110 protein-coding genes, 4 tRNA genes and 1 pseudogene (1 of these 115 only partly in view) are annotated in these 109895 nt (G+C 67.5%); 53 read left to right on the forward strand and 62 right to left on the reverse strand.

Annotated features, from left to right (window positions below):
- Positions 1-217 precede the first annotated feature (217 nt).
- Positions 218-1120: a DMT family transporter gene (locus tag N5D30_RS05725; RefSeq protein ID WP_279908115.1), complete on the forward strand. Its 903-nt coding sequence runs from the start codon at positions 218-220 to the stop codon at positions 1118-1120.
- A gap of 74 nt (positions 1121-1194) precedes the next feature.
- Entirely contained in the window at positions 1195-2856 is a 1662-nt protein-coding gene (locus N5D30_RS05730) for an MFS transporter (RefSeq protein WP_279908116.1), read from the forward strand.
- Between the two features lie 19 nt (positions 2857-2875).
- Here the strand turns inward: N5D30_RS05730 and cysK are convergent, their stop codons facing one another.
- Entirely contained in the window at positions 2876-3850 is a 975-nt protein-coding gene (cysK, locus tag N5D30_RS05735; RefSeq protein WP_279908117.1) for a cysteine synthase A, read from the reverse strand.
- A 132-nt stretch (positions 3851-3982) separates the two neighbouring features.
- Here cysK and N5D30_RS05740 point away from each other — a divergent pair, with 132 nt between their 5' ends.
- Entirely contained in the window at positions 3983-5056 is a 1074-nt protein-coding gene (locus N5D30_RS05740; RefSeq protein ID WP_279908118.1) for a DUF748 domain-containing protein, read from the forward strand.
- Here N5D30_RS05740 and N5D30_RS05745 read toward each other — a convergent pair.
- Both N5D30_RS05745 and N5D30_RS05750 read right to left on the reverse strand, forming a co-directional pair.
- A complete protein-coding gene (locus tag N5D30_RS05745) occupies positions 5046-5246 on the reverse strand; it encodes a helix-turn-helix transcriptional regulator (protein WP_220815599.1) in 201 nt (66 codons plus the stop codon). The genes N5D30_RS05740 and N5D30_RS05745 overlap by 11 nt on opposite strands.
- An 11-nt stretch (positions 5247-5257) precedes the next feature.
- Positions 5258-5647, reverse strand: coding sequence for a hypothetical protein (locus tag N5D30_RS05750; protein ID WP_279908119.1), 390 nt, complete (start codon positions 5645-5647; stop codon positions 5258-5260).
- 232 nt (positions 5648-5879) lie between these two features.
- Between N5D30_RS05750 and N5D30_RS05755 the strand changes: the two genes are divergently transcribed.
- The 4 genes from N5D30_RS05755 to N5D30_RS05770 all read left to right on the forward strand — a co-directional run bounded on the left by N5D30_RS05755 (position 5880) and on the right by N5D30_RS05770 (position 8953).
- Complete coding sequence (locus tag N5D30_RS05755) at positions 5880-6725, forward strand: MoxR family ATPase (RefSeq protein ID WP_279908120.1); 846 nt, start codon at positions 5880-5882, stop codon at positions 6723-6725.
- A gap of 47 nt (positions 6726-6772) precedes the next feature.
- On the forward strand, positions 6773-7168 hold the full coding sequence (locus N5D30_RS05760; protein WP_279908121.1) for a GFA family protein: 396 nt from the start codon (positions 6773-6775) through the stop codon (positions 7166-7168).
- A 29-nt stretch (positions 7169-7197) separates the two neighbouring features.
- Positions 7198-8376: a VWA domain-containing protein gene (locus N5D30_RS05765; RefSeq protein ID WP_220815595.1), complete on the forward strand. Its 1179-nt coding sequence runs from the start codon at positions 7198-7200 to the stop codon at positions 8374-8376.
- Between the two features lie 82 nt (positions 8377-8458).
- Positions 8459-8953, forward strand: coding sequence for a PaaI family thioesterase (locus tag N5D30_RS05770; protein ID WP_279908122.1), 495 nt, complete (start codon positions 8459-8461; stop codon positions 8951-8953).
- A gap of 614 nt (positions 8954-9567) precedes the next feature.
- On the opposite strand, the gene N5D30_RS05775 is transcribed toward N5D30_RS05770, so the two are convergent.
- From N5D30_RS05775 to N5D30_RS05790, 4 genes are all read right to left on the reverse strand, one after another.
- Positions 9568-10101, reverse strand: coding sequence for a DUF2937 family protein (locus tag N5D30_RS05775; RefSeq protein ID WP_279908123.1), 534 nt, complete (start codon positions 10099-10101; stop codon positions 9568-9570).
- Between the two features lie 2 nt (positions 10102-10103).
- The gene (locus tag N5D30_RS05780) at positions 10104-10883 is read right to left on the reverse strand and encodes a class II glutamine amidotransferase (protein ID WP_279908124.1); all 780 of its coding nucleotides are present in this window, start codon (positions 10881-10883) and stop codon (positions 10104-10106) included.
- A gap of 3 nt (positions 10884-10886) precedes the next feature.
- Positions 10887-11327 carry an HIT family protein gene (locus N5D30_RS05785; RefSeq protein WP_279908125.1) on the reverse strand — a complete coding sequence of 147 codons (441 nt, stop codon included), beginning with the start codon at positions 11325-11327 and terminating at the stop codon, positions 10887-10889.
- A 108-nt stretch (positions 11328-11435) separates the two neighbouring features.
- Positions 11436-11915: an MFS transporter gene (locus N5D30_RS05790; protein WP_220815590.1), complete on the reverse strand. Its 480-nt coding sequence runs from the start codon at positions 11913-11915 to the stop codon at positions 11436-11438.
- Between the two features lie 91 nt (positions 11916-12006).
- Here N5D30_RS05790 and N5D30_RS05795 point away from each other — a divergent pair, with 91 nt between their 5' ends.
- From N5D30_RS05795 to N5D30_RS05805, 3 genes are read left to right on the forward strand one after another with little or no spacing between them, the layout of a single operon-like run.
- Positions 12007-14067 carry a S9 family peptidase gene (locus N5D30_RS05795; RefSeq protein ID WP_279908126.1) on the forward strand — a complete coding sequence of 687 codons (2061 nt, stop codon included), beginning with the start codon at positions 12007-12009 and terminating at the stop codon, positions 14065-14067.
- A 38-nt stretch (positions 14068-14105) separates the two neighbouring features.
- Positions 14106-14618: a DUF4124 domain-containing protein gene (locus N5D30_RS05800; RefSeq protein ID WP_279908127.1), complete on the forward strand. Its 513-nt coding sequence runs from the start codon at positions 14106-14108 to the stop codon at positions 14616-14618.
- A gap of 7 nt (positions 14619-14625) precedes the next feature.
- A complete protein-coding gene (locus N5D30_RS05805; protein WP_279908128.1) occupies positions 14626-15051 on the forward strand; it encodes a hypothetical protein in 426 nt (141 codons plus the stop codon).
- Between the two features lie 6 nt (positions 15052-15057).
- Here the strand turns inward: N5D30_RS05805 and N5D30_RS05810 are convergent, their stop codons facing one another.
- On the reverse strand, positions 15058-15342 hold the full coding sequence (locus N5D30_RS05810) for a hypothetical protein (protein ID WP_279908129.1): 285 nt from the start codon (positions 15340-15342) through the stop codon (positions 15058-15060).
- A 97-nt stretch (positions 15343-15439) separates the two neighbouring features.
- On the reverse strand, positions 15440-16294 hold the full coding sequence (folD, locus tag N5D30_RS05815) for a bifunctional methylenetetrahydrofolate dehydrogenase/methenyltetrahydrofolate cyclohydrolase FolD (RefSeq protein ID WP_279908130.1): 855 nt from the start codon (positions 16292-16294) through the stop codon (positions 15440-15442).
- A 258-nt stretch (positions 16295-16552) separates the two neighbouring features.
- Here folD and N5D30_RS05820 point away from each other — a divergent pair.
- The 3 genes from N5D30_RS05820 to N5D30_RS05830 all read left to right on the forward strand — a co-directional run bounded on the left by N5D30_RS05820 (position 16553) and on the right by N5D30_RS05830 (position 16877).
- A tRNA-Arg gene (locus tag N5D30_RS05820) sits at positions 16553-16629 on the forward strand.
- 32 nt (positions 16630-16661) lie between these two features.
- Positions 16662-16737: transfer RNA gene (locus N5D30_RS05825), tRNA-His, on the forward strand.
- Between the two features lie 55 nt (positions 16738-16792).
- Positions 16793-16877, forward strand: a tRNA-Leu gene (locus N5D30_RS05830).
- 186 nt (positions 16878-17063) lie between these two features.
- Here N5D30_RS05830 and N5D30_RS05835 read toward each other — a convergent pair.
- From N5D30_RS05835 to N5D30_RS05845, 3 genes are read right to left on the reverse strand one after another with little or no spacing between them, the layout of a single operon-like run.
- Positions 17064-17870, reverse strand: coding sequence for an OmpA family protein (locus N5D30_RS05835; RefSeq protein ID WP_279908131.1), 807 nt, complete (start codon positions 17868-17870; stop codon positions 17064-17066).
- Entirely contained in the window at positions 17867-18193 is a 327-nt protein-coding gene (locus N5D30_RS05840; RefSeq protein ID WP_279908269.1) for a DUF4398 domain-containing protein, read from the reverse strand. The genes N5D30_RS05835 and N5D30_RS05840 overlap by 4 nt, the downstream gene beginning before the upstream one ends.
- Positions 18194-18213: 20 nt before the next feature.
- Positions 18214-19062: a transporter substrate-binding domain-containing protein gene (locus N5D30_RS05845; protein ID WP_220815654.1), complete on the reverse strand. Its 849-nt coding sequence runs from the start codon at positions 19060-19062 to the stop codon at positions 18214-18216.
- A 100-nt stretch (positions 19063-19162) separates the two neighbouring features.
- Between N5D30_RS05845 and N5D30_RS05850 the strand changes: the two genes are divergently transcribed.
- Positions 19163-20086, forward strand: a complete 924-nt coding sequence (locus tag N5D30_RS05850) for an alpha/beta hydrolase (RefSeq protein ID WP_279908132.1) — start codon at positions 19163-19165, stop codon at positions 20084-20086.
- A 60-nt stretch (positions 20087-20146) separates the two neighbouring features.
- Here N5D30_RS05850 and N5D30_RS05855 read toward each other — a convergent pair whose 3' ends face one another.
- Complete coding sequence (locus tag N5D30_RS05855) at positions 20147-21076, reverse strand: FAD-binding protein (RefSeq protein WP_220815582.1); 930 nt, start codon at positions 21074-21076, stop codon at positions 20147-20149.
- On the reverse strand, positions 21077-21826 hold the full coding sequence (locus N5D30_RS05860) for an electron transfer flavoprotein subunit beta/FixA family protein (protein WP_220815581.1): 750 nt from the start codon (positions 21824-21826) through the stop codon (positions 21077-21079).
- A 20-nt stretch (positions 21827-21846) separates the two neighbouring features.
- Between N5D30_RS05860 and N5D30_RS05865 the strand changes: the two genes are divergently transcribed.
- Together N5D30_RS05865 and N5D30_RS05870 are read left to right on the forward strand one after the other, a co-directional pair.
- Positions 21847-22137 (forward strand): hypothetical protein, encoded by a 291-nt coding sequence (locus N5D30_RS05865; RefSeq protein ID WP_220815580.1) that lies wholly within the window; start codon positions 21847-21849, stop codon positions 22135-22137.
- Positions 22138-22151: 14 nt separating this feature from the next.
- Positions 22152-23807, forward strand: coding sequence for an electron transfer flavoprotein-ubiquinone oxidoreductase (locus tag N5D30_RS05870; protein ID WP_279908134.1), 1656 nt, complete (start codon positions 22152-22154; stop codon positions 23805-23807).
- A gap of 154 nt (positions 23808-23961) precedes the next feature.
- Here the strand turns inward: N5D30_RS05870 and N5D30_RS05875 are convergent.
- From N5D30_RS05875 to N5D30_RS05955, 17 genes are all read right to left on the reverse strand, one after another.
- Positions 23962-24037 (reverse strand) — tRNA-Lys (locus tag N5D30_RS05875).
- Between the two features lie 58 nt (positions 24038-24095).
- On the reverse strand, positions 24096-24770 hold the full coding sequence (gene queC / locus N5D30_RS05880; RefSeq protein WP_279908136.1) for a 7-cyano-7-deazaguanine synthase QueC: 675 nt from the start codon (positions 24768-24770) through the stop codon (positions 24096-24098).
- Positions 24771-24781: 11 nt separating this feature from the next.
- A complete protein-coding gene (gene queE, locus N5D30_RS05885; protein ID WP_279908138.1) occupies positions 24782-25429 on the reverse strand; it encodes a 7-carboxy-7-deazaguanine synthase QueE in 648 nt (215 codons plus the stop codon).
- Between the two features lie 334 nt (positions 25430-25763).
- On the reverse strand, positions 25764-26573 hold the full coding sequence (gene ybgF, locus N5D30_RS05890) for a tol-pal system protein YbgF (RefSeq protein ID WP_279905536.1): 810 nt from the start codon (positions 26571-26573) through the stop codon (positions 25764-25766).
- 6 nt (positions 26574-26579) lie between these two features.
- Positions 26580-27080, reverse strand: coding sequence for a peptidoglycan-associated lipoprotein Pal (pal, locus tag N5D30_RS05895; protein ID WP_220813848.1), 501 nt, complete (start codon positions 27078-27080; stop codon positions 26580-26582).
- A gap of 57 nt (positions 27081-27137) precedes the next feature.
- Positions 27138-28409: a Tol-Pal system beta propeller repeat protein TolB gene (tolB, locus tag N5D30_RS05900; RefSeq protein WP_220813849.1), complete on the reverse strand. Its 1272-nt coding sequence runs from the start codon at positions 28407-28409 to the stop codon at positions 27138-27140.
- A gap of 26 nt (positions 28410-28435) precedes the next feature.
- Positions 28436-29410, reverse strand: coding sequence for a cell envelope integrity protein TolA (tolA, locus tag N5D30_RS05905; RefSeq protein WP_279908139.1), 975 nt, complete (start codon positions 29408-29410; stop codon positions 28436-28438).
- Positions 29410-29868: a protein TolR gene (tolR, locus tag N5D30_RS05910; RefSeq protein ID WP_279905534.1), complete on the reverse strand. Its 459-nt coding sequence runs from the start codon at positions 29866-29868 to the stop codon at positions 29410-29412. The genes tolA and tolR overlap by 1 nt, the downstream gene beginning before the upstream one ends.
- A 10-nt stretch (positions 29869-29878) precedes the next feature.
- Positions 29879-30550: a protein TolQ gene (tolQ, locus tag N5D30_RS05915; protein ID WP_279908270.1), complete on the reverse strand. Its 672-nt coding sequence runs from the start codon at positions 30548-30550 to the stop codon at positions 29879-29881.
- A gap of 31 nt (positions 30551-30581) precedes the next feature.
- Positions 30582-31037: a tol-pal system-associated acyl-CoA thioesterase gene (gene ybgC / locus N5D30_RS05920; protein WP_220813852.1), complete on the reverse strand. Its 456-nt coding sequence runs from the start codon at positions 31035-31037 to the stop codon at positions 30582-30584.
- A 53-nt stretch (positions 31038-31090) separates the two neighbouring features.
- Positions 31091-32140 carry a Holliday junction branch migration DNA helicase RuvB gene (gene ruvB / locus N5D30_RS05925; RefSeq protein WP_220813853.1) on the reverse strand — a complete coding sequence of 350 codons (1050 nt, stop codon included), beginning with the start codon at positions 32138-32140 and terminating at the stop codon, positions 31091-31093.
- A 3-nt stretch (positions 32141-32143) separates the two neighbouring features.
- Positions 32144-32749 (reverse strand): Holliday junction branch migration protein RuvA, encoded by a 606-nt coding sequence (ruvA, locus tag N5D30_RS05930; RefSeq protein ID WP_279908140.1) that lies wholly within the window; start codon positions 32747-32749, stop codon positions 32144-32146.
- A gap of 18 nt (positions 32750-32767) precedes the next feature.
- Positions 32768-33292 carry a crossover junction endodeoxyribonuclease RuvC gene (gene ruvC / locus N5D30_RS05935; protein ID WP_279905533.1) on the reverse strand — a complete coding sequence of 175 codons (525 nt, stop codon included), beginning with the start codon at positions 33290-33292 and terminating at the stop codon, positions 32768-32770.
- Positions 33293-33509: 217 nt separating this feature from the next.
- The gene (locus N5D30_RS05940) at positions 33510-34613 is read right to left on the reverse strand and encodes an NADH:flavin oxidoreductase (RefSeq protein ID WP_279908141.1); all 1104 of its coding nucleotides are present in this window, start codon (positions 34611-34613) and stop codon (positions 33510-33512) included.
- A gap of 208 nt (positions 34614-34821) precedes the next feature.
- Complete coding sequence (locus N5D30_RS05945; RefSeq protein ID WP_279908142.1) at positions 34822-35415, reverse strand: TetR/AcrR family transcriptional regulator; 594 nt, start codon at positions 35413-35415, stop codon at positions 34822-34824.
- Between the two features lie 149 nt (positions 35416-35564).
- Positions 35565-36047 (reverse strand): glutathione peroxidase, encoded by a 483-nt coding sequence (locus N5D30_RS05950; protein WP_220813858.1) that lies wholly within the window; start codon positions 36045-36047, stop codon positions 35565-35567.
- 142 nt (positions 36048-36189) lie between these two features.
- A complete protein-coding gene (locus N5D30_RS05955; RefSeq protein WP_279908144.1) occupies positions 36190-36675 on the reverse strand; it encodes a peptidylprolyl isomerase in 486 nt (161 codons plus the stop codon).
- On the opposite strand from N5D30_RS05955, the gene N5D30_RS05960 reads away from it, so the two are divergent.
- From N5D30_RS05960 to N5D30_RS05975, 4 genes are all read left to right on the forward strand, one after another.
- Positions 36644-36961 carry a DUF3565 domain-containing protein gene (locus N5D30_RS05960; RefSeq protein ID WP_279908145.1) on the forward strand — a complete coding sequence of 106 codons (318 nt, stop codon included), beginning with the start codon at positions 36644-36646 and terminating at the stop codon, positions 36959-36961. The genes N5D30_RS05955 and N5D30_RS05960 overlap by 32 nt on opposite strands.
- A 9-nt stretch (positions 36962-36970) precedes the next feature.
- Positions 36971-38161 (forward strand): acetate kinase, encoded by a 1191-nt coding sequence (locus tag N5D30_RS05965; protein WP_279908147.1) that lies wholly within the window; start codon positions 36971-36973, stop codon positions 38159-38161.
- Between the two features lie 72 nt (positions 38162-38233).
- Positions 38234-40333, forward strand: a complete 2100-nt coding sequence (gene pta / locus N5D30_RS05970) for a phosphate acetyltransferase (protein WP_220813862.1) — start codon at positions 38234-38236, stop codon at positions 40331-40333.
- Between the two features lie 255 nt (positions 40334-40588).
- Positions 40589-41497: an acyltransferase gene (locus N5D30_RS05975; RefSeq protein ID WP_279908148.1), complete on the forward strand. Its 909-nt coding sequence runs from the start codon at positions 40589-40591 to the stop codon at positions 41495-41497.
- Between the two features lies 1 nt (position 41498).
- On the opposite strand, the gene N5D30_RS05980 is transcribed toward N5D30_RS05975, so the two are convergent.
- From N5D30_RS05980 to N5D30_RS05990, 3 genes are all read right to left on the reverse strand, one after another.
- Positions 41499-43643: an EAL domain-containing protein gene (locus N5D30_RS05980; RefSeq protein ID WP_279908149.1), complete on the reverse strand. Its 2145-nt coding sequence runs from the start codon at positions 43641-43643 to the stop codon at positions 41499-41501.
- A 34-nt stretch (positions 43644-43677) separates the two neighbouring features.
- Positions 43678-47403, reverse strand: coding sequence for a CHASE domain-containing protein (locus N5D30_RS05985; RefSeq protein WP_279908150.1), 3726 nt, complete (start codon positions 47401-47403; stop codon positions 43678-43680).
- Positions 47404-47591: 188 nt separating this feature from the next.
- Positions 47592-48287 (reverse strand): OmpA family protein, encoded by a 696-nt coding sequence (locus N5D30_RS05990; RefSeq protein WP_279908151.1) that lies wholly within the window; start codon positions 48285-48287, stop codon positions 47592-47594.
- A 149-nt stretch (positions 48288-48436) separates the two neighbouring features.
- Here N5D30_RS05990 and N5D30_RS05995 point away from each other — a divergent pair, with 149 nt between their 5' ends.
- Positions 48437-49048: a LysE family translocator gene (locus tag N5D30_RS05995; RefSeq protein ID WP_279908153.1), complete on the forward strand. Its 612-nt coding sequence runs from the start codon at positions 48437-48439 to the stop codon at positions 49046-49048.
- Between the two features lie 146 nt (positions 49049-49194).
- Here N5D30_RS05995 and N5D30_RS06000 read toward each other — a convergent pair whose 3' ends face one another.
- Positions 49195-49638, reverse strand: a complete 444-nt coding sequence (locus tag N5D30_RS06000; RefSeq protein WP_279908271.1) for a carboxymuconolactone decarboxylase family protein — start codon at positions 49636-49638, stop codon at positions 49195-49197.
- Between the two features lie 116 nt (positions 49639-49754).
- Between N5D30_RS06000 and N5D30_RS06005 the strand changes: the two genes are divergently transcribed.
- Positions 49755-50669, forward strand: coding sequence for a LysR family transcriptional regulator (locus N5D30_RS06005; protein WP_279908154.1), 915 nt, complete (start codon positions 49755-49757; stop codon positions 50667-50669).
- Between the two features lie 86 nt (positions 50670-50755).
- Positions 50756-51475, forward strand: a complete 720-nt coding sequence (locus N5D30_RS06010) for a transporter substrate-binding domain-containing protein (RefSeq protein ID WP_279908155.1) — start codon at positions 50756-50758, stop codon at positions 51473-51475.
- A 22-nt stretch (positions 51476-51497) separates the two neighbouring features.
- Here the strand turns inward: N5D30_RS06010 and N5D30_RS06015 are convergent, their stop codons facing one another.
- Positions 51498-51794, reverse strand: a complete 297-nt coding sequence (locus tag N5D30_RS06015) for a hypothetical protein (protein WP_279908156.1) — start codon at positions 51792-51794, stop codon at positions 51498-51500.
- Positions 51791-52228 carry a 3-isopropylmalate dehydratase gene (locus tag N5D30_RS06020; RefSeq protein ID WP_279908157.1) on the reverse strand — a complete coding sequence of 146 codons (438 nt, stop codon included), beginning with the start codon at positions 52226-52228 and terminating at the stop codon, positions 51791-51793. The genes N5D30_RS06015 and N5D30_RS06020 overlap by 4 nt, the downstream gene beginning before the upstream one ends.
- A 146-nt stretch (positions 52229-52374) precedes the next feature.
- Between N5D30_RS06020 and N5D30_RS06025 the strand changes: the two genes are divergently transcribed.
- A complete protein-coding gene (locus N5D30_RS06025) occupies positions 52375-52719 on the forward strand; it encodes a hypothetical protein (protein ID WP_279908158.1) in 345 nt (114 codons plus the stop codon).
- A gap of 195 nt (positions 52720-52914) precedes the next feature.
- On the opposite strand, the gene N5D30_RS06030 is transcribed toward N5D30_RS06025, so the two are convergent.
- Positions 52915-53865 (reverse strand): helix-turn-helix domain-containing protein, encoded by a 951-nt coding sequence (locus N5D30_RS06030; RefSeq protein WP_279908159.1) that lies wholly within the window; start codon positions 53863-53865, stop codon positions 52915-52917.
- Positions 53866-53985: 120 nt separating this feature from the next.
- Between N5D30_RS06030 and N5D30_RS06035 the strand changes: the two genes are divergently transcribed.
- Entirely contained in the window at positions 53986-54612 is a 627-nt protein-coding gene (locus tag N5D30_RS06035) for a cysteine hydrolase family protein (RefSeq protein ID WP_279908160.1), read from the forward strand.
- A gap of 66 nt (positions 54613-54678) precedes the next feature.
- Here the strand turns inward: N5D30_RS06035 and N5D30_RS06040 are convergent, their stop codons facing one another.
- On the reverse strand, positions 54679-55113 hold the full coding sequence (locus N5D30_RS06040; RefSeq protein WP_279908161.1) for an HIT family protein: 435 nt from the start codon (positions 55111-55113) through the stop codon (positions 54679-54681).
- 126 nt (positions 55114-55239) lie between these two features.
- On the opposite strand from N5D30_RS06040, the gene N5D30_RS06045 reads away from it, so the two are divergent.
- The 3 genes from N5D30_RS06045 to N5D30_RS06055 all read left to right on the forward strand — a co-directional run bounded on the left by N5D30_RS06045 (position 55240) and on the right by N5D30_RS06055 (position 57731).
- Positions 55240-55944, forward strand: a complete 705-nt coding sequence (locus N5D30_RS06045) for a glutathione S-transferase N-terminal domain-containing protein (protein WP_279908162.1) — start codon at positions 55240-55242, stop codon at positions 55942-55944.
- Positions 55945-56132: 188 nt separating this feature from the next.
- The gene (locus tag N5D30_RS06050) at positions 56133-57056 is read left to right on the forward strand and encodes a type I restriction enzyme HsdR N-terminal domain-containing protein (RefSeq protein WP_279905982.1); all 924 of its coding nucleotides are present in this window, start codon (positions 56133-56135) and stop codon (positions 57054-57056) included.
- A 108-nt stretch (positions 57057-57164) separates the two neighbouring features.
- Positions 57165-57731, forward strand: coding sequence for a hypothetical protein (locus N5D30_RS06055; RefSeq protein WP_279908163.1), 567 nt, complete (start codon positions 57165-57167; stop codon positions 57729-57731).
- A gap of 55 nt (positions 57732-57786) precedes the next feature.
- Here the strand turns inward: N5D30_RS06055 and N5D30_RS06060 are convergent, their stop codons facing one another.
- Both N5D30_RS06060 and N5D30_RS06065 read right to left on the reverse strand, forming a co-directional pair.
- Positions 57787-58653 (reverse strand): glycosyltransferase, encoded by an 867-nt coding sequence (locus N5D30_RS06060; protein WP_279908165.1) that lies wholly within the window; start codon positions 58651-58653, stop codon positions 57787-57789.
- A 574-nt stretch (positions 58654-59227) separates the two neighbouring features.
- A complete protein-coding gene (locus N5D30_RS06065) occupies positions 59228-59575 on the reverse strand; it encodes a hypothetical protein (protein ID WP_279908166.1) in 348 nt (115 codons plus the stop codon).
- 302 nt (positions 59576-59877) lie between these two features.
- On the opposite strand from N5D30_RS06065, the gene lepB reads away from it, so the two are divergent.
- The 4 genes from lepB (at position 59878) to N5D30_RS06085 (ending at position 62361) form a co-directional block, all read left to right on the forward strand.
- On the forward strand, positions 59878-60408 hold the full coding sequence (gene lepB, locus N5D30_RS06070; RefSeq protein ID WP_279908167.1) for a signal peptidase I: 531 nt from the start codon (positions 59878-59880) through the stop codon (positions 60406-60408).
- A gap of 64 nt (positions 60409-60472) precedes the next feature.
- Positions 60473-60721, forward strand: coding sequence for a VF530 family protein (locus N5D30_RS06075; RefSeq protein WP_279908168.1), 249 nt, complete (start codon positions 60473-60475; stop codon positions 60719-60721).
- 108 nt (positions 60722-60829) lie between these two features.
- Positions 60830-61666 carry an AraC family transcriptional regulator gene (locus N5D30_RS06080; protein WP_220814529.1) on the forward strand — a complete coding sequence of 279 codons (837 nt, stop codon included), beginning with the start codon at positions 60830-60832 and terminating at the stop codon, positions 61664-61666.
- A 95-nt stretch (positions 61667-61761) separates the two neighbouring features.
- Positions 61762-62361 carry a LysE family translocator gene (locus N5D30_RS06085; RefSeq protein WP_279908169.1) on the forward strand — a complete coding sequence of 200 codons (600 nt, stop codon included), beginning with the start codon at positions 61762-61764 and terminating at the stop codon, positions 62359-62361.
- Between the two features lie 75 nt (positions 62362-62436).
- On the opposite strand, the gene N5D30_RS06090 is transcribed toward N5D30_RS06085, so the two are convergent.
- A complete protein-coding gene (locus N5D30_RS06090; protein ID WP_279908170.1) occupies positions 62437-62970 on the reverse strand; it encodes a DUF3087 domain-containing protein in 534 nt (177 codons plus the stop codon).
- A 164-nt stretch (positions 62971-63134) separates the two neighbouring features.
- On the opposite strand from N5D30_RS06090, the gene N5D30_RS06095 reads away from it, so the two are divergent.
- On the forward strand, positions 63135-64838 hold the full coding sequence (locus N5D30_RS06095; protein WP_279908171.1) for a hypothetical protein: 1704 nt from the start codon (positions 63135-63137) through the stop codon (positions 64836-64838).
- Between the two features lie 47 nt (positions 64839-64885).
- Here N5D30_RS06095 and N5D30_RS06100 read toward each other — a convergent pair whose 3' ends face one another.
- From N5D30_RS06100 to N5D30_RS06115, 4 genes and pseudogenes are all read right to left on the reverse strand, one after another.
- On the reverse strand, positions 64886-65113 hold the full coding sequence (locus N5D30_RS06100) for a DUF3079 domain-containing protein (protein WP_279908172.1): 228 nt from the start codon (positions 65111-65113) through the stop codon (positions 64886-64888).
- Between the two features lie 86 nt (positions 65114-65199).
- On the reverse strand, positions 65200-66291 hold the full coding sequence (locus N5D30_RS06105) for a GGDEF domain-containing protein (protein WP_279908173.1): 1092 nt from the start codon (positions 66289-66291) through the stop codon (positions 65200-65202).
- Positions 66292-66374: 83 nt separating this feature from the next.
- A pseudogene (gene hrpA, locus N5D30_RS06110) lies at positions 66375-70365 on the reverse strand (ATP-dependent RNA helicase HrpA).
- A gap of 93 nt (positions 70366-70458) precedes the next feature.
- The gene (locus tag N5D30_RS06115; RefSeq protein WP_279908174.1) at positions 70459-71268 is read right to left on the reverse strand and encodes an SGNH/GDSL hydrolase family protein; all 810 of its coding nucleotides are present in this window, start codon (positions 71266-71268) and stop codon (positions 70459-70461) included.
- Positions 71269-71504: 236 nt separating this feature from the next.
- Between N5D30_RS06115 and N5D30_RS06120 the strand changes: the two genes are divergently transcribed.
- The gene (locus N5D30_RS06120; protein ID WP_279908175.1) at positions 71505-72974 is read left to right on the forward strand and encodes a methyl-accepting chemotaxis protein; all 1470 of its coding nucleotides are present in this window, start codon (positions 71505-71507) and stop codon (positions 72972-72974) included.
- 530 nt (positions 72975-73504) lie between these two features.
- Here the strand turns inward: N5D30_RS06120 and N5D30_RS06125 are convergent.
- The 8 genes from N5D30_RS06125 to N5D30_RS06160 form a co-directional block, all read right to left on the reverse strand.
- Positions 73505-74638 carry an HlyD family secretion protein gene (locus tag N5D30_RS06125; RefSeq protein ID WP_279908176.1) on the reverse strand — a complete coding sequence of 378 codons (1134 nt, stop codon included), beginning with the start codon at positions 74636-74638 and terminating at the stop codon, positions 73505-73507.
- A gap of 13 nt (positions 74639-74651) precedes the next feature.
- The gene (locus N5D30_RS06130; RefSeq protein ID WP_279908272.1) at positions 74652-76160 is read right to left on the reverse strand and encodes an MFS transporter; all 1509 of its coding nucleotides are present in this window, start codon (positions 76158-76160) and stop codon (positions 74652-74654) included.
- A 173-nt stretch (positions 76161-76333) separates the two neighbouring features.
- Complete coding sequence (locus tag N5D30_RS06135; protein WP_279908177.1) at positions 76334-77239, reverse strand: LysR family transcriptional regulator; 906 nt, start codon at positions 77237-77239, stop codon at positions 76334-76336.
- A gap of 202 nt (positions 77240-77441) precedes the next feature.
- Positions 77442-78566 (reverse strand): agmatine deiminase family protein, encoded by a 1125-nt coding sequence (locus tag N5D30_RS06140; protein WP_279908178.1) that lies wholly within the window; start codon positions 78564-78566, stop codon positions 77442-77444.
- Positions 78567-78658: 92 nt separating this feature from the next.
- On the reverse strand, positions 78659-79387 hold the full coding sequence (locus N5D30_RS06145; RefSeq protein WP_279903622.1) for a TorF family putative porin: 729 nt from the start codon (positions 79385-79387) through the stop codon (positions 78659-78661).
- Between the two features lie 80 nt (positions 79388-79467).
- Positions 79468-80559: an extracellular solute-binding protein gene (locus tag N5D30_RS06150; protein WP_279903620.1), complete on the reverse strand. Its 1092-nt coding sequence runs from the start codon at positions 80557-80559 to the stop codon at positions 79468-79470.
- Between the two features lie 2 nt (positions 80560-80561).
- Positions 80562-81485, reverse strand: a complete 924-nt coding sequence (gene aguB / locus N5D30_RS06155; protein ID WP_279908179.1) for an N-carbamoylputrescine amidase — start codon at positions 81483-81485, stop codon at positions 80562-80564.
- A 4-nt stretch (positions 81486-81489) separates the two neighbouring features.
- Positions 81490-82542, reverse strand: a complete 1053-nt coding sequence (locus tag N5D30_RS06160; RefSeq protein WP_279908180.1) for an agmatine deiminase family protein — start codon at positions 82540-82542, stop codon at positions 81490-81492.
- A gap of 134 nt (positions 82543-82676) precedes the next feature.
- Here N5D30_RS06160 and N5D30_RS06165 point away from each other — a divergent pair, with 134 nt between their 5' ends.
- Positions 82677-83546: a LysR substrate-binding domain-containing protein gene (locus N5D30_RS06165; protein WP_279908182.1), complete on the forward strand. Its 870-nt coding sequence runs from the start codon at positions 82677-82679 to the stop codon at positions 83544-83546.
- A 63-nt stretch (positions 83547-83609) separates the two neighbouring features.
- Positions 83610-84014, forward strand: coding sequence for a thioesterase family protein (locus N5D30_RS06170; RefSeq protein WP_279908183.1), 405 nt, complete (start codon positions 83610-83612; stop codon positions 84012-84014).
- A gap of 60 nt (positions 84015-84074) precedes the next feature.
- Here N5D30_RS06170 and fadD1 read toward each other — a convergent pair whose 3' ends face one another.
- The gene (gene fadD1 / locus N5D30_RS06175) at positions 84075-85766 is read right to left on the reverse strand and encodes a long-chain-fatty-acid--CoA ligase FadD1 (protein WP_220815072.1); all 1692 of its coding nucleotides are present in this window, start codon (positions 85764-85766) and stop codon (positions 84075-84077) included.
- Positions 85767-86072: 306 nt separating this feature from the next.
- The gene (gene fadD2 / locus N5D30_RS06180) at positions 86073-87761 is read right to left on the reverse strand and encodes a long-chain-fatty-acid--CoA ligase FadD2 (RefSeq protein WP_279903614.1); all 1689 of its coding nucleotides are present in this window, start codon (positions 87759-87761) and stop codon (positions 86073-86075) included.
- 230 nt (positions 87762-87991) lie between these two features.
- Between fadD2 and N5D30_RS06185 the strand changes: the two genes are divergently transcribed.
- Together N5D30_RS06185 and N5D30_RS06190 are read left to right on the forward strand one after the other, a co-directional pair.
- Positions 87992-88951 (forward strand): alpha/beta hydrolase, encoded by a 960-nt coding sequence (locus N5D30_RS06185; protein ID WP_279908184.1) that lies wholly within the window; start codon positions 87992-87994, stop codon positions 88949-88951.
- Positions 88948-89418 (forward strand): MaoC family dehydratase, encoded by a 471-nt coding sequence (locus N5D30_RS06190; protein ID WP_279908185.1) that lies wholly within the window; start codon positions 88948-88950, stop codon positions 89416-89418. The genes N5D30_RS06185 and N5D30_RS06190 overlap by 4 nt, the downstream gene beginning before the upstream one ends.
- 96 nt (positions 89419-89514) lie before the next feature.
- Here the strand turns inward: N5D30_RS06190 and N5D30_RS06195 are convergent, their stop codons facing one another.
- The 3 genes from N5D30_RS06195 to N5D30_RS06205 are packed head-to-tail and all read right to left on the reverse strand — an operon-like array spanning position 89515 to position 92562.
- On the reverse strand, positions 89515-90369 hold the full coding sequence (locus N5D30_RS06195) for an HlyD family secretion protein (RefSeq protein WP_279908187.1): 855 nt from the start codon (positions 90367-90369) through the stop codon (positions 89515-89517).
- 11 nt (positions 90370-90380) lie between these two features.
- On the reverse strand, positions 90381-90587 hold the full coding sequence (locus N5D30_RS06200) for a DUF1656 domain-containing protein (protein WP_279908188.1): 207 nt from the start codon (positions 90585-90587) through the stop codon (positions 90381-90383).
- Entirely contained in the window at positions 90574-92562 is a 1989-nt protein-coding gene (locus N5D30_RS06205) for an FUSC family protein (protein ID WP_279908189.1), read from the reverse strand. The genes N5D30_RS06200 and N5D30_RS06205 overlap by 14 nt, the downstream gene beginning before the upstream one ends.
- A gap of 218 nt (positions 92563-92780) precedes the next feature.
- Between N5D30_RS06205 and N5D30_RS06210 the strand changes: the two genes are divergently transcribed.
- The 5 genes from N5D30_RS06210 (at position 92781) to N5D30_RS06230 (ending at position 97329) form a co-directional block, all read left to right on the forward strand.
- Entirely contained in the window at positions 92781-93368 is a 588-nt protein-coding gene (locus tag N5D30_RS06210) for a TetR/AcrR family transcriptional regulator (protein WP_279908191.1), read from the forward strand.
- On the forward strand, positions 93369-94331 hold the full coding sequence (locus N5D30_RS06215; RefSeq protein ID WP_279908192.1) for an HlyD family efflux transporter periplasmic adaptor subunit: 963 nt from the start codon (positions 93369-93371) through the stop codon (positions 94329-94331). It abuts the gene before it with no gap.
- Positions 94328-95266 carry an ABC transporter ATP-binding protein gene (locus N5D30_RS06220; protein ID WP_279908193.1) on the forward strand — a complete coding sequence of 313 codons (939 nt, stop codon included), beginning with the start codon at positions 94328-94330 and terminating at the stop codon, positions 95264-95266. The genes N5D30_RS06215 and N5D30_RS06220 overlap by 4 nt, the downstream gene beginning before the upstream one ends.
- Positions 95263-96342 carry an ABC transporter permease gene (locus N5D30_RS06225; RefSeq protein ID WP_220815889.1) on the forward strand — a complete coding sequence of 360 codons (1080 nt, stop codon included), beginning with the start codon at positions 95263-95265 and terminating at the stop codon, positions 96340-96342. Before N5D30_RS06220 ends, N5D30_RS06225 begins: the two co-directional genes overlap by 4 nt.
- A 93-nt stretch (positions 96343-96435) precedes the next feature.
- Positions 96436-97329 (forward strand): DUF6279 family lipoprotein, encoded by an 894-nt coding sequence (locus tag N5D30_RS06230; protein WP_279908195.1) that lies wholly within the window; start codon positions 96436-96438, stop codon positions 97327-97329.
- Here the strand turns inward: N5D30_RS06230 and ung are convergent.
- The gene (gene ung, locus N5D30_RS06235; RefSeq protein WP_279908196.1) at positions 97289-97987 is read right to left on the reverse strand and encodes a uracil-DNA glycosylase; all 699 of its coding nucleotides are present in this window, start codon (positions 97985-97987) and stop codon (positions 97289-97291) included. The genes N5D30_RS06230 and ung overlap by 41 nt on opposite strands.
- Positions 97988-98763: 776 nt before the next feature.
- On the opposite strand from ung, the gene N5D30_RS06240 reads away from it, so the two are divergent.
- The 3 genes from N5D30_RS06240 to N5D30_RS06250 all read left to right on the forward strand — a co-directional run bounded on the left by N5D30_RS06240 (position 98764) and on the right by N5D30_RS06250 (position 100397).
- Entirely contained in the window at positions 98764-99201 is a 438-nt protein-coding gene (locus tag N5D30_RS06240) for a PaaI family thioesterase (protein WP_279908197.1), read from the forward strand.
- A gap of 24 nt (positions 99202-99225) precedes the next feature.
- Positions 99226-99486: a Rho-binding antiterminator gene (locus tag N5D30_RS06245; protein WP_279908198.1), complete on the forward strand. Its 261-nt coding sequence runs from the start codon at positions 99226-99228 to the stop codon at positions 99484-99486.
- Positions 99487-99581: 95 nt separating this feature from the next.
- Positions 99582-100397 carry an HDOD domain-containing protein gene (locus tag N5D30_RS06250; protein ID WP_279908199.1) on the forward strand — a complete coding sequence of 272 codons (816 nt, stop codon included), beginning with the start codon at positions 99582-99584 and terminating at the stop codon, positions 100395-100397.
- Here N5D30_RS06250 and N5D30_RS06255 read toward each other — a convergent pair whose 3' ends face one another.
- On the reverse strand, positions 100398-101279 hold the full coding sequence (locus tag N5D30_RS06255; protein ID WP_279908200.1) for an AraC family transcriptional regulator: 882 nt from the start codon (positions 101277-101279) through the stop codon (positions 100398-100400).
- A gap of 119 nt (positions 101280-101398) precedes the next feature.
- Here N5D30_RS06255 and N5D30_RS06260 point away from each other — a divergent pair, with 119 nt between their 5' ends.
- The 6 genes from N5D30_RS06260 (at position 101399) to mmsB (ending at position 108538) form a co-directional block, all read left to right on the forward strand.
- Positions 101399-102892, forward strand: a complete 1494-nt coding sequence (locus N5D30_RS06260; RefSeq protein WP_279903600.1) for a CoA-acylating methylmalonate-semialdehyde dehydrogenase — start codon at positions 101399-101401, stop codon at positions 102890-102892.
- Between the two features lie 107 nt (positions 102893-102999).
- Positions 103000-104247 carry an ABC transporter substrate-binding protein gene (locus tag N5D30_RS06265; protein ID WP_279903599.1) on the forward strand — a complete coding sequence of 416 codons (1248 nt, stop codon included), beginning with the start codon at positions 103000-103002 and terminating at the stop codon, positions 104245-104247.
- Between the two features lie 6 nt (positions 104248-104253).
- Positions 104254-105417 carry an isobutyryl-CoA dehydrogenase gene (locus tag N5D30_RS06270; RefSeq protein WP_279908201.1) on the forward strand — a complete coding sequence of 388 codons (1164 nt, stop codon included), beginning with the start codon at positions 104254-104256 and terminating at the stop codon, positions 105415-105417.
- Positions 105418-105549: 132 nt separating this feature from the next.
- Positions 105550-106368: an enoyl-CoA hydratase gene (locus N5D30_RS06275; protein ID WP_279908202.1), complete on the forward strand. Its 819-nt coding sequence runs from the start codon at positions 105550-105552 to the stop codon at positions 106366-106368.
- A 75-nt stretch (positions 106369-106443) separates the two neighbouring features.
- Complete coding sequence (locus N5D30_RS06280) at positions 106444-107547, forward strand: enoyl-CoA hydratase/isomerase family protein (RefSeq protein ID WP_279908203.1); 1104 nt, start codon at positions 106444-106446, stop codon at positions 107545-107547.
- Positions 107548-107653: 106 nt separating this feature from the next.
- Positions 107654-108538, forward strand: coding sequence for a 3-hydroxyisobutyrate dehydrogenase (gene mmsB / locus N5D30_RS06285; protein ID WP_279908205.1), 885 nt, complete (start codon positions 107654-107656; stop codon positions 108536-108538).
- A 37-nt stretch (positions 108539-108575) separates the two neighbouring features.
- Here mmsB and N5D30_RS06290 read toward each other — a convergent pair whose 3' ends face one another.
- Complete coding sequence (locus tag N5D30_RS06290) at positions 108576-109676, reverse strand: DUF2855 family protein (protein WP_279908206.1); 1101 nt, start codon at positions 109674-109676, stop codon at positions 108576-108578.
- A gap of 50 nt (positions 109677-109726) precedes the next feature.
- Here N5D30_RS06290 and N5D30_RS06295 point away from each other — a divergent pair, with 50 nt between their 5' ends.
- A protein-coding gene (locus N5D30_RS06295) for a TetR/AcrR family transcriptional regulator (protein WP_279908207.1) crosses the window boundary here: on the forward strand, positions 109727-109895 show its start. It continues 500 nt past the right edge of the window; only the first 169 of its 669 coding nucleotides appear in the window; it begins with the start codon at positions 109727-109729; its stop codon lies off the right edge, out of view.

The following is a 109895-nucleotide window of genomic DNA, read 5'->3' on the forward strand; positions in this document are numbered from 1 at the left end:
GTTCCCGATCCGGTGATGAAACGCCCGGCGCTGGAGACGCAGCGGGCATTCGCGAAGGGTGTCGCCGCAGGTTAGGCCAGCCCTCCCCGTGCCTCAATGACCCAGGCGCTCGGCGCGATTGACCCCAGCGACCACTGTACCGGCGATTTGAAAGTCAGCTGCGGATTGCGCGCGGCGGGGAGCCGCGTAATCTGGGCGCTCCCGCCAGGAGCCCGCGATGCGACCCGCCGACCTGTTCCGCCTGCTGCTGCTCGCCGCCATCTGGGGCGCCAGCTTCCTGTTCATGCGCATCGCCGTGCCGGTGCTCGGCAGCCTGCCCACCGCCTTCTTCCGCGCCAGCCTCGGCGCGCTGGGGCTGCTGGCGATCCTGCTGGTGCTGCGCCCGGCGTGGGACTTCCGCGGCAAGTTCCGCGCCTGCCTGGCCCTGGGGGTGATCAACGCCGGCCTGCCCTCGGTGATGTACTGCCTGGCGGCGCTGGTGCTGCCGGCCGGCTATTCCTCGATCTTCAATGCCACCACGCCGCTGATGGGCGTGCTGATCGGCGCGCTGTTCTTCAGCGAGGCAATGACCGCGAGCAAGGCCGCCGGCGTCGCCCTCGGCCTGTTCGGCGTGGCGGTGCTGACCCGCACCGGCCCGGTGGACTTCGACCTGCCGCTGCTGCTGGGCGCCGCTGCGTGCCTGGTGGCCACCACCTGCTACGGCTTCGCCGGCTTCCTCACCCGCAGCTGGATCGGCCAGCAGGGCGGCCTGGACAACCGCCTGACCGCCTTCGCCAGCCTGCTCGGTGCCAGCCTGTTCCAGCTGCCGCTGTTCGCCGGCAGCCTGGCCTGGCAGCCGCCGGCCAGCTGGGGCGGACCCGAGGTGTGGCTGTCGCTGGCCGCGCTGGGGCTGGTCTGCACCGCCTTCGCCTATGTCCTGTACTTCCGCCTGCTGGCTGACGTCGGGCCAATCAAGGCGTCCACCACCACCTTCCTGATCCCGCCGTTCGGCGTGCTGTGGGGCGCCCTGCTGCTCGGCGAGCCGCTGAGCTGGGCCTACCTGCCGGGCTGCGCGCTGATCGGCGTGGCCCTGTGGCTGGTGGTGCACCCTGAGCGCGCCAGCGTGGCGGCGCGGGCCTGAACCCAGGCGGGCTTCTACACTCAGAGACGATGCAGGGCCGCCCGGGCGGCGGCCGGCCACGCAAGGAAACTCGCATGCTGCAGTCCGTCTCGCCGAAGAACGACCTGCCCCGGGAGCCCGAGGCAGACAAGCACCACCACCTGCTCAGCCCCTTCACGATCCGCGCCTTCCGCATCATCTGGGTCGCCAACCTGTTCGCCAACCTGGGCACCTGGGCGCAGTCGGTAGCCGCCGCCTGGGTAGTCACCGAGGCACACGCCGGCCCGCTGCTGGTGGCGATGATCCAGGTCGCCGCCACCCTGCCCCTGGTGCTGCTGTCGATCGTCTCCGGGGTGATGGCCGACAACCACGACCGGCGCAAGATCATGCTCGCCGGCCTGGCCTTCGAGATGAGCGGCGCCATCTTCCTCAGCGTGATCGCCTTCCTCGGCTACCTCGACCCGATCCTGCTGATCGTCTCGATCCTGTGGATTTCCATCGGCGGCTCGATCACCGTGCCGGCCTGGCAGGCGGCGGTGAGTGAGCAGGTGCCGGGCGGCATGGTCGGCAACGCCGTGCTGCTCAACAGCGTCAACTTCAACGTCGCCCGCGCCGCCGGCCCGGCCCTGGGCGGCCTGATGCTGAGCCTGGTGGGCGCGCCCTGGATCTTCCTGTTCAACTGCCTGTGCTACGTCGGCCTGATCTGGGCGATCTGGGCCTGGCGCCGCGCCGTGCCGGTGCGCACCTTGCCGCCGGAGCACCTGGCCCAGGGCGTGGTGGCGGCGCTGCGCTTCACCCAGCACTCCAGCGTCACCCGCCTGGTGATGCTGCGCTCCTTCTCCTTCGGCCTCTCCGCCAGCGCCGTGTGGGCGCTGCTGCCGGTGCTGGCGCACCGCAACCCGGATGGCGGCGCCACGGTGTACGGCTACATGCTCGGCGCCCTCGGCGTCGGGGCGATCCTCGGCAGCCTGCTGGTCAACCGTGGTGCGCGGGCCTGGGGGCGCAGCCGGCTGATCAGCCTGGCGGGCTTCACCATGGGCCTGGTGATGCTGGCGCTCGGCGCGCTGGACAACCTGTGGCTGATCTTCCCCGCCCTGCTGATCGGCGGCGCCTGCTGGATCGCCGCGGTCGCCACCTACAATTCCTCGGTGCAGATACTGGTGCCGGACTGGGTCAAGGCGCGCGCCCTGGCGCTGTACCAGACGGCGCTGTACGGCGGCCTGGCGCTGGGTTCGTTTCTCTGGGGCCACCTGGCCGAGAACATGGGGCCGCAGGGCGCGCTGCTGGCGGCGGGCTGCCTGATGGTGGCCTGCGCCTTCCTGCTCTACCACTCGCGCCTGCCGGAGCTGGAGGTGGGCAGCATGCGCCGCGCGCAGAGCACCTTGCCCGGCATGCCGGCCTTCGCCTTCGACCCGGACCGGGGCGCGGTGCTGGTGACCATCGAGTACCGCATCCCCGCCGAGCGCACCCGCGACTTCGTGCGCGCCATGCAGGAGCTGCGTCGACTGCGCCTGCGCAACGGGGCGCAGCGCTGGTCGCTGTTCCGCGACGCGGCCGACCAGGAAATCTGGCAGGAGACGCTGGTGGTGGAGAGCTGGCTGCAGCACCTGCGCATGCTCGACCGCATGACGCTGGCCGACCAGGCGATCGTCGACGCGGTCGGCCTGCTGCACAGCGGCGAGGCGCCACCGCTGATCCGCCACGGCGTGAGCTACATCGCCAACCGCTACGACAACGACGCGGCGACCCGGATATGAGCCGCCGCGCGTCAGGGCGTTACTGCTGCAGTTCCTGCTCGGTGAACAGGTCGCTGAACAGCATGCTCGACAGGTAGCGCTCGCCGGAGTCCGGCAGGATCACCACGATGGTCTTGCCCTGCATCTCCGGCCTCTCGGCCAGGCGCACGGCGGCGACCATGGCGGCGCCGCAGGAGATGCCGCAGAGGATGCCCTCTTCCTGCATCAGGCGCAGGGCCATGGCCTTGGACTCGTCGTCGCCCACCTGCTCGACGCGGTCGACCACCGACAGATCGAGGTTCTTCGGCACGAAGCCGGCGCCGATGCCCTGGATCTTGTGCGGGCTCGGCTTGACCTCCTCGCCGGCCAGGGTCTGGCTGATCACCGGCGAGGCGATCGGCTCGACCGCCACCGACAGGATCGGCTTGTGGCGCTGCTGCTTGATGTAGCGCGACACGCCGGTGATGGTGCCGCCGGTGCCGACGCCGGCCACCAGCACGTCGACCGCGCCGTCGGTGTCATTCCAGATCTCCGGCCCGGTGGTCTTCTCGTGGATGGCCGGGTTGGCCGGGTTGTCGAACTGCTGCGGCTGGAAGCACTTGGCGGGATCGGACGCGGCGATCTCGGCGGCCTTCTCGATGGCGCCCTTCATGCCCTTGGCCGGCTCGGTCAGCACCAGCTCGGCGCCGAGGGCCTTGAGCACCTTGCGCCGCTCCAGGCTCATGGAGGCGGGCATGGTCAGGATCAGCTTGTAGCCGCGGGCGGCGGCGACGAAGGCCAGGCCGATGCCGGTGTTGCCGGAGGTCGGTTCGACCAGGGTCATGCCCGGCTTGAGCACGCCGCGCGACTCGGCGTCCCAGATCATGTTGGCGCCGATGCGGCACTTGACCGAGTAGCCGGGGTTGCGACCCTCGATCTTCGCCAGGATGGTGACACCCTTGGGCCCCAGGCGGTTGATCTGCACCAGCGGCGTGTTGCCGATGGACTGGGCGTTGTCGGTGTAGATGCGGCTCATGGTCGTTGTCCTTTCGATAACCGAGGGCAAACAGCCTAAGCCTGGCAAGAGAGATCGTCCAGCGCACGCCGGTCGAACTCCGCGTCTCGCTCGGCGGTCCACCGGAAACACCTGCTGCGACGGATGCCACCGATGAAACGCCGCTACAGCCTGCCCCTCTACATCGTCCTCGGCCTGGTCGCCGTGCTGCTGGTCCTGCACCTGACCCTGCCCATCTTCATCCGCGACTACCTCAACGCCAAGCTGGCGGACATGGGCGAGTACCGCGGGCAGATCGCCGACGTGGACCTGGCCTGGTGGCGCGGCGCCTACCGCATCGACGGCCTGGTGATCGCCAAGGCCGACGGCGACGTGCCGGTGCCGCTGCTCGACGCGCCCTCCATCGACCTGTCGGTGAGCTGGCACGCGCTCTGGTACGACCACGGCGTGGTGGCCCGGGTGATCTTCGAGAGCCCGCAGCTGAACTTCGTCGACGGCGGCGAGAGCGGCGACGACAGCCAGACCGGTGCCGGCGTGGACTGGCGCGAGCAGCTGGAGAAACTGCTGCCGATCACCCTCGACGAAATCCGCGTGGTGAACGGCCGCATCAGCTTCCGCAACTTCACCTCGGATCCGCCGGTGAACATGTACGCCAGCGACGTCAACGCCAGCCTGTACAACCTGACCAACGTCGCCGACGAACGCGGCGAGCGGGTGGCCCGCTTCGAGGGCAAGGCCCTGCTGCTCGACCACGCCCCGCTGGAGGCGACGGCGGTGTTCGACCCGTTCGAGAACTTCCAGGACTTCGAATTCCGTGTGCGCGCCACCGACATCGAACTGCGCCGGCTCAACGACTTCTCCTCCGCCTACGGCAAGTTCGACTTCAACGCCGGCAACGGCGACGTGGTGATCGAGGCCAGCGCCGAGAACGGCCAGCTCGACGGCTACATCAAGCCGCTGCTGCGCGACGTCGACGTGTTCAACTGGCGACAGGACGTGCAGGACCAGGACAAGGGCTTCTTCCGCTCGATCTGGGAAGCCCTGGTCGGCGGCAGCGAAACGGTGCTGAAAAACCAGCAGAAGAACCAGTTCGCCACCCGGGTGGAGCTGTCCGGCAGCGTCCGCGACCAGAACGTCAGCCCCTTCCAGGCCTTCCTCTCGATCCTGCGCAACGGCTTCATCCAGGCCTTCAACGCGCGCTACGAAAACGCGCCGCCTAGCTCGTGACCTCGTCGCTGAAGATGGCCTCGATGGGCAACCCGAACACCCGGCCGATGCGGAAGGCCAGCGGCAGGCTCGGGTCGTACTTGCCGGTCTCGATGGCGTTGACGCTCTGCCGCGACACCTCCAGCCGCTGGGCCAGCTCCGACTGGCTCCAGCCCCGCTCGGCCCGCAGCTCCTTCAGGCGATTGTGCATGGCGGCTCTCCTCAGGCGTAGCGCCAGCGGACCAGGGTGGAGGTGAAGGCATAGGCGGCCCAGAAGGTGGGGAACGCCAGGATCAGCGGGAAGCGCGGCCAGCCGGCGTACTGCTCGAGAAAGCCCCAGGCGGTGAGCAGGCCGACCACCGCGCCACCGGCCAGCAGCGCGGCGCGCGACATCAGGAAGCGCAGGAACTCGTCCGGCTCGCTGCGCATATAGCGGTCGAATACGTAGAGCGAGGCCAGCAGCGGTATCGCCGGCGACGCGGCGGCGATCACCCGCAGGGCGTAGGGCAGTTGTTGCAGGTCCACGCCCCAGCTGATCAGGGCGACCAGCGCGGCATACACCAGCATCAGCGAGGAACAGGAAATGACGTAGCGACGGGCAGCGATGTTCATGGATGGGACTCTCCGGTTGATGTAAAGCAAACTTAACATCTGTCGATCGTGGATGTAAAGCATGCTTGTCATTTCGAGAAATTCGTAACCGGCGACGCCCTGACCCGCCATTCAGTGACTGAATGGCGCGTCTGCGTTCACAGTTCACCGTGGCGCGCGTTATAGTCGGGCCTTACATCACACACCGAACCAGCCGGCCGCGCCCGCCGTGCGCCCGTCCGAGGATTCCCAGATGAAGTTCGAAGGCACCCAGTCCTACGTCGCCACCGACGACCTGAAGCTCGCGGTCAACGCCGCCATCACCCTGCAGCGCCCGCTGCTGGTCAAGGGCGAACCGGGTACCGGCAAGACCATGCTCGCCGAGCAGCTGGCCCAGGCCTTCGGCGCCAAGCTGATCACCTGGCACATCAAGTCCACCACCAAGGCGCACCAGGGCCTGTACGAGTACGACGCGGTCAGCCGCCTGCGCGACTCGCAGCTGGATTCGGACAAGGTCCACGACGTGCGCAACTACATCAAGAAAGGCAAGCTGTGGGAGGCGTTCGAGTCCGATGAGCGCGTGATCCTGCTGATCGACGAGATCGACAAGGCTGACATCGAGTTCCCCAACGACCTGCTGCAGGAACTCGACAAGATGGAGTTCTACGTCTACGAGACCGACGAGACGATCAAGGCCAAGCAGCGCCCGATCATCATCATCACCTCGAACAACGAGAAGGAGCTGCCGGACGCCTTCCTGCGCCGCTGCTTCTTCCACTACATCGCCTTCCCCGACCGCGAGACCCTCAAGCGCATCGTCGACGTGCACTACCCGAACGTCAGCGGCGAGCTGGTGGCCGAGGCGCTCGACGTATTCTTCGACGTGCGCAAGGTGCCGGGCCTGAAGAAGAAGCCCTCCACCAGCGAGCTGGTCGACTGGCTGAAGCTGCTGATGGCCGACAACATCGGCGAGGCCGTGCTGCGCGAGCGCGACCCGACCAAGGCCATCCCGCCGCTGGCCGGCGCCCTGGTCAAGAACGAGCAGGACGTGCAGCTGCTCGAACGCCTGGCCTTCATGGCCCGACGCGCGTCGCGCTGAGGCCGTAACGCCCGCCGCTGGCGGGCCACCAGCAGGAGGGGCCACGCATGCATCGCGGAAGCTGCCTGTGCGGCGCGGTGAAGTACGAGATCGACGCGCCCATCGCGTCCGCCAGCCACTGCCACTGCTCGATGTGCCGCAAGGCGCACGGCGCGGCGTTCGGCAGCTACGGCAACGTGCGTCGCGAGCACTTCCGCTTCACCGCGGGCGAGGATCAGGTGGCGACCTACCACTCCTCGCCCGGCGTGAGCCGGACCTTCTGCCGGCAGTGTGGCGCGACCCTGCAATGGTTCGCCGAGCATCCGCACCCGGAGTGGCTGTCCGTCGCCCTGGGCACGCTGGACACGCCTCTGGGTGTCATCCCGCAAAAGCACATCTTTCCCGAATCCAAGGCCGACTGGTACCAGATCGCCGACGGCCTGCCCCAGGAGTCCCGCTCCTGAGGCTCCACCGATAACACGAGGCCGCAGCCATGCTGCTCAACCTGTTCAACGAAATGCGCGCGGCCAAGGTGCCGGTCTCGGTACGCGAGCTGCTCGACCTGATCAACGCGCTCAAGCACAACGTCGTGTTCGCCGACATGGACGAGTTCTACTACCTCGCCCGGGCGATCCTGGTGAAGGACGAGCGCCACTTCGACAAGTTCGACCGGGCCTTCGGCGCCTACTTCAAGGGCCTGGAAAACCTCAACGAACACATCGAGGCGCTGATCCCCGAAGACTGGCTGCGCAAGGAGTTCGAGCGCCACCTGACCGACGAGGAACGCGCGCAGATCCAGTCCCTCGGCGGCCTGGACAAGCTGATCGAGGAATTCAAGAAGCGCCTCGAGGAACAGAAGGAACGCCACGCCGGCGGCAACAAGTGGATCGGCACCGGCGGCACCAGCCCATTCGGCTCCGGCGGCTACAACCCCGAGGGCATCCGCGTCGGCGACGCCGGCAAGCGCCAGGGCAAGGCCGCCAAGGTGTGGGACCAGCGCGAGTACAAGAACCTCGACGACCAGGTCGAGCTGGGCACCCGCAACATCAAGGTGGCCCTGCGCCGCCTGCGCAAGTTCGCCCGCGAAGGCGCCGCCGAGGAATTCGACCTGGCCGGCACCATCGACCACACCGCCAAGGACGCCGGCCTGCTCAACATCCAGATGCGCCCGGAGCGGCGCAACACGGTGAAGCTGTTGCTGCTGTTCGACATCGGCGGCTCGATGGACGCCCACGTCAAGGTGTGCGAGGAACTGTTCTCGGCCTGCAAGACCGAGTTCAAGCACCTCGAATATTTCTACTTCCACAACTTCGTCTACGAGAGCGTGTGGAAGAACAACCTGCGCCGCACCAGCGAGCGCTTCTCCACCCTCGACCTGCTGCACAAGTACGGCCCGGACTGGAAGATCATCTTCGTCGGCGACGCCGCCATGGCGCCCTACGAGATCACCCAGCCCGGCGGCAGCGTCGAGCACTGGAACGAGGAAGCCGGCTACGTCTGGATGAAGCGCTTCATGGAGAAGTACAAGAAGCTCATCTGGATCAACCCCTATCCCAAGGACGCCTGGAACTACACGGCCTCCACCAACATCGTCCGCGAGCTGATCAACGACCAGATGCACCCGCTGACGCTGCGGGGACTGGAGGAAGGAATGAGGTTCCTCTCCAAGTGACACACGAACGGGCCCATGCGGCCCGTTCTGCTTCGTGGCGAAAGCCGCTAGGCTTGGCCGGTCTCTTCTGGAACGAACCAACATGCAAGACCTTTCCCTACAGGACGCCGCCGCGCCGGACGGCGTCTGCTACGGCTGCGGCGGCCGCAACCCCCACGGCCTGCACATCAAGAGCCGCTGGCACGCAGACGGTGTGCACGTGGTGGCAGAACACCAGCCAGACCCCATGCACTGCGGCTGGCCGGAGCTGGTCTACGGCGGGCTGATCGCCATGCTGGTGGACTGCCATTCCAACTGGACCGCCATGGCCTGGCACTACCGCGCCGAAGGCCGCGAGCCCGGCAGCCTGCCGCGCGTCGAGTGCGTCACCGGCAACCTCGGCATCAAGTTCATCAAGCCGACGCCCATGGGCGTGCCGCTGCAGCTGCGCGCCCGGGTCGAGGGCGAGCCGGGGCGCAAGACCCGGGTGATCTGCGAAATCTATGCGGGCGACCTGCTGACCGCCGTGGGCGACTCCGTCTTCGTGCGGGTAGACGCCAGCCAACTGGCCGCCGCCGCCCACGGCAAACAGGCCTGAAGGTAGGGCGGGTGAAACCCGCGTAACCCGCTCGCGGGTTCCACCCGCCCTACCCCACGCCGTGCGCACCGGGGCCATGTCGCGGACACCGCTGGTGCGCACGGCGCACCCTACGACGGCGGACCCGATCAGATGCCCACGTTGGTTGTCGCACACCTTGTGGGAGCGGATTTATCCGCGAAAGTCGCGGCCAATCGGAGTGCCGCCCAGCCGCTCCCACGAAAAGCAGGATTGCGCCACCAATACGTAACCGGGGGCATAGCCAAAAGAAAGGCTATGTCCCCGCGAGATGTTGTAGTGCCCTGCCCCTTCTGGATCCCCGCCTGCGCGGGGATGACGAGGCAGAGGGGAGTTTCTTCCGGAGCCGTCATTCCCGCGTATGCGGGAATCCAGGGGCAGGCAGCTGCAGCATTCAGATAGAGGGGCTTGACCGCGGAGTTAGCCGCTTGCCGGCGTAACCCACCGACGGTGCCGCGGTCGATTTCGCTGGCGGATTACGGTCTGTGGCCCACCGGCTCCCAGGCAAGCCGTTTTCGCAGGGCAGCTGCAGCGTCTGCAACACGTAACGGGGACATCGCCAATAAAAAGGCCCCGCAAGGGGCCTTCTTTCTGCATCAGCGCCAGTGGCGCTTCTCATAGGCGATCGGCTTGTGCCGGCGCCCGACCCCGAGCGTCCAGCCGATACCCAGCGCCAGCAGCTCCACCAGCCAGGCCAGCGCCAGGGCCACACCAAGCCCCCAGGCGATCGCGTGGGGCGCCAGCAGCACCTGGTAGGTGTAGGACTCGTAGGTTTCCTGCAGCAGCGCCTGGTCGGCGCCGGTCGCCAGGTGCAAGACCTGTGCGTACCAGGGCCCCTGCATCGCCAGCCACTCCGCCTCCAGCAGCTCGGAGCGCGACACCAGGTGGCCGATGCTGTTGGCGTCGCTGCGCATCACCTCGTCGGTGCTGGCGCGGTAGTGGGCGACCAGGGCGTTGAGGTCGCCGTTGAAGAAACGCGCGGCGGTCTCGCGGAAGCCCAGCAGGCTCTCCTCGGACTCGGCGCGGTGGGCGGCCACGCGCTTGGCGTAGTCGTCGACGAAGCCCGGAACCTGTACCCCGACCAGCAGACCGAAGGCGAACACCAGCAGCCGCAAGTAACTCCTGAACATCCTCAATCCCCCATCTGTCCGTGAGCCACCCGCTCGCCCCGCCGCCACAGGCTCCATTGCCCCGGCTGGAACAGGTTCCAGCGCTCGTTGTCGGTCAGCGGCTCGGTGGCGATCACCGTCACCACGTCGTTCGGCGTGGTCTCCGCCTGGAAGTCGACGGTCAGGTCGGCATCCTTCAGCCGCGCCGGGCCGAAGGGCGCGCGGCGGGTGATCTGCGCCAGCTTGGTCGAGCAGAAGCAGAACAGCCAGTCGCCGTCGCTGAGCAGGCAGTTGAACACGCCCTTGCCACGATAGTCCTGAGCCGCCTGGATCAGCACCGGCAGCAGCACTTCCACCGGCACCGACTCGGGGAAGGCAGCGCGCACCCGGTTGAGCAGGTCGCAGAAGGCCGCCTCGCTGTCGGTGTCGCCCACCGGCCGGTAGAAGTCGAACTGGGGCGCGAAGCCGACCAGCTGGCCGTTGTGGGCGAAGCACCAGTTGCGTCCCCACAGCTCGCGGACGAAGGGATGGGTGTTGGCCAGGCACACCCGGCCGACATTGGCCTGGCGGATGTGGCCGATCACCGTCTCGCTCTTGATCGGGTAGCGCTGTACCAGCTTGGCGACTTCCGAGCCGACGCTGGCGGTCGGGTCCTGGAACAGGCGCAGGCCGCGCCCCTCGTAGAAGGCGATGCCCCAGCCGTCGCGATGCGGGCCGGTGCCGCCGCCCCGCTGCATCAGCCCGGTGAAGCTGAACACGATGTCGGTGGGTACGTTGGCGCTCATGCCGAGCAGTTCGCACATGCGTCAGATCTCCAGCAATGCGCCGCGCAACCGCTCCGCCTCGCGCGCCAGGCGCGCGTCCAGGCGCTTGCGGCCGAGCGGGAGGAAACGGGTGAGGATGCGCCAGCACAGCGCCGGCAGGTCGCCGCTGCGGCGGGGTATCAGGTGCAGATGCAGGTGCGGCACGTGCTGGTTGGCGGCCGGGCCGTCGTTGAGCAGCAGGTTGATGCCGAGCACGCCGGGCTCGCGGTAGAGCGCCCAGGCCATGCGCTCGGCCAGGGCCAGCAGCGCCTCGCGCGGTGGCGCCGGCAGATCGGCCAGGAACGGCGCGTGGCCGCGGGCGACGATCAGCAGGTGGGACGGGCGCAGCGGGAAGATGTCCAGCAGCACCAGAAAGTGTTCGTCTTCGTGGATGACGTGCGCCGGCAGATGACCGTCGGCGATGGCGCAGAACACGCAGCTCATGGGCTCTCCTCGTGGCATGCGGCCATGCTAGCGCAAGCCGGAGGGCATGCAACCCGGCGTATCGTCATGAAAAGGGCTGTTTGCCGCTCTTCGCGCTCGCGGCGGCGACTAGAGACGCGGCTCGATGCGCAGGCGCCGGTCGCCACGGGCATCGAAGCGGGTGTCGGTGTCGTGCTGCTCCTCGCGCTCCATCAGCTCGCGCAGGGTCGGCTCGTCTTCTTCCACGGCCTCCGCGCGCGGCCCCTTGCGCCCCGCCCACCAGCGCTCCACCGGCCAGCGCAGGGCGGCGAAGACCAGCCACACGCCGAGGGCGATCAGGCAGTAGATGGCCAGGTCGGCCACCGCGCGCCAGGCGTTCTTGCCCACCTCGAACAGCAGGTCGATGGCGGTGACGGCGATGGCGGGCGCGAACAGCTCCCTGGCCGGGTCGACGATGGTCGGGCTCAGCAGCAGCACGGCCACCACGACGCGCAGCGGCTCGCGCAGCCAGCGCCACATCCAGCCGGTCATGCGGAACCACACCAGCAGGCAGCCCAGCGCGGCGATGCCATAGACGGCCCAGGCGAGCAGATAGTCTTGTTCGGTCATGTGTTTCGTGGCTTGGCCGGCAAAGGGGCGCTTATGATAACGGCTTTTGCGGCCACCGACCTCCCTGCGGTCGCCCCGAGCGAGAACCACCATGACCGACGCCCCCATCGCCCGCCGCGAAGCCGGCACCGACCCCTACCGCTGGCTGGAACAGCGCGACACCGCCGAGGTGCTCGCCTACCTCGAGGCCGAGAACGCCTACCTGGAGGCACAGCTGGCCGACCAGGCCGGACTGCGCGAAACCCTGTTCCAGGAGATCAAGGGGCGCATCCGCGAGACCGACCTGTCCCTGCCGGTGCCTTGGGGCCCCTGGCTGTACTACCAGCGCACCACCGCCGGCGACGAATACCCGCGCCACTACCGCTGCCCACGCCCGGCCGACGGCTCGCTGACCGTCGACGAGAACGTCGAGCAGCTGCTGCTCGACCCCAACGCGCTGGCCGGCGACGGCTACCTGTCGCTCGGCGCCTTCACCATCAGCCCGGACCACCGCCTGCTCGGCTACAGCCTCGACACCAGCGGCGACGAGATCTACCGGCTGTTCGTCAGGGAACTGGACACGGGCCTGCTGCGCGAACTGCCGTTCGACGACTGCGACGGCCAGATGACCTGGGCCAACGACAGCCAGACCCTGTTCTTCGTCACCTTGGACGACACCCACCGGCCCTGGCGCCTGCATCGTCACCGCCTGAGCGACGAAGGCGCCGAACAGGTGTTCGAGGAGGCCGACGGGCGCTTCTTCCTCAGCTGCTACCGCTCCAGCTCCGAGCGCCAGCTCATTCTCGGCCTCGGCAGCAAGACCACCAGCGAAGCCTGGGTGCTGGACGCCGACACGCCCAATGGCGAGTTCCGCTGCCTGGCGCCGCGTCAGGAAGACCACGAATACGACGTCGACCACGGCCTGCTGGACGGCCGCTGGACCTGGTTCGTGCGCAGCAACCAGGCCGGCATCAACTTCGCCCTGTACGTCGCCGATGAAGACCAGCCGACCCGCGAGCACTGGCGCGAGCTGATCGCCCACGACCCGCAGCGCATGCTCGAAGGTCTGACCCTCAACCGCGACGCCTTCGTGCTCAGCCTGCGCGAGGGCGGCCTGCCGATCATCGAGGTCCACCCCCGCGCCACCGCGCCCTACCCCGTGCAACTGCCGGACGCCGCCTACAGCCTGCACGTGCAGGACAGCCTGGAGTTCCACAGCGAGGCGATCCGCCTGCGCTACGAGGCACTCAACCGTCCCGCCCAGGTGCGCCAGCTGAACCTCGCCAGCGGCGAGCAGCAAGTGCTCAAGCAGACACCGGTGGAAGGCCCGTTCGACGCCGACGCCTACGAGAGCCGTCGGCTGTGGGCCACTGCCGCCGACGGCACCCGGGTGCCGATCAGCCTGGTGGCGCGCCGGGAGGTGTTCGCCACCAGCCGGCCCGTGCCGCTCTACCTCTACGGCTACGGCGCCTACGGCGAAAGCCTCGACCCCTGGTTCAGCCATGCCCGCTTGAGCCTGCTGGAGCGCGGCTTCGCCTTCGCCATCGCCCACGTGCGCGGCGGCGGCGAGCTGGGCGAGGCCTGGTACCGCGACGGCAAGCTGGAACACAAGCAGAACACCTTCGGCGACTTCATCGCCTGCGCCGAGCACCTGATCCAGGCCGGGCTGACTACGCCCAGGCAGCTCGCCATCAGCGGCGGCAGCGCCGGCGGCCTGCTGATCGGCGCGGTGCTCAACCAGCGCGCCGAGCTGTTCGCCGCGGCCATCGCCGAAGTGCCCTTCGTCGACATGCTCAACACCATGCTCAACCCCGACCTGCCGCTGACCGTGACCGAGTACGACGAATGGGGCGATCCCAACCAGCCGGAGGTTCACGAGCGCATCAGGGGCTACGCGCCCTACGAGAACGTGCAGGCCCGGGACTACCCGGCGATCCTCGCCGTGGCGGGCTACAACGACAGCCGCGTGCAGTACTGGGAAGCGGCCAAGTGGGTCGCGAAGTTGCGCGCCACCCGCACCGACGCCAACCTGCTGCTACTCAAGACCGACCTGGGCGCCGGCCATGGCGGCATGAGCGGCCGCTACCAGGCGCTGCGCGACGTGGCGCTGGAGTACGCCTTCCTGCTCAAGGTGCTGGACGTGGACAGTGCTTGGCAAGCGGCCGGCGCCTGACTATCGTGCTTCACCCCTCCCATTCAAGGACCGATGGCATGCCCGCCCGCCGACTTCTCCCGCTGCTCCTGCTGTGCTGCGCCCTGCCCCTCCAGGCCCAGATCTACACCTGGGTCGACGAGAACGGCCAGAAGCATTTCGGCAGCCAGCCACCGACGCCGGAAAAGCCGGTCGAGACCGTCAATATCCGCCAGGGCTACTCCAGCGACGGCGCGCAGCCGGCGGTGGCGCCGCAGGAAACCGAGCAGAGCGAGGCGTCCTCCAACCAGACGACCTCCCAGCGCGAGATGTGCCGGGAAGCCATGCGCTGGACCGCCGTCGACATACCGAACCTGAAGGACATCGCCCGCGAGCGCCGAAAGGACGGCAAGATCACCCAGGAGCAGCTGGGGCAGGCCATGAAGGCGCTGGACGATGTCAACAAGGCGCTGACCCTGCAGAACTGCATGGCCAGCAAGGGCGAGGACCTGGAGCGGTTCGAATGCCTGTCCCACGGCGCCGGCATCATGATCTGCTCGGGCGCGCTGGAAGCGGCGCTGAAGAACCTCTGAGCGCCCCGTGCAGAACTTTCTCTATCGCTGGCTGATGGCGGTCGGCCTCGGGCACGCGGGCCTCGGCGTGGCGCTCGCCTTCGCCGCCCACCTGCCGGTCACCCGCTCCTACTTCGACTATCTCTACGCCAGCGTCGCCGCCGTGCCGCCAACGGAGGAGTTCCAGGCCCTGCTGCGCACCATGGTGGGGCTGTTCGGGCCGACCGTGGCGAGCTGGGGCGTGCTGTTCAGCCTACTGGTGTTTCTCTATCGCCGGCATGGCCATCGGCAGATCAAGCCGACGATTTTCCTCGCGCTGCTGGTCTGGTGCGTGCTGGACAGTGCGATTTCCATCCACTTCGGCCTGCGGCTGCATGCCTACCTGAATACCGCCGCCGCGCTGTCGATCGCGCTGCCGCTGATCTTCCTGCGACCACGCCAGGTGGCCGCCTGACGATTCTCAGGGCTTGTCGATGGACTCGGCGGGATGCCGCTGCTGGCTGCGCCGCTCGCTTTCCAGGGGCGGCAGCGGCCTGTCCTGCGGCACCTGCGGAGCGGACGAGGGCTCGCGGGGAGGCCGGGGATTGACCAGCAGCGGCGGCCGGTCGCGTTGCGCAGGCTCGATGCTGCGCACCTCCGGCCGCTCGTAGGGCTGCGGCGTGGAAGTCCCGGGCAGTCCGGGCGGCTGGGCCCAGGCGGAGATGCCGGGCAACAGGGCCACGATCAGAAGAAGCGGACGGCGCATGGGCAGGACTCTCGAAACAAGGTACCTGCCCTTGTGACAACGCACGTCCCCGGCGGATACCGACCGATCATCGGAAGGGATCGGCGCCGGATAGCGATCAGGCGTGCAGGTGCTCCGCCGCGTACAGGGTGTTCTCCAGCAGGCAGGCCCGGGTCATGGGGCCGACGCCGCCCGGCACCGGAGTGATCCAGCCGGCGCGCTCGGCGGCCACGTCGAACTCCACGTCGCCCACCAGCTTGCCGTCGGCCTGGCGGTTGATGCCCACGTCGATGACGATGGCGCCTTCCTTGATCCACTCGCCCTTGACCAGGCCCGGCTTGCCGGCGGCCACTACCACGATGTCCGCCTGGGCCACGTGGCCTGGCAGGTCGCGGGTGAAGCGGTGAGTCACGGTCACGGTGCAGCCGGCGAGCAGCAGCTCGAGAGCCATGGGCCGGCCGACGATGTTGGAGGCGCCTACCACGACGGCGTGCTGGCCGTGCAGGTCCACGCCGGTGCTCTCCAGCAGCGTCATGATGCCTTTCGGCGTACACGGGCGCAGCAGCGGCATGCGCTGGGACAGGCGGCCGACGTTGAACGGGTGGAAGCCGTCCACGTCCTTGTCCGGGTTGATGCGTTCGAGCAGTTGCGATGCGTCCAGATGGGCCGGCAGCGGCAGCTGGACCAGGATGCCGTCGATAGCGCTGTCGCGGTTGAGCTGGTCGATCAGGCCGAGCAATTCGCCCTGGGTGGTGCTGGCGGACAGGTCATGGGCCACGGAGACGAAGCCGACCTCCTCGCAATCCTTGCGCTTGTGCGACACATAGACTTGGGACGCCGGATCGCTGCCGACCAGGATCACGGCCAGGCCGGGCGCGCGCAGCCCCTGCTGGCGGCGCTCGTTGACGCGTTTGGCGATATCCTGGCGGAGGCTGGCGGCAATGGCTTTGCCGTCGATCAGTTTTGCGGTCATGACGCTCGCTTAACCATGGGAAAGGTGGAGAAAATGGCGCCCATTCTCGCATGGGCGACCGGCAGGGCAAAGGCGCATGCTCCGGGCATTTTCGTAAGCCCTTTATCCAGCAGGAATTTTTTCGTTCCCTTGTTGACGATGAGAGGCTGGCTATATAACATGCGCCCCGCTTGTCGAGCACAGCCAAACGCTGGGTAAGATGGCAACGACCGGAAACGGTTGGAGCTGTAGCTTCAGAGTCTGTTCGCAGATGATTAAGCGCCCGTAGCTCAGCTGGATAGAGCATCCGCCTTCTAAGCGGATGGTCGCAGGTTCGAGTCCTGCCGGGTGCGCCATTGGCGAATCAGGCACAAGCAACTGCAATATGGTGGGCGTAGCTCAGTTGGTAGAGCACAGGATTGTGGCTCCTGGTGTCGTGGGTTCGATTCCCATCGTCCACCCCATATTCCAGAGAACGCCAGGCCACGTGCCTGGCGTTTTCGTTTCGAGCATGACCACGCGGACGTGGTGAAATTGGTAGACACACCAGATTTAGGTTCTGGCGCCGCAAGGTGTGAGAGTTCGAGTCTCTCCGTCCGCACCATATTGAGCCCGCTTTCGGGGCCAATGACCAAGCCCCTCCTTCTCGGAAGCGGCGCACCCTCCCCCTCCATCCCTTCGCCTCCTCGCTCTCCAAGAAAGCGCGAAAGCCTTCCTCTGGGCGCAACGAAGAAGGCCGACTCGCAATACGAGCCGGCCTATAGTCACCCGAGGGAATCGACGGCAGGAACTAGCGCCCCGCCCCCAGCACGCCCTTGTCATCGGAAATCAGGATTTCCACCCGGCGATTCTGCGCACGCCCCTTGGCCGATGCGTTTTCCGCCAACGGGTGGGCCTCGCCGTAACCCTTGACCTCCATGCGCGCACTATCGATACCCAGGTCGGCCAGAAGGTCCGCCACGGCCTGGGCCCGAGTGCGAGACAGCTCCAGATTCTCCGCCGACTTGCCGCGATTGTCGGTGTAGCCCTCGATGCGGATGGTGCGCCGCGGGTTGATCTGGAGGAACTGCACCAGCTTCAGGATGGTGCGGTTGGCCGAGGCCTTGAGTTCGCTGCGTCCGGCGTCGAACAGCACGTCACCGAGCGTCATCACCAGCCCTCGATCGGTTTCGCTGGCCGCCAGGCTGACCATCTGCTCCCCCAGGAACTGCCCTTGCTGGACACTGAGCAACTTGGCCTCGCGCAATGCCAGCTGCAGGCGATCGCGCTCCAGCTCCAGCTTCGCCAGACGCTCCTGGTTGAGGTTGAGATCGGCGTGTTCACGGGCGATCTGGCTGTAGCGCTGACTCAGGTAGGCGTAATGCTCGACGTCATCACCACTGCCCCAGTAGCTCGCCAGGCGCTCCGCGCGCGCCAGCGACTCGCTGGCGCGGATCACATCCTTGGGCGCGCTGCGCAACACGTCCGGGTCTTCCTTCACTTTCTGGAAGCTGGCCTCGGCCTTGCCGAGCACCTGCTGGCTCTCCTGGCTGGCACAACCGGCGAGCAGCGCCAGCGGCAGCAACAGGCAACTGCCCAGAGCGGTCTTCAGGGTCATGGCAGCTCCCCCAGTTGCTTGCGCAGGCGAGCGATACGCGCATTCAGCTCGTCGAGCTGCTTCTGGCTCTTGTGATTGAGCACCTTGGCTTCGGCGAGCCGGGCATCGAGCTCCGCCTGCTCGGCGAACACCCTGGCGCGCTTGTAATCCTCTTCGCCCATGTTCTTCTCGGCGCGAGCCAGCTTCTGCTCGGCCAAGCGCATTTCTTCGACTTCCTGGTCGGCGCCCACGGCGCGTGCCTGCTCTACCGCCTGGGTGGTCAGGCGCATCTGCTCGTTCGGCGCGGGATCGTTGGCGCAACCGGCCAGCGCCAGCACTGCCAGGGCAAGGGTGAAACGTCGATTCACTGGGATTTTTCCTGCACTTGCGGGGGAACGTCGGCGGCCTGCAGCTGCTGGGTCTTCCAACGCTCGAGATTGCGCTGCAGAAGGGTTTCCGGCAGGCCGGCGGCGGTCAATTCTGTCATTTTTTTCGCCAGCTGTCCGCGCAACCAGGGATCGTTGCAGGCCGAATCATGGGAAAGGGTCAGGTAGAGGCCCTCGCTGGAAATCGGCGGCTCCAGCGTCTCCAGGCTATCCACCATGCCCTGGGTGCCGGCCAGGGCCATGCCCGGGTAGCGCTCGTTGATGACATAGTCGGTACGCCCCAGCAGCAGCTTCTGGAAGGCCTGCACCAGGCTCGGCACCTGCTCCAGATCGAGATTGGTCTTGGCGAAGCTGTCGAACTGCTGGCCGAAGCTGTTGTTCACCAGGATGCCGCCGGTGCGCCCGCGCAGGTCCTCCCAGCCACTGTAGGGAAAACCTTCGCCCTTGCGCACCCAGACCACGCTGGGGGTATTGAAGAAAGCCGGATGCACGTAGTCCATGATCTCCAGGCGCGGCAGTGTGAGGAAGGCACCCGCCAGCATGTCGACGCGACCAGTGCGCACCTCGTCCTGAGCGCGGGACCAGGGGCCGGTATAGATGATGTCGATCTTCACACCCAGCTGCTCGCCGATCAACGCCAACAGGTCGGCGTTGGCCCCGATCAGGTGCTGTGGGCTCTGCGGATCGCGCCACAGGTAGGGTGGATACTCGGGATTGCCGGTGGCCACCAGGCGCTCGCACTTGCCCAGCCCCCAGGTCATTCCCGGCAGGGCGACGAGGGCAAGCGCTCCGATGGCTTTCAATGACAGCATCATTCGCATTGGCAACACCGCTGATATTCGTGGCAACGTCGGGTCTTTACCAGGCCCGCTCTCTTCATGCTAGCGTAGCCGACGTCCTAATAATAATTAGCGATAAGGATTCGCCATGAAAAAACTCATACTGGGTATCGTCCTCGTGCTGGCCTGTGCGGCCGGCGCACTCTACTTCTCCCCCTCCCTGCTGATCGCCAGCGTACAGTTCGCCGAGCGACAGCTGGCCGGCCTTTCCGCCCGGACGGCGACCGTCGACGGATTGACCCTACATTACTACGAAGGCGGGCCGACAGACGGTGACACCCTGGTCATGATCCACGGGTTCGGCGCCAACCGCGACAACTGGCTACGCATGGCCCGCCACTTCACCGAGCGCTATCGCGTCATCGCCCTCGACCTGCCCGGTTTCGGAGAAAGCAGCAAACCGGATGCCAGTTACGACGTCGCCAGCCAGACGGAACGGCTGCACGCCTTCGTCACGGCGCTGAACATCGAGAAGCCGCACCTGATCGGCAACTCCATGGGCGGGCATATCGCCGCGCTCTATGCGGCACGCTACCCGGACCAGGTCTCGAGCATCGCTCTGCTGGACAACGCCGGCATCACCTCTCCCCGCATGAGCGAGATGTTCCAGATGATCGAACGCGGCCAGCCCAACCCGCTTGTGGTGCGCAAGGCAGAGGACTTCGGCACGCTGATGGATTTCGTCTTCGTCAATCCGCCACCGCTGCCCGATTCGCTGAAGCGCCACTTCGCCGCGCAATCCATGGCAAACCAAGCGCACTACGACATGATCTTCACCCAGCTCCGCGAACAGTATGTACCGCTTGAGCCGGAGCTGCCGAAGATCCAGGTGCCCGTCCTGGTGCTATGGGGCGATCGGGACCGGGTGCTGGATGTCTCCAGCATCGAGGTGATGAAGCCACTCTTGCAGAAGCCGACCGTGGTCGTGATGAAGGATTGCGGCCATGCCCCCATGATCGAGCGCCCCGAGGAAACCGCACAGCACTACCAGGCATTCCTCGACAGCTTATAAGCGCCCAGAAACAAGAAACCCGCTCGATGAGCGGGTTTCCTGCTGGAACGGGAAGCGGGATCAGACCAGCTTCTCGAGCTCCGGTACGGCTTCGAACAGGTCAGCCACCAGGCCGTAGTCAGCCACCTGGAAGATCGGCGCCTCCTCGTCCTTGTTGATGGCGACGATGACCTTGGAGTCCTTCATGCCCGCCAGGTGCTGGATGGCACCGGAGATGCCGACCGCGATGTACAGCTGCGGCGCGACGATCTTGCCGGTCTGGCCAACCTGCATGTCGTTCGGCACGAAGCCGGCATCGACGGCGGCGCGCGAAGCACCGACGGCGGCGCCCAGCTTGTCGGCCAGGGCGTACAGGTGCTTGAAGTTGTCACCGTTCTGCATGCCACGACCGCCGGAAACGACGATCTTGGCAGCGGTCAGCTCCGGACGGTCGGACTTGGCCAGCTCTTCGCCGACGAAGGACGACTTGCCAGCGTCGCCGCCAGCGGCAACGGCTTCGATGGCAGCGGAGCCGCCTTCGGCGGCAGCGGCGTCGAAGCCGGTGCCACGCACGGTGATCACTTTCACGGCAGCCGAGGACTGCACGGTAGCGATGGCGTTACCGGCATAGATCGGACGCTTGAAGGTATCGGCGCTCTCGACGGAAACGATCTCGGAGATCTGGTCGACATCCAGCTGGGCGGCAACGCGCGGCAGGATGTTCTTACCATTGCTGGTGGCGGCAGCCAGGATGTGGCTGTAGCCCTTGCCCAGCTCGGCAACCAGCGGAGCGACGTTTTCCGGCAGCTGGTTGGCGAAGGCAGCGTTATCGGCAACCAGTACCTTGCTCACGCCAGCGATTTTGGCGGCGGCTTCGGCAGCGGCACCGGCGTTGGAACCGGCGACCAGCACGTGAATGTCGCCACCGATCTTTTGAGCGGCGGCAACGGTGTTCAGAGTGGCAGCGGCCAGAGCGGCGTTAGTGTGTTCAGCAACAACCAAGATAGCCATTTAGATTACCTTCGCCTCGTTCTTCAGTTTCTCTACCAGTTCGGCCACGGACTTGACCTTGATGCCGGCGCTCCGGGCAGCAGGCGCTTCGACTTTCAGGGTCTTGACGGTGGAAGCGGTGGAAACGCCCAGGGCGTCCGGGGTGACCACGTCCAGCGGCTTCTTCTTGGCCTTCATGATGTTCGGCAGCGACGCGTAGCGCGGCTCGTTCAGGCGCAGGTCGGTGGTGACGATCGCCGGCAGGGCCAGGGCGACGGTCTGCAGACCGCCATCGATTTCACGGGTGACGTTGACCTTGTCGCCAGCCACTTCGACCTTGGAGGCGAAGGTGCCCTGGGCATAGCCGGTCAGGGCGCCCAGCATCTGGCCGGTCTGGTTGTTGTCGCTGTCGATGGCCTGCTTGCCGAGGATGACCAGTTGCGGTTGCTCCTTGTCGATCACGGCCTTGAGCAGTTTGGCCACGGCCAGGGAGTTCAGCTCTTCGTTGGTCTCGACCAGGATGGAGCGGTCGGCACCCAGGGCCAGCGCGGTGCGCAGTTGCTCCTGAGCGGCGTTCGGGCCGATGGTGACGACCACGATCTCGCTGGCAACGCCCTTTTCCTTCAGGCGCACGGCTTCTTCCACGGCGATTTCGCAGAAGGGGTTCATCGACATCTTGACGTTGGCGAGGTCGACGCCGGAGTTGTCCGCCTTGACGCGAACCTTGACGTTGTAGTCGACCACTCGTTTGACAGCTACAAGAACCTTCATGGATTCCTCGTTACTCTCCGGTGAATAAGAATGTCGCCAAGGCAAGCCTGGCCAGTGATGCAGGTCGGCCGGAACCGACGGTCAGCCCATACGGCGAGCGCAAAACCGCCCGTATCTTGACTGGAACACCTTTTTCGGTCAACACGAAAAACCGCCCATCCATCCACCGCCAACCCTTGCGCTATCAGGGTTTGACAAAATTCAAACAAACGTTTGTATTGGACGAGCGAGGGGCTGTATATATAATGCCCAGCGCGCAGGCCAGAGAAAGCCTAGCCAAGCAGATCAAAACAACACCGAAGAAGCCTTGAGTAGGAGATTCTCTGTGGAACGCGAATTTATGGAGTTCGACGTCGTCATCGTCGGCGCCGGCCCCTCCGGCCTTTCCGCCGCCTGCCGATTGAAGCAGAAGGCCGCCGACGCCGGCAAAGAGATCAGCGTCTGCGTGGTCGAGAAGGGTTCCGAAGTCGGCGCCCACATCCTCTCCGGTGCGGTCTTCGAACCGCGCGCCCTGAACGAACTGTTCCCCGACTGGAAGGAACTGGGCGCCCCGCTGAACACCGAAGTGAAGCGTGACGACATCTACCTGCTGCAGAGCGCCGAAAAGGCCGCCAAGGTACCGAACTTCTTTGTGCCCAAGACCATGCACAACGAAGGCAACTACATCATCTCCCTGGGCAACCTGTGCCGCTGGCTGGCTCAGCAGGCCGAAGCCCTGGGCGTCGAGATCTACCCGGGCTTCGCCGCCCAGGAAGCGCTGATCGACGAGAACGGCGTGGTACGCGGCATCGTCACCGGCGACCTCGGTGTGGATCGCGAAGGCCATCCGAAAGAGGGTTACTACACCCCGGGCATGGAACTGCGCGCCAAATACACCCTGTTTGCCGAAGGCTGCCGTGGCCATATCGGCAAGCAGCTGATCAAGAAGTACGACCTGGCCAGCGAAGCCGACGCCCAGCACTACGGCATCGGCATCAAGGAAATCTGGGACATCGACCCGGCCAAGCACGAGCAGGGCCTGGTGGTGCACACCGCAGGCTGGCCGCTGAACGATGAGAACCCGGGCGGCTCCTTCCTCTATCACCTGGAGAACAACCAGGTGGTGGTCGGCCTGATCATCGACCTGTCCTACTCCAACCCGTTCCTGTCGCCGTTCGACGAGTTCCAGCGCTACAAGCACCATCCGGTGATCGCCCAGTACCTGGAAGGCGGCAAGCGCGTCTCCTACGGCGCCCGCGCCATCTGCAAGGGTGGCCTGAACTCCCTGCCGAAGATGGTCTTCCCGGGTGGTGCGCTGATCGGCTGCGACCTCGGCACCCTGAACTTCGCCAAGATCAAGGGCAGCCACACTGCCATGAAATCCGGCATGCTGGCCGCCGAGGCAGTGGCCGACGCCCTGCTGGCCGACGGCCAGGGCGGCGACCTGCTCAACGGCTACGTGGACGGTTTCAAGGCCAGCTGGCTGTACGACGAACTGTTCCGCAGCCGCAACTTCGGCGCGGCGATCCACAAGTTCGGCGCACTGGCCGGTGGCGCCTTCAACTTCATCGACCAGAACATCTTCGGCGGCAAGATCCCGGTCACCCTGCACGACAACAAGCCGGACCACGCCTGCCTGAAGACCGCCGCCGAGTCCAAGCGCATCGACTATCCGAAGCCGGACGGCAAGCTCAGCTTCGACAAGCTGTCCTCGGTGTTCCTCTCCAACACCAACCACGAGGAAGAGCAGCCCTGCCACCTGAAGCTGGCCGACGCCAGCATCCCGATCAGCGTCAATCTGCCGAAGTACGACGAACCAGCGCAGCGCTACTGCCCGGCCGGCGTGTACGAGGTGGTGACCCAGGAAGACGGCGAGAAGCGCTTCCAGATCAACGCGCAGAACTGCGTGCACTGCAAGACCTGCGACATCAAGGACCCGTCGCAGAACATCACCTGGGTGGCCCCGGAAGGCACCGGCGGCCCGAACTACCCCAACATGTGATGCAGACAGAAAGGCTCCCTCGGGAGCCTTTCTTCTTTGTGCGCGCAGGATGCGGAGCAGATGGTGCGCGCAGCGCACCCTACCGGCCACAAAAAAGCCCACCGTATGGTGGGCTTCGAGAGCGGCACAGCGGCTTGTGGCTGCGCCTGGAAGATGGTGGGTCGTGTAGGATTCGAACCTACGACCAATTGGTTAAAAGCCAACTGCTCTACCGACTGAGCTAACGACCCAATGCGGAGCGCATGATACTGATTTGATTCAGAAAATCAACACATTCCAGGAAAAAACCTAGCGATAGCGCGTCGGATCGGCCACTTCTGCGGCGCTGAACCCGGCCGCACGCAGACGGCAGCTGTCGCATCTGCCGCAAGCGCGACCGTCTTCGTCGGCCTGGTAGCACGAGACGGTCAGGCCGTAGTCCACGCCTAGCCTCATGCCTGCCTCGATGATCTGTGCCTTGGTCAGGTTCTGCAGCGGCGCGCGGATACGGAAGCCCTTGCCCTCCACGCCCTCGCGGGTCGCCAGGTTGGACGTGCGCTCGAAGGACTCGATGAACTCCGGGCGACAATCGGGATAGCCGGAGTAGTCGACCGCATTGACGCCGATGAAGATGTCATGGGCCCCGAGCACTTCGGCCCAGCCCAGCGCCAGTGACAGGAACACCGTGTTGCGCGCAGGCACGTAGGTCACTGGGATACCCTCGGTGGGCGCCTCCGGCACGGCGATGTCACTGTCGGTCAGGGCCGAGCCGCCGATGCCGTTGAGATTCAGGCCGATCACCTTGTGCTCAACCACACCCAGCTGGCGCGCCACCCGTTCGGCCGCCTGCAGCTCGGCCCTGTGCCGCTGGCCGTAGTCGAAGCTCATGCTGTAGCAGGCGAAGCCTTCGGCCCTGGCCTGAGCGAGGATAGTGGCGGAGTCGAGGCCGCCGGAGAGCAGCACCACGGCTTTCTTGTCAGTCATATCGTCACTCCTCAGTGCCCCGGCTCGTCGCGCCACAGCAGCTTGTGCAGCTGCAGCTGGTAGCGCACCGGAAGGTTGTCGGCAACGATCCAGTCGGCCAGTTCGCGCGCGTCCACCTGCCCATGGCTGGGCGAGAACAGCACCTCACCGACTCGCTGTTCCAGGCGGTACTCGATCAGCTTGCTCACCGCCCAGTCGTAGTCATCCCGGGAGCAGATCACGAACTTGACCTGGTCGTTGCGGGTGAGCCGCTCCATGTTGGCGTAGAGGTTGCGCCCCGACTCGGCCGAACCGGGCGTCTTCAGATCGACCACCCGACTCACGCGGGTGTCGGTGGCCGAGATGTCCAGCGCGCCGCTGGTTTCCAGGGAAACCTCGTAGCCGGCGTCGCACAGCTGCCGCAGCAACGGGATGCAGTTGGGCTGCGCCAGCGGCTCGCCGCCGGTGACACAGACGTAACGAGGCCGGTAGGCGGCCACCTGCTCGATGATCGAGGACAGGCTCATGATCTCGCCGCCGCTGAAAGCGTAGGCGGTGTCGCAGTACTGGCAGCGCAGCGGGCAGCCGGTCAGGCGCACGAACACCGTGGGCAGGCCACTGGTGCGCGTCTCGCCCTGCAACGAGTGGAAAATCTCGGTAATGCGCAGGGTATCTTGCATATCAGCACCGGGCGTGACGGCGAAACAGGCCATCCGCCTCCGTTGCGGGTGAATCGGGGCGCCGATTCTAAACAAAAACGCCCCGGGAGACATGGCTAACGTCGTGCATCCGATGGCCTACGCGTGACCGCCAAAAGGCCGGTCATGAAAAGGGCTATGTCCCCGTTAGTTGCTGCACACCTCGTGGGAGCGGATTTATCCGCGAATTTCGCGGCCAATCGGAATACCGCCCAGCCACTTCCACAAGAGCAGGATTGCGCCACCAACACATAACGGGGACATAGCCATGAAAAAGCCCGCGACAGGCGCGGGCTTTCGGGCACGAGACGAGCGATCAGAGTCGCTGCAGGTCGCGCTGCGCCAACTGCGCCGCCGAGGAACCAGGATACTGGGCGATCAGCTGCTTGAGGATGTCTCGCGCCTTGTCGGTGTTACCCAGGCGCCGCTCCACGTCGGCCAGCTTGAACAGCGAATCCGGCACCTTGGCGTGGTTCGGGTAGTTGGCCGCGACCCGGGCGAAGGCCTTGCCGGCACCCTGCAGGTCGTTCTGGGCCAGGTTCACCTCGCCCAGCCAGTACTGGGCGTTGCCGGCGTACTGGCTCTGCGGGAACTTGCGCAGGAAGCCCTCGAAGGCCTGGCTGGCCTTGGGAAAGTCCTTGGCCTTGATCAGGTCGAAGGCGGCGTCGTAATAGAGCTTTTCGTTCGCCGGGTCGGCCGGTTCATTGCTGGCCGCCGGGGCCTGCTGAGCCGGAGCGGCGGGTGTGCCGGCGGCGTTGATCGCGCCATCGGCCGGGGAATTCTGTGCGGGTGCCTGGGCACCGGCGGCACCGCCCTGCAGGCGGCTGTCGAGATCCTGGTAGCGCGCTAGGCTTTCCTGCTTCAGGCGCTGGATCTCGTTCTGCTGTTCTTCGACCAGACCGCGCAGCTGGGCGATCTCGTCCTGCATCTGCTGCAGTTGCATGAACAGCTGGCCCTGCGCCGAGGTCGGGGCTTGCGCCCCGCCCCCGGCGTAGGCGCCGCTCGTACCATAGCCGGCGGGCGGATAGCTGCTACCGGAGCCGCCATCCACCACAGGGACCTCGGCCACCGCCGCGAGCGGCAGGGCCAGAAGCAGAGAGGTCAGGATACGAGGGCACTTACGCATGGCGAATTACTTGCGCAGTTCGACGCGGCGGTTCTGAGCCCAGGAGGACTCGTCGCTGCCGGTGGCAACCGGACGCTCTTCACCGTAGGACACCAGCTCCAGTTGGGCCGGGGAAACGCCCTGCAGCACCAGGTAGCGCTGAACGGCCTTGGAGCGACGCTCGCCCAGAGCCATGTTGTACTCGCGGGTACCGCGCTCGTCGGTGTGGCCTTCCAGAACGACGCGAGCGCCGTTGCCTTTCAGGTCCTTGGCGTGTACGTCCAGAGCGCGCATGGCTTCCGGCTTCAGGTCGGAGCTGTCGTACTCGAAGTAGAAGGTGGTGATGGCGCGCAGAGCGGCTTCTTCGCTCAGAGCACCGTTGTCGATGCCGCTGTTACCGGCGTTGTAGCCAGCGTTCGGATCGACAGCGCCTTCGCCGGAGGCGTCGCCGCCTTTGGAAGAACAACCGACAGCCACGGCCAGAGCCAGACTCAGAGCAGCAAATTTGCCGAATTTCAGCATTTCCATGGTGTAACTCCTAATGAACCCCAGGTGTGTTTAAGCAGAAAAAACGTTTTTACCGCATCAGTTCAGGAAGGGGGACCAGGACGGTTCCCGTACGTCACCTTGAGCGGTGGGAATCGGGAGCCTGACACGCCCGTTGGTGGACACGAGCATCAGCACTCCCCGGCCCTGCTGGCGGGTGGCGTAGATTAGCATGGTGCCATTAGGCGCAACAGTGGGAGAGTCGTCCAGACTGGTCTCCGAAAGAATGCGCAGGCGGCTGGTCACGAGATCCTGGGCGGCCACCTTGAAGTTGGTGAAGCCATCCTGGCGATGGATCATCACCAGGGTCTTCTCGTCGGCGGAAAGTTTCGGGTTGGCGTTGTAGTTGCCGGTGAAGGTCACCCGCTCGGCATTGCCGCCGTGGATGCTCTGCTTGTAGATCTGCGGCTTGCCGGCGCGGTCGCTGGTGAAGTACAGGGTCTGCCCGTCCTTGCCCCAGAACGGCTCGGTCTCGATCGAGCCCGAATTGGTCACGCGCTGGATCTGGCGCGAGCCGAGGTCCATCACGTAGATCTCCGGGTTGCCGTCCTTGGACAGCACGAAGGCCAGGCGATTGCCGTCCGGCGAGAAGGCCGGGGCGCCGTTGAGGCCCTCGAAGTTGGTCAGCTGCTCGCGGCGGCCGGTATCGATGTGTTGCAGGAAGATACGCGGGCGGCGCTGTTCGAACGACACGTAGGCGATGCGACGCCCGTCCGGCGCATAACGCGGCGACAGGATCGGCTCCCGGGACTGCAACAGGGTCACGCCGCGCGCACCGTCGTAGTCGGAGCGCTGCAGGGTGTAACGGGTGTTGTTCACGCCGAAACGCTCGGCGGTGACATAGAGCATCTTGGTGGAAAAGGCGCCCTTGATGCCAGTGAGCTTCTCGAATGCCTGATCGGCGATGTGGTGGGCCATGTCGCGCAGTTGGTCCGGCGTGCCGCCCACGGTGCCGGCAACCACCTGTTGCTGGGTGGTCACGTTGAACAGGGCGAACTGCACCTGCAGGCGACCGCCGTTGGGCACGATGCTGCCCACCATCACGTACTGGGCGCCAAGCGCCTGCCAGTCGCGATAGATGATCTCGGCCGCCGAGGTCGGCAGACTGATCATGTTCTGCCGCGGGATCGGCGCGTACATGCCGCTGTTGCGCAGGTCATTGCCGATGACGGTGGAAAGGTCCTCCGGCAGGACGGTGCCGCCCTGCCAGCCGAACGGCACCACGGCGATCGGGATGGCCCGGTCGGAACCGCCGGTGACCAGGATGTTCTTCTCGTCCGCGACCGCCAGACCGGCAGCGCAGCAGAGCATGATTAGGAACCCTCGAAACAGATTGATCACAGGTCCAGGTCCTCTGGTGTAAAGGTCATCTTGAATGAGCGATAGGGATTGAAGTCGCTGGGACTCAAGCCCTGCATTTCCGTCACCCTGCCCACGTTGCGCACGGCGGTCACCGCCGAGCTGTCGAAGGCGGAGTCGCCACTGGAACGCACCACGGTGGCATTGGTGATGGAGCCATCGGGCAGCATGTTGATCTGCACCACCACCGTCATGCCGTTGCGCGCCGAAGGCGGACGGCTCCAGCCTTGCGACACGTAGCGCCGGATCAGGTCGTCGAAATCGCCGGCGACCTGATCGCCCTGAGTCTCCGCCAGCGCCTGCTGCCGCTCGGTAGTATCGGAAAGCAGCTCGGCCAGGGCCTGTGCCTTCTTCTCATCGGCGGACTTGCGTGCGGCCTCCTGGGCCTTTTTCTTCGCGGCTTCGGCGGCGGCCTTCTTCTTGGCCTCTTCCGCAGCCTTTTTCTTGGCGGCCTCGGCAGCCTTCTTCCTGGCTTCCTCGGCGGCTTTCTTCTTGGCCTCTTCGGCCGCCTTCTTCTTATCGTCCTCGGCCTTCTTCTTGGCGATCTCGGCCTGTTTCTTCTGCTCGGCCGCCTTCGCTTCCTCGGCTTTCTTGGCCTCGGCCTGCTTCTTCGCCACCTCAGCCTGTTTGGCTGCCTCGGCTTTCTTTTGTTCCGCCGCCGCTTCCTGCTTCTGCTGCTCCTCCTTGCGGGCCTCCATCTGTTCCACCTCGTACTGGCGGGCCTTGGTCTTCTCGGCCTCGCCAGCGATCTTCTGGGTGGTCTGGGTGGTCGCCTTGCTCTGGGATTTCAGCTGGTACAGCGTAGCCTGCACGATCGGCTTGGCCGGCGGCAGCTCGGGGGCGAAGTGGAAGCTGACGAACAGCATGGCGAACATCAGGACGTGCATCGCCACGGCCCAGATGGTCGGCCAGAAATAGCTTTCCGACGAGGAGCGAACGCTCTTCTGCTGCATCAGGGCGCCTCGGTGATCAGCCCGACGTTGCCGACGCCGGCCTGCTGCAGGCCGCCCATCACGGCCATGACCGAGCCATAGTCGACGGCCTTGTCGCCACGCACGAAGACCTGCACTTTCTTACCCTGGCCGGCGTTCTGGTTCATGATCGCGCTGACCGTCTGCACCAGAGCGGGCAGCTCGGTGGCGGTCTCGCTGGCCTTGCTCTGGTCCGGGTCGACTTCCTCGCCCATGTTCCAGTAGTAGGTCTTGTCGGCCTTGATCGAGATGGTCAGCACGCGGGCGTCGTTGTCCTGCGGCAGCGCCTCGCTGGAAACCTTGGGCAGGTCGACCTTGACACCCTGGTTGAGCATCGGCGCGGTCACCATGAAGATCACCAGCAGCACGAGCATGACGTCGATGTAGGGCACGACGTTCATCTCGGCGACCGGCTTGCGTCTGTTGCGGATTCTGGCCATGGGCTGAGACTCACTCGTCCGAGGTGTGGACCTTGCGGTGCAGGATGGCCTGGAACTCGTCGGCGAAGGTGTAGTAGCGGCCGATCAGCATCTCGCCGCGAGCGGCGAAGCGGTTGTAGGCGATTACCGCCGGGATGGCGGCGAACAGGCCGATGGCGGTGGCGATCAGCGCCTCGGCGATGCCCGGGGCCACGGTGGCCAGGGTCGCCTGCTGCACCTGAGCCAGGCCGCGGAAGGAGTTCATGATGCCCCATACGGTGCCGAACAGGCCGATGTAGGGACTGGTGGAGCCGACGGTAGCGAGGTACGGCAGGCTCTGCTCGAGCTTCTCTTCCTCGCGGGAGATGGCGACGCGCATGGCGCGGGCCACGCCGTCCATCACCGCGTCCGGGTCAACGCCCGGCTGCTGGCGCAGGCGGGAGAATTCCTTGAAGCCGGCACGGAAGATCTGTTCCACACCGCAGTCCGGGTCCGGGTTGCTGCCGGCCTGGCGATACAGCTTGGACAGGTCGATGCCGGACCAGAAGCGCTCCTCGAACACCTCGAGGGACTTCTTCGCCGCACGCAGCATGGTGCTGCGCTGGAAGATCATGATCCAGGAGGTGACCGAGGCGGCCACCAGGGTCAGCATGACCAGTTGCACCACCAGGCTGGCGTTGCTGATCAGGCTCCACATCGACATATGGTCGACGGCGTTGGCTGTTGCTTCCACGCTACTCTCCTACCGATCCTGCTGTGACTGTACCCATGCCGGCTGCGAAGGCTGCGCGCAGCGCTTCGGGGATGGCACGGGGTTTCAAATTGTCGGCCCGCACGCAGGCCACCACGAACTGCCCTTCGCAAAGCAGCGCCTCATCCGTTGCCCGCCGTACCTGTTGACGGAAGCGCAGGCTGGCACGGTTCAACTCCATTACCTCGGCAGTGACAAGAATCTCGTCGTCCAGCCTCGCCGGCGAGCGATAGCGCGCCTCGGCGGAATGCACGACGAACAACAGGTTCTCGCCAGCCAGCTGCGACTGGGCAAAACCCAGGCTGCGCAGGCACTCGGTGCGAGCCCGCTCCATGAACTTGAGGTAATTGACGTAATAGACGATGCCGCCGGCGTCGGTGTCCTCGTAGTACACCCGACACCTGAAGATGAAAGGCTGGGCCTCGTTTTGCGCGCGCATACTCTAGTGTTTACTCCTGGCCTTGCCAATCCGGGCAAGCCTTTGTTTTGCAACTATTCGTCGCCGCCGAAAAGATCCGTGACCGGAACATCGCTCAGGCGCTTCGGCAGGTTGAGACCGAAGTGCAGGTAGGCATGCCGGGTCACCACCCTGCCCCGCGGGGTGCGCATGATGTAGCCCTGCTGAATCAGGTAAGGCTCGAGCACGTCCTCGATGGTTCCACGTTCTTCGCCGATGGCCGCTGCCAGGTTGTCGACCCCCACGGGCCCGCCGTCGAACTTGTCGATCATGGCCAGCAGCAGACGCCGGTCCTGATGGTCGAAGCCACGCTCGTCGACGTCCAGCATGTTCAGCGCCTGATCGGCGATGGCGCGACTGATCTGCCCGCCGGCACGCACTTCGGCGAAGTCGCGCACCCGGCGCAGCAGGCGGTTGGCGATCCGCGGAGTACCCCGGGCACGGCGGGCGATCTCGAAGGAGCCCTCCGGGTCGATGGCCAGGCCGAGGATGCCGGCCGAGCGGCCGACGATGGTGGCTAGGTCCTCGCTGGAGTAGAACTCCAGGCGCTGGACGATGCCGAAGCGGTCGCGCAATGGATTGGTCAGCATGCCGGCACGGGTAGTGGCGCCGACCAGGGTGAAGGGCGGCAGGTCGAGCTTGATCGAGCGGGCCGCCGGGCCTTCGCCGATCATGATGTCGAGCTGGAAGTCCTCCATGGCCGGGTACAGCACCTCCTCGACCACGGGCGAAAGGCGATGGATCTCGTCGACGAACAGGACGTCGCCGGCTTCAAGATTGGTCAGCAGCGCGGCCAAGTCGCCCGGGCGCTCCAGCACGGGGCCCGAGGTGCTCTTGATCGACACGCCCATTTCCTGGGCGATGATGTTGGCCAGGGTGGTCTTGCCGAGTCCCGGCGGGCCGAAGATCAGCGTGTGGTCCAGTGCCTCCTGGCGGTTCCTGGCGGCCTGAATGAACAGCTCCATCTGCTCACGCACCACCGGCTGGCCGATGTACTCGGCCAGCTTGAGCGGCCGGATGGCGCGGTCCAGCTGCTCGTCGCGGTCGCGGCTGCTGGCGGTTATCAGGCGGTCGGCGTCTATCACTTCTTACACCATTCCTTTCAGGGCACGGCGGATCAGCTCTTCGCTGGACAACCCTTCTTCCTGTACGGCCGCCACGGCCTTGCTGGCCTCCTGCGGCTTGAAGCCGAGCGAGATCAGCGCGCTCACGGCGTCGCTCTCGGCGCTTGAGACTGCCACGCCGGCACGAGGTTCCACCACCAGCGGGGCGATGGACGGCATCGCCTCCCAGGCCTTGAAGCGGTCTTTCAACTCCACCAGCAGGCGCTCGGCGGTCTTCTTGCCGACGCCGGGGATCTTCACCAGGGTCGAGGTGTCCTGGGCCTGCACGCAGCGCACCAGCTCGTCCACCTCCAGCCCCGACATCAGCGCCAGGGCCAGCTTGGGCCCCACGCCGTTGAGTCGGATCAGCTCGCGGAACAGCTCACGCTCGCGCTTTTCGGCGAAGCCGTAGAGCAGGTGGGCATCCTCGCGCACCACCAGATGGGTGTGCAGGGTCACCGGCTGCCCCACGGCTGGCAGGCGATAGAGCGTGGTCATCGGCACTTCCAGTTCGTAGCCGACGCCGTTCACGTCGAGGATCAAATGCGGCGGCTGTTTTTCCGCCAGGGTGCCCTTGAGGCGTCCGATCACGAATGTGTTTCCTTCTGTTTACAGGCGCAGCCGGCCGCCGCGGCGCTTGGCGCCGAGCAGGCCGTGGGGAATCAGGCTCTGCCGGTGGTGGGCATGGCAGAGGGCGATGGCGAGTGCGTCGGAGGCATCGATCTGCGGCTTCTGCACCAGCTTGAGCAGGTGCATGACCATCATCTGCACCTGCTGCTTGTCCGCGCCGCCGGTGCCGGCGATGGCCTGCTTGACCTGGCTGGCCGTGTATTCGCTGACTTCCAGCCCGGCCTCGATGCCGGCGACGATGGCGGCGCCGCGCGCCTGCCCGAGCTTAAGCGCCGAGTCGGCGTTCCTGGCCATGAACACCTGCTCAATGCCCATGGTCACCGGGCCGTGCTGGCGGATGACCTCGCTGACGCCGCGGAACACCATCTGCAGCCGGCTGGCCAGATCCCCCTCGCCCGTGCGGATGCAGCCCGAGGCGATGTACTCGCAGCCGCGCCCGGTATCGCGCACCACGCCGTAGCCGGTGATGCGCGAGCCGGGGTCGATGCCAAGGATCAGGGTCATGCAGCGTTTCGCTCCGCGGGCCGGCCGAACCGACACACTGTCTATTTATCCAGCCGCGAGTATACGGACCGGCGTCTGCATAAAAAAGGCTCACGAATGCAATCCGGGGAGGCGGATTCCCGGATTGCATCCGGGCTACTGCGTTCACCCCAGATACGACGAGGCCCGGCGGAAGCGCTGTGCTCCCGCCGGGCCTCGTCGGCGCCGCTGGTCGAGATCAGAGCAGCTGCTTCAGGGCCTCGCGGCTGAATGGCAGGATGTCGCCCTCGCGGCCGTCGCGCACCTTCACCGCCCAGTCCGGGTCGACCAGCAGCGCACGGCCCACGGCCACCAGGTCGAACTCCTGCTTGTTCAGGCGCTCCAGCAGCTTCTCCAGGCTGGCCGGCTCGGCCACCTTGTCGGTGTTGACCATGAACTGCAGGAACTCGCCGTCCAGGCCGACGCTGCCGACTGTGATGGTCGGCTTGCCGGTGAGCTGGCGGGTCCAGCCCGCCAGGTTGAGGTCGGAACCCTCGAACTCCGGTTCCCAGAAGCGACGGGTCGAGCAGTGGAAAATGTCCACACCGGCGTCGGCCAGCGGTCTGAGGAAGGCGCCCAGTTCCTCGGCGCTCTGCACCAGGCGCGCGGTGTAGTCCTGCTGCTTCCACTGGGAGAAACGGAAGATGATCGGGAAGTCCGGGCCGACGGCGGCGCGTACGGCCTGGACCAGTTCGATGGCGAAGCGCGAACGCTGGGCCAGGTCGCCGCCGTATTCGTCGGTGCGCTTGTTGCTGCCTTCCCAGAAGAACTGGTCGATCAGGTAGCCGTGGGCGCCGTGGATCTCCACGCCATCCATGCCGATGGCCTTGGCGTCGCGGGCGGCCTGGGCGAAGGCGGCGATCACTTCGTCGATGTCCTGCTTGGTCATGCCATGGACCACGACATTGCCGTCCTTGACCTTCTCGCTCGGCCCATAGCCCGGCACGCTGGCATCGGGCTCGGTGCCGAGCTTGCGCACATTGCCCACGTGCCACAGCTGCGGAACGATCCTGCCGCCTTCGGCGTGTACCGCGTCGACCACCTGCTTCCAGCCGGCCAGGGCATCTTCGCCATAGAAGCGCGGGACGTTCGGGTAACCGTTAGCGGCCTTGTGGCCAACCGTGGTGCCTTCGGTGACGATCAGGCCGACGCCGGCGGCAGCGCGGCGACGGTAGTACTCCACCACCAGGGCATTGGGCACGCCGCCGGGGGAGAAGGAGCGGGTCATAGGCGCCATCACCACGCGGGTGGGCAGTTCCAGGTTACCCAGGCGGAAGGGCTCGAACAGGGCTTGAACAGTCATGGACTCTCCTTGGGGCCGGCCAGCTGACCGGTCGTCTCGTCGATAGATAAAACAGAACCTGCTTACGATCTTCTGGATTAGAGCCAGACAAGGCCTAGACGGCCCCACAAAAACGGCCGAGGAAGCGGAATGTACAAGTAGTACATGAGCATTCCGAGGCTGTTTTTAACGCCGTATGGCCGACAGCCAGGAGATCGTAAGTAGGCTCTCAGGGTCGCAACAGCAGCTCCAAACGGTGAATAAAGGCTTCCAGCGGCTGCAGGCTGCGGCCGACCTTGAGGCGGGCCAGCACGCCTTGCCAGGCGTTGGAAATGAAGATCGCCAGGTTCTCGCAATCCTCGTCGGCGGCCAGTTCGCCGGCGGTCCGGGCCTGTTCCAGGCAGCGCTGCAGGATGTCCACCGAGGCCTGCTGGATACGCTCGACCTCGGCACCGATGGCCGGCAGCACCTCGCTCATCTCGAAGCTCAGGCTGCCGATGAAGCAGTGGTATTCGGGCTGCTCCTGGCGCGCGAAGTGGGCCTGCAGTTCCCGGTAGTAGCCGAGGATGCGCGCGCTGGGGCTGAGCGCCGGGTTGCTCAGGGCCTCGGTATAGCGGGCCAGGCGTGGCTGATAGACGAACTCGAGCGCCTGCAGGGCGAAGTCTTCCTTGCTGGCGAAGTAGTGGTAGAAGCTGCCCTTGGGGATGCCGGCGGCCTGCACGATTTCCTGCACGCCGGTGCCGTGGTAACCGCGGCGCGTCATCACCTGCGAGCCCTTGGCCAGGATCAGGTCGCGCTTGTCGAGTCGGATGCTGTTGTTCATGGGACGAGCATATGACCGGTCGTCTCGCCCCGCACAGCACTATTGATATCGGTGATCGAGGTCCAGAACCGAGAAGACCGTAGGGTGCGCCACGCTCACCTCAACGCAGTGACGGGGCGCGGCCCGGAACGGCGCGCGCTCCGGGTGCGTCAGCCCAGCGCCTTCTCGATGGCCTGGATCAGCGCGGGATCGTCCGGCGCGGTGCGCGGCGAGAAGCGCGCCAGCACGCGGCCGTCGCGGCCGACCAGGAACTTCTCGAAGTTCCAGGTGATGTCGCCGGGGAACTCGGCGCCCTCTCCCGCCAGCAGGCGATACAGCGGATGACGGCCGGGGCCGTTGACCTCCAGCTTACTGCCCAGGGGGAAAGTCACTCCGTAGGTGAGGCTGCAGAACTCGCGGATCTCCTCCTCGCTGCCCGGCTCCTGGCCGGCGAACTGGTTGCACGGCAGCCCGAGCACGGTGAAGCCGCGGTCGCGATATTCCTGGTGCAGATTTTCCAGCCCGGCGTACTGGGGGGTCAGGCCGCACTTGGAGGCCACGTTGACCACCAGCACTATCTGGCCCTTGTAGGGCGCAAGCGGCAGTTCCTGGCCGTCCAGCGCGCGCAGATTGAGATCGTGAAAGGCACTCATGACGGACTCCTTGAGCATGATGAGATTCTGTGCCAGACAGAAAAGGCGCCCGCGGGCGCCTTTTTCGGTCAGCTGATCTTAGCAGCCGGGGGCGGGCCTGAGACGACCATAAGTCGCATCGCCCGCCATCGGCGACCTGCGATCAGTGGTGGTGACCGCCTTCGCCGTGGATATGGCCGTGGGCGACTTCCTCGGCGCTGGCGTCACGCACGTCGACCACCTTGACCTTGAAGTTCAGGCGCTGGCCGGCCAGCGGGTGGTTGCCGTCGACGATCACGTCGTCGCCGTCGATATCGCGGATGGTGACGATCTGCATGCCGCCGTCCGGGCCGGAGGCGTGGAACTGCATGCCGACGGCCAACTCGTCTACGCCCTCGAACATGCTGCGGTTGAGAGTGGCGACCAGCTCGGCGCTGTACTCGCCGTAGGCTTCGGACGGCTCGATGGCCACGCTCAGCTCGTCACCGGCCTGCTTGCCTTCGAGGGCCTTTTCCAGGCCGACGATGATGTTGCCCGCACCCTGCAGATACACCAGCGGGGCGCCGCCGGCGGAGCTGTCGATCACCTCACCGGCATCGTTGGTCAGGGTATAGTCGATGGAGACAGCCTTGTTGGCGGCGATCAGCATGGAGGGGAAACCTTTGCTAGAGAATGGAAAGGCGGCAAGTTTACCCGCCACGTCGGCCGAAAGCGACCGCGAGCCTGACGGACGGGCCGCGTTGCTGTTGGGCTTCCATCAGGACGAGGACGGCCACTGGGTGGCCGACCTGTCCTGCGGCCACACCCAGCACCTGCGCCACCTGCCGCCATGGCAGAATCGCGCCTGGGTCACGGACCCGCGCGAGCGCGAGCGCCATCTCGGCCAGCCCTTTCCCTGCGGCTGGTGCGCGGCCGAACGTGCGAACAACAGATAAGGAACAGTCATGGCGGCACGCAATATCCTGGTCATCAACTGTGGCAGCTCGTCGATCAAGTTCGCCCTGGTCAACGAAGCCCATTCCCACTTCACCCTGAGCGGCCTGGCCGAGCGTCTGGGCAGCCCGGAGGCGGTGCTGCACTGGCAGCGCGGCAGCGGCGAGAAGGACAGCCTGATGCTGCCCGGCGGCGATCACCGCGCCGCCCTGCATCAGTTGCTGCCGCTGGTCCAGGGCGCCGCCGGCGGCCAGCTGCACGGCATCGGCCACCGCGTGGTGCACGGCGGCGAGCAGTTCACCTCTGCCTGCCGCATCGACGTCCACAGCCTGCAGGCGATCCGCGCCACCGCGCCGCTGGCGCCGCTGCACAACCCGGCCAACCTGCTGGGCATCGAGGCGGCGCTGAAGCTGTTCCCCAACCTCACCCAGGTAGCGGTGTTCGACACCGCCTTCCACCAGAGCCTGCCCGAGCACGCCTACCGCTACGCCGTGCCGGAGACGCTGTACCGCGAGCACGGCGTGCGCCGCTACGGCTTCCATGGCACCAGCCACCGCTTCGTCAGCCACCGCGCGGCGGAGATGGCCGGGCTGGCCTATGGCGACAGCAGCTGGCTGTCCGCCCACCTGGGCAACGGCTGCTCCACCTGCGCCGTCGTCGACGGCCAGAGCCTCGACACCAGCATGGGCCTGACCCCGCTGGAGGGCCTGGTGATGGGCACCCGCAGCGGCGATGTCGACCCCAACCTGCACGGCCACCTGGCCCGCACCCTGGGCTGGAGCCTGGAGAAGATCGACGCCATGCTCAACAAGGACAGTGGCCTGCTCGGCCTGTCCGGCCTGTCCAACGACATGCGCAGCCTGGAGCAGGCCCGCGAGCAGGGCCACCCCGGCGCGACCCTGGCCATCGAGGTGTTCTGCTACCGCCTGGCCAAGTCGCTGGCGGCCATGGGCTGCGCCCTGGCGCAGCTGGACGGGCTGATCTTCACCGGCGGCATCGGCGAGAACTCGCCCCTGATCCGCAGCAAGACGGTGGCCCACCTGCGCCTGCTCGGCCTGGCGCTGGACAAGGAGGCCAACGCCCGCTGCATCCGCGGCGTGGCCGGCGCCATCCACGCCCAGGGACACCCACGGGTGCTGGTGGTGCCGACCAACGAGGAACGGCAGATCGCCCTCGACACCCTGGCACTGCTCGACACCTGAACCGGCGGAGGCGCCGCCTCCCCTCTCCTGACTACCCCCTGCAGAACCGCTCCTGCGACAAACGGAGATTCCATGCATACCTTCTTCATCGCCCCCACCGGTTTCGGCGTCGGCCTCACCTCCATCAGCCTCGGCCTGGTCCGCGCGCTGCAACGCGCGGGGCTGAAGGTCGGCTTCTTCAAGCCGATCGCCCAGCCCCACCCGGGCGACGCCGGGCCCGAGCGTTCCAGCGAGCTGATCGCCCGCACCCACGGCCTGCTGCCGCCCAGGTCGCTGCCACTGGCCCAGGTCGAGCGCATGCTCGGCGACGGCCACCTGGACGAGCTGCTGGAAGAGATCGTCAGCCTGCACCAGCAGGCGGCCGAGGGCATGGACGTGCTGATCGTCGAGGGCATGGTGCCGACCCGCCACGCCAGCTACGCCGCGCGAGTCAACGTGCACCTGGCCAAGAGCCTGGACGCCGAGATCATTCTGGTCTCGGCGCCGGAGGGCGAGGAGCCGGAGAGCCTGACCGAGCTGTCCGACCGCATCGAGATCCAGGCCCAGCTGTTCGGCGGCCCGCAGGACCCGAAGGTGATCGGCGTGATCCTCAACAAGGTGCGCCACCCGGAGGGCGTGGAGGCCTTCACCGAGCAGCTCGGCCAGCTCTCGCCACTGCTACGCGCCGGTAACTTCCACCTGCTCGGCTGCATCCCCTGGCAGGACGAGCTGAACGCGCCGCGCACCCGCGACGTGGCCGACCTGCTCGGCGCGCAGATCCTCAACGCCGGCGACTACGAACAGCGCCGGGTGCAGAAGATCGTGCTGTGCGCCCGCGCCGTGCCCAACACGGTGCAGCTGCTCAAGCCCGGCGTGCTGGTGGTCACCCCCGGCGACCGCGACGACATCATCCTCGCCGCCAGCCTGGCCTCGATGAACGGCGTGCCGCTGGCCGGCCTGCTGCTGTGCAGCGACTTCCCGCCGGACGCGCGCATCCTCGAACTGTGCCAGGGCGCGCTGATGGGCGGGCTGCCGGTGCTGACGGTGAGCACCGGCTCCTACGACACGGCGACCAACCTCAACCGCATGAACAAGGAAATCCCGGTGGACGACCGCGAGCGCGCAGAGAAGGTCACCGAGTTCGTCGCCGGCCACATCGACCACGACTGGCTCAAGCAGCGCTGCGGCGCGCCGCGGGAGCTGCGCCTGTCGCCACCGGCGTTCCGCTACCAGCTGGTGCGCCGCGCCCAGGCGGCGAACAAGCGCGTCGTCCTGCCCGAGGGCAGCGAGCCGCGCACCGTGCAGGCGGCCGCCATCTGCCAGGCGCGCGGCATCGCCCGCTGCGTGCTGCTGGCCAAGCCGGAGGACGTGCACAACGTGGCCAGGGCACAGGGCATCACGCTGCCGGACGGCCTGGAGATTCTCGACCCGGAGCTGATCCGCGAGCGCTACGTCGAGCCGATGGTCGAACTGCGCAAGGGCAAGGGTCTCAACGCGCCCATGGCCCTGGCCCAGCTGGAGGACAGCGTGGTGCTGGGCACCATGATGCTGGCCCTGGACGAGGTCGACGGCCTGGTCTCCGGGGCCATCCACACCACCGCCAACACCATCCGCCCCGCCCTGCAGCTGATCAAGACCGCGCCCGGCTACAAGCTGGTGTCCTCGGTGTTCTTCATGCTCCTGCCGGACCAGGTGCTGGTGTATGGCGACTGTGCGGTGAATCCCGACCCCAACGCCACCGAGCTGGCCGATATCGCCCTGCAGAGCGCCGCCTCCGCCGAGGCCTTCGGCGTGCCGGCGCGGGTGGCGATGATCAGCTACTCCACCGGCGACTCCGGCAGCGGCGCCGAGGTGGAGAAGGTACGCGAGGCCACCCGCCTGGCGCGCGAGGCCAACCCGGCGCTGCTGATCGACGGCCCGCTGCAGTACGACGCCGCGGCCATCGCCAGCGTCGGCCGGCAGAAGGCGCCGAACAGCCCGGTGGCGGGCCGTGCCACGGTGTTCGTGTTCCCCGACCTAAACACCGGCAACACCACCTACAAGGCGGTACAGCGCAGCGCCGACTGCGTCAGCGTCGGCCCCATGCTGCAGGGCCTGCGCAAGCCGGTGAACGACCTGTCGCGCGGCGCGCTGGTGGACGACATCGTCTATACCATCGCCCTGACGGCGATCCAGGCAGCGTCCATGCGCTGAGCGCTCTCGTAGCCCGGATGAAATCCGGGCTACGAAATCGTGCGAAATGCGCGGAATGAACGTTAAAATCCGCGCCACCCACCGCGCGGGGCGGCACGGACAGGAAGGATGACTCCCAGGTCCATCCCAGCACTTGCCGTTCAGTGCACAAGCGTTAACCTTGGCGCCGGACCGACTTGCCGCAGGGAGTGCTGCAGGTATCTCGACCGCACAGGGGCGCACAGAAAGCCCCATGACCAGGAGCCCTCCGAGACCATGCTGCAATTCCTGCCCGCTCCGCTTCGCGGCGTCATCAGCGCCCTGCTGCTGGCCCTCAATACCCTGATCTGCTGCTGGCCGCTGTTCGCCGTGGCACTGCTCAAGCTGCTGCTGCCCTTCCCCGCCGCCCAGCGCGTGCTGCGCGCGGTGATGCATGGCATCGCCGAGTTCTGGATCGGCGTCAATAAGTTCTGGATGGATCTTGTGCGCGACACCCGCTGGGACGTCGAGGGGTTGGACGGCCTGGACATGCGCCATTCCTACCTGGTCACCAGCAACCACCAGAGCTGGGTGGACATCCTGGTGCTGCAGTACCTGCTCAACCGACGCATGCCGCTGCTGAAGTTCTTCCTCAAGCAGGAGCTGATCTGGGTGCCGGTGATCGGCCTGTGCTGGTGGGCGCTCGAGTTCCCCTTCATGAAGCGCTACACCAAGGAATACCTGGCCAGGCACCCGGAGAAGCGCGGCCAGGACCTGGCCACCACGCGCAAGGCCTGCGCGCGCTACAAGAGCAACCCGGTGTCGGTGTTCAACTTCCTCGAAGGCACCCGCCTGACCCCGCAGAAGCACGCCCAGCAGAATTCGCCCTTCAAGTACCTGCTCAAGCCCAAGGCAGGCGGTATCGCCTTCGTGCTGGATGCCATGGGTGAACAGCTGGATACCATCGTCAACGTCACCATCCACTATCCCGGCGGCAACCCCGGTTTCTGGGACCTGCTCGCCGGCAATATCGGCGAGGTGGTGGTGCGTTTCGACAAGCTGGCGGTTCCCGCCGAGTTCATCGGCCGCAACTACGACCAGGACGAGCAGTACCGCCTGCAGTTCCAGCAGTGGGTAAACCAGCTGTGGGAGGCCAAGGACGCCCAGCTCGGCCGCCTGCACGAGCAGTACCCGGGCCGCGGCTGACTCAGCCGGGCAGCTCGCCCGGGCGCCACTCGCTCCAGTCCAGGCGCGGCGGGAAGGCGCCGGCGCGGGCTGCCGGCAGCCCCGGCGCGACGAGGAAGCCCTGCATGGTGGTACAGCGATGGGCGATCAGCCAGTCGCGCTGCTCCACGGTCTCCACCCCTTCGGCGACCACTTCCAGGCCCAGATGGTGGCCCAGGTCGATGATGGTGCTGACGATCGCCGCGTCCCGGGGCGAGTCGAGCATGTTGGCGATGAACAGACGGTCGATCTTCAGGGTGTCCAGTTCGAAGTGGCGCAGGTAGGCCAGCGACGAGTAGCCGGTGCCGAAGTCGTCGATGGCGATGCGTACCCCGAGCGCGCGCAACTGGCGCAGTTGCTCTCGGGTGGTGTCCAGGTCCTGCATCAGCGCGCCCTCGGTCACCTCCACCTCCAGTTGCGCCGGATCGAGGCCGTGCCGTTCGAGGGTCCGGCGCAGGTCGTCGACCAGTTGCGGCATGCCGAACTGCACGGGGCTGACGTTGAGGCTGAGCAGCAGCCGCTCGCCGAACTGCGGCTGCCAGGCGCGGCACTGGCGGATGCCCTGGTTGAAGATCCAGTCGCCCAGGCGGTTGATCAGCCGGGTCTCTTCCAGCAGCGGGATGAATACCCCCGGCGAGATGGTCCCGGCCACCCGGTGCTCCCAGCGCAGCAACGCCTCGAAGCCGCGCAGGCGGCCACTGGCCAGGTCGATCTGCGGCTGGTAGACCAGCACGAAGTCGTCCTGCTCGATGGCGTTGCGCAGGCTCTCTTCGAGCATCAGCCGGGAGCGCGCACGGCCGTTCATCTCCGGCGAGAAGAAGCGGTACTGCTGGCGCCCGGCGCGCTTGGCCTCGTACATCGCCATGTCGGCCGAACGCAGCAGGCCATCCACCGTCTGCCCGCACTCGGGGTAGCAGGCGATGCCGATGCTGGCGCCGAGGGTGAAGTCGACACCATCCAGCGAGTGGCGCACCGAGACCAGTTCGATCAGTTTCTCCGCCACCCGCGCCGCATCCTCGGGGTGGTCGAGGCTGTCGAGCAGCGCGGTGAACTCGTCGCCGCCCATCCGCGCGACGATGTCGTAGGGGCGCAGGCAGGCCTTCAACTGCTCGCCGACCCTGCGCAGCACCTGGTCGCCGGCCTCGTGGCCGAGGGAATCGTTGATCCGCTTGAAGCCGTCCAGGTCCAGGTACAGCACGGCCATGCGCTTGCCGCTGCGGTCGATGCGCGACAGCGCCGTGTCCAGCGCCTTGTGGAAGCCGCGGCGGTTGTACAGGCCGGTCAGCGCATCGGTGACCGCCTGGGATTCCAGTTGGGCGTGCAGGTTGCTGACCACCGACATGTCCAGGGCGATCAGCACCATGGAGTTCTGGTACTGCGGCAACGGCGAGCAGGACAGCGCCACCGGCAGGTAGTCGCCGTTCAGGGTACCCAGCACCGCGTCGTGCACGCGGTAGGTCTGGCCCGCCCGCCAGTGCCGGTAGAACTCGCTCTCGTCCCACTTGCCGGGCATCTCCGGCGCCTTGAGGTAGGACAGCAGCGCGCTGCCCTGCAGGTCCGCCACTTCACCACCGAGCATCTGCGCCATGGCCGGGTTGGCGAAGCGGATGATGCCGTCGCGGTCGATCACCAGGATGCCTTCCGAGGCGTTGTCCAGCACCGAGGCGTTGAAGGCGCGCTCGCGGTCCAGCTGCTGGCTGAGCTGGAGCAGTTCGCGGCGGTAGCGCTCCTGCTCCAGCAGCGCGTTGATCTTATGCCTGAGCACCTTGGGGTCGAAGGGCTTGAGGATGAAATCCACCGCGCCGCTCGCGTAGCCCTTCAGCACCGATTCCTCGGTGTGGGCGATGGCGGAGAGGAAGATGATCGGCGTGTAGCGGGTGCGCGGGCTACCGCGCATCAGGCGCGCCACCTCGAAGCCATCCATCTTCGGCATCTGCACGTCGAGCAGGACCAGGCCGACGTCCTCGTCCATCATGCAGCGCAGGGCCGACTCGCCGGAGTCCACGGTACGCACGTTCCACTGCCCGTCGTCGAGCAGCGCCTCCATGGCCACCAGGTTCTCCTCGCGGTCGTCCACCACCAGGAGTATCTGCCGGTCGTCATCGGCCTGCCGTTGCACCTGCCCCATCCCACCTCCTTCTATCTGCATCGCTCGCCCCTCCTCAGCCCCGCGGCCCCGGCGCCAGCCAGCGGTGCAGCATCTCCAGCAGCTCCTGGCGCCCGACCGGCTTGGCCAGGTAGTCGTCGCAGCCGGCGGTGATGCATTTCTCCCGGTCGCCCTTCATGGCGTGGGCCGTAAGGGCGATCACCGGGACGTTGCAGCCGCGTTCGTCCTTCAGGATACGGGTGGCGGTGTAGCCGTCCATGTTGGGCATCGCCATGTCCATCAGCACCAGGTCGAAGGGTTCGCGGGCGAATGCCGCCAGCGCCTCCTCGCCGTCCCTGGCCGGCACCACCGCCAGGCCCAGCTCGTCCAGCAGCGCGGTCATCGCGTAGATGTTGCGAATGTCGTCGTCGACCAGCAGCACACGCCTGCCGGCCAGTTCGGAATCGTCGGCCGAGGGCTCGCGCACGGTCGCCAGGAACCCCTGCAGCGCCGCGCTCAGGGGGCCGAGGTCGTCGCCGTTCTTGCGCACCACCACCGCCGAGTAGCGGCGCAGGCGCTGCAGGTCCTGGCGGGTGACGTCCACGCCGGTGTTGATCACCACCAGGGTGTTCTGCAGCGGGCGCTCGCGCTGCAGCGCCTCGAGCAGGTCGAAGCCGTGCTGGTCGGGCAGGTCGAGGTCGATCACCAGCGCATCGAAATTCTGCCCAACGTAGGCCTGCAGGGCCTGCTCGGCGCTGCCCAGGGCGACCACGTGGAAGCCGATCTGTACTAGGTGCTCGCGGTAGTGCTCGCGCTCCGCCTCCACGTCCTCGACCAGTAGCAGCCTGCGCGGCGGGGTGTCGGACAGGGCGATGTCCTCGAACACCCGCTCCAGGTCCTGCCGCGCCACCGGCTTGACCAGGTAGCGGGTGCCGTCGCCGTTCCAGCCCTGGGGCTGCGGCACGCAGGAGACGATGTGCACCGGCACGTCGCGGTACTGCAGCATGCCGCGCAGGCGGCGGTAGATCTGCCAGCCGCTGATGTCGGGCAGCAGGATGTCGAGGATCACCGCGACGAAGCGTTCGCCCTGCATCAAGGCGATGGCCTGCTTGCCGTTGCGGCAGTGGACGCTGGTGAAGCCGTGGGCCTGGGCCTCCTCGGCGATCACCGTGGCGAAGTTGGGATCGTCCTCGACGATCAGCACTGCCGGGCCGCTGCCGCTGCGCTGGGGCACCGCGCCGAGCGGATCGTCGTCCTTGTCCACCGGGCTCAGGGCCAGCACCGGCAGCCGCACGATGAAGCGCGAGCCCTGCCCCGGCGTGCTCTCCAGGCTGATCCGGCCACCCAGCACCTCCACCAGCTGGCGGGTGATGGCCAGCCCCAGGCCGGTGCCGCCGAAGCGCCGGCTGGTGGAGCCGTCGATTTGCTGGAAGGCCTGGAAGATGCGCTCGTGCTGCTCCGGATCGATGCCGATGCCGCTGTCGCGGACGACGAACTGCAGGGTCTCGCGCTCGTCGTCCAGGGACACCGGCGAGTGACCGATGGATAGCTCCACATCGCCGTGCTCGGTGAACTTGAGAGCATTGGACAGCAGGTTGCGCAGGATCTGCTGCAAGCGCCCGCGGTCGCTGTGGATCACCCGCGCCACGCCGGGATCGAGGTGGGTGATCAGGCGCAGGCCCTTGATCTCGGCCATCGGCCGCAGACTGGAGTCCAGCTCCACCAACAGGTCGTGGACATTCACCGGCTCCAGCTTGAGCTGCACCCGGCCGGCCTCGATCTTGGACAGGTCGAGCACGTCGTTGATCAGCTGCAGGAGGTCGTTGCCGGCCTTGTAGACGATGTCCGCGTGCCTGACCTGCTTCTCGGTCAGGTTGCCGGCGACGTTGTGCCTGAGCTGTTCGCTGAGGATCAGGATGCTGTTGAGCGGCGTGCGCAGCTCGTGGGACATGTTGGCCAGGAATTCCGACTTGTAGCGGTTGGCCATGGCCAGTTGCTCGGCCTGTTCGCGCAGGCGCTGCTCGGCGGCCCGGCGCTCGCTGATGTCGATGATCACCGCCTGCACCAGGCTGTCGTCGCCGCTGCGCAGGGGCGACAGGCCCACTTCCAGCGGAATCAGCCGACCGTCGCGGTGCTGGCCGAACAGCTCGCGGTTGCCGCCCATGCGCCTGGGCGACGGGTCGCGGAAGAAGCCGTCGCGCAGGGACGGGTGGTGTTTGCGCGAAGACTCCGGCAACAGCATCTCCACCGGCTGGCCGATCATCTCGTCGCGGGCGTAGCCGAACATCTGCTCGGCCTGCCGGTTGACCATGCTCAGGCGCCCCTGGCCGTCTACCAGCACGATGGCGTTGGGCGAGGCTTCCACTACCAGGCGGAAGCGCTCCTCGGCGGCCTTGCGCTCGCTGATGTCGATGATTACCGCCTGCACCAGCACTTCCTGGCCGACGCGGATCGGCGCCAGGCCCACCTCCAACGGGATCAGCCGGCCGTCGCGGTGCTGGCCGAACAGCTCGCGGTTGCCGCCCATGCGCCGCTGCTCGGGAGCCTTCTGGAACTCGCGGCGCATGGCGACGTGGCCGTGGCGCAGCGGCTCCGGCAGCAGGCGCTCCACCGGCTGGTCGAGCAGTTCGTCGCGCCCGTAGCCGAACAGCAGTTCCACCTGGCGGTTGACCATGACCACCCTGCCCCGGCTGTCGACCAGCACGATGGCGTTGGGCGAGGCCTCCACCACCAGGCGGAAGCGCCCCTCACTCTCGCGCAGCCGCGCGCTCTCGGCCATCGCCCGTTCGCGCAGCAGCAGGAAGCCGCCCACCAGCAGCGACAGCAGCACCGAGGCCAGCAGGCCGGCGCCGAGGCTGATCGGCAGGCCGCTGTTGCCCACGGTGGCCTCGTACAGAGGCGTGCTGCTCACCCGCAGCTGCCATTCGCGGCCGTAGATGTCGAGCTGGCGCCGGGTCTCGAAGCGCGGCCGGTGGGGATGCTCGCCGCTGTGCGCCAGCAGCGGCCGGGTGGGATCGGCCGAGTCGGTCAGCTCGACCTCGAACTGACTGGAGAGGCTACCGAGAATGCCGTGCATCAGATCGTTCATGCGGAACGAGCCGCAGACCATGCCCAGCAGCGCCGCGCGACGCTCCTCGGTGGTGCTCAGCGGGGCGTTCTGGCGGAACACCGGCAGGTACAGGAGCATGCCGGTCTGGGCGTCCTCGTCGGTCTCCTGCTTGAGCCGCAGCGGGCCGGTGAGCACCGCGTCGCCGCTGCCGCGGGCACGCTCGATAGCGGCACGGCGGGTGGCCTCGCTGTACATGTCGAAGCCGAGCACGCGGCGGTTGCGCCAGTCCAGCGGGTTGATGAATTCGATCACCATGTAGGCGTCGCGCTCGCCCGGCGGGTAGACGGCGAAGTCACCACGGCCTTCCGTCCGGGTCCGTGCGACGAAGGCCTCCAGCTCGCCGGCCTCCACGTAGCGCCCCCAGGCCAGCGCCTGGATGCCGGGGTAGTGCTCCTGGAGCTGCAGCTGCTCGGTGGCGCGCTGCCATTCCCGGTCCGCCACCTCATCGCTGCCCGCCATCAGGCCGGCCATGCCGCGCAGCACCATCTCGTAGGCGCGCATGCGCTCGCGCACGCTCATCTCGACGCCGTCGACGGCCAGGGCGAAGCGCTGTTCCTGGGCCTCGCGGTTGCCCTGCGCCAGCGTCCACCATTGCCACAGCACCAGCGAGGCGAGCGCGACCAGCAGGAGCAGGCTGACGATAAGCGGAACGATGGGTTTGCGAGTGGGGAAGATGGGAGCGGCGTCGTCCATGGTTTCTCCTGTTCCTGCGGCCACGCCTCGCTCGCCTGAGCGCGCCCGCTCGCGCGCGGCCGAGCGCGTCGTCTGCTGAGAGTGTAGTCAGGAATCTCCACCAGCATGGCGGAATGACAGACGGCATTTCGCCATCATCCAAAAAACAGAAGGCCCCGAACGGGGCCTTCTGGGTGAAGCGGTGTTTTCTACTGCGCGCCTTGCGCGCCGGGCAGGGGCCGCAGGGTCACTTCCACCCGGCGGTTCTGCGCGCGGCCATCGGCCGTAGCGTTGCTGGCGATCGGCTGGTCCGGGCCGGCGCCACGGGTGCTCAGGCGGGAGGCATCGACGCCCTGGGCCGCCAGGTAGTTGGCCACGCTCTGTGCGCGGCGCTGGGACAGGCCGACATTGTGAGTGTGGCTGCCGGTGCTGTCGGTGTGACCGACGATCTCGATGCTGTTCTGGTTGTACTGGCGGACGGACGAGGCCAGGTTGTTCAGCGGGGCGTAGAAGCTGCTGGCGATGTCCGCCGAATCGGTGGCGAAGGTGATGTTGCCGGGCATGATCAGCTGGATGGTGTCGCCCTGGCGCTGCACTTCCACGCCGGTGCCTTCCATGCTGCGGCGCAGCTCCTCTTCCTGCTTGTCCGCGTAGTAGCCGTAGCCCGCGGCGGCGGCGCCCGCCACGGCCGCGCCGATCAGCGCGCCCTTGCCGCGATCCTTCTTGCTGGAGGTGGCCGCGCCGACCGCTGCGCCGGCCACGGCCCCCAGGCCGCCGTACTTGACGGTCTTGCTGACGCCGGAGTTCTGCTGCGGGGTCTCATAGGGATTCTGCGAGGCACAGCCCGCGACTAGGGCCACGACGAGGGCGGCGAAGACGGGGCGGGCGAGGTAAGCGTTGATCATTCGATACTCCTGAGCGAAAAGCGGACAGACCGCAACGGTTAGAGCGCGGGGGCCGGCGAAGATTCCCCCGGCTGCCGTTTCGCTTCGCTCTTCCGGCGCGCGGCCGCTTGGGTTAGCTTCGGAGCCTTACTCCGGCTCCGGTGACTTCCATGGCCCTGCACACCTGGCTCATCTACTTCACCGCCGTCTTCGGCCTGGCGCTGACGCCCGGCCCCAACGGCCTGCTCGCGCTCACCCACGGCGCGCTGTACGGCCACCGCCGCACCCTGTGGACGGTGAGCGGCGGGGTGATCGGCTTCGTGCTGCTGATGGCGCTGTCGATGTTCGGCCTCGCAGCCCTGCTCAAGGCCTCGGCCCACGCGCTGCTGGTGCTCAAGTGGCTGGGCGGCGCCTACCTGGTCTGGCTCGGCATCCAGCTGTGGCGCTCGCCGCCGCTGCAACTCACGCCACTGGAAGGCGCCGGCGCCCGCTCGGGCGCGCAGCTGTTCCGCCAGGGCCTGCTGTCGGCCATCTCCAATCCCAAGGTGATCCTGTTCTACGGCGCCTTCCTGCCCCAGTTCCTCGACCCGGCGCGCAGCCTGTGGCTGCAGTTCGTGGTGATGGCGACGACCTTCGCCCTGGTCGAGGGATTGGTTGAGTACCTGCTGGCCCGCACCGCCCAGCGCACCCGCCCCTGGCTGGAACGCGCCGGACGCGGCTTCAACCGCTGCTGCGGCGGGCTGTTCGCCGCCATGGGTGTGGCGTTGCCGCTGACGCGCTAAGAACCTGTTCAAAATCTGCTGTGCGTCGGCTCTGCTGCGTTAAAAACAGGCTCGGAATGCTCATTTACACCAGTAAACTCCGATTCCTCGCCTGTTTTTGCCTTGCATAGCGCTAGCTCGCGAGACTTTGAACAGGGTCTAAGCGCTCACTGCTCCGGCTCCATGGCAAAGCCGACGCCGAAGCGGTTCCACACGTTGATGGTGGCGATGGCCAGGGTCAGCTCGGCCATCTCGACCTGACTGAACTGCGCGGATACCTCGTCGTGGATCGCATCCGGCGCGTGGCGCTCGTGCAACAGGGTCAGGGTGTCGGTCCACAGCAGGGCGGCGCGCTCGCGCTGGGTGAAGAAGGGCGCATCCTCCCAGGCTCCCAGGGCCAGCAGGCGGCGGGCGGATTCGCCGGCCTGCAGTGCGGCGGCGCTGTGCATGTCCAGGCACAGGGCGCAGCCGTTGAGCTGCGAGGCGCGGACCTTCACCAACTCGCGCAATGGGGCTTCCAGGGAGAAACCATTCTGGGTCTTCTCCAGGGTATAGACGGCCTGGAACACATGCGGCGCGGTCTGGTGATAGTGGTTGCGTCTGCTGGTCATCATGGCGGCTGCTCCGAAAGAGCCCGGCACCGCGCCGGGGTTCGGTGCCACTGTATTACCCGCCTTCAAGCGGATAAATTGTCCACCAACGCAAACATTGTACGGAGAGACGCACAGTGGCCTTCGACCGCCTCGAGGCGATGCGCGCCTTCTGCCGCATCGTCGAACTGGGCAGCTTCACCCGGGCGGCGGACAGCCTCGGCCTGGCCAAGACCACCGTGTCCGGCCAGGTGGCGGCGCTGGAAGCTCACCTGGGCGTGCGCCTGCTGCATCGCACCACCCGCCGCGTCTCGCCGACCACCGACGGTAGCGCCTACTACGAACGCTCCCGCGCGTTGCTGGATGACCTCGATGAACTGGAGAGCGACGTCTCGCAGAGCCTCGGGCTGGCCCGTGGGCGGGTACGGGTCGAGATGCCGTCGCCGGTCGGCCGCTTCCTGATCATCCCCGCCCTGCCCGACTTCATCGCCCGCCATCCCCTGATCCACCTGGACGTGGGCTGCGGCGAGCGCGTCGTCGACCTGGTACAGGAAGGCATCGACTGCGCGATCCGTGGCGGCACGGTCAGCACGCCGGACCTGGTGTGCAAGAGCATCGGCCAGATGCGCTTCACCCTGTGCGCCACGCCCGGCTACCTGGCCAGGCACCCGGCGGTGCGTCATCCGCGCGACCTGCAGGCCCTGGACTTCCTGGCCTTCGTCTTTCCCGCCAGCGGCCGGCAGAAGAGCAATGTGCTGCAGCGTGACGACGAACGCTTCGTCCTCGATCAGGAACCGACCATGCGCTTCAATAGCGGCGGCGCCTACATCGCCGCCGCCGAGGCCGGCCTGGGGTTCGTCGCGGTACCAACCGTGGAGGCGCGCCGGCCGCTGGCCGAGGGCCGGCTGGTGGAGATGCTGCCGCAGTGGCGCCTGGAGAGCATGCCGATGAGCCTGGTCTACCCTTACTCCCGGCGCCTGTCGGCCAGGGTGCGCGCCTTCGCCGACTGGGCCGGCGAGGTGATGGACAGCGACCCGCTGTGGCGGGCCTGAACGCGCGTCGGGCGCGCATCCGGCCATTTGCGATTAAGCTGTGGCCCCGCCGTTTCCCGTCTTCCTCCTGCCTCTCCGGTGACCGCATGCGCCTGCTACTCGCCCTGCCGCTTCTGCTGTGCGCGGGCGCCTTCGCCGAGCAACGGCCGATCCGCTTCGCGGTGACCGAGAGTTCGACCATGCCGCTGATGCGCTACGAGCAGGGCCGCGCCGCCGGCGGCATTCTCTTCGACCTGCAGACGCGCCTGGCGCAGAAGCTCCAGAGGCGCGCCGAACTCCTGGTGCTGCCGCGGATGCGTGTGCAACAGATGATGGCGCGCGGCGAGATCGACGTGCGCTGCTACGTCAGCCCCGACTGGGTGGAGGGCGCGCACCACCAGTACGTATGGAGCGTGCCGTTCATGCAGCAGCGCGACCTGATCGTCGGCCGCGCGGACGAAACCGAACCGCCCGGCCGGGACGGTGAAACCATCGGCACGGTGCTGGGCTTCTCCTACCCGCGCCTGCAACCCCTGTTCGCCGACGGCAGCCTGCGGCGCGACGACGCCCGCACCCAGGAACTGGCGCTGGAGAAGCTGGACGCCGGGCGCTACCGCTACGCGGTCAGCAACCAGCTGGCGCTGGACTGGCACAACCGCCAGCGGCCACCGGAGCACCGGCTCAAGGTGTTCGAGGAGATCGCCAGCGACTTGATGGCGTGCATGGTGCGCGACGAGGGCAACGTGCCGACCATGCAGTTGCTGCGTGCGCTGGTACGGATGAAACAGGATGGCGAGTTCGAGGCGATCCTCGACCGTTACCGCTAGCCGTGCGCGCCGAGGAGCCCGGTCAGCCCTGCCCCTGCAGCTCGCCCAGGCACTGCCCGGACACCCATTGCAGGCGCTCCATCAGCGGCGCCGGCAGTTCCGCCTGCTGCAATGCGGCGAAGTCCTCGGCGGAGAAATCCCGCTCGATGCGGGCCACCGTGCAGTCGCAGTAGCGCGACGCGGGCTCGCGGCCCAGGGCCTCGCCGGCGCTGTCCAGGCAGCCTTCGCGGAAGACCTCGCGCAGGCCCGGCGGCCAGTCGGCCGCCAGCGCGGGCAGGACGACCAGCGGGAGGATGGCGAGGGCGGCACGGCGGATCATGGCTGGGGCGGATTCTCGTCCGGGCGGATGTCGAAGCCGCCACGGTTCTCGCTGACGACGTGGAAGTACTGGGTGCTGCCCGGCTCGACCTTCACAGCGACCTCCTTGTGCAGTCGGCCCATGCCGCAGAGGGTGTCGTCCAGCGGGTCGATCTTCAGGCCCAGCACGCGGGTGCCGGCGGGCACCTGGAAGCTGGCCACCTCGGCCATGCCGATGCGCGCGGCCAGCTTGCGGTCCACCTCGATGGCCACGTAGCAGCCGCCGCCCATCAGGCCCATGTCGCGGTTCACCACCAGGCGGCCGCCGTTGGCGTACTCGTCCTGGTAGGCCAGCAGGCGGTCTTCGGGCACGGGCTTGATGTTTTCCGCGTCGGGGCGGAACGAAGAACAACCTACCAGCAGAACCAGGGGTACAACGGCGAGGAACTGGCGCATGGAAGCCCTCCTTGGGCATCGTGGGGTCGGAGCAGTATTGGCGCTGGAACGCTTTGCCTCAAGGGGCCTCGGCCCCTGGGCGAAAATCCTGAACCTCGCGCCGGGCACAGGTCTCTACAGATCAGTGATTCCTAGAGGAGTTCGACATGAACAGATCGCTGCTCTGCGGCCTCGCCGCTTCCCTGCCCCTGCTGGCCATGGCCGCCCCCGAACTGGCCGAAGAACTCAACGGCCTGAAGGTGGAAACCAGCACCAGCCCGATCACGGCCCAGGACAACACCGGCTCCGGCCCGGTCACCGGCAACGCCACCCTGGTGGTCAAGCTGACCAACCACGACACCCGCAGCGTGGAATGCGAGGTCGACCCCGGCCCCACCGCCACCGAGGTGCAGATCCAGAAGGTCAACCTGGAGCCCGGCGAAAGCACGACCCTGCGGGTCGACAGCCGCGCCTCGGGCACGGGCACCAACGCCAAGCTGACCTGTCACTGATCCCGCATTTCACTCCCCGCCGGGTCCGCTCTGGGCCTGGCTTCTTTTTGGCTCTGTCCACGTCAGTTGTTGCACACCTTGTGGGAGCGGATTCATCCGCGAATGTCGCGGCCAATCGGAATGCCGCCCAGCCGCTCCCACAAATGCAGGATTGCGCCACCAACACGTAGCGCTGTTGCCCGGGGAGCGCCGCGCCTACCCGCGGAAGGTCTGCCGCCACGCGCTCGGCGATACGCCGAAGGCGCGGCCGAAGTGGTGACGCAGCGACACCGGCGAGCCGAACCCGGCCAGGGTGGCGATCGCCTCCACGCTCTGCTCGGTGCCTTCCAGCAGGCGCTGGCACAGCGCGAGACGCTCCGCCAGCAGCCAGTCGCCCACCGTGGCGCCAGTCAGCTGGCGGAAGCGCCGGGTGAAGGTGCGCCGGCTCATCAGGGCGCGCTCGGCCAGGCTGTCCAGGCTGTGCGGCAGGTCGAGGTGGGCGCGCACCCAGTCCAGCAGGCCCGCCAGGCGGTCGTCGCGGGAGGTGGCCGGTAGCGGCTGCTCGATGAACTGGGCCTGGCCGCCCTGGCGATGGGGCGGCACCACCAGGCGCCGGGCCACCCGGTTGGCCACCTCGGCGCCGTGCTGCTGGCGCAGCAGGTGCAGGCAGCAGTCGATGCCGGCGGCCGTGCCGGCCGAGGTAAGCAGGCCGGCGTCGTCCAGGTAGAGCACGTCGGCGTCCACCGTCACCTTCGGGAAGCGCTTCGCGAAGTCCCGGGCCCAGGCCCAGTGGGTGGTGGCGCGCCGACCGTCGAGCAGGCCCGCCTCGGCCAGCACGTAGGCGCCCAGGCACAGGCCGACCAGCCGCGCACCGCGTGCGTGGGCCGCCACCAGCGCGTTCAGCAACGCCTGCGGCGGCCGCTCCTGCGGGTCGTCGTGCCAGCTCGGCACGATCACCGTGTCCGCCCAGGCCAGCGTCTCCAGGCCGTGCTCCACGCGCAGACCGAAGCCGGCCGTGGTGCTCAGCGAACCGGCCCGCTCCGCGCACACGCGCAGCTCGTAGAACTCGGGGCCCGGCCCCAGCTCGCCGAACACCAGGCAGGGCACGGACAGGTGAAAGGGCGTGATGCGGTCGAAGGCGACCACGGCGATGCGGTGGGCGGGCATGCGGGAACTCCAGGCCGTTTGGCCCGATATTAACGCAACCTGGCTTGTGGGCCACTCACGGCCGGAAGGACGGCGCACGAACAATGGGTTCCACCACAACCCCCACGAGGAGCCCCCGCCATGAACCAGCCGCCCCAGCGCGCCCTGATCGTCATCGACGTGCAGAACGAGTACGTCACCGGCAACCTGCGCATCGAGCACCCGCCCATCGACCATTCCCTGGCCAACATCGGCCGCGCCATGGACGCTGCCAGCGCGGTCGGCATCCCGGTCATCGTGGTCCAGCACTTGGCGCCCGAGGACTCGCCGATCTTCGCCCGCGGCAGCCAGGCGGCCGAGCTGCACCCGCAGGTGGCGGAGCGCCCGCGCGATCATTTCATCCAGAAGGCGATGGCCAGCTGCTTCGCCGGCACGGACCTGGCCGACTACCTGAGACAGCGCGGCATCGACACCCTCAGTGTGGTCGGCTACATGATCCATCACTGCGACGACTCCACCGTGCGCCAGGCCCATCACGAGGGCTGGCAGGTGGAGTTGCTGCACGACGCCACCGGCGCGCCGCCCTATCGCAACGCGATGGGCTCGGCCACCGCCGAGGAAATCCACCGTGTGTTTACCGTGGTGATGCACACGGGCTTCGCCGCCGTGCTCGGCACCGACGACTGGATCGAGGCGCTGCACAGCGGCGAAGCGCCCCAGCCGGACAACATCTACCTGTCCAACCAGCGCGCCATCGCCGACCGCTGAACACGGTCGGCGCGTAGGGCGGGTGCAACCCGCGTGCAATGCAACGCGGGCTTCGCCCGCCCTACGTTATGCGAGACGCTTGATCAGCCGCGCCTGCAGCTTCTCCAGCTCGGCCGGGTCGGCCTGGTGGGTGGCGTGGATGCCGAGTTTGTCGCCCTCGTAGCGCGGCACGATGTGCACGTGGATGTGGAACACCGTCTGCCCCGCCGGCGCGCCGTTGAACTGCGCCACCTGCACACCGGCCGGCTCCAGTTCGTCCACCACCGCCTGGGTCAGCTTGCGCACCACGGCCATCACCTTGGCCAGGTTGGCGTCGTCGATCTCCAGGATGTTGCGCGCCGGGGCGTTCTTCGGAATCACCAGGCAGTGGCCGTAGGACTGGGGGAACAGGTCGAGGAAGGCGAGCACGTCATCGTCTTCGTACAGCTTGTAGCAGGGAGCCTCGCCGCGAATGATCTTGGCGAAGATGTTCTGGGCGTCGTAGGTGCCTTGCAGGCTCATGGGGTTCTCCGTGACCGAGTGGAACGACAAGGGCGAACCATACCGGCTTCCGACCTGTCACGTAAGGATGTCGCCCGCACGGGCGGCCGGCTATCCTGACCACTTCGCCAAATCCCCGGAGCGCCCATGCCAGACCTTTCCGCCTTCCCCATCACGGGCAAATGGCCCGCCACCCGGCCCGACCACCTGCAGCTCTACTCGCTGCCCACTCCCAATGGCGTCAAGGTGTCGATCATGCTGGAAGAGACCGGCCTGGCCTACGAGCCGCACCTGGTCAGCTTCGACACCAACGACCAGCTCAGCCCCGAATTCCTCTCGCTCAACCCGAACAACAAGATTCCCGCCATCCTCGATCCGGACGGGCCGAACGGCACGCCGCTGCCGCTGTTCGAGTCCGGCGCCATCCTCATCTACCTCGCCGAGAAGACCGGCCAGCTGCTGCCCCGCGACCCGGCCGCGCGCTACCAGTGCATCCAGTGGCTGATGTTCCAGATGGGCGGCATCGGCCCGATGTTCGGCCAGCTCGGCTTCTTCCACAAATTCGCCGGCAAGGACTACGAGGACAAGCGTCCACGCGACCGCTACGTGGCCGAATCCGCGCGTCTGCTCGGCGTGCTGGACAAGCACCTGCAGGGCCGCGACTGGATCATGGGCGACGACTACAGCATCGCCGACATCGCCACCTTCCCCTGGGTGCGCAACCTGATCGGCTTCTACGAGGCCGGCGAACTGGTGGAGTTCGAGCGTTTCGCCAACGTCCGCCGCGTGCTCGACGCCTTCCTCGCCCGCCCAGCCGTGCAACGCGGGCTGAGCATCCCGCAGCGCGGCTAGGCCGCAATCCGGCACTGGCGCGATGCCCGTGCCGGCGCAGGCTGCCCTCCTTACTGATCCGAAAGTGGACTGGCAATCAGCCATCAGACTGGATATAACCCTGTGAAGCGTGCTGGTAATGGCCTATCAGTCAGCCACAGGGACGAGGCTATCAGCGGATTTGCATTCACTGCCTGCAAGGAACTGCGATGACTGACGACGTGATTGGCGTAACGGTTTGCGACGAGTGCGGCACTCGCTACAAGCTTCGGGAAAGAAACCGCCACCAGCTGGGAAAACCGGCGCGCTGCCAGAAGTGCAATACCATCTTCACGGTCGAACTCGTCGATCCCACGCCGCTGGAAAACGCGGCAATCAAGAACGAGGAAGAACAGGCCCAGGAAGTCACCGAGCGCAAGCGCCAGCGCAGAACCAGGGAAGAAATCCGCCAGGAGTACCTGGACACCATCCGTACCGGCTTCAAGTCGCTGCATCCGCGCCTGGTCGCCATGGACCTCGCGGAGAAGTCGTCGGAAGAAAACGTGCGGATATGGGTCATCGACAGCCTGATCAACGCCCTCGGCTACAGCCACGACGAGATCGACACCGAAGTCCGCACGCTGGGCAAGCGCGTCGACATCGCCCTGAAGAAGAACGGTCAGATATTCCTCGTCATCGAGTGCAAGGGCGTGCGCACCAAGCTCGGCAACAGCGTCAGGGACCAGGCGATCAATTACGCCACCAGCCTCTCGGCGCCTTGGGCCGTCATCACCAACGGACATATCTGGCGCCTGTACCGCATCATTCCACGCCAGGGCCGCGACCCGAAGCTCGTCGAAATCTTCGATGTGGCGCTGCTGGACGCGGACGGTGTCAGCGATAGCGATGTGGAAAGCCTGTTCCTGCTCACCGCCCGCGCGCTGTTCAGCGGCGATACCGAAAAGATGAGCCACCTGATCGCCTGCACCACCCGCCGCAAGATTCTTCAGGCACTGACCTCGGATCGCGTGGTGAAGGCCATGAGGATGGAACTGATCGAAAGCTATCGGGAAAGCAACGGCGTGAACGTGCCCCTGGACGATGCCGGCACCAAGTCGGTGATCGCCGACGCCTTCGGCGTGGAAGACCTCTGACGGGTCGCCGCTCGATGCGCGACAGCCGTCATCCATTGCTCTCGACGCAGGTGCGCTCGGCGCGCGGTGCAGGTATCTTCGGCGTCCTTTCCCCGCAGTAGTGGACCCATGAGCCGCATCCTCGCCCGCAGCCTGCTTCTCGCCATCGGCGCCCTGTGCTCGACTGCCGCCCTCGCCCGGGTGGAGGTCGAGGCCGCCGAGCAGAAGCCTCTCGGCCCGATCCTGATCGCCAAGATTTCCGAGGAGATCGCCCCCGGCGACTACGAGGCGCTGTTCAAGGGGCTGCAAGCTAATCCGGGCAAGTACGCCCGCAAGGTGGTCCTGCTCGACAGCATCGGCGGCAGTGCCGCCGAAGCCATGCGCATGGGCCGCCTGCTGCGGGAAACCGGCTTCGAGGCGCTGGTGCCCTCCACAGGCGTGTGCCAGGGCAGCTGCATCTACCTGCTGGCCGCCGGCCACAAGCGCACCGTGCGCGGCCACGTCGGCCTGCATCGCCCGCACTTCCCGGCGGGCGAATCCGCCCAGGCGCGCCGGGCCGGCATGCCCTACGACCCGGCCGGCTACCTGCGCGCCATGGGTGTGGCGCCCGCCCTGGCCGCCGACATGCAGGCCATCGAACCGCAGCGCATGAAGGTGCTCATCGCCGACGACCTCAAGCGCTACCGGCTGGACTGAACAGCGGCGGGCCAGCCCGGAAACGACTGCGGCGCCCGAGGGCGCCGCAGCGGGATCAGGCCTTGGCCTTCTTGCGGAACAGGCGTTTCCACCAGTGCTTCGGACGGGTCACCGAGTTGCCGGAGTAGGCCTTCTGCGAATATTTCGGGAAGACGCCGAACACCTGCTTCATGCGGTAGTTCTCCAGGCTGTAGCCGGCGTCCAGCGCCTCCTGGTAGTAGCGCTCGAACAGCGCCTGCAGGTCCTGCCTCGGGTGCGGCATCACGGTGCCGTCGAACCAGTGCTTGCGCCCTTCGCGCTCCAGGCGGGGAAAGGAAATACCGTGGGAGAACTGGGTGCCCATGTCCGAGTAATGGAGGATCCTGATCTGCTCGACCGGGGTGTTCTCGCCGTCGATGTTGTTGTACTGGGTATCGAACGGCTGGATCACCTCGGTGTGGGTCTTGTAGTACTTCTTCAACTGCTGGTGGATTTCCGGCTTGCCCCGCAGCTCCTCTATCGGTGGCAGGTGCTTCTTCGCCTCGGCGCAGTCCCACATGGACACGCAGAAGCGCCAGGATTCCTCCCCGCCCTTCGCCATCACCACCTTGCCGGGCTCGAAGGCCTGGTTCCACAGCTCCGCCAGATCGCACAGCACGATCACGTCGGTATCCATGTAGATGGCCTTGCCCTGGTAGTCGCAGAACGCCGGGATGCCCCAGCGGAACGCGGAGAACGGTGTGGTCCAAGCCTCGGTGCGCCAGCCCTGCTGCTGTTCCGGGTTTGAGTACCAGAAGCTCTCGGGGTCGCGGGAGAGCTGCATCCAGTGGATTTCCACCGGCTGCGAGCAGTGCTTGCGGATGCTGTAGTCCAGCACCATCATCTGCTCGAGGTCGCAATCGTTCGGATCGCAACCCACGAAAACACGAATCGTCTCCGACATTCTTGGCGAATCTCCCTGTTGTTCTGTTGGCAGTCACGGCATCGAGGCCGAAGCGCGGCATCATACTGCCAAACGTCTCTCCTGAAGATGCCCTCCAGCCCCCATCGGACGGGCAGCATCGCGCTTCCGACCACAGGCAGGATGCCAAAGAAAAGGCTATGTCCCCGTTGCGTGCTGCAGACGCTACAACTGTCCTGAGGAAGCCTGTCTGGGAGACGGTAGGGTGGTTGGGCCACAGGCCGTAACCCACCAGCGCAATCGACCGCACCACCGCCGGTGGGTTACGCCGGCAAGCGGCTTACCAGCCCTGTGCGTTGTGCGGTCACCCCCCTATAACTGAACGCTGCAGCTACCTGCCCCTGGATTATTCCCCTTCGGGCCAGCGCAAGCGCTGTTCAGCGATACAGCTGCTGTCCCGCCTGCGCGGGGATGACGGTTTCGGAAGAAACTTCCCCCTACCTCGTCATCCCCGCGCAGGCGGGGACCCAGAATGAGTCAGAGCACTACAACACGTAACAGAGACATAGCCGAAGAAAAGGGCAGCGCCCCGGAGCAGCCGGAGCGCGCCCGGGAGTCATTCGGGCTGAATGCGCCCTCCGCGCACTTCCACCCGCTTGCCGGTCTCGAAACGCTGATGCGGCGAGCGAATCCAGCGCTCTTCGCCCGCCTCGTCCCGCACCACGTAGGCAGTGCCGGTCTGGCCGCTGGCGCGTTGCGCCTGGGCTCCACCCCAGCCTCCCAGCGCCGCGCCGACCACCGCCCCGACCGGCCCACCGGTGGCGGCGCCGACCATCAGCCCGGTCAGCGCACCGAAGCCGGTGCCGACCGAATTCTCCTCCCGCTCGGCCACCACCTCGGCAGCCTGGACGGATTGCACGGCCAGCAGGCCGACACTGAAAGCAAGCAAGGTAAAGCGACGCATGGAAGTTCTCCGTTGGCAATTTTGTGCCCAGGGAACTACTCAGCTTTCATGCCAGAAAACTTGTCCTTTGAATTCAACAGGTTGAAAACTATGAATGTCGATATGACAGCATGACCAGAAAGTCCATAGGACAACTGGCGATGTCCGGATGACAGCGCAGCGGCAGACGAAGAAAGTCCTCAAGGTGCGCCCTACCTCGCCCCGCAGATGGATGGGTTGCACGGCACGCAGTGCATTGCATAACGTCGCACCACCGAACAGGATGTCGGGCCAACCGGTCCTGCCACGATAAGGAACTGCCGATGCGCCTCGGTTTCTGGCCGCTTTTTTCCGCCCTCACCGCCCTGCCGGTCGTCATCTACCTGATCAATCCGCTCGACGTTCCCAGTCTCGACCCGCGCCTGCGCCTGCTCGGCATCGCCCCTTTCCTGATCCCCGCGAACTCGATGAACCCGACTCTGGAGAACGGCGACCACATCATCGTCAACGCTTGGCCCTACCGGCTAGACACGCCGCAACGGGGCGACCTGGTGGTATTCCTTCACCCGCAGCAGACGGAGACCAAGTACGTGAAGCGCCTGGTCGGCCTGCCGGGCGAGCGGGTAGCGCTGCGGGGTGGCACCGTGTTCATCGATGGCGAGGCGCTGGACGAGCCCTACGTGCTGGACCTCGCCCAAGAGCGGACACCCGAAACCACCGAGATGGCGGAGCGGACGATCCCGGGCGGCGAGTTCTTCATGCTCGGGGACAACCGCAACCACTCGTACGACAGCCGCTACTGGGGGCCGGTACCGGCCGCCAACCTGATCGGCCGGGCCGGTAAGCTGCTCTGACATGCCGGCCGCCAGCGATGCGTATCCTTCGTGAACGCCCCTACGGGCTGGAGAGATCAGTAGAATGATCGCCCACTCCCGCAAGCCGATCCGACAGATGAGCAACGATCCCCTCCATGGCCTGACCCTGAAAGCCATCCTCCAGGCCCTGGTGGACAAGCACGGCTGGGAGCGTCTCGGCCAGCTCATTGCCATCCGCTGCTTCCAGCACGAGCCCAGCCTCGACTCCAGCCTCAAGTTCCTGCGCAAGACGCCCTGGGCGCGGGAGAAGGTGGAGGCGCTGTATCTCCGCGACATCGCCGGCAAGCACTGAACCGGGCAGGCGGATAAGCGGTCCGGCGACCTGCACGAATCTTCTAAACGCCGCCGCGCAAACCGGTTAAGGTCGGTACCCGCCCCGCCCACTCTCGCCGGAACGCCCGTGGATACACGCAACTGGATCGACTTCACGCAGGATGCCGACACCGGCATCGAGTCGATCCGCGCCCACTTCGAGGGCCACGCCTACGACCCGCACTGGCATGACAGCTACCTGGTCGGCGTCACCGAGCAGGGCGTGCAGCAGTTCAACTGCCGCCGGGAAAAGCACCTGAGCACGCCGGGCAAGGTGATCCTGCTGGAGCCGGGCGAGATCCACGACGGCCACGCGCCGACCGAGGAAGGCTTCACCTACTCGATGCTGTACATCGACCCGCAGTGGCTGGAGCGCGAGCTGCACGCGCTCTTCGAGCACGCGCCGGCGGACAGCACGCCGAGCTTCGCCAGCATCCTGAACAACGACAGCCGCCTGGCCGGCGCCATCTTCCGCGCCTTCCAGACCCTGCACCAGGGCGACCTGCGCATCGTCCGGCAGACCGCCATCGACGACCTGCTCGGCACCATGACCAGCCGCCTGCAGTGGCGCAAGCGGGAGAACCCCGACCCACGCCTGCCGCTGGTGGCCCAGGTGGCGCGCGACTACCTGCACGCGCACTTCGACCAGGACATCGGCCTGGACGACCTGGCGGCGGCCTGCGGAGTGGACCGCTTCCGCCTCGGCCGCGCCTTCAAGAGCGCCTTCGGCATCGCCCCGCACGCCTACCTGATCCAGCTGCGCCTGGCCAAGGCGCGTCAGCGGCTGGCCCGTGGCGACAGCCCCGCCGACGTGGCCAGCGCCCTCGGCTTCGCCGACCAGAGCCACCTGGGCCGATGGTTCCGCCGCGCCTACCGGCTCACCCCCGCCGACTACCGGCGCCGCTGCTCAAAGCTTCCAGACTGATTCGCCGCCGCGCCGGAACATGGTCCTCCCGATAAAGGAGACCCCATGCCATGCGTCGCACCCATCCTCCACGCCACGGCCGGAGGGACTGAACCATGCAGTCCCTGTTGCCCTTCCTGCTGTTCGCCTTCGTCGCCACCATCACCCCGGGGCCGACCAACATCCTGGCGCTCGGCCACGGCGCCCGCTTCGGCCTGCGCGCCACCCTGCCGCTGGTGCTCGGCGCCTGTCTTGGGGCGGCGCTGATCGTGCTGCTGGTGGGCCTCGGCCTGGGCGAGACGCTGCTGCGCTACCCTCGCGTGCAGCTGGCGATGAGCTGGCTGGGCGCGCTGTGGCTGAGCTGGCTGGCCTGGCAGCTGCTGCGCCACGCGGCCACGCCGCTGCAGACCGACGCGGCGGGCCAGCGCGAGCTGGGCCCGCTGGGCGCGGCGCTGCTGCAGCTGGTGAATCCCAAGGTGTGGATGATGGCGGTCGCGGTGGTCAGCGTGTTCGCCGCCGACAGCGCGGACAAGGCCCTGCGCGTAGCGCAGCTGTCGCTGATCTTCCTGCTGATGGCGCTGCCATGCATGACCGTCTGGGCCCTGCTCGGCGCCGGCAGCGCGCGGCTCCTGCAAGCGCCGGAGCGAATGCGGCGCTTCAACCAGGCGCTGGCGCTGCTGCTGTTCGCCTCCACTTGGATGGCGTTGCTGGTGTAGACCCGGACCATGCCTGGTGCGCGCGGCGCACCCTACGATGCGAGGTAGGGTGCGCCGTGCGCACCGCCACTGTGCTCAGCGCTTGGCTTCGAAGCGCTTCACCGATTCGAGCCAGGCCGGGTCGAGGCGGTTCTGCTCCACGTCCAGGCCGCGCGCCAGCATGGCCTCGCGGTGGGCATCGATCTCGCGGACCATCTGGCTGAGGTCGGCGCTGTTGCCGTCCAGCTGGTGCATCTGGCTCACGCCCAGGTGGTAGAAGCGCAGCAGCTTCATGGCGCTCTCGTCACCCGCCGCCACGCCGGCCTTCACGTGGTGCATCACGTTGGTCACGCTCATCAGGCTGCGCTTGAGCCGCCAGCCGTACACCGCCGCCGCCATGAACGGCCGCGACCACAGCTGGTAGCGCACAAGGGCGATGGTCAGGCCCAGGCCGGCCAGCACGCCGATCAGGTTCCACGTGAAGTTGTCGCCGCCGGGCGTGCCGAACAGCTGGGTGCTGGCGGTGGCGCAGAGCATGCCCAGCGCCAGGAACACGCCGGCCAGCAGGAAGGTGCTGCGGCGGGTCTGCTGGCGGTAGTGCTCGGGGCTCATGGGCTGGATGTCGAACATGGGATTCCTGCTGTCGGATGGGTCGGCGCCTCCGGGCCGGAGGCGCTGCGCGGATGCTACCCGCCCTCCGTCCGGCAGGCCAGATGCCACGCTCCGTCGACTGCCTCGCGCAACGGACCGTGCCGAATTGGCATACTCGCCGGCCACTGTCCGGGGAGTCGTCGATGAAAGGGAAATCACTGCTGGCCGCCTGCCTGATCGCCACACTGGCGGCCTTGAGCGTCGGTCTCTATCTGCTGGCGAACGACGCCAAACTGCAGGCCGACCGCTACGGGCTGCTGCGCGAGCACGACGGCCAGTTGCTGGTGCAGTTCGGCCAGCATCTGGTCTGGCTCGACCGCGAGGGCCAGGAGCAGCGCATCCTCGACCTGGGCGAGCTGGGCATCCGGGCGGAGGGCGACTTCGCGGTGTTCGCCAACGGCGACCTGCTGCTCTACCACCGCCCCGGCGAGCCGGGCCTGGCCCATGGCCTGACCAGCTGGTTGCGCCTGCAGGACCGGCATCCCAGGCCGCTGCAGGCCGGCGAAGGCTTCCGGCGCTGCAATGTGGACGGCTGCCAGCCGTTCGGCCGCGATCTGCCGGCGTTCGACGGCGCCTTCCACCTGCTGGTCGAGCCGGACACCCAGCGGGTCCATGTGGCCCACACCCGCGAATTCCGCCTGTACCTGCTCGACGAGCACGGCGAGCTGCTGGCCCGCAGCGGCATCGACGAGCTGCGCTTCCCCAACCAGCTGGTGATGCGCGGCGACCAGCTGTGGCTGGCCGACACCAATCACCACCGGCTCGCCCGGGTCAGCCGTGACCCGCAGGACTATGGCCGGGTCGAGGAGAGCCTGAACTTCCGCGTCAGCCAGCAGCACCGCTGGCCCCACCAGTTCGCCTGGGACGGCCAGGCCTGGTGGGTCAACGCCGGCGACCGCAACCTGGCCAACGGCCGGGTGGTGCGCCTGGACGACGAGGGCCGGGTCCTCGCCGAACTGTCGGCGCCCGAACTGGGCGACCCGCTGGCCATGGCCTGGTTCGCCGACAGCCTGTGGCTGGCCGACTACGAGGCCCCGCGCCTGCTGCGCTTCGACCGTGCCACGGGCGCCCTTCCCGCCGCGCAATCCGCCACCCTGACCCGGCTGGAAGCCGAGAGCCGGGCGGCCATCGAACATTGGCAGCTGCTCTCCCGCCTGGGCCTGGGCGGCTTCGTGCTGGTCATGCTGGGCGGCCTGTACGCGGCCTGGCGCCTGGAGCGCGAGGAAACCCGCGCGGCGTTCCAGGGCCTGCGGCTGCGCCCGCTCGACAAGCTGATCCAGCAACCGGCAGCGCCACTGCCGGTCGGCCAGACACTCTGGCTGGACAACCGCCTGCTGCGCTGGCGGCCCTGGATATTCCTGGTCCTGCTGCTCATCGCGGCGCTGTTCTGCAGCACCCTGCTGCTGCCACTGGCCGTCGCCGACCAGCCGCCGGCGATCACGGGACCGGTCGCGGCGATGACGGGGGGCGTGCTGTTCCTCCTGCTGCTCACCGCCTGGCTGATCGACAGCCTGTGCCGGCAGCGCGTCGGCCTGCGCGATGACGAGTTCCTGATCCAGCAAAGTGCGCGCCGGCAGGTCGTGGTGCCTGCCGAGCGGCTCGGCTACGGCGCGCAGCACCTGCTGACCGACGACGCCTGCGTGGCGCTGGGCAACGGCCTGTTCCTGTTCTTCGACCACCGCCAGGTCGAGCAGTACCTCTACCCGCGCCTCAAGCAGGCCCGCGCCCGGAACCCCTGGGCCGCCCACCTGGCCCTGTGGCGCAGCCGCCACCCGCAACTGCTGGCGGGCGTGCTGGTGATCGTCGTGGCGCTGGGCATGCTGCTGGCGCTCAGACTGCTGACGTGATCCGCCCCGCGGACATCCAGCCGAGACCAGACCCATCGGACCACCGCCTACTCGGTGACAGGCACTAGCGGGATCAGCTCGACGTTCCTGGCGCCGGGCTCGGGGGTGAAACCCAGGTCGCCGAACCGGTACCAGTCCTCGCCGAAGGTCTCGACCGGGTGCATGGTGCGGTCGGCGCCGTTGCCGCAGGCCAGCGAGGTGGCCGGGCAATACAGGTCGCACCCCCAGCAGATGCGCTCGGGATGGGGCGGATTGAGCGGGAATTTCTTGGCCATGGCGTGCCTGGTGCGGACTGCCGCGATGCCTGCAGGCTACGGCACCGGGCCAGCCACGCCTTGACCTGGGTCATCGGCGCGCCGGCTCAGTACACCTCGATGCGGTCGCGGCCCTCGGCCTTGGCCTTGTACAGCGCACGATCGGCGCGATCGAGCATGTGCTGCGGGCTCTCGTCGCCACGGAACTGGGTGATGCCGAAGCTGGCGGTCTTGCGCAGCACGGTATCGAAGTCGAACTGGCGGATGCGCGCCTGCAGGGCGAGCGCCGCGGACCGGGCCTGTTCGGCGTCGATCTCCGGCAGGATGATGAGGAACTCCTCGCCGCCCAGGCGGCCGACCTTGTCGCAGTTGCGCACGTTGTCACACAGCAGCGTGGAGAACTGGCGCAGCACACTGTCGCCCACCGCATGGCCATGGTGGTCGTTGACATGCTTGAAGTGGTCGATGTCCAGCAGGATCACCGAGAACGACGTGTCGTAGCGCTGGGCGCGGGTGATTTCATCGGCGAACAGCTGGTCGATGCGCGCGCGGTTCAACAGGCCGGTGAGGCCGTCGAGACTGGCGCTCAGGGCCAGCCGGTCCTGGTGCAGGAACATGATCTTGTGCGCCCTCTCCATCACGAACGCGCAGAGCAGACCGAAGGAGAATGCGGCGAGAATCCAGATGAAGTGCAGGCGATACGCGCCCGGCTGCAGGGCATCGACCAGGGTCAGCGCCATCAGCACCAGGGCCGAGCAGGAGGCCGTCAGCATGGCCTGGCGCAGGGTCAGGCCGGAGACGGTGAAGGTCCACATCAGGTTGAGGTAGATCTCCGGCACGAAATAGGCGAAGTCGGGGTTGCCACGGTTGAAGGCGAGGTTGGTCAGCACCGCGCTGACCGGCGCGATGCACAGCAGCGCCAGCATCCAGCGGTGCCAGGCGGGGAAGTAGCTGGCCACGCCCACCGCCAGGAGCGCCAGCGGCACCAGCACGCCGTGGGCCAGCAGGCGCAGGCCGAGGTGATCCCGGGCCACGTTCTGCTCGATGGCGGCGTAGATCAGGTACAGCACCATGGTCAGGAAGGCGACCGAGCGGATCTGCGGCAGCTTGGCCTGCCTGTACCAGCCGGCGAATTCCCGGCGCGTCGCCTCGGGCACGCCGTGCAACGGGTCGAGCGAGCGCTGCAGTTTCTCGATCAAGGTCAATCCGGGCTCCCCGCCATCTTCTCCGGATGGCTCATCTGTGTCGGCCTGATCCGCGCCGACATGAATGCAGAATGCCATCAGGCCTCGGCCTGGCTCCACTGTTTGGCCAGGCGCTTGTCGGACACTGCCATTTTCGTGCCCAGTTGCTGGGCGAACAGGGAGACGCGGTACTCCTCCAGCATCCAGCGGTACAGGGTCAGCTCCGGGTCGCGCTTGCCCTCCTGGGCGTGCTTGGCGGCGCGGGCCTGGTACTGCTCCCAGGCGGCGGTGAGTTCGCCGGTCCACACCCGGTCGCGCTGCACCTGGCCGCCAACCTTGTCCAGGCGCTGCTCGATGGCCTTGAGATAGCGCGGGACTTCCTTCAGCCACTCGCCCGGTGTCTCGCGGACGAAGCCGGGATACACCAGGTTGGCGAGCTGCTGCTTGATGTCGTTCAGCGCCATGGCCTGGGCCAGGTCGATCTTGCCCTTGAAGCGTTTCTGCAGGCCGTGGGCGAGCTTGAGGATGTCCAGCACCAGCCTGGCGATCCGCTCGGCATGGGCGGTCCAGTCGCCGCGCTTCTTCTCGGCCAGGGCGGCCAGCGCCGCACCGTCGCGCGGCAGGGCCGCCTCGCCGTCGAGCACACAGGCATCGAGGCTGGCCAGCAGGATGTCCTCGACCAGCGCCTCGGGGCGGCCCATTTCGCGGTACAGCAGGCCCAGTTCGGTGAGGCCCGGCAGCTTGCCGCGCAGGTACTTGGCGGGTTCGGCCAGTTGTTGCAGCAGCAGCTTCTGCAGGGCGCGGCGGTGCTGGAAGTCGGCCTCGGCCTGGGTCGGGAAGCGCCCTTCCTTGACCACGCCGCCCTCCTCCACCAGCGCTGGGAACACGGTCATGGAGAGGCCGGCGATCTTCTGCTGGGTCTTCTCGGCGACCTGGGCGAAGGCCCTGGCCTCCACCGGTTTCTGCTCCTGTTTCTGCTGCGGGATGGCCAGGGCGGCCTGGCTGGCCTCGGCGAAGCGCGCGGTCAGCTCGGCCAGGTCGCGGCCCTCGCCGAGGAACTTGCCGCGGGCGTCGACCACTTCCAGGTTCATCTTCAGGTGGCCGTCGAGCTGATCGGCGGCCTCTTCCCAGGCCTCGTCGGAGACGCGGGCGCCGGTCATGCGGGTCAGCTCGCGGCCGAGGGATTCGGGCAGGTTGCCCTCGCCGAAGACGATCTTGGCCAGCGCCGCGCCGACGAAATCCGGCACCGGCACGAAGTTCTTGCGGATGGCCTTGGGCAGGTTGCGCACCAGGGCCACGGCCTTGGCCTCGATCAGCCCCGGCACCAGCCACTCCAGACGCTCGGCCGGCAGCTGCGGCAGCAGCGGCGCCGGTACGCGCAGGGTCACGCCGTCGCGCGGATGATTCGGCTCGAAGTGATAGGTCAGCGGCAATTGCAGCTCGCCGAGCTGGAGGATGTCCGGGTACTGGGCGGCGGTAACCTCCTTGGCGTCGCGGGCCAGCACGTCTTCCTCGCGCATGATCAGCAACTGCGGGTTCTTCGCGCTCTCGACCTTGTACCAGCTCTCGAAGGTGGCGGCCTGGTGGATCTCCGCCGGGACGCGCGCCTCGTAGAAGGCGTACAGGGTTTCCTCGTCGGCCAGGATGTCGCGGCGGCGGGCCTTGGCCTCCAGTTCGTCGAGGCGCTCCAGCAGCTCGCGGTTGGCGGTCAGGCAGCGGGCGCGGCTGTTGATCTCGCCGCGCACCAGGCCCTCGCGGATGAACAGCTCGCGCGACGCCACCGGGTCGACCGGGCCGAAGTGCACCGGCCGGCGGCCGACCACGATCAGCCCGTACAGGGTGACCTGCTCGAAGGCCACCACCTGGCCGCGACGCTTCTCCCAGTGCGGCTCGAAGTGGTTCTTCTTGATCAGGTGGCCGGCCAGCGGCTCGATCCAGTCCGGCTCGATCTTCGCCACCATGCGGGCGAACAGCTTGGTGGTCTCCACCAGCTCGGCGGTCATCACCCAAGTCGGCTTCTTGCGGCCGATCACGCTGGACGGGTGAATCCAGAAACGCCGCTGGCGCGCGCCCAGGTAGTCGCCGTCCTCGGTCTTCTGGCCGATCTGGCTGAGCAGGCCGCTGAGGATCGCCTTGTGCACGGCGGCGTAGCCCTTGGCGCGCTGCGCCGCCTCGCCGGCCTCGGCCTGCTCGCGGACGATGACGTTGACCTTGGTGTCCCTGGTCGGCGCCGCTCCCACCCGGCGTCTGCAGCTGCAGCTCGCGGGCGATCAGCACCAGCTGGCGGTGGGCGTCCCTCCATTCGCGCAGGCGCAAATAGTTGAGGAAGTTCTTCTTGCACCAGCTGCGCAGCGGGTTGCTGCCCAGCTCCTGGCGCTTTTCCTCGAAGCCGCGCCACAGGTTGATCAGCGCGGCGAAGTCGGAGTCCACGTCCTTCCACTGGGCATGGGCCTGGTCGGCGGCCTGCTGGCGCTCCATCGGCCGTTCGCGCGGGTCCTGCACGGACAGCGCCGAGGCGACGATGAGGATTTCGTCCAGGCTGCCGAGCTTGGCCGCCTCCAGCACCATGCGTCCCAGGCGCGGGTCGATGGGCAGGCGTGCCAGCTGGCGGCCGATGGGCGTGAGCTGGCTCTCGCGGTTGACCGCCGACAGCTCCTGCAACAGGGTGAAGCCGTCGCTGATGGCCTTGCCGTCCGGCGGCTCGATGAAGGGGAAGTCCTCGATGCTGCCCAGGCGCAGGTGGAGCATCTGCAGGATCACCGCCGCCAGGTTGGTGCGGAGGATTTCCGGGTCGGTGAATTCGGGACGGCCGAGGAAGTCCTCCTCGCTATAGAGGCGGATACAGATGCCCGGCTCGACCCGGCCGCAACGGCCCTTGCGCTGGTTGGCGCTGGCCTGGGACACGGCCTCGATGGGCAGGCGCTGGACCTTGGCGCGGTAGCTGTAGCGGCTGATGCGCGCAGTGCCGCTGTCGATCACGTAGCGGATGCCCGGCACGGTCAGCGAGGTCTCAGCGACGTTGGTGGCCAGCACGATCTTGCGTCCGCTCATGGGCGCGAAGATCTTCTGCTGCTCGGCCGGGGTCAGCCGCGCGTACAGCGGCAGCACCTCGGTGAAACGCAGGTTGGCCTTGCGCAACACCTCGGCGGCCTCGCGAATCTCGCGCTCGCCGGGGAGGAACACCAGCACGTCGCCGGGGCGCTTGCCCTCGGCCTTCTCGTGCGCGGCAATCTCGTCCAGCGTGGCGAGGATGCCCTGGTCGACGGTGAGGTCGTCGAGCAGGCTCTCCCCCTCCTCGTCCACCTCGGCGGCCAGCGGGCGGTACCAGGTCTCCACCGGATAGGTGCGCCCAGACACCTCGATGATCGGCGCATCGTTGAAGTGCTTGGAGAAACGCTCCAGGTCGATGGTCGCCGAGGTGATGATCAGCTTGAGGTCGGGGCGGCGCGGCAGCAGGGTCTTCAGGTAGCCGAGCAGGAAGTCGATGTTGAGGCTGCGTTCGTGGGCCTCGTCGACGATGATGGTGTCGTACTTTTCCAGGAAGCGGTCGTGCTGGGTCTCGGCCAGCAGGATGCCGTCGGTCATCAGCTTGATCAGGCTGCGCTCGTTGGACTGGTCCTCGAAGCGCACCTGGTAGCCGACCAGCTCGCCCAGCGGCGTGCCGATCTCCTCGGCCACCCGGGTGGCGACACTACGCGCGGCCAGGCGGCGCGGCTGGGTGTGGCCGATCAGGCCGTGGGTGCCGCGGCCGATCTCCAGGCAAATCTTCGGCAACTGGGTGGTCTTGCCCGAGCCGGTCTCACCGGCGATCACCAGCACCTGGTGCTGCTCCAGCGCGGCCTTGATCTCGTCGCGCTTGGCGGCGATGGGCAGGGCGTCGTCGTAGCGGATGGTCGGGATGCTGCGCTTGCGCGCCTCGACCTTGGCCACGGACGCCTGGAAGCGTTCCAACCACTGCGCCTGCTTGGCCTCATCCCACGAAGGCGTGCCCGAATGCTTCTGCAGCTCGTGGAGCTGGCGGCGCAGGCGATGGCGGTCGGCGATCAGGGCGTGATCGATATTCTTGTGCAGGGAGGCGATGTCGGTCATCAGGCGGCGCAGGCAATCGTGGCAAAGGCGCGATTGTCGCAGATTCCGCCACCGAATAAGACGCCCGCAAGGTGCGCCGTGCGCACCGTATGGTCAGCGCGTGGCGGTCACCGGCAGGCTGCGCAGCGCCTGCGGCACGCTGCGCAGGGCCAGGTCCTGGGCCTGGATCGACGCCCAGGCGTAGCCCTGCAGGTCGCCCGGGTTGGCCTGGTCGAGCCGCGCCAGCTGCTCGGCCGAGGGCGCCGGCGGTTGCACGCCGTAGATCAGCGAATAGAACACCGAGGCGGCCAGGTAGCTGCCGGCGTAGCTCGGGTGGCTGCCGTCCTCGATGAACAGGTGCGGCTGCGGCGACACCGCCAGCGCGCGCTTCCAGGCCTGGCCGACCGGCGCCAGCAGGGCATGGGTCTCATTGGCCAGCTCGGTGTAGACGCTGTCGAGCTGGTCCTGCATGGCCGGCCTGGCCTGGCGGGCCCAGGTCAGGTAGAGAATCGGCTGGGCGCCGGCCTCGCGCGCGGCGGCGGCTACCCGGCGCACGTATTCGCGGGTCAGGTCGGGGTCATCCACCGGCATAGTGCTGAAGTCCTGGATCACCACGTAGTCCCAGTGCTGGCCGGCGATGACCTGCTGCACCTCGCCGCGTTGCCAGTGGGCCTGCAGGCTGGCGCCGCCGAAGGTCACGTCGCGCACCTGCAGCGGGCGCGGCTGGGCGGCCTCGACAGACATCCGCCGGACCATCTGCGGCAGGTCGTTATAGAAGGTGTAGCTGTTGCCCACGAACAGCACGCTGATCGGCTGGCCCGGCAGGGTCGAGCCGATCACGGGTTGCGCGGTCGGCAGATCGCCGGCCACGGCCTGGCCGACGACGGCCACTCCCAGCATCCAGGCCAGGAGGATTCGACGCATGGAAATACGCATGGAGGTCCCCCGGAAAGCGCAACGGCGCGGGTTACGGGCCCGTGCACGACCGCCGCAGGGTATGCGAATCGACCGCTGTCGCAATGCTGGCACTTGGCATTGGCGACGAGAGGTCATACCGTTCAGGAGAGATGGTGGCCGTTGACCGTGGTCAAAGTCCCATTCCCGCGACTGGGCAGAATATGGCCAAATGCCAGTCGGCTTGCGTGCAGATAGAGCGACCTATGAAAAACTGGATCCTCAACCTCTCCCTCAAATACAAGTTCTGGGCCGTCAACCTGGTGGCGTTCGTCACCACCCTGATGCTGGTGCTGTTCGCCATGCAGCAGGAGCAGTCGGGCCGCATCGACGCCGCGCGCGAGGCCGCGCAGGCCAGGGCCGCCCTGCTGGCCGCCTGGCCGGCCGGCAGCCCGCTGCCGAACGACACCGGCACGCTGCTGTTCGCCAGCGGCGCCAAGCCCGCCCTGCCCGGCGTGAGTGGCAGCGAGCGCGGCTGGGTGGAGGTGGAGCACGACGGCCTGTGGGGCGACCGGCCGGTGGTCGGCGCCTGGCTGCAGGACGTCGCCGACGGCCAGCGGGCGGCGGTGACCGTCCGCGCGCCGAGCCTGTGGCAGGTGTTCGAGGCGCGCGCCGGGGCCTACGCGGTCTGCGTGTTCGTGCTGATGCTGCTCCTGCTCGGCGCCTCGCAACTGCTGATCCGCTTCATCCTCAGCCACCTCAACCACCTCAAGGACGTGATGCTGCACGTCGAGCGCAGCGGCGACCTGTCCGCCCGCGCCAGCCTGGACAGCCGCGACGAGGTGGGCCAGATGGCCGGCGCGTTCAACGCCATGCAGGCCGGCTACCAGCGCGTGGTCGGCACCGTCGCCCAGGCCGCCGCCAGCCTCGACGAGGGCGCGCGCCGCCTGGCCGCGAGCATGGAGCAGGTGCGCGGCGGCATGCTCGGCCAGCAGAGCGAGACCGACCAGGCCGCCACCGCGATCAACGAGATGTCGACCACCGTCCACCACATCGCCCAGCACGCCGCCGACACCCGCGACCAGTCCACCGAGGCGGACCGTCTCAGCGGCGTCGGCCAGCAGGTAGTCGGCCGCGCCAGCCACGCCATCGCCGCGCTGTCCCAGGGCGTGCAGCAGACCGCCGAGATGATCCAGAAGCTGGCCGACGACAGCCGCACCATCGGCGGCATGGTCGAGACCATCCACGGCATCGCCGAGCAGACCAACCTGCTGGCGCTCAATGCCGCCATCGAGGCGGCCCGCGCCGGCGAGATGGGCCGCGGCTTCGCCGTGGTGGCCGACGAGGTGCGCAACCTGGCCAAGCGGGTGCAGGACTCCACCGACGAGATCACCCGCATGATCGGCGCCTTGCAGGCCGCCAGCCGCGACGCCGTGGAATTCATGCAGGAAAGCTCGATCAAGGCCGACCAGTGCGTGCAGGAGGCCGGCGCCGCTGGCGAGGCTCTGGGCCATATCGCGCGGGCGGTGGCGCTGATGCGCGAGAGCAACACCCAGATCGCCGTGGCCGCCGAGCAGCAGAGCCAGGTGGCCGAGGAAATGACCCGCTCGGTGGTGGGCATCCGCGACGTCACCGAGCAGACCGTGCAGCAGACACTCGCCTCGGCCAGCACCAGCGCCGAGCTGGTAGGCCTGGCCGACGACCTGGGCAAGGCGATCCGGCGCCTGAAGCTGTGACCGCCGGCTGAAACGAAAAGGCCCCGCTCATGCGGGGCTTTTTCTTGGCTATGTCCTCAATAGTTGTTGCCCCCTTGTGGGAGCGGCTTCAGCCGCGAAATTCGCGGATGAATCCGCTCCCACAAAAGCAGGATTGCGCCACCAGCACGGGGAGATAGCCTTTTTCTTGGCCGTGTACCCGTTACGTGTTGTAGCGCCCGGACTCATTCTGGGTCCCCGCCTGCGCGGGGATGACGAGGTAGGGGGGAATTTCTTCCGGAACCGTCATTCCCGCGCAGGCGGGAATCTAGGAGCAGGCAACTGCAGCGCTCGGATAAGGGGTTTGACCATCAACGCGTAGGGTGGGTCAGCCGCTTGCCGGCGTAACCAACCGGCGGTGCCGCAATCGATTGCTCTGGTGGGTTACGGCCTGTGGCCTAACCCATCCTATTGATATGGCAGGCAGGCCGTTTCCGCAGGGCAGCGGTAGCGCCTGCAACACGCAACGGGGACCTAGCCTTTTTCTTGGAGACGAGCCAGGCACGGCACCCCTAGGTAGCATCCGGCGCCTGCCCGGCGCCGCTCCCGGCCAGCGGTTCCTGCGTCTGGCAGCCGTCGTCGTTACAGGTCAGCCCTTCGACCTTGGATGCGGTGTCGACCCGCACGTCCACCGACATGCCGACCCGCAGGTGGCCGATCAGCGGCTGGCCGGCATCGAGCACAATCTTCACCGGAATCCGCTGCACCACCTTGGTGAAGTTGCCGGTGGCGTTGTCGGGCGCGACCGCGGCGAAGGTCACACCGGTGGCCGGCGCCAGACTCTGCACATGGCCGTGCAGGACCTCGTCGGGAAAGCTGTCGACGCGGATGCCGACCGCCTGCCCGGGGCGCATGCGGTCGAGCTGGGTCTCCTGGAAGTTGGCGACCACGTAGGCCTGCTCCAGCGGCACCACGGCCAGCAGCACGTCGCCGGGCTTCACATAGGCGCCGACCCTGACCGCGCGGCGCCCGACCATGCCGTCCACCGGGGCCCGCAGCCGGGTGTGCGAAAGGTCCAGCCGGGCCCTTTCCAGATTGGCCTGGGCGCTCTGCAGCGCGGCCTCCGCGGCGTCGCGCCGGGCGGCGAGGATGGCGGTCTGCTTCTGCGTGGCCAGCAGGCCGGCACGGTTCTCCCGCTGCTTGGCCCGCGCTCGGTCATAACGGCTCTGCGCCTGCTGCGAGTTCTGCACGGTGCCGGCGCCACGCCCGACCAGGCGCTCGTAGCGCTCGCGTTCGCGCTCGGCGAACAGCACCTGCGCCTGGTCCGCCTGCAGAGTCGCCTGGGCTTGGTCGATCAGCGCCTGCTGGCGCTCCAGGGTAGCCTGGGCGTTGGCCAGCTCGGCCCTGGCGCTGGCCACCTGGGCCCGGGCGCCGTCCAGTGCCGCGCGGTAATCACGGTCGTCGATGCGCGCCAGCACCTCGCCGGCGCGGACCCGCTGGTTGTCCTGCACCAGCACCTCGTCGATGAAGCCCGACACCTTCGGCGCCACCAGGGTGTAGTCGGCGCTGACGAAGGCATCGTTGGTGCTCTGCTCGTGACGGTCGGCCAGCAGGAAATACCAGCCGCCCCAGGCCGCCAGGCCGGCGAGCAGCGCCAGGCCCGGAAGCAGAACAGGGTTGGAGGGGCGGATAGTGGAATCGCTCATGACGGTCTCCGGCTCAGGTCGCGGCGCGCGACGGGTAGATGCGCGTCGGCACGAAGGGAATGATCAGAATCAGCACGACGGCCAGCAGCGCCGTGCACAGGTAGAGGTCCGACGAAGTCAGCACCAGGGCCTGCTGGTGCAGGCGCGCGGCCAGGCGGCTGCCGTCCTCGATCAGCGGCGAATTGCCGAGGCGGTCGACCAGGCGGGTCGAGTGGAAATGCAGGCGCGCGGTGGTCAGCGCATCCAGCACGGCGCCGGCGAGGATCGCGGCGAAGCCCTTGACCGAGTTGAACCAGGCCGAGGCGAAGGGCCCCTGCGCCGGCACGATGCTGCCGGTCGACAACATCAGCAGCGGCAGTACCGCCATCGGCTGGCCGAAGATCTGCAGCGCCTGCACCAGGTAGAAGTCGTCGCGAATCCAGGCCGAGGTGATCCGCGAGCCCAGCACGCAGGACAGCGCCAGCAGCGCCAGGCCGGTCGCCAGCACCCAGCGGCAGTCCACCCGGCGCAGGTTGCACAGCGCCGCCACCAGCGGCAGCGCCAGCAGTTGCGGCAGGGCCACCACCAGCAGCACCGGCGAGGTCTGCAGCGGCCGGTAGCCCTGCACCTGAGCCAGGTAGCCGGACGGGATCAGGCTCGACGCCAGCAGCACGAACAGCACGCCGCCGAGGGCGAACAGGGCGAAGCTGAGGTTGCGCAGCTTGAGCAGCTGCAGCTTGAAGAACGGCAGCGGGTGCCGCCATTCGTTGATCAGGAACAGCACCAGCAGCGCGCTGCCACCGCCGAGCAGCACACGGATCAGCGGCGAGGCGAACCAGTCCAGGCGCTCGCCCTGGACCAGCCCGATCACCAGCATGCCGATCGCCGGAAAGCCGAGCAGCAGCCCCAGCCAGTCGAACTGGGCGAAGCGCTCCAGGCGCAGCGGGTCCTGCGGCAGGCCCCAGGCGACGGCCGCCATGGCCAGCAGGCCGCTGGGAATGATCTGCCAGAACGCCCACTGCCAGCCGACGTGCTCGACCCAGAACGCCGCCAGCGGCGTACCCAGGCTGGGGCCGAAGGTGGCGGTCAGCGCGTAGCTGGCCAGGCCGTAGAGCTTGATGTTGGCGGGCAGGAAGCGCAGCGCCACCGTCATCAGCATCGGCGGCAGCGCACCGCCGGCCAGGCCCTGGAGCATGCGCAGCAGCATCAGGGTGCGCTCGTTGGGGGCAAACGGGCTGAGCAGGCCAAGCACCATGAAGGCGGCGATGGCGCAGAGGGTGAAACGGCGCAGCGACAGGGTCACCGAGAACCACGGGGCGAAGGCCATGGCGCAAACCGAGGGCGCGGCGTACAGGGCGATCAGCCAGCTGCCTTCGTCATGACCGATGCCCATGGCCCCGCGAATGTCGGCCAGGGCGACCTTGGTGACATTCTCGTTGAAGCCCGCCACCATCACCGCCAGCAGCACGCCCAGCAGGCCGATGACGATGCGCGGGCCGAACGCCACGACCGGCGGCGCGGCCACGGGCGCCGCAGCCGGCATGCCCTGGGCGGCGAGCGCGGCGCTCATCGGGCACGAGCCCTGGCGAAGGAAGAAACGAACGGCGACATGCGACGAGCCCGAACGATGGGAGTGGGCGAAGTCTATGGGTCGCCGGCAATGCCGAAAATTGCAATCTTCAAAATTAATACATGCATGAAACGCACGAATTTCAACTAGCCGCGCAAGCCCTCTTCGCAGCACTGCTTGATCAGGCCACGCAGCCAACGGTGACCGACATCGTTATCGAAGCGCGGGTGCCAGGACTGGCGCACCGGCACCCGCTCCAGCGGCAGCGGAATCTCGAAACGGCGCAGCGGCAGGCCGAGGCGCTGGCAGGTGGTGGCGACTAGATCGGGCACCGGCAGGATCAGGTCGGACTCCATCAGCGCCAGCACGGCGGAGAAGAAGCTCGGCGAGATCAGCACCACGCGCCGGGTCAGGTCCAGCTCGGCCAGGCGCTGGTCGATGGGCCCGCGCGCAAGGCCGCGCCGGGAAATGCTGATCTGGTCGAAACGGGCGAAATGCTCGGGGGTGATCGGTGCGTCGAAGATCGGATGATCGGCCCGCGCCAGGCCGACGAACCCCGACTCGAACAGGCTCTGGGACTTGATCTCCGGCGTCAGGGTACGGGAGGCGCCGACGATCAGGTCGATGCGCCCCTCGCGCATGGCCTCGTCGTCGCCGTCGATCTCCGGCACGAAGCGCAGCACCACGTTGGGCGCCTGCTGATGCAGGCGCTCCACCAGCTGTCCGCCGTAGCAGACCATGAAGATGTCGTTGGTGCGCACGTTGAACTGGCGCTGCAGCGTCGGCAGGTCGATCTCCGAGGAGCGGAACAGCCCGGCGGCCTGCTCGACCACGCCACGCACCTGCTCGCGCAACTCCAGCGCCCGCGGCGTGGGCACCAGGCCGCGACCGGCGCGCACCAGGATCGGGTCACCGACCGCCTCGCGGATACGCGCCAGGGTACGGCTCATGGCCGGCGCGCTGAGGTGCATGCGCCGCGCGGCACCCACCACGCTGCCCTCGTCGAGCAGGATGTCCAGGGCCACCAGCAGGTTCAGATCCGGCAGTTGCATGCAGCGCACTCTCCATCGGCAACGATTGCAGTGGGCGCACTGTATAAGCCCCGGTGGATCGCGTCGATGTGCGGCCATCTCGCCGGGACAAGGCCGTGGCGGGTCGACCAGGAGACAACGCTCCGTAACCCGTGTCTCTCCGCGTGGAGAAGGGGTCATAAGCCAGCGGAGTACGGAGCTGCCTCGGCGAATCGGGGATCGATCACAACCTCGGCATGTTCTTGGTCACGCAGTGGATGCCGCCGCCACCGCCGGCAATCGGGTCGATATTCACCTGGACCACTGTCCGCCCCGGATAGAGTTGGGTCAGCAGGTCCTTGCAATACTTGTCCGCCGCCGCGTCGCCGAACTGCGGGGCGATCACCGCGCCGTTGATCGGCAGGTAGTTGATGTAGCCGGGGGCGAAGTCCGGGTTGTTGCGGGTGTAGACGTTGTTGCGCTTCTTCAGGGGCGGCGGCAGGGTGTGCACCACCAGCTTGCGGCCGTCGGCGTCGGTGGCCGCCTTGAGGATGTTCAGGTGGGTGCGGGTCACCGCGTAGTCGTAGGACTTGGGGTCGTTGTCCAGGTTGGCGATGACCACACCCGGTTTGACGAAACGCGCGTAGAAGTCGACGTGGGCGTCGGTGATGTCCTTGCCCTTGATGCCGGGCAGCCAGATGATCTTGCGCAGGCCGAGGTTGGCCTTCAGTTCGGCCTCGATCTGCGCCTTGCTCATGCCCGGGTTGCGGTTGCTGTTGACCCAGCAGCTCTCGGTCATTATCGCCGTGCCGTGGCCGTCCACCTCGATGCCTCCGCCCTCGCCCACCAGCTGGCTGGCGATGTAGCTGGCGTCCAGCTCGTAGCTCAGGGTGTCGGCCACCTGGGTGTCGTTGCTGGCGCGCTGCTTGCCGCCCCAACCGTTGAAGTTGAAGTCGACCAGGCCACGGCCGCCCTGGCCGTCGACCACGAAGCAGCCGCCGTAGTCGCGCACCCAGACGTCATCCAGCGGCATGGTGAGGAACTTGATGTTGCTGGTGCCGCACTTCTGCTTGGCCTGGGTCAGCTGGTTGGAACGGCACAGCACGGTCACCGGCTGGTACTTGGCGATGGTCTTGGCCAGTAGGGCGATGCAGTCGTTGACCGGCGTGGCCCAGTCGTCCCAGATTGCCGCGGAGGCGGCGAAGGCGAGGATCACCCGCTCCTGCGGGGCATGCTCGTCGGGCATGTACCAGTTGCCGGCCAGGGCCGCGCGCACCCGCGGCGCGCCGATGCCCAGCCCCAGGGAAGCGACGGCGCCGATGCTGGCGGCCATCGTCAAGTGTTTCATGAAATCGCGACGCGTAGACATGGTGTGTCCCTCTTCTCGTTGGGGGTTGTGCTGCGCCATCAATGGCTTGCTGCTCCCTGGCGAGACGGATGGGCCGGCGGCCCATGGCCGGCTCAAAAATTCTTGTTGGCGCCCAGCACCAGGGTCGCCGAGCACACGTCGTCGAAGCCCATGTAGTTGGCGCATTCGCTGTCGCCGAGATCGGTGTCGACGTAGCTGGCCGACCAGTTCAGGCCGAACAGTTCCTTGCTCAGCTTGAGCTGCCACTCGCGGTAGCTGCTGCGGGTATCGCCGCTGCCGTCTAGCAGCAGCGGGTCCTTGAGGTCGACGTTGCCGTAGCGCAGGTCCAGGGCCACCTCGGCCGGCAGCAGGGTCTCGTAGCCGACGTAGCTGTACAGGTAGCTCTGGTCGCCGCCGAGGTTGTCCGAGTAATAGGCGCCGAGCTTGGCGCCGTAGGCGGTGAGCTGGCTGAAATACTCGCCGTAGTTGAGCGCGCTCTGCCGCGGGTATTCGTACTGGAAGTAGGCGGTGTCGAGGCTGATGTCGTCGCTGATCTGCCAGTTGTAGCCGGCGTAGTAGTCGATCTCCTGGCGCGTCTTGCTGCCCAGGCCGAAGTCGACGTTGGAGCTCCACACCCCGGCGTACAGGCCGCTGCTGTGGCTCAAGGTCGCCGAGCCCTGCAGCGCCGGGTCGTTCTGCGTCTGCGAGATGCCGCGGGTGCGGTAGTCGCTGTAGACGCCGGCATCCAGGTACAGGGCGAAGTCGTCGCTCAGCTCGATGGCCTGGCTCAGCCCCCAGGGGGCGAGCAGTGCGAGGGCCAGGGCGGCCTTGGGGTACGACATGGTGAGGCTCCTTTCTTGTTGTTGTGGGCATGGCTTCGCCGTGCCGCGCCGTTGGACGCGGCAACAGGCGCTGGTGGGACCTAGTGAGCGGTGGTCTTGAAGGTGGTCCAGGCGCGCATGCGCGCGCGCATCGAACGCTGCGGGATGTCCTTGCCGGGAATCAGCCGCGCGTAGGTGGCCTCATCGACGTAGATGTCCGGGTTGTTGCGCATGTCGGCGTCGACCATCGGTCGGGCCTTGGCACTGGAGGTCGGGTAGCCGGTGAAGTTGCTGATGGCCGCCATGTTCTCCGGGCGCATGACGAAGTTGATGAAGGCGTAGGCGTACTCCGGATGCCGGGCGTCCACCGGGATGGCCATGGTATCCATCCACACCGTGGTGCCCTCGCGCGGGATGTGGAAACGGAAGTCCGCCGGCCTGCCGGCATCGCTGGCGGCGCGCTGGGCCTGGGTGACGTCGCCGCTGTAGCCGAGCGACAGGCACAGGTTGCCGTTGACCAGGTCGGTGACCGGCTGCGACTGGAACTTGCGGATGTACGGCTTGATCGCCACCAGCAGCTCGGTGGCGGCCTTAAGGTCATCGGGCTCGGCGCTGCGCGGCGAGCGGCCGAGGTAGTTGAGCACCACGGCCATGACCTCGTCCGGCGAGTCGATCATGGAGATGCCGCAGTCGGCGAACTTGGCCGCGTTCTCCGGCTTGAACAGCAGGTCCAGGCTGTTCACCGGCGCGTCACTCATGCGCTTGCCGACCATCTCGGCGTTGTAGGTGATGCCGATGCTGCCCCAGGTATAAGGCACGGTAGCGTGCCGCGAGTACGGGTACTGGGTCTGCAGGCCGCGCAGGCCGGGCTCGATATCGGCCAGGTGCTGCAGCTTCTCGGGGTCGAGCTTCTGCAACGCGCCGGCACGCATCAGCCGCTCGGCCACGGTGTCGCCGGGGAAGATCAGGTCGTAGCCGCTGCGGCCGGACATCATCTTGGCCTCCAGCGTCTCGCTGCCTTCCATGACGTCGTAGATCACCCTGATGCCGGTCTCCCTGGTGAAGCTGGCGAGGGTGTCCTCGGCGAAGTAGTCGGCCCAGTTGTACAGGCGCAGGGTCTTGTCTTCGGCGACCGAAGCCTGGGCGCAGCACAGCGTCAGGGCGGCGAACAGCAGCGTGCTCTTGGTCTTCATGGTCAGGCTCCCCGAGGGTTCCAGTGGCTGTGCAGGTGGCGGCCATCCAGGCCCAGCAGCGCTCCGTACATCTCCGGGCGGCGGTCGCGGTAGATGCCCCAGGTCATGCGGTCCTCGCGCATGGCGGCGAGGTCCAGCTCGCGCACCAGCACGCCGCTGGTGTCGCGGTCGGCCTCGGCGAGCAGCTTGCCCTTGTGGTCGGTGATGAAGGACGAGCCGTAGAAGCTCATCTGCAGGCCCGGATCGGTGGTCGCCACCTCGCGACCGACGCGGTTGGCGGCGATCACCGGGACGATGTTGGCGGCGGCGTGGCCGCGCTGGGTCAGTTGCCAGTGATCGCGCGAATCGAATGCCGCAGTCCCCGACGTGGCGACGCCCGGCTCTGAGCCGATGGCGGTCGGATAGAGCAGTACCTCGGCGCCCTGCAGGGCCAGGCAGCGCGCGGTTTCGGGGAACCACTGGTCCCAGCAGATGCCGACACCGATGCGGCCGACGGCGGTATCCCAGACGCGGAAGCCGGTGTCGCCGGGGCTGAAGTATTCCTTTTCCTGGTAGCCGATGGCGTTGGGGATATGCGTCTTGCGGTACACGCCGAGCAGGCGGCCATCGGCATCGGCCACGGCCAGGGAGTTGAAGTAGGCGTTGCCGGCCTTCTCGAACCAGCTCAGCGGCAGGACCACGCCCAGCTCGCCGGCCAACGCGGCGAAGCGCTTGAGCAGCGGGCTGTGCTCGTATTCCTCGGCCAGAGCCAGGTGCTTGTGGTGCTGCTCGATGCAGAAGTACGGCGTGGCAAACAGCTCCTGCAGCAGGATCAGTCGCGCGCCGCGGGCGGCGGCGTCGCGCACCAGTTGCTCGGCGCGGTCGAGGTTCTGCTTGAGGTCCCAGCTGCAGGCGAACTGGGTGGTGGCGACAGTCAGTCTGCTCATGCTCTCACCCCTTCAGCGGCCAGCGCGGCTGCTGCTGGGTGATGCAATGCACCCCGCCACCGCCGTGGGCCAGCTGGTTGATGCGTACCGGCACCACCTCGCGGCCGGGGAAGGCCATGCGCAGGGTGTCCGCGGCCACCTGGTCGGCGGCGATGCCGTAGGCCGGCATGATGATGGCGCCGTTGCAGATGTAGAAGTTGGTGTAGGAGGCGCAGAACACCTCCGCCTCGGTGTCCACCGCGTCGGTCGCCTCGTACAGCTCCAGCAGCTCCAGCTTGCGGCCCTTGGCGTCGGTAGCCAGCTCCAGGGCGCGGCGGTTCTCGCGCACCACCTCGGCGTACACCGAGCCGTGGTCATGGGTGGCGTCCACCAGCAGCGCGCCGGGCTTGGCGAAGGCGCACACGCCATCGACGTGGCCATCGGTCATATCGCCAGTCACATAGTCCGGATCGCCCGGCAGCCAGATAGTCTTCTTCACGCCCAGCAGGCGGGCGAAGATTTCTTCCATCTCGGCCTTGCTCATGCCCGGGTTGCGGTTGGGGTTGAGCAGCACCGACTCGGTGGTGATCAACGTGCCCTCGCCGTCCACGTGGATGGCGCCGCCTTCGTTGCTCAGCGGCGTACCGAAGCATTCCAGGCCCAGGCCGTTGAGGATGCGCCGCGCCAGGCCCTCGTCGAGGCCGTGCTCGGACTTGCCGCCCCAGGCGTTGAAGCGCCAGCTGACGCCGGCCAGGCCCAGCTGCGGGTGGCAAACGAAGCTCGGGCCGGAGTCGCGGCACCAGCTGTCGTCCACCGCCAGTTCGATCAGTTCGACACCTTTGCCGCACAGTTCGCGAGCGCGAAACGCCGCCGACGGGTCGACCACCATCTTCACCGGCTCGAAGCGGGCGATGGCGTTGGCGACGCGGGCGAAGTCGATCTGCACCTCTTCCAGGGTCACGCCCCAGCCGGACTCCCACAGCGGCTGATTGTGCGGCCAGACCATCCAGGTGGCGGCGTGCGGGGCCCATTCGGCGGGCATGAACCAAGCGTTCGGAGTTGCTGCGTGCTGTTGCATACAAGTGCCTTTCAGTTAAGTCTTTGTTATCACTGAAAACCGCGAATGCGGTGATGGCTTGCATGCTAGGCCTGTAAAAAAGGCGCAACAAACGATAGATTTTGCGCAATCCTGATTAGCTGGACTTATCAATCATGCTCAAGCACTGGCCTCCCCTGAACGCCCTACGCGGCTTCGAAGCCGCTGCCCGCCTGGGCAGTTTCCACAAGGCGGCAGAGGAGCTTCACCTCACCCAGTCGGCCATCAGCCAGCAGATCCGCAGCCTGGAAGGCTTCCTCGAACAGCCGCTGTTCTTCCGCAACGGTCGCAGCGTGGCGCTGACCGACGCCGGCTTCGACCTGCTCAGCACCACCCAGGCGCTGCTGCAGCAACTGGCCGTGGGCATCCGCCGCCTGGAGCAGTACCGCAAGCCCAACCAACTGGTGGTCAACACCACGCCGGCCTTCGCCCGCCACTGGCTGGTGCCGCAACTGGGCGACTTCCATCGCCACCATCCGGACGTCGACCTGTGGCTGTTCACCAGCGACGAGGTGCCGGACATGGCCACCCAGACCATCGACATCGCCGTGCGCGACGACCTCACCGCCCAGGCCGAATGCAGCTTCCGCGTGCTGCTGGAAGACCGTCTCTATCCCGCCTGCCACCCCAGCCTGCTGGCGCTGCCTGCGGGCGAACGCACCACCCTGCACGGCGAGCGCGAGATGGACTGGGCCCACTGGCAGGTACAGGGCGGCGCCGATATCGGCCAACACAGCCAGGGCCTGAACTTCTCCGACCCCGGCCTGCTGCTGGATGCCGCCAGCCAGGGCCTGGGCATCGCCCTGGTCAGCGAGCTGCTGGCCGCCACCGCCTGCGCCCAGCAACTGCTTCAGCCGCTCAGCGAACAGCGGGTACGCGGCCCCCGCTGGAGCTGGCTGGTGCACCGCGACAGCGAGAACGACCCACTCACCCGCCAGTTCTGCGCCTGGCTGGAACAGCGACTGAGCCCCGGTACCGGCACCTGAAACCACGCGCCAGCCGTTATGATCGCGGCAGCCCTCAACGACTCAACCCGACACGGAGCAGTCATGCCCTTCATCACCACCCGAACCGTTCTGTTCGGCGACTGCGACCCGGCAGGGATCGTCTACACGCCACGCATCGCCTACTTCGTCATCGAGGCGATCCACGAATTCCTCTCCCACCGCCTCGGCGGCGAGGGCCTGCGCAAGGTGTTCGCCATGGGCATCCTGCCGCCAGCGCGGGCGCTGTCGATCGAGTTCCTCTCGCCCATGACTTGGGACGAGGTGATCGACATCGAGGTGCGCAGCGAAGCGCCCGGCGCCACCTCGTTCAGCTTCGCCGTAGAGGGTCGCCAGGCCTCGGGCGAGGTGACCTTCCGCGCCTCGATGACCCAGGTGTGCATCAGTCCCGAGAGCCGGCAGCCGATCGCCCTTCCCGACGCCCTGCGCCAGGCGCTGACCGGCGACTGAGCGAAGCGCGGAAACGAAAAAGCCCCACCGAGGCGGGGCTTTTTCAGGGGCGAGGCTCGATCAGGCGCTGGCCTTGAGCTTCTTCAGTTCCTCGTCGCGCAGTTCGCGGCGCAGGATCTTGCCGACGTTGGTGGTCGGCAGGGTGTCGCGGAACTCGACGAAGCGCGGCACCTTGTAGCCTGTGAGGTTGCCGCGCATGTGCGCCATCACCTGCTCCTTGGTGAGGCTCTCGCCCGGTTTGACCACCACGAAGACCTTGATCGCCTCGCCCGACTTCTCGTCCGGCACGCCGATGGCCGCGCACTGCAGCACGCCCGGCAGGGTGGCGAGCACGTCTTCCAGTTCGTTCGGGTAGACGTTGAAGCCGGACACCAGAATCATGTCCTTCTTGCGGTCGACGATGCGCATGTAGCCGTCGTCCTGGATCACGGCGATGTCGCCGGTCTTCAGCCAGCCGTCGGCGGTGAGGATCTCGTCGGTGGCTTCCGGACGCTGCCAGTAGCCCTTCATCACCTGCGGGCCCTTGACGCACAGCTCGCCACGCTCGCCCAGCGGCAGGTCGTTGCCGTCGTCGTCGATCACCTTGCACAGGGTCGACGGCACCGGGATGCCGATGGTGCCGATCTGGATATTCTGGTACGGGTTCACCGACACCACCGGGCTGGTCTCGGTCATGCCGTAGCCTTCGCAGATGGCGCAGCCGGTGACTTCCTTCCAGCGCTCGGCGGTGGCCAGTTGCAGGGCCATGCCGCCGGACAGGGTCAGCTTCAGGCTGGACAGGTCCAGGCGACGGAAGTCCTCGCTGTTGCACAGGGCCACGAACAGGGTGTTGAGGCCGACGAAGGCGGTGAACTTCCACTTGCCCAGTTCCTTCACCGTGCCCGGCAGGTCGCGCGGGTTGGTGATGAGGATGTTGTGGTTGCCGGTCAGCATCATCGCCATGCAATGGAAGGTGAAGGCGTAGATGTGGTACAGCGGCAGCGGGCAGATGACGATCTCGGCGCCTTCGTGCAGGTTGGAGCCCATCAGCGCCTTGGACTGCAGCATGTTGGCCACCAGGTTGCGGTGGGTCAGCATCGCGCCCTTGGCCACGCCGGTGGTGCCGCCGGTGTACTGCAGCACGGCGACGTCGTCGCTCGCCGGGCTGGCCTCGCTGAAGGACTTGCCGCGGCCGAGGGCCAGAGCCTGGGTGAGCTTGACGGCCTGCGGCAGGTCGAACGCCGGCACCATCTTCTTCACGTGCTTGACCACGGTGTTGACCAGCAGGCGCTTGAGCGCCGGCAGCATGTCGCCGACCTCGGTGACGATCACGTGCTTGATGCCGGTCTTCGGCAGCACTTCCTGGGCCAGGTGGGCCATGTTGGCCAGGCACACCAGCGCCTTGGCGCCGGAGTCATTGAACTGGTGTTCCATTTCCCGCGCGGTGTACAGCGGGTTGGTGTTGACCACGATCAGGCCGGCGCGCAGGGCGCCGAACACCACGATGGGGTACTGCAGCACGTTGGGCATCTGCACGGCGATGCGGTCGCCGGGCTTGAGGTCGGTGTGGTTCTGCAGGTAGGCGGCGAAGATGCCGGAGAGTTCGTACAGCTCGCCGTAGGTCAGGGTCTTGCCCATGTTGCTGAAGGCAGGCTTGTCGGCAAAGCGTTGGCAGGACTGTTTCAGTACGGCCTGGATGTTGGGGTACTGGTCGGTGTCGATCTCGGCAGCGATTCCGACAGGGTACTTGTCCTTCCAGAAGTTATCGGTCATGGAAGCCTACTCCTGAGCAACAGCTTGTCTGCACCGCGCGCAATGGCGGTTGTTTGTTGTGATGATTTGACCTTGACGCGAGCTGGTGACAGGCGCAAAGCGTGCCGAGAGTAGCAGCTTTGCCAGGGTGCGCCTAGCACCAAACACGGCCGGCGCGGTCAGGAAAACGACTGGAATGACCAGCGCAGTCACATTCCGGCGGCACCGGGAAAACGCCCTGGACAGGGCCTTTCGCCGCCTACAAAGACGAAGCGCCCGCACACGTCACCGTGTGCGGGCGCTTCGCGGGGGAGCGGTGCGACAGCCTCAGGCGATGTCGCGCAGTTCGCGGCGGAGGATCTTGCCCACCGGGGTCATCGGCAGCGAGTCACGCAGCACGATGTGCTTGGGCACCTTGTAGCCGGTGAAGTTTTCCCGGCAGAAGGACTTGATCTCGTCGACCGTCACGCCACCCTCGCGCGGCACCACGAACAGCTTGACCGCCTCGCCGGAGCGCTCGTCCGGCACGCCGATGGCGGCGCAGCTGGCGACCTTCGGGTGGGCCATGACCACATCCTCGATCTCGTTCGGGTACACGTTGAAGCCGGAGACGATGATCATGTCCTTCTTGCGGTCGACGATGCGCACGTAGCCGTCCGGGTCGATCACCGCGATGTCGCCGGTCTTGAACCAGCCCTCGGCGTCCAGCACCTCAGCGGTGGCTTCCTCGCGCTGCCAGTAGCCCTTCATCACCTGCGGGCCCTTGATGCACAGCTCGCCACGCTCGCCCAGGGGCTGCTCGCGGCCCTCGTCGTCGATCACCTTGAGCGAAGTGCCGGCCACCGGGATACCCACCGTGCCCAGGCGGGCCAGGGCGCCGTAGCAGTTGGTGGTGGCCACCGGCGAGGTCTCGGTGAGGCCGTAGCCCTCGACGATGGCGCAGCCGGTCATCTGCTCCCAGCGCTCGGCGGTGGCCTTGACCAGCGCGGTGCCACCGGAGTTGGTCAGCTTGAGGTTGGAGAAGTCGAGGTTCTTGAAGTCCGGGTGGTCCATCAGGGCGACGAACAGAGTGTTGAGGCCGAGCAGCGCGGAGAAGCGCCACTTGCCCAGTTCCTTGACGAAGCCGGGGATGTCGCGCGGGTTGGTGATCAGAACGTTGTGGTTGCCGCTGACCATCATGCACATGCAGTTCGCGGTGAAGGCATAGATGTGGTAGAGCGGCAGCGGCGCAATCATGATCTCGCCGCCCTCCTTCATCAGCGGCAGACCGTCTTCGCCGGTCTGCTGCAGGCAGTTGTGCACCTGCTGCATGTTCGCCACCAGGTTGCCGTGGGTCAGCATCGCGCCCTTGGCCACGCCGGTGGTGCCGCCGGTGTACTGCAGCACGGCGATGTCGTCGAGGCCGACCTTGACCGGCTTGAGCGCGTGGCCGCGACCGCTGCGCAGCACGTCCTTGAACGACAGCGCCTGGGGCAGATGGTAGTCCGGCACCATCTTCTTCAGGTGCTTGACCGCGGCGTTGACCAGCCAGCCCTTGAGCGGCGATTGCATGTCGCCCAGGCGCGCTTCGATCAGGTACTCGAGCTGGGTGTCGGGCAGCACTTCCTGCACCGACTTGCCGAAGGTGTTGAGGTACACCAGGGCGCGCACGCCGGCGTCGTTGAACTGGTGGCGCATCTCGCGCACGGTGTACAGCGGGTTGGTGTTGACCACGATCAGGCCGGCGCGCATGGCGCCGAACACGGCGATCGGGTACTGCAGGATGTTGGGCATCTGCACGGCGATGCGGTCGCCGGGCTTGAGGTCCGTGCTCTTCTGCAGCCAGGCGGCGAAGGCGGCGGACTGGCGGTCCAGATCGGCATAGGTCAGCGTCACCCCGAGATTGCTGAACGCCGGACGGTCCGCGAACTTCTTGCAGGATCGCTCGAACACTTCGACCACCGAGCGGTAGGTCGACAGATCGAGCTGGTTGGAGACACCGGCCGGGCGCTTGTCGTCCCAGAAGTCAGGTTGCATTGTTGTTATCCCCTTGACCTGAATGAGCTGACCGGCCACCTAGCGGTGCGACCGGGTTGCCCCGGAACTTAGCAGTTGTAAGGCCCGGCGCAAATACTCGGAGGGCCGTCATTGACCCTGTGAATCTTTACCATGCTTTTCCGGCGATCCCCGTCCGCCCCGCCGCCCTGCCCTATGCCTCACTCCGCAAGCGATGCACAATGCCGCGAATTCCCGGCACAAGGACCGCCATGCACCAGCAAGCCTTCTGGATAGATGCCAGCGACGGCACTCCCCTGCACATCCATCGCTGGCACGCCGACACCCCGCCCCGGGCGGTGCTGATGATCGCCCACGGCATGGCCGAGCACGCCGCCCGCTACGCGCGCCTGGCCGAGCGCCTGGTGCGCCAGGGCTACGAGGTGTACGCCCTCGACCAGCGCGGCCACGGCCGCACCGCGGAGCACGGCATGCTCGGCCTGTACGCCGAGCAGGACGGCTGGAACAAGGTGGTCGGCGACCTCTCCACCCTCAACCACCACATCCGCCGCGAGCATCCGCGACTGCCGATCTTCCTGCTCGGCCACAGCATGGGCAGCTACATCGGCATGGCCTACCTGATGCAGCACAGCTGCAGCCTGCACGGCGCCATCCTGTCCGGCTCCAACTACCAGCCGCTGGGGCTGTACAAGGCGGCCGGGCTGATCGCCCGCGTCGAGCGCTGGCGTCTCGGCCCGCGCGGGCGCAGCCGGCTGATCGACTTCCTCTCGTTCGGCTCCTTCAACAAGGCCTTCAAACCCAACCGCACCGGCTTCGACTGGCTCAGCCGCGACCCGGAGGAAGTCGACAAGTACGTGAGCGACCCGCTCTGCGGCTTCGTCTGCACCACCCAGCTGTGGTGCGACCTGATGCACGGCTTCCAGCAGATCACCCCGGTGCGCAACCTGGCGCAGATCGACAGCGCCCTGCCGCTGCTGGTGGTGGGCGGCGACCGCGACCCGGTCAGCGACGGCAAGCGCCTGGGCGACCTGGCCGAAGCCCTGCGCGGCGCCGGCCTGCTCGACGTCGAACTGAAGATCTACCCCGAGGCCCGTCACGAGGTGCTCAACGAGAGCAACCGCGACGAGGTCACCGACCACCTGTGCGACTGGCTGGAGCGGGCCCTGGCCCGCAGCCGCCAGTGCTCCAACCCCATCGAGGAACCCGTATGACCCAGGTCACCAACATCCCCTACGACGCGCTCGAAGTCGGCCAGCAGGCCAGCCTGACCAAGACCGTGGAAGAACGCGACGTGCAACTGTTCGCCGCCGTTTCCGGCGACAACAACCCGGTCCACCTGGACGCCGCCTTCGCCGCCGAAACCCTGTTCAAGGAACGCATCGCCCACGGCATGTTCAGCGGCGCGCTGATCAGCGCGGCCATCGCCTGCAACCTGCCCGGCCCGGGCACCATCTACCTCGGCCAGCAACTCAGGTTCACCCGCCCGGTGAAGCTCGGCGACACCCTGACCGTGCAGCTGGAAGTGCTGGAGAAGCTGCCCAAGGGACGCGTGCGCCTGGCCACTCGGGTGTTCAACCAGAACGACGAGCAGGTGGTGGACGGCGAGGCCGAAGTCCTGGCGCCGCGCGCCGAGCAGACCCTGAGCATGCCGGAAATGCCGAAGGTCACCGTCGGTTGACACATCCGTAGGGTGCGCCGCGCGCACCAAAGGCCGCATGCCGCGCCACACGGTGCGCACGGCGCACCCTACGGCCCGGACGCGGTTTCACCCGCCCTACTCCACCACCCTCACGCTCGCCGTCATCCCCGCGCTCAGCGGCAGGTCCTGCGGCACTTCCTCCAGCTCGATGCGCACCGGGATGCGCTGGGCCAGGCGCACCCAGTTGAAGGTCGGCTCGACATTGGCCAGCAGCTGGGCGTCCGGCGCGGCGTTGCGGTCGGTGATGCCGCGGCTGATGCTCTGCACCCGGCCGCGCAGCGGCTCGCCGCCGCTCATCAGGGTCACCTCGGCCGCCGCGCCGACGTGGATGCCGGGCAGCTTGGTCTCCTCGAAATAGGCCTGCACGTAGAACGACTCGTCCGCCACCAGGGCCATCACCGCCTGGCCGGCCTGCACATAGTTGCCCTGGGCCAGGTGCAGGTTGGTGACCTGGCCCGAGCGCGGCGCGCGCACCTCGCTGCGTTTGAGGTTGAGTTCGGCCAGCTTGACCTCGGCCTGAGCCTCCTGGAACTCGGCGCGGGCGATCTCGGCGTTGATCTGGGCGTTCTCGCGCAACTCGGCACTGATCGCCTGCGGCCCCAGGTGGGCGCGCCGCGAAGCCTCGTGCTGGCGCAGGCTGAGCTGCTGGCGGCGGGTCTCGGCCAGCGCCCGGGCCTTGTCCAGCGCCGCCTGGTAGCGCTCGCGGTCGATGCTCATCAGCAGGTCGCCGGCCTTGACCTGCTGGTTGTCGCGCACCTTCAGCTCGACCACCCAGCCGGACACGTCCGGGGCGATGGTGACCACGTCGGCGCGCACCCGGGCGTCGCGTGTCCAGGGCGAGAGCATGTAGAAGTTCCACAGCCACCAGCCGGCCAGCAGGGCCAGCGCGACCACCAGCAATGTCACCACCACGCGGGGCAATTCACGCATCACTCACTCCTTTACCAGGTCGCCAGCAGGGCCATCAGCCCGGCCAGCACACAGACATACAGGGCGCAGTCGAACAGCGCCTCGTGCCAGATCCAGCGCGCCAGCCCGGCCCGCTGCAGGCCCAGGCGCAGCAGGCCGGTCAGCAGCAGCGCCAGCAGCGCGTAGGCGAACATTGGGCTGAGCAGCACGCCGCCCAGCGCCCATTCACGCAACTCCATGGGGTTCTCCTTGGCGGGCGCACCACTGGCGCCAGCTGTGGGTGAGCTGCAGCAGCGCGGCCTCGGCCAGCCTCAGCTCGATGGCCGGCGGCTGATCGTGCAGGGCCCGCGCCAGGGCCTCGGCCGGGCCGTCCAGATCGTCCGCCCGCGCCGCGCCGGGACCGCGGCGCAGCAGCGCCTGCATCGCGTCGAAAAAGCGCCGCTCGGCCTGGCGCGGCGCCACGGGCGCGGCCGCCAGGCAGGCGCGCAGGTGCAGCAGTTCGTCACCCAGGTCGAGGCTGTCGATGCCGTCGTCCCAGCGGCTGCGTCGGGTGCCCGGCAGTTGCGGGTAGAAGCGCGCCAGTTGCAGCAGGCGGTCCGCCATGCGTCCGCCGAACCAGTTCTCGGCGCCCGCCAGGGTGCGCGAGCAGAGCCGCGCCAGGTCGTCCAGGGTCGCCTGTAGCAGGCGGCGGCCGTGCCACACCGGATCGCGCAGCACGATCAGGCGCAGCGCCAGCACCGCGCAGCCGACGCCGATCAGCATCGCCAGCGCCTCGTTGAGGAAGAAGGCGACGTCGTAGACCATGTCGTTGCGCGGCGCGCAGAGCACGATGAAGTGCAGGCAGAACGAGGTGGCGGCGCCCGCCAGCATCGGCCGCGCCATCGCCAGCAGGCCGAAGAACAGCGGCACGCCCAGGGCCAGGCAGAGCAGCGGGAAACCGTTCCACTGGGGCAGAAGCACCTGGCCCACCACGAACGCCACCGGCAGCGCGTAGAAGATGCCGCGCAGGAAGGCCATGCCGATCAGATCGGCGTTCTCGCGGCTGGCGAACAGGCTGCACACCACCGCCCCCAGCAGCAGCGCGCCGCTGGCGGCGGTCCAGCCGGTCGCCAGCCAGAACGCCGACAGGGTCAGCAGGGTCAGGCTGCTGCGCAGGCCGTAGACCGCCGCCGTCTGCAGGTCGCGGTGCCAGGACAGCGGCGGCGGCGCGTCCTGCGGCGCCGTGCCCTGCTCCACCGCCGCCAGCGCGATGCGCGCCCGCGACAGCTGGCGCACCAGCACCACCATGCGCCCGAGGCAGTACTGCCGTGCCAGGGGCTGGGCCGGATCGTGGGAGGCCTCCAGCAGGCGCTGGGAGAGCGCCTCCTCGCGCGCCTGGTCGGGTTCGGCGAGCAGCGTCTGGACCTCGTTCAGCAACGGGGTGAGCGCGTGGACGTCGGCCTCGTCCAGTTGCTGCCACTGGCGCGCCACGCCCCGCGCCAGGCGCAGCAGGCCGAGCAGTTCGCGGGTCAGCGCGCGCAGGCCGCGCGCCCGCTGGCGGCCGCGGTTGCCCTCGAACCAGGCGTGCTCGCGCTGGGCATCCACGGCGACGATGCGGCCGAGGGTCTCCAGCAGGCCCTGGCGCGCCGCCGTGCGCCCCTGCAGCGCCGCGGCCGCCGCCTGGGCGCCGCCCTGCCAGGCGGCGCGCGCCTGCTGCACCACCACCCGCTCCACCCGCTGCGGCCAGAGCACGGCGCTCACCGCCATCGAGCAGAGGATTCCGAGGCTGATTTCGGTGCAGCGCGCCACCGCCTCGTCGAATACCAGCAGCGGCTTGCCGGTGATCGGCAGGCAGATGATCGCCACCGTGTAGCCGGCCAGCACGAAGGAATAGGCCCAGGCGCTGCGCAACAGGGTCGAGGCCGCCGTGCACAGGCCCAGCCACAGCGCCATCACCAGCAGGAACAACCAGGGCGCCTGGGCGAACAAAGCCATGAACAGCACCGACAGCGCCGTGCCGACGAAGGTGCCGAGCAGCCGCGCCAGGCCCTTCTGCACCACCATGCCGGCCAGCGGCTGGGCGACGATGAACGCGGTCATCAGCGCCCACTGCGGCTGGTCCAGATCGAAGCGGAAGGCACACCACAGGGCCAGGCCGCCGCTGAGCAGCGTCTTGCAGGCGAACTGCAGCGCGGCGGGAGCGGGGGCGAACATGGCCGAGAGGAAATCGCGCACGGGATCGTCCTGAAGGAGATATGGAAAGAAGGTAGCCGGCCCCGGCCGGGGCGGCTAAACAATCAGGGCTAATTATTAGCTAACTAACAATAACCGTCCAGAGCGCCGCTGGACGAACGGCGGTTGCCATTAATTAATCGTTTATTTAATTATCAGCCCCATGAACCGACAGCCCCGCACTCCCCGCGCCCCCCGGGCGCCCCGCCGCCGATGCCACGGTGCAGCGCACCCAGCTGCTGGACATCGCCACCGACCTGTTCGCCCACCAGGGCATCCAGGCCACCCGCCTGCGCACCATCGCCGAGCGCGCCGGCGTGACCCCGGCCCTGCTCAACTACTACTTCGGCAACAAGGAAGGGCTGATCGACGCGATGGTCGAGGAACGCTTCATGCCCCTGGTGGCGAATGCCGCCGAGGGCCTGCGGCAGGCCGGCGACGAGCCGATGGAGCTGGTCGGCGCCTTCATCCGCGACATGAGCCGCAACGTCGCCGAGCATCCGTGGATCTCCCAGCTGTGGGTGCGCGAGATCCTCTGCGAGGGCGGCATGCTGCGCGAGCGCCTGATGGACCGCGTCGCCCCGCTGGTGCCGCTGCTGCTGGCCCAGCGCTTCGCCGCCGCCCAGGCGCGCGGCGCGCTCAACCCGGAGCTGGACCCGCGCCTGCTGGTGGTCTCGCTGATCGGCCTCACCCTGCTGCCCTACGCCGCCGCGCCCATCTGGCGTGGCGTGTTCGCCAACGCGCAGATCGGCGACGACGCGCTGATCGCCCACACCCTCGCCCTGCTGCGGGGCGCCATGGAGCCCTGAATGCACCGTCTGCTGCTTTCCAGCCTGTTGCTGGCCTGTCTGGCCGGCTGCGACGCCGGCGGCGAACAGCTGCTCGGCACCCTCGAATGGGACCGGGTCGGTCTGCCCGCGGAGGCCTCGGAAACCGTGCTGTCCTGGCAGGTGGCCGAAGGCGACCGGGTCGAGGCCGGCCAGCTGCTGCTGGAGCTGGACCCGCGCCGCCAGGACGCGCGCATCGCCCAGGCCCGCGGCGAGGTACAACAGGCCGCCGCGCGCCTGGCCGAGCTGAGCAACGGCGCGCGCAGCGAGACCATCGACTCGGCCCGCGCCAGCCTGGCGCGCAGCCGCGCCGAGCAGGTCGACGCCGAACGCAACTTCACCCGCATCGCCGAACTGCACCGGCGCAAGATGGTGGCCGTGGCCGAGCTGGACCGCGCCCGCGCCGCCCGCGACCAGGCCGGCGCCGCCACCCGCAGCGCCGAGGCCCAGCTGCGCGAGCTGACCAACGGCACCCGCCCGGAGCAGCTGGAACAGGCCGCCGCCGCCCTGGATTCGGCCCGTGCCGGCCTGGCCCAGCTCGAAGTCGGCCGCGAGCACCTGAGCCTGCGCGCGCCTCGCGCCGGCGTGGTGGACGCACTGCCGTTCAAGGTCGGCGACCGGCCGCCGGCCGGCGCCGAGGTGGCCAGCCTGCTGGTCGGCGAGGCGCCCTATGCACGGGTTTTCGTGCCAGCCGATATTCGTGCGCAGGTCCAGGTCGGCGACCGCCTGCGGGTGTTCGTCGAAGGCATCGAGCAGCCGTTCCAGGCCCATGTTCGCAACATCCGCAGCGAGGCCAGCTTCACCCCCTACTACGCCCTGACCGGCGATGACGCCAGCCGCCTGATGTACCGCGCCGAACTGCTGCTCGAAGGCGAAGCCGCGCGCCGGCTGCCGGCCGGCCTGCCGCTGCATGCGGAACGTCTTTCCGGTGAACCGCAGCGATGAACGGCAACGAGCTGGTGATCCGCGCACGCGGCCTGAGCAAGCGCTTCGGCAAGCTCACCGCGGTCAACCACCTCGACCTGTCGGTGCCGCGCGCCGAGGTGTTCGGCTTCCTCGGCCCCAACGGCTGCGGCAAGTCCACCACCATCCGCATGCTCTGCGGACTGCTGCAACCCAGCGAGGGCGAGGTGGAGGTGCTCGGCTACCAGGTGCCGCGCGACGCCGAGGAACTGAAGCGGCACATCGGCTACATGACCCAGAAGTTCTCCCTCTATGAGGACCTCACCGTGCAGGAGAACCTGGAATTCCTCGCCGCAGTGCAGGGCATCGGCCGCCGCGAGACCCGCGAGCGCATCGACGAACTGCTGGAGCGCTACTGGCTCACCGACCGCCGCCGGCAGATGGCCGGCACCATGAGCGGCGGCCAGAAGCAGCGCCTGGCCCTGGCCGGCGCCGTGCTGCACAAGCCCGACCTGTTGCTGCTCGACGAGCCGACCAGCGCGGTCGACCCGCAGTCGCGCCGGGAATTCTGGGACTCGCTGTTCGAGCTGGCCGAACAGGGCACCACGCTGCTGGTGTCCACCCACTACATGGACGAGGCCGAGCGCTGCACCCGCCTGGGAATTCTCGACGCCGGCCGGCTGGTGGCCGACGGCAGCCCGCGCGAGCTGATGGACGCCCTGCCCGGCCATCCGCTGCTGATCGACTGCGCCCAGCCGCGCGAGGCCCAGCGCGCCCTGCAGGGACAGCCCGGGGTGCTGGCCATGGCCCAGATCGGCGCCACCCTGCGGGTGCTCTGCGAGGGCAGCGACAGCCGCGAGACCATCGCCGCCGCCCTGCGCCGGGCCGGGGTCAAGGCCCGGCTGCGCGACGGCGAGGCCAACCTGGAAGACGTGTTCGTCGCCGTCACCCGCAAACCGCTGGAGGCCACGCCATGAACCTGCGCCGCATGGGCGCCATCGTCCTCAAGGAACTGCGCCAGCTGCGCCGCGACAAGCTGACCTTCGTCATGATCGCCGGCGTGCCGCTGCTGGAACTGGTGCTGTTCGGCTACGCCATCAACATGGACGTGCGCGGCATCGAGGCCGCGGTGCTGGACCAGGCCAACACCGCCCGCTCCCGCGAGGTGGTGGCGGAAATCACCTCCAGCCAGGTGATCGAGGTGAAGTACCGGCTGGAGCAGCCACAGGACATCGACCGCCTGCTGCGCGAGGGCCGCATCAGCGCCGCGCTGGTGGTGCCGGCGGACTTCGAGGCGCGCCTGCAGCGCCGGGACCGCCCGCCGCTGCAGCTGGTGGTGGACGGCTCCGACCAGAGCATCCAGGCCTCGGCGCGCCAGCTGGCGGCCTACCCTCTGCCTGGCTGGGGCGCGGCCCAGGGCGTGGAGGTGGTCAATTTCTACAACCCGGAGCGCCTGGCGCCGCTGAACACGGTGCCGGGGCTGCTCGGCGTGATCCTGACCATGACCATGGTGCTGTTCACCGCCGTCGCCCTGGTCCGCGAGCGCGAGCACGGCAACCTGGAACTGCTGATCGCCACGCCGGTGTCGCCCTGGGAGCTGACCCTGGGCAAAGTGCTGCCCTTCGTCGGCATCGGCCTGATCCAGGTGACGGTGATCCTGGTGGTCGGCCACTGGCTGTTCGAGGTGCCGGTGCGCGGCTCGATCCTCGAACTGTACGGCGCCTCGCTGCTGTTCATCGTCGCCAGCCTGGCCCTCGGCGTGTGGCTGTCGACCCTGGCCAGCACCCAGTTCCAGGCGATGCAGATGGCCTTCTTCACCTTCCTGCCGCAGATCCTGCTGTCCGGCTTCATGTTCCCCTTCGCCGGCATGCCCCGGGTGGCCCAGTGGTTCGCCGAGCTGATGCCGCTCACCCACTACCTGCGCCTGTCCCGCGGCATCATGCTGCGCCAGGCCGGATTGCTTGAACTGTGGCTGGAGGTGCTGATCCTAATAGTGTTCTGCGCGGCACTGCTGGGCCTGGCGGTTTCGCGCATCCACAAGCGCCTGGACTGAGGCCGAGTTTTTTAGCGGATGTGTCGCCGCCGCGTCGTTGTCATCCGCACGCATTATCCTCCGCCCCCAGGTAACCAACGGCGAGGGCCTGACATGCGAAGACGCTTCCTCTCCCTGCCCCTGCTCGCGCTGCTGGCCGGCATTTCCCTGCTCGCCGCCTGCAGCCGCCTCGACCTGGCCTACCGCAACCTCGACTGGCTGCTGGCCTGGCGCATCGACAGCTACCTCGACCTCAATGCCGAACAGAAGGCCTGGCTCAAGCCGCGCATCAGCCAGCACCTGGCCTGGCATTGCAGCACCCAGCTGCCGCAGCTGGCCGACTGGCTGGACCAGGACCGCGCCAACCTGCGGGCCGGCCAGCTCGACGCCGCCCACCTCAAGGCCCGCTTCCTCGATCTGCGCGACGCGCTCGGCGAGGTGTCCAGCGAGATCAGCCCGACCGCCGCCGGCCTGCTGCAGCAGCTCAGCCCGCAGCAGGTGCAGCAGCTGCGCCAGTCGATGGCCAAGGAGAACCAGAAGCTGCGCCGGGAATTCGTCGAACCGCCCCTCACCAAACAGATCGCCAAGCGCAGCGAGACCACCGAGGAACGCCTGGAGCCCTGGTTCGGCAAACTGGACGCCCGGCAGAAGGCGCTGGTGCAAGCCTGGTCGCAAGAGCGCGGTGAACAGAACCGGCTATGGCTGGAAAGCCGCGAGCGCTGGCAGGCCGCGCTGCTGGAGGAACTGGAAGGACGCCGCAGCGCCGACTTCCCCCAGCGCATCGACGCCCTGCTGCGCGAGCGCCAGGACTACTGGAGCGAGGACTACCGGCGCTCCTTCGCCGACGGCGAGCGCGGCCTGGCGGAGCTGCTCGACCAGCTCATCGCCAGCGCCAGCCCGGCGCAACGCGAGCGTCTGAACGAGCGCCTCGGCACCCTGCGCGAGGATATCGCCGGACTTACCTGTGCTACCCCTGCAGCGGAGGCAGTCGCCAGTCGATCGGAGTGAGGCCGCACTGCTCCAGGTACTTGTTGGTGCGACTAAAGTGACCGTTGCCGAGGAAGCCCCGGTGGGCCGACAGCGGCGAGGGGTGCGCCGACTTCAGCACCAGATGGCGGGTGGTGTCGATCAGCTTCTGCTTGCTCTGCGCGTGGGAGCCCCAGAGCAGGAACACCAGGTTACCCGGGCGCGCGTTGACCACCTCGATCACCTTGTCGGTGAACGGCTGCCAGCCCTTGTCGGCGTGGGAGCCGGCGCTGGCCTGCTGCACGGTCAGTGAGGTGTTGAGCAGCAGCACGCCCTGCTCCGCCCAGCTCTGCAGATAGCCGTGGCCGGGGATGTCGATGTTCAGGTCGCGCTTGAGCTCCTTGAAGATGTTCTGCAGCGAGGGCGGCGCCGGCACGCCGGGCTGCACCGAGAAGCACAGGCCGTGGGCCTGGCCCGGGCCGTGGTAGGGGTCCTGGCCGATGATCACCACCTTGACCTTGTCCAGTGGGGTGGAATTGAGCGCGTTGAAGATCAGCGGCCCCGGCGGGTAGATCACCTTGCCGGCGGCCTTCTCGGTCCGGAGGAACTCGCCCAGCGCCTTCATGTAGGGCTTGTCGAACTCGTCGCGCAGGGCCTCCTTCCAGCCCGGTTCGAGTTTGATGCGGTCGTCATCGCTCATGCGCTTTTTCCCTGCTGCGAAACAAAGACGGCACGCTAGGCAAGGGCCGGAGGCAAGTCAATACGCGAAGGGCCCCGTGCGTTGTTTTCTGGGTCCCCGCCTTCGCGGGGATGACGGAGGCGTAGGCAGAGGCATCGGGTGAAGGCCCTACGCGCAAGTCAGGAAATCTCCGTCATTCCCGCGCAAGCGAGAATCCATGCGCGGTCATGCCCCCTGGGTCCCCGCCTTCGCGGGGATGACGGGGGAGTAGGCAGGGGCATCGGATGAAGGCCCTACGCGCACGTCAGGAAATCTCCGTCATTCCCGCGCAGGCGAGAATCCATGCGCGGTCAGGCACCCCCTGGGTCTCCGCTTTCGCGGGGATGACGGGGGAGTAGGCAGGGGCATCGGATGAAGGCCCTGTGCGGGCAAGTCAGGAAATCTCCGTCATTCCCGCACAGGCGGGAATCCATGCGCGGTCTGGCACCCCCTGGGTCCCCGCCTTCGCGGGGATGACGGAGGCGTAGGCAGAGGCATCGGATGAAGCCGCTACGCGCAAGTTAGGAAATCTCCGTCATTCCCGCGCAGGCGGGAATCCATGCGAGGTCAGGCACCCATCCCTGGATCCCCGCCTTCGTGGGGATGGCGGGACGCGAGTACCCGATAGCCCTGGCGAAGGGAGCGTGCGCGGGTTTCACCCGCCCTGCTGATGCCCGTTCATCACGCCAGTGGATGCGCTTGGCGGCCTGGGGCAGGCCGGCCAAGACTGGAGGCTGACCTCATCTGGAGCACAGCACATGGACACCGCCACCGAGACCGGAATCGAGACCGCAACCGGCATCAGCCGCGAGCGCCTGGAACAGGCGCTGGAACACTCCACCTTCGCCCAGCTGCTGGGCGCCGAGCTGCTCGACTTCGCTCCGGGCCGGGTCAGCCTGCAGGTGCGCAGCCGCCCGGACCTGTGCCAGCACCACGGCTACCTGCACGGCGCCGTGGTCGGCTTCATGGTCGACAGCGGCTGCGCCTGGGCCGCGGCCTCCATGGTGGGCGACGTGGTCACCAGCGAATACAAGCTCAACCTGCTGGCGCCGGCCCTGGGCGAACGCCTGGTGTGCCGCAGCGAGGTGCTCAAGGCTGGCCGGCGCCAGGCGGTATGCCGCGCCGACGTGTTCGCGGTGCAGGATGGTGCGGAAAAACTGATCGCCACCGGCCTGGCCACCATCGCCCGGGTCTAGGCTGACCGCTATGGAGGAATCGCCATGAGCACCTATCGTCCGCTGGACTGCGACCTGTACGACTACCTGGAACTCGCCTGCCTGCACGGCTACCGGCTGCAGATAGAGCTGGTTGAGGGAGCAAGCTTCGTGGCCCGTGCGCTGGACACGCGCACGGCGCCGAGCAAGGAGGAATTCCTCCTGCTGCAGACCGAGGACGGCCAGCGGGAGGTACGCCTCGACCAGCTGCGGGCGATCACCCCGCTCGACCCCGGCGCCCGCTTCGGCCGGGTCGAGCTGGCGTAACCCGCGCTGCACCCGTCCCAGCCTCGACGTGGATTCCGCGCCACCGGGCGATTTGCTAGCATCGCCCACTCATCCCCTCGCCCCCGCCATGCCCCATGTCGCAGTCCGTCAATGCCGTGCGCTTCGCCTTGCTCACCCGCTTCCTCAAGGGGCAGGCCAAGGTGCCGCAGATGCCCGAAGCCGCCCTGCGCATCCGCCGCCTGCTGGAAGACCCACGCACCTCGCTGGAACAGCTGGCCCGGGTGATCAACAGCGACCCGCCACTGGCCGCCTACCTCATGCAGTTCGCCGAGAGCCCGCTGCTGCGCGGCGGCCGGCCATGCGTGTCGATGCGCGACCTGCTGGCCCGGCTCGGCACCCGCCAGCTCAACGACCTGGTGCTGGGCTTCTCCCTGCGCCATCTGTTCTCCAGCCCGGAAGCCGCCCTGCAGAAGGCCTTCACCCTGCGCTGGCGGCGTGCCCGCGAGCGCGCCGCCTACTGCGCGGCCCTGGCCCAGCGCAGCGGCCTGCTGCTCGATGAGGCGATGCTCGGTGGCCTGCTGCAGGACATCGGCAGCCTGCCGCTGCTGGCCGAGCTGGAGCACTGGCCGGACTACCCCCGCGAGCTGGAAGCGCTGGACGCGCTGTGCGAAGAATTGTCGGGCGACATCGGCGCCCTGGTGCTGACCCGCTGGCAGGTGCCGACGGCGATCATCGACTGCGCGCGGCAGCGCGGCAAATGGCTGCGCGAACACCCCGGCCGCGCCGACCTGGCCGACCTGGTGCTGGTCGCCAGCGCGCTGCAGAGCGCCGCCGACGACCTGCCGGAAGTGCTGCCCGCCCAGCTCCGCCTGGGGCTGGAAATACCGCTGGCCGCCCTGCGCGAGGAGCTGCGCCAGGAGCTGCAACTGTGGCTGCGGCTGCTCGCCTGATCAGCCCTGGTGCAGCGCCCGGTAGTGACTGGGCGCCATGCCCACCACCTTCCTGAACAGCCGCGAGAAATAGTAGGGATCGTCGTAACCGAGCTGCTCGGCGATCTGCCGTACTTCCAGGCTGCCCTGGTCGAGCAGGCGGCAGGCCTGGGCCATCTTCAGCTGGATGAAATCCTGGATCGGCGCGTGACCGGTCAGGGCGCGGTAGGTCTTGGCGAAGTGGAAGCGCGACAGCTTGAACTGCGCCGCCAGCTCGTCCAGTTCCAGGCTGCCGTGCAGGTGGCTACGCATCACCGCCCGCACCGCCTCCACGTCCAGCACCCGGCCTGACTTCAGCGTGGCGCGCGCCGGCAGCACGGCCAGGGAGCTGAGCAGCGCCTGCAACTGGTGGGCGGCGTGAACGAAGTGCGCCGGGTGAAGGCCCTGGCGGTGCAGGCCGAGCAGCGCCTCGAAGTCGGCCATCAGGCGCGGCTGCATGCCGATGCGCCGCACGCCGGTCCAGCCCAGCAGGCGCAGGAAGTCCTCGCTCAGGGCGCCGTCGAAATGCACCCAATGGATGGTCCACGGCCGTTCGGCATCGGCGCCGTAGGCGTGGGCCTGACCACGCGGGAGCAGCAGCAGGTCGCCACCTCCCACCTCGAATCGTCCATCCCCGGTATCCAGCCAGCCCCGCCCGGCGCGGCAGTAGATCAGCAGGTGGTCGTCCGGCTGGGTACGCCGCATGCGGTGCCCGGCGGCCTCCGGGTAGTAGCCCAGGGCCAGCGGGAAGCAGCCACTGGTCAGGGGATGGCGGGCCAGCACACGACGCAGCCGGGGCGGCACGACGAAGCGCAGGCCGTTGGCCGGCAGCGGCCAGTTGGAGGTTTCCACGGAGGCGCTCATGGCGTTCTCATTCCTGTGTGAATGCCAAGATCGTCCATCCGATCAGCAAGATCGTCAATCCACAGGCCCGCCGACTGCGGCTATAACTGCTGCACACAAGAACAAACAGGAGGCCCACGATGCCCCAGGTGATCCCGCAGCTGATCGACGGTCAGTGGCAGGCCAGCAGTGCCCGCGAACTGATCGAAGTGACCGACCCCGCCACCCAGGAAGTCCTGGCCCTGGCGCCCAAGGCCACCTTCGAGGAAATCGAGGCCGCCATCGCCGGCGCCAGGAAAGCCTTCCAGAGCTGGCGCGAAGTGCCGGTGCCGGAGCGCGCGCGGCTGATGCTGCGCTACCAGCACCTGCTCAAGGAACACCACGACGAACTGGCGGAGATTCTCGCGGCGGAAACCGGCAAGACCTTCGCCGACGCCAAGGGCGACGTCTGGCGCGGCATCGAGGTGGCCGAGCACGCGGCCAACATCTGCAGCCTAATGATGGGCGAGACGGTGGAGAACGTCGCCCGCGAGATCGACACCGCCAGCTGGATCCAGCCGCTGGGCGTGTGCGTCGGCATCACCCCGTTCAACTTCCCAGCGATGATCCCGCTGTGGATGTTCCCGCTGGCCATCGCCTGCGGCAACACCTTCATCCTCAAGCCCTCCGAGCAGGACCCGCTGACCCCCAACCGCCTGGCCGAGCTGTTCCTCGAAGCCGGCGCGCCGGCCGGTGTGCTGCAGGTGCTGCACGGCGGCCGCGAGGTGGTCGACGCCCTGCTCACCCACGAGGACATCCGCGCCATCTCCTTCGTCGGCTCGGTGCCGGTGGGCCAGCACATCTACCGCACCGGCACCCAGCACCTGAAGCGGGTGCAGGCCTTCGCCGGCGCCAAGAACCACATGGTGATCATGCCCGACGCCCCCAAGGACCAGGTGCTCAGCAACCTGCTCGGCGCCAGCTGCGGCGCCGCCGGGCAGCGCTGCATGGCGATCAGCGTGGCGGTGTTCGTCGGCGAGTCGAAGCAGTGGATTCCCGAGCTGGCCGCGCAGATGGCCGAGCTGCGCCCCGGCTACTGGAAGGACAGCGGCGCCGCCTACGGTCCGCTGATCAGCCAGCAGGCCAAGCAGCGCGTGCAGAAGCTGATCGCCGAGGGCAAGGCGGAAGGCGCCGAATGCCTGCTCGACGGCTCCCACTGCGAGGTGCCGGGCTACCCGGACGGCAACTGGCTGGGCCCGACCCTGTTCCGTGGCGTGACGACCAAGATGAGCCTGTACCGCGAGGAAATCTTCGGCCCGGTGCTGGTGTGCATGGAGGTCGACACCCTGGAAGACGCCATCGAGCTGGTCAACGCCAGCCCCTACGGCAACGGCACCAGCATCTTCACCCGCTCCGGCGGCGCCGCGCGCCACTACCAGCACGCGGTGGAGGTCGGCCAGGTGGGCATCAACGTGCCGATCCCGGTGCCGCTGCCGTTCTTCTCCTTCACCGGCTGGAAGGGCTCGTTCTATGGCGACCTGCACGCCTACGGCAAGCAGGCGGTGCGCTTCTACACCGAGACCAAGACGGTCACCAGCCGCTGGTTCGATGACAGCCCGGTGACTGGACCGAACATGACCATCCAACTCAAGTAAGCGTTGACGCACCGCAACACGGTGCCACTACGACGAAAAGACAATGCCTCCTCGTTCGCCAGGGCTGCACAGTCGGCCCTGGCAAAAAAAGAACAAGGAGCACTGCCATGAAACGATTGACCGCCTGTCTGGCCCTCTGGGCCGGACTCACCGCCGCCGCGCAGGCGGCCGAGCCGATTACCCTCGGTCTCAGCTACCCGCGCACCGGCAGCTACAAGGAAGAAGGACTGGCACAGATGCGTGGAGCCCTGCTGGCCATCGACGAGCTGAACGCCAAGGGCGGCGTGCTCGGCCGCCCGCTGCGGCTGTCCAGCCTGGACGACGCCTCGCGCCCGGAGAAGGCCGCGCGCAACGTCGACAAGCTGGCCGGCGAAGGCGCCGCCATGCTCTTCGGCGGCGCCTCCAGCGCGGCCGCCATCGCCGCCGGCAAGCGCGCCCAGGAGCGCGGCCTGCTGTACTTCGGCACCCTCACCTACTCCAACGACACCACCGGCAAGGACGGCCACCGCTACCTGTTCCGCGAGTGCAACAACGCCTGGATGAGCGCCCGCGTGCTCGGCCAGTACCTGGCCAAGAACCTGCCGGACAAGTCCTACTTCTACGTCACCGCCGACTACACCTGGGGCAACACCACCGAAAGCTCGCTGCGCGAGACCACCGGCACCCAGGACGGCGCGCGCCACCCGGGCCTCAAGGTGCCCTTCCCGGGCGCGCGCGTGGCCGACTACCAGAACGCCCTGACCCAGGCCGCGCAGAGCGACGCCCAGGTGCTGGTCCTGGTGCTGTTCGGCGAGGACCTGGTACGTGCCATGCGCATCGCCGAGAGCCTCGGCCTGACCCGACGCATGCAGATCGTCGCGCCCAACCTGACCCAGGGCATCGTCGAGCAGGCCGGCCCCGGCCTGATGGAAGGCGTGCTCGGCACCGAGCCCTGGACCTGGCGCGTGCCGGAACTGGAAGGCAGCCAGGCCGGCCAGGCCTTCGTGCGCAACTTCACCGAACGCTACGAGGTCTACCCCTCCAGCGCCGCCGCCTCGGCCTACAGCATCGTCCAGCAGTGGGCGGACGCCGCCGGCCGCGCCAGGAGCCTGGACAGCGAGGCGCTGATCAAGGCGCTGGAAGGCCACCGCTACAGCCTGCTCAAGGGCCCGCAGCAGTGGCGCGCCTTCGACCACCAGAACGTGCAGACCGTGTACGCGGTGCGGGTGAAGAGCCGCGCCGAGGTGATGGCCTCGCCGCGTCATCAGGATTACTTCGAGATCGTCCACCGCCTGGACGGAGAACAGGCCGCCCCCAGCCTCGCCGAATGGCAGGCCGAACGGCGCGCCGCCGGCCAGCCCACCACCCTGCAATGAGCGCCTATGGACTTTGAGCTGAACGAGGAACAACGCCTTCTGGTCGACAGCGCCCGCGCCTTCGCCGCGCGGGAACTGGCACCACACGCCGCCGACTGGGACCGCGAGCACCACTTCCCGGTGGAGGTGATCCGTCGCGCCGCCGAACAGGGCTACCTGGCCCTGTATATCAAGGAAGAGGATGGCGGCCTCGGCCTGTCGCGCCTCGCCAGCTCGCTGATCTTCGAACAGCTCGCCGCCGGCTGCGTGGCCACCACGGCCTACCTGACCATCCACAATATGGCCTCGTGGATGTTGGCGAGTTTTGGCGATGAGTCCCTGAAAGCGCAGTACCTGCCGGGCCTGACCGGCGGCGAGCTGCTGGCCTCCTATTGCCTCACCGAGCCGGACGCCGGCTCCGACGCCGCCCGCCTGCGCACCCGCGCCCGGCGCGAGGGCGACGACTATGTGCTGGACGGCAGCAAGTGCTTCATCTCCGGCGCGGGCAGTACCGACGTGCTGATCGTCATGGCACGCACCGGCGAGGACGGCGCCAGGGGCATCTCCTGCTTCCTGGTGCCGGCCGACGCCGAGGGTGTGAAGTACGGGCGCAACGAGGACAAGATGGGCTGGAAGGCACAGCCGACCCGCACCATCACCTTCGAGGGCGTACGCATTCCCGCCGGCAACCGCATCGGCCCGGAGGGTCAGGGCTTCGTCTACGCGATGAAGGGCCTGGACGGCGGGCGCCTGAACATCGCCAGCTGCTCCCTGGGCGCGGCCCAGGCGGCTCTGGAACAGAGCCTGCGCTACGTCGAGGAACGCAAGCAGTTCGGCAAGGCCCTGGCCGAGTTCCAGGCCCTGCAGTTCAAGCTCGCCGACATGCTCACCGACCTGACCGCCAGCCGGCAGATGGTGCGCCTGGCCGCGCACAAGCTGGACCATGGCCACGGCGAAGCCAGCCTGTACTGCGCCATGGCCAAGCGCTTCGCCACCGACCATTGCTTCGCCCTGTGCAACGACGCCCTGCAACTGCACGGCGGCTATGGTTACCTGAACGACTACCCGCTGGAGCGCTGGGTGCGCGACAGCCGCGTGCACCAGATACTGGAAGGCACCAACGAGATCATGCGGGTGATCATCGCCCGCCGCCTGCTGGACCAGGGCGGCATGCTGGATCGCCTGCTGTAGCCCTTAGTCCCCTCTCCCTCCGGGAGAAGGGCCAGGGTGAGGGGTTGGCGGGTGACGCGGAGTTGCCTGATACACCCTCACCCCCCGGCCCCTCTCCCAGGGGGAGAGGGGAGTCAATTAACGAGGAACGTCATGACCACCGCCATCGAACCCTACAACCCCGGCATGTTCGACCTGACCCACAAGCTGACCGTGGAGAAGCACGGCCACACGGCGCTGATCACCATCAACCACCCACCGGCCAACACCTGGGACCGCGACTCGCTGATCGGCCTCAAGCAGGTGGTCGAGCACCTCAACCGCGACGACGACATCTACGCCCTGGTGGTGACCGGCCAGGGCGGCAAGTTCTTCAGCGCCGGCGCCGACCTCAAGCTGTTCGCCGACGGCGACAAGGCCCGCGCCCGGGAAATGGCACGGCGCTTCGGCGAAGCCTTCGAGACCCTGCGCGACTTCCGTGGCGTATCGATCGCCGCGATCAACGGCTACGCCATGGGCGGCGGCCTGGAATGCGCCCTGGCCTGCGACATCCGCATTGCCGAGCGCCAGGCGCAGATGGCCCTGCCGGAAGCCACCGTCGGCCTGCTGCCCTGCGCCGGCGGCACCCAGGCCCTGCCCTGGCTGGTCGGCGAGGGCTGGGCCAAGCGCATGATCCTCTGCGGCGAACGCATCGACACCGAGACCGCCCTGCGCATCGGCCTGATCGAGCAAGTGGTCGACACCGGCGAGGCGCGCGGCACCGCCCTGCTGCTGGCGGCCAAGGTGGCGCGGCAGAGCCCGGTGGCGGTGCGCACCATCAAGCCGCTGATCCAGGGCGCCCGCGAGCGTGGCCCGAACACCTGGCTGTCCGAGGAGCGCGAGCGCTTCGTCGACCTGTTCGACGCCGACGACACCCGCGAGGGCGTCAACGCCTTCCTGGAAAAACGCGACGCCCAGTGGCGCAACAAGTAGGGCGGGTGCAACCCGCGCAATGGCAGCAAGCCATAAGCCACAGGCTTCATCCGCCCTGCACGAACGGATAACAAGATGAACGTGACCTTCGAAGAACGCCCCGGCCTGAACGGCTTCCGCATCGGCATCGCCAGCCTGGACGCAGAGAAGAGCCTCAACGCCCTGACCCTGCCGATGATCGAGGCGCTGGACGCCAAACTGCGCCAGTGGGCTGAGGACGAACACATCGCCTGCGTGCTGCTGCGCGGCAACGGGCCCAAGGCCTTCTGCGCCGGCGGCGACGTGGTGCAGCTTGTTCAGCAATGCCGCGAGCATCCCGGCGAGGTGCCGCCGCTGGCGCGGCGCTTCTTCGCCGACGAATACCGCCTCGACCACCGCATCCACACCTACTCGAAACCGCTGCTGTGCTGGGCCCACGGCCACGTGCTGGGAGGCGGCATGGGCCTGATGCAGGGCGCGGCGATCCGCATCGTCACCCCGAGCAGCCGCCTGGGCATGCCGGAGATCAATATCGGCCTGTACCCGGACGTAGGCGGCAGCTGGTTCCTCGCCCGCCTGCCGGGCAGGCTCGGCCTGTTCCTCGGCCTCACCGCCGCCGGCATCAACGCCCGCGACGCACTGGACCTGGACCTGGCCGACCGCTTCCTGCGCGAGGACCAGCAGGAAAGCCTGATCGAGGGCCTGGTGCAGATGAACTGGCGGCACCAGGCGCCCGAGCAGCTCAGCAGCCTGCTCCGCGCCCTGGAGCAGGAGGCCCGTCCCGACCTGCCGGAAGCCCAGTGGCTGCCACGTCGCGAACGCCTCGACGCGCTGCTCGACCTGGCCGACCTGCCCGCCGCCTGGCACGCCCTGACCGCCCTGCAGCACGATGCCGACCCGCTGCTGGCGCGCGCCGCCAAGACCCTGGCCGCCGGCTGCCCGCTGACCGCCCACCTGGTCTGGGAACAGATTCGCCGCGCCCGTCACCTGTCCCTGGCCGAGGTGTTCCGCATGGAATACGCCATGAGCCTCAACTGCTGCCGCCACCCGGAATTCCCGGAAGGCGTGCGCGCCCGCCTGATCGACAAGGACCAGGCGCCGAAGTGGCACTGGCCCGACCCGGCCGCCATCCCCCCGGCGGTGATCGAGGCGCACTTCACTCCGGCATGGGAGGGTGCCCACCCCCTGGCAGACCTGTAACCGTGGGAGCGGCCTTGGCCCCGATGCTCTTTTCGCGGCCAGTCGGAATGCCGCCCAGCTGCCCCCACTCATGGCCCCACGCGGACATACGAGGAGAACAACAACAATGACCCAGATCGCCTTCATCGGCCTCGGCCACATGGGCCTGCCCATGGCCCGCAACCTGCTCAAGAACGGCTTCGCCGTGTGCGTCTTCGACCTGGTCAAGGAAGCCGTCGACACCCTGGTCACCGAAGGCGCCCAGCCCGCCGGCAGCGCCGCCGACGCGGTCAGGGGCGCCGCCGTGGTGGTCAGCATGCTGCCCGCCAGCCGCCACGTGGAAAGCCTCTACCTGGGCGAAGACGGCCTGCTGGAGAAGATCGCCGCCGACGCCCTGGTGCTGGAGTGCTCGACCATCGCCCCGGACTCGGCGCGCAAGGTTCACGCCGCCGCGGCGGCCAAGGGCATCGCCCTGCTCGACGCCCCCGTCTCCGGCGGCACCGCCGGCGCCGCGGCCGGCACCCTGACCTTCATGGTCGGCGGCGAGGCCGGCCATCTGGAACGCGCCCGGCCGGTGCTGGCGGCGATGGGCAAGAACATCTTCCACGCCGGCCCGGACGGGGCCGGCCAGGTCGCCAAGGTGTGCAACAACCAGCTGCTGGCTGTGCACATGATCGGCACCGCCGAGGCCATGGCCCTGGGCGTGGCCAGCGGCCTCGACCCGGCCGTGCTGGCCGAGATCATGCGGCAGAGCTCGGGCGGCAACTGGAGCCTGGAGAAGTACAACCCCTGGCCGGGAGTGATGGATAATGTGCCGGCATCCAGGGGCTACAGCGGCGGCTTCATGGCCGAGCTGATGGCCAAGGACCTGGGCCTGGCCCAGGAAGCGGCCCAGGCCACCGGCAGCAGCACGCCGATGGGCGCGCTGGCGCTGCAGCTGTACCGCATGCTGCTCAAGCAGGGGGATGGGCGGCTGGACTTTTCGGCGGTGCAGAAACTGTTCGTCGAGTGACGAAGCGTGACGAGCCGGCCGCCACGCTCGACACCGCTCAACGCAGTCGGACGATCTGCCCTTGCTGTGGCGGCAGGCGGCCGTGCACCAGACCGGAGATGATCTCGGCGGCGGCTTCGTAGCCTTCGTTATGCACCACCTCGACCAGCTGCGTGCCGCTGTTCTCCACGCGCTGGTAGAACTTCACCATGCCCTCGCCGACATAGCGCGAGACACCGCCCGAGCCCCAGTCGACATTGCGCTTGCGCATCTGGATCGGCGCGAAGAACATCTTCGGCTCCGGCCCGCTGGCGGCCTTGTACTCGGCCTCCTCGGTGTTCTGCGCCGAGCCGGCCACGCAGCTGTAGGCCAGCTGGTCGGCGAAGTGCGCATGCACCCGGTCGCGCAGGGCCAGGTCGCTGGAGAAATCGACGTAGACGGTCGGCACGCCGGCATCGAGACGTTCCAGATCCCGATAGGCCACGGCGCTGTCGTAGCAGCCAAGCTGCTCGACGAAGGCGATGTTGCCGGGCGAGGTGAGCCCGATGCACTCGATATCCTGTTCTTCCAGGCAGAACAGGGTGCAGTAGGCGGTCTTGCTGGAGGCGCTGGAGAACACCAGACGCCTGGCGCCGAAGAAGTCGTTGTCGATCAGGAAATCGGCGAGCATCGCCGAGGTCAGGTACAGCGGTTTGAGCAGTGCCTGGAGGTCTTCGTGCGCCGGGCTGTAGTAGGGATCGGCCGAACACAGCGGGTACTGGTTGTACGGCGTCGGCAGCTCGGCACGGTGCTCGTCGAGGGCGCGGAAGCCACGCGGGGTCACACCTGCCTTGATCCGGGCATAGGTGGCGATCGGGTAGTAGCCGTAGTAGCGGGCGCCCACCTCGATGCCCTCTACGCCCGACGCGACCACGTCGGCGAATCCCCACACGGGCATGTGCCCCCAGTCGGCCTCGCCTGTCGGGTAGAAATCCCAGTAGCGCATGGAGTCGCCGAACGCCGCGTAGGTGATGTTGTTGGTGGTCAGCGCGAAATGGCCGGGCTTGAGGATGACCTCTCCGGGTGCCGGAGTCAGGTCGAAGTCGAGGCTGTCGATGCGGCTCTGGTCGAGTGCGCCCTTGTGCGTGAGCAGGCGGGTCAGCTTGACGGATGGGGGCATTTGCGGGTCCTCTGGCGATCGACTGATGATGAGCCACAGGTTAGAGGGCGATGCACAAGAACGGGTTCGGAAACCGCGGCGCAACCAGCACGGAGGCGGAGAGGCCCAGAACCAAGCCGCTCAAGCGTCCACGCCAGGCGCGCGCCCAGTTCACCGTGGAGGCCATCTACCAGGCCTTCGTTCGGATTCTGCAGCGCGACGGCTGGGACGCCGTCACTA

The organism is Pseudomonas sp. GD03875 (assembly GCF_029840585.1).
GTDB classification, from domain to species: domain Bacteria; phylum Pseudomonadota; class Gammaproteobacteria; order Pseudomonadales; family Pseudomonadaceae; genus Aquipseudomonas; species Aquipseudomonas paralcaligenes.

Coding starts and splice junctions, on each gene's coding strand:
- N5D30_RS05725 (WP_279908115.1), top strand. CDS start 218: ATGCGACCCGCCGACCTGTTCCGCCTGCTGCTGCTCGCCGCCATCTGG.
- N5D30_RS05730 (WP_279908116.1), top strand. CDS start 1,195: ATGCTGCAGTCCGTCTCGCCGAAGAACGACCTGCCCCGGGAGCCCGAG.
- cysK (WP_279908117.1), bottom strand. CDS start 3,850: ATGAGCCGCATCTACACCGACAACGCCCAGTCCATCGGCAACACGCCG.
- N5D30_RS05740 (WP_279908118.1), top strand. CDS start 3,983: ATGAAACGCCGCTACAGCCTGCCCCTCTACATCGTCCTCGGCCTGGTC.
- N5D30_RS05745 (WP_220815599.1), bottom strand. CDS start 5,246: ATGCACAATCGCCTGAAGGAGCTGCGGGCCGAGCGGGGCTGGAGCCAG.
- N5D30_RS05750 (WP_279908119.1), bottom strand. CDS start 5,647: ATGAACATCGCTGCCCGTCGCTACGTCATTTCCTGTTCCTCGCTGATG.
- N5D30_RS05755 (WP_279908120.1), top strand. CDS start 5,880: ATGAAGTTCGAAGGCACCCAGTCCTACGTCGCCACCGACGACCTGAAG.
- N5D30_RS05760 (WP_279908121.1), top strand. CDS start 6,773: ATGCATCGCGGAAGCTGCCTGTGCGGCGCGGTGAAGTACGAGATCGAC.
- N5D30_RS05765 (WP_220815595.1), top strand. CDS start 7,198: ATGCTGCTCAACCTGTTCAACGAAATGCGCGCGGCCAAGGTGCCGGTC.
- N5D30_RS05770 (WP_279908122.1), top strand. CDS start 8,459: ATGCAAGACCTTTCCCTACAGGACGCCGCCGCGCCGGACGGCGTCTGC.
- N5D30_RS05775 (WP_279908123.1), bottom strand. CDS start 10,101: ATGTTCAGGAGTTACTTGCGGCTGCTGGTGTTCGCCTTCGGTCTGCTG.
- N5D30_RS05780 (WP_279908124.1), bottom strand. CDS start 10,883: ATGTGCGAACTGCTCGGCATGAGCGCCAACGTACCCACCGACATCGTG.
- N5D30_RS05785 (WP_279908125.1), bottom strand. CDS start 11,327: ATGAGCTGCGTGTTCTGCGCCATCGCCGACGGTCATCTGCCGGCGCAC.
- N5D30_RS05790 (WP_220815590.1), bottom strand. CDS start 11,915: ATGACCGAACAAGACTATCTGCTCGCCTGGGCCGTCTATGGCATCGCC.
- N5D30_RS05795 (WP_279908126.1), top strand. CDS start 12,007: ATGACCGACGCCCCCATCGCCCGCCGCGAAGCCGGCACCGACCCCTAC.
- N5D30_RS05800 (WP_279908127.1), top strand. CDS start 14,106: ATGCCCGCCCGCCGACTTCTCCCGCTGCTCCTGCTGTGCTGCGCCCTG.
- N5D30_RS05810 (WP_279908129.1), bottom strand. CDS start 15,342: ATGCGCCGTCCGCTTCTTCTGATCGTGGCCCTGTTGCCCGGCATCTCC.
- folD (WP_279908130.1), bottom strand. CDS start 16,294: ATGACCGCAAAACTGATCGACGGCAAAGCCATTGCCGCCAGCCTCCGC.
- N5D30_RS05835 (WP_279908131.1), bottom strand. CDS start 17,870: ATGACCCTGAAGACCGCTCTGGGCAGTTGCCTGTTGCTGCCGCTGGCG.
- N5D30_RS05850 (WP_279908132.1), top strand. CDS start 19,163: ATGAAAAAACTCATACTGGGTATCGTCCTCGTGCTGGCCTGTGCGGCC.
- N5D30_RS05855 (WP_220815582.1), bottom strand. CDS start 21,076: ATGGCTATCTTGGTTGTTGCTGAACACACTAACGCCGCTCTGGCCGCT.
- N5D30_RS05860 (WP_220815581.1), bottom strand. CDS start 21,826: ATGAAGGTTCTTGTAGCTGTCAAACGAGTGGTCGACTACAACGTCAAG.
- queC (WP_279908136.1), bottom strand. CDS start 24,770: ATGACTGACAAGAAAGCCGTGGTGCTGCTCTCCGGCGGCCTCGACTCC.
- queE (WP_279908138.1), bottom strand. CDS start 25,429: ATGCAAGATACCCTGCGCATTACCGAGATTTTCCACTCGTTGCAGGGC.
- ybgF (WP_279905536.1), bottom strand. CDS start 26,573: ATGCGTAAGTGCCCTCGTATCCTGACCTCTCTGCTTCTGGCCCTGCCG.
- pal (WP_220813848.1), bottom strand. CDS start 27,080: ATGGAAATGCTGAAATTCGGCAAATTTGCTGCTCTGAGTCTGGCTCTG.
- tolB (WP_220813849.1), bottom strand. CDS start 28,409: ATGCTCTGCTGCGCTGCCGGTCTGGCGGTCGCGGACGAGAAGAACATC.
- tolA (WP_279908139.1), bottom strand. CDS start 29,410: ATGCAGCAGAAGAGCGTTCGCTCCTCGTCGGAAAGCTATTTCTGGCCG.
- tolR (WP_279905534.1), bottom strand. CDS start 29,868: ATGGCCAGAATCCGCAACAGACGCAAGCCGGTCGCCGAGATGAACGTC.
- tolQ (WP_279908270.1), bottom strand. CDS start 30,550: ATGTCGATGTGGAGCCTGATCAGCAACGCCAGCCTGGTGGTGCAACTG.
- ybgC (WP_220813852.1), bottom strand. CDS start 31,037: ATGCGCGCGCAAAACGAGGCCCAGCCTTTCATCTTCAGGTGTCGGGTG.
- ruvC (WP_279905533.1), bottom strand. CDS start 33,292: ATGACCCTGATCCTTGGCATCGACCCCGGCTCGCGCATCACCGGCTAC.
- N5D30_RS05940 (WP_279908141.1), bottom strand. CDS start 34,613: ATGACTGTTCAAGCCCTGTTCGAGCCCTTCCGCCTGGGTAACCTGGAA.
- N5D30_RS05945 (WP_279908142.1), bottom strand. CDS start 35,415: ATGAACAACAGCATCCGACTCGACAAGCGCGACCTGATCCTGGCCAAG.
- N5D30_RS05950 (WP_220813858.1), bottom strand. CDS start 36,047: ATGAGTGCCTTTCACGATCTCAATCTGCGCGCGCTGGACGGCCAGGAA.
- N5D30_RS05960 (WP_279908145.1), top strand. CDS start 36,644: ATGGAGACAGCCTTGTTGGCGGCGATCAGCATGGAGGGGAAACCTTTG.
- N5D30_RS05955 (WP_279908144.1), bottom strand. CDS start 36,675: ATGCTGATCGCCGCCAACAAGGCTGTCTCCATCGACTATACCCTGACC.
- N5D30_RS05965 (WP_279908147.1), top strand. CDS start 36,971: ATGGCGGCACGCAATATCCTGGTCATCAACTGTGGCAGCTCGTCGATC.
- pta (WP_220813862.1), top strand. CDS start 38,234: ATGCATACCTTCTTCATCGCCCCCACCGGTTTCGGCGTCGGCCTCACC.
- N5D30_RS05975 (WP_279908148.1), top strand. CDS start 40,589: ATGCTGCAATTCCTGCCCGCTCCGCTTCGCGGCGTCATCAGCGCCCTG.
- N5D30_RS05980 (WP_279908149.1), bottom strand. CDS start 43,643: ATGGGGCAGGTGCAACGGCAGGCCGATGACGACCGGCAGATACTCCTG.
- N5D30_RS05985 (WP_279908150.1), bottom strand. CDS start 47,403: ATGGACGACGCCGCTCCCATCTTCCCCACTCGCAAACCCATCGTTCCG.
- N5D30_RS05990 (WP_279908151.1), bottom strand. CDS start 48,287: ATGATCAACGCTTACCTCGCCCGCCCCGTCTTCGCCGCCCTCGTCGTG.
- N5D30_RS05995 (WP_279908153.1), top strand. CDS start 48,437: ATGGCCCTGCACACCTGGCTCATCTACTTCACCGCCGTCTTCGGCCTG.
- N5D30_RS06000 (WP_279908271.1), bottom strand. CDS start 49,638: ATGACCAGCAGACGCAACCACTATCACCAGACCGCGCCGCATGTGTTC.
- N5D30_RS06010 (WP_279908155.1), top strand. CDS start 50,756: ATGCGCCTGCTACTCGCCCTGCCGCTTCTGCTGTGCGCGGGCGCCTTC.
- N5D30_RS06015 (WP_279908156.1), bottom strand. CDS start 51,794: ATGATCCGCCGTGCCGCCCTCGCCATCCTCCCGCTGGTCGTCCTGCCC.
- N5D30_RS06020 (WP_279908157.1), bottom strand. CDS start 52,228: ATGCGCCAGTTCCTCGCCGTTGTACCCCTGGTTCTGCTGGTAGGTTGT.
- N5D30_RS06025 (WP_279908158.1), top strand. CDS start 52,375: ATGAACAGATCGCTGCTCTGCGGCCTCGCCGCTTCCCTGCCCCTGCTG.
- N5D30_RS06030 (WP_279908159.1), bottom strand. CDS start 53,865: ATGCCCGCCCACCGCATCGCCGTGGTCGCCTTCGACCGCATCACGCCC.
- N5D30_RS06035 (WP_279908160.1), top strand. CDS start 53,986: ATGAACCAGCCGCCCCAGCGCGCCCTGATCGTCATCGACGTGCAGAAC.
- N5D30_RS06040 (WP_279908161.1), bottom strand. CDS start 55,113: ATGAGCCTGCAAGGCACCTACGACGCCCAGAACATCTTCGCCAAGATC.
- N5D30_RS06045 (WP_279908162.1), top strand. CDS start 55,240: ATGCCAGACCTTTCCGCCTTCCCCATCACGGGCAAATGGCCCGCCACC.
- N5D30_RS06050 (WP_279905982.1), top strand. CDS start 56,133: ATGACTGACGACGTGATTGGCGTAACGGTTTGCGACGAGTGCGGCACT.
- N5D30_RS06055 (WP_279908163.1), top strand. CDS start 57,165: ATGAGCCGCATCCTCGCCCGCAGCCTGCTTCTCGCCATCGGCGCCCTG.
- N5D30_RS06060 (WP_279908165.1), bottom strand. CDS start 58,653: ATGTCGGAGACGATTCGTGTTTTCGTGGGTTGCGATCCGAACGATTGC.
- N5D30_RS06065 (WP_279908166.1), bottom strand. CDS start 59,575: ATGCGTCGCTTTACCTTGCTTGCTTTCAGTGTCGGCCTGCTGGCCGTG.
- lepB (WP_279908167.1), top strand. CDS start 59,878: ATGCGCCTCGGTTTCTGGCCGCTTTTTTCCGCCCTCACCGCCCTGCCG.
- N5D30_RS06075 (WP_279908168.1), top strand. CDS start 60,473: ATGATCGCCCACTCCCGCAAGCCGATCCGACAGATGAGCAACGATCCC.
- N5D30_RS06085 (WP_279908169.1), top strand. CDS start 61,762: ATGCAGTCCCTGTTGCCCTTCCTGCTGTTCGCCTTCGTCGCCACCATC.
- N5D30_RS06090 (WP_279908170.1), bottom strand. CDS start 62,970: ATGTTCGACATCCAGCCCATGAGCCCCGAGCACTACCGCCAGCAGACC.
- N5D30_RS06095 (WP_279908171.1), top strand. CDS start 63,135: ATGAAAGGGAAATCACTGCTGGCCGCCTGCCTGATCGCCACACTGGCG.
- N5D30_RS06100 (WP_279908172.1), bottom strand. CDS start 65,113: ATGGCCAAGAAATTCCCGCTCAATCCGCCCCATCCCGAGCGCATCTGC.
- N5D30_RS06115 (WP_279908174.1), bottom strand. CDS start 71,268: ATGCGTCGAATCCTCCTGGCCTGGATGCTGGGAGTGGCCGTCGTCGGC.
- N5D30_RS06120 (WP_279908175.1), top strand. CDS start 71,505: ATGAAAAACTGGATCCTCAACCTCTCCCTCAAATACAAGTTCTGGGCC.
- N5D30_RS06125 (WP_279908176.1), bottom strand. CDS start 74,638: ATGAGCGATTCCACTATCCGCCCCTCCAACCCTGTTCTGCTTCCGGGC.
- N5D30_RS06130 (WP_279908272.1), bottom strand. CDS start 76,160: ATGCCGGCTGCGGCGCCCGTGGCCGCGCCGCCGGTCGTGGCGTTCGGC.
- N5D30_RS06135 (WP_279908177.1), bottom strand. CDS start 77,239: ATGCAACTGCCGGATCTGAACCTGCTGGTGGCCCTGGACATCCTGCTC.
- N5D30_RS06140 (WP_279908178.1), bottom strand. CDS start 78,566: ATGTCTACGCGTCGCGATTTCATGAAACACTTGACGATGGCCGCCAGC.
- N5D30_RS06145 (WP_279903622.1), bottom strand. CDS start 79,387: ATGTCGTACCCCAAGGCCGCCCTGGCCCTCGCACTGCTCGCCCCCTGG.
- N5D30_RS06150 (WP_279903620.1), bottom strand. CDS start 80,559: ATGAAGACCAAGAGCACGCTGCTGTTCGCCGCCCTGACGCTGTGCTGC.
- aguB (WP_279908179.1), bottom strand. CDS start 81,485: ATGAGCAGACTGACTGTCGCCACCACCCAGTTCGCCTGCAGCTGGGAC.
- N5D30_RS06160 (WP_279908180.1), bottom strand. CDS start 82,542: ATGCAACAGCACGCAGCAACTCCGAACGCTTGGTTCATGCCCGCCGAA.
- N5D30_RS06165 (WP_279908182.1), top strand. CDS start 82,677: ATGCTCAAGCACTGGCCTCCCCTGAACGCCCTACGCGGCTTCGAAGCC.
- N5D30_RS06170 (WP_279908183.1), top strand. CDS start 83,610: ATGCCCTTCATCACCACCCGAACCGTTCTGTTCGGCGACTGCGACCCG.
- fadD1 (WP_220815072.1), bottom strand. CDS start 85,766: ATGACCGATAACTTCTGGAAGGACAAGTACCCTGTCGGAATCGCTGCC.
- fadD2 (WP_279903614.1), bottom strand. CDS start 87,761: ATGCAACCTGACTTCTGGGACGACAAGCGCCCGGCCGGTGTCTCCAAC.
- N5D30_RS06185 (WP_279908184.1), top strand. CDS start 87,992: ATGCACCAGCAAGCCTTCTGGATAGATGCCAGCGACGGCACTCCCCTG.
- N5D30_RS06190 (WP_279908185.1), top strand. CDS start 88,948: ATGACCCAGGTCACCAACATCCCCTACGACGCGCTCGAAGTCGGCCAG.
- N5D30_RS06195 (WP_279908187.1), bottom strand. CDS start 90,369: ATGCGTGAATTGCCCCGCGTGGTGGTGACATTGCTGGTGGTCGCGCTG.
- N5D30_RS06200 (WP_279908188.1), bottom strand. CDS start 90,587: ATGGAGTTGCGTGAATGGGCGCTGGGCGGCGTGCTGCTCAGCCCAATG.
- N5D30_RS06215 (WP_279908192.1), top strand. CDS start 93,369: ATGCACCGTCTGCTGCTTTCCAGCCTGTTGCTGGCCTGTCTGGCCGGC.
- N5D30_RS06220 (WP_279908193.1), top strand. CDS start 94,328: ATGAACGGCAACGAGCTGGTGATCCGCGCACGCGGCCTGAGCAAGCGC.
- N5D30_RS06225 (WP_220815889.1), top strand. CDS start 95,263: ATGAACCTGCGCCGCATGGGCGCCATCGTCCTCAAGGAACTGCGCCAG.
- N5D30_RS06230 (WP_279908195.1), top strand. CDS start 96,436: ATGCGAAGACGCTTCCTCTCCCTGCCCCTGCTCGCGCTGCTGGCCGGC.
- ung (WP_279908196.1), bottom strand. CDS start 97,987: ATGAGCGATGACGACCGCATCAAACTCGAACCGGGCTGGAAGGAGGCC.
- N5D30_RS06240 (WP_279908197.1), top strand. CDS start 98,764: ATGGACACCGCCACCGAGACCGGAATCGAGACCGCAACCGGCATCAGC.
- N5D30_RS06245 (WP_279908198.1), top strand. CDS start 99,226: ATGAGCACCTATCGTCCGCTGGACTGCGACCTGTACGACTACCTGGAA.
- N5D30_RS06250 (WP_279908199.1), top strand. CDS start 99,582: ATGTCGCAGTCCGTCAATGCCGTGCGCTTCGCCTTGCTCACCCGCTTC.
- N5D30_RS06255 (WP_279908200.1), bottom strand. CDS start 101,279: ATGAGCGCCTCCGTGGAAACCTCCAACTGGCCGCTGCCGGCCAACGGC.
- N5D30_RS06260 (WP_279903600.1), top strand. CDS start 101,399: ATGCCCCAGGTGATCCCGCAGCTGATCGACGGTCAGTGGCAGGCCAGC.
- N5D30_RS06265 (WP_279903599.1), top strand. CDS start 103,000: ATGAAACGATTGACCGCCTGTCTGGCCCTCTGGGCCGGACTCACCGCC.
- N5D30_RS06270 (WP_279908201.1), top strand. CDS start 104,254: ATGGACTTTGAGCTGAACGAGGAACAACGCCTTCTGGTCGACAGCGCC.
- N5D30_RS06275 (WP_279908202.1), top strand. CDS start 105,550: ATGACCACCGCCATCGAACCCTACAACCCCGGCATGTTCGACCTGACC.
- N5D30_RS06280 (WP_279908203.1), top strand. CDS start 106,444: ATGAACGTGACCTTCGAAGAACGCCCCGGCCTGAACGGCTTCCGCATC.
- mmsB (WP_279908205.1), top strand. CDS start 107,654: ATGACCCAGATCGCCTTCATCGGCCTCGGCCACATGGGCCTGCCCATG.
- N5D30_RS06290 (WP_279908206.1), bottom strand. CDS start 109,676: ATGCCCCCATCCGTCAAGCTGACCCGCCTGCTCACGCACAAGGGCGCA.